Source organism: Vibrio chagasii (assembly GCA_041879415.1).
Taxonomy (GTDB): domain Bacteria; phylum Pseudomonadota; class Gammaproteobacteria; order Enterobacterales; family Vibrionaceae; genus Vibrio.
The window spans coordinates 2996879-3112221 of record CP090851.1 but is presented as its reverse complement, the minus strand read 5'-3'; the positions used below and the strand labels follow the sequence as shown (position 1 = coordinate 3112221).

The 115343-nt window shown below is 46.3% G+C and carries 95 protein-coding genes, 9 tRNA genes, 9 rRNA genes and 1 riboswitch (2 of these 114 running past the window's edge); of the genes, 42 read left to right on the top strand and 71 right to left on the bottom strand.

Translation table 11 applies throughout. From position 1 onward, the window contains the following. Positions 1-211 carry the 3' portion of a DUF1145 domain-containing protein gene (locus tag L0991_14015; GenBank protein XGB62461.1) on the top strand. 56 nt of this gene lie to the left of the window's left edge, so only the last 211 of its 267 coding nucleotides appear in the window; the start codon falls outside the window, past its left edge; its stop codon occupies positions 209-211. 78 nt (positions 212-289) lie between these two features. Here L0991_14015 and L0991_14010 read toward each other — a convergent pair whose 3' ends face one another. The 4 genes from L0991_14010 to L0991_13995 all read right to left on the bottom strand — a co-directional run bounded on the left by L0991_14010 (position 290) and on the right by L0991_13995 (position 3297). Further along, complete coding sequence (locus L0991_14010) at positions 290-874, bottom strand: YhgN family NAAT transporter (protein XGB62460.1); 585 nt, start codon at positions 872-874, stop codon at positions 290-292. Between the two features lie 171 nt (positions 875-1045). Beyond that, on the bottom strand, positions 1046-1282 hold the full coding sequence (locus L0991_14005) for a YecH family protein (GenBank protein ID XGB62459.1): 237 nt from the start codon (positions 1280-1282) through the stop codon (positions 1046-1048). Positions 1283-1372: 90 nt separating this feature from the next. Continuing rightward, a complete protein-coding gene (locus L0991_14000) occupies positions 1373-1993 on the bottom strand; it encodes a lysoplasmalogenase (GenBank protein ID XGB62458.1) in 621 nt (206 codons plus the stop codon). A 929-nt stretch (positions 1994-2922) separates the two neighbouring features. Next, positions 2923-3297, bottom strand: coding sequence for a DUF4145 domain-containing protein (locus tag L0991_13995; GenBank protein ID XGB62457.1), 375 nt, complete (start codon positions 3295-3297; stop codon positions 2923-2925). Between the two features lie 244 nt (positions 3298-3541). On the opposite strand from L0991_13995, the gene L0991_13990 reads away from it, so the two are divergent. Beyond that, positions 3542-3871, top strand: coding sequence for a DUF2500 domain-containing protein (locus tag L0991_13990; protein ID XGB62456.1), 330 nt, complete (start codon positions 3542-3544; stop codon positions 3869-3871). A 69-nt stretch (positions 3872-3940) separates the two neighbouring features. Here the strand turns inward: L0991_13990 and L0991_13985 are convergent, their stop codons facing one another. The 7 genes from L0991_13985 to rhtB all read right to left on the bottom strand — a co-directional run bounded on the left by L0991_13985 (position 3941) and on the right by rhtB (position 10406). After that, the gene (locus L0991_13985) at positions 3941-4954 is read right to left on the bottom strand and encodes an acyltransferase (protein ID XGB62455.1); all 1014 of its coding nucleotides are present in this window, start codon (positions 4952-4954) and stop codon (positions 3941-3943) included. Between the two features lie 124 nt (positions 4955-5078). After that, complete coding sequence (arsJ, locus tag L0991_13980; GenBank protein ID XGB62454.1) at positions 5079-6299, bottom strand: organoarsenical effux MFS transporter ArsJ; 1221 nt, start codon at positions 6297-6299, stop codon at positions 5079-5081. A gap of 222 nt (positions 6300-6521) precedes the next feature. After that, positions 6522-7013: a cyclin-dependent kinase inhibitor 3 family protein gene (locus tag L0991_13975; protein XGB62453.1), complete on the bottom strand. Its 492-nt coding sequence runs from the start codon at positions 7011-7013 to the stop codon at positions 6522-6524. 25 nt (positions 7014-7038) lie between these two features. Continuing rightward, complete coding sequence (locus L0991_13970) at positions 7039-8040, bottom strand: ArsJ-associated glyceraldehyde-3-phosphate dehydrogenase (GenBank protein ID XGB62452.1); 1002 nt, start codon at positions 8038-8040, stop codon at positions 7039-7041. A gap of 41 nt (positions 8041-8081) precedes the next feature. Beyond that, complete coding sequence (locus tag L0991_13965; protein XGB62451.1) at positions 8082-8423, bottom strand: metalloregulator ArsR/SmtB family transcription factor; 342 nt, start codon at positions 8421-8423, stop codon at positions 8082-8084. 99 nt (positions 8424-8522) lie between these two features. Next, positions 8523-9743 carry an EAL domain-containing protein gene (locus L0991_13960; protein ID XGB62450.1) on the bottom strand — a complete coding sequence of 407 codons (1221 nt, stop codon included), beginning with the start codon at positions 9741-9743 and terminating at the stop codon, positions 8523-8525. A 45-nt stretch (positions 9744-9788) separates the two neighbouring features. Further along, entirely contained in the window at positions 9789-10406 is a 618-nt protein-coding gene (rhtB, locus tag L0991_13955) for a homoserine/homoserine lactone efflux protein (protein ID XGB62449.1), read from the bottom strand. 81 nt (positions 10407-10487) lie between these two features. On the opposite strand from rhtB, the gene L0991_13950 reads away from it, so the two are divergent. Together L0991_13950 and L0991_13945 are read left to right on the top strand one after the other, a co-directional pair. Beyond that, positions 10488-11468, top strand: a complete 981-nt coding sequence (locus L0991_13950) for an alpha/beta fold hydrolase (GenBank protein ID XGB62448.1) — start codon at positions 10488-10490, stop codon at positions 11466-11468. A 190-nt stretch (positions 11469-11658) separates the two neighbouring features. Further along, positions 11659-12486, top strand: coding sequence for a Cof-type HAD-IIB family hydrolase (locus tag L0991_13945; GenBank protein ID XGB62447.1), 828 nt, complete (start codon positions 11659-11661; stop codon positions 12484-12486). Between the two features lie 66 nt (positions 12487-12552). Here the strand turns inward: L0991_13945 and L0991_13940 are convergent, their stop codons facing one another. Next, entirely contained in the window at positions 12553-13020 is a 468-nt protein-coding gene (locus tag L0991_13940; GenBank protein XGB62446.1) for an EVE domain-containing protein, read from the bottom strand. 39 nt (positions 13021-13059) lie between these two features. Between L0991_13940 and L0991_13935 the strand changes: the two genes are divergently transcribed. Both L0991_13935 and L0991_13930 read left to right on the top strand, forming a co-directional pair. Beyond that, a complete protein-coding gene (locus L0991_13935; GenBank protein ID XGB62445.1) occupies positions 13060-14595 on the top strand; it encodes a hypothetical protein in 1536 nt (511 codons plus the stop codon). 2 nt (positions 14596-14597) lie between these two features. Beyond that, positions 14598-15194, top strand: a complete 597-nt coding sequence (locus L0991_13930; GenBank protein XGB62444.1) for a DTW domain-containing protein — start codon at positions 14598-14600, stop codon at positions 15192-15194. A 376-nt stretch (positions 15195-15570) separates the two neighbouring features. On the opposite strand, the gene L0991_13925 is transcribed toward L0991_13930, so the two are convergent. From L0991_13925 to L0991_13890, 8 genes are all read right to left on the bottom strand, one after another. Then, complete coding sequence (locus L0991_13925; protein XGB62443.1) at positions 15571-18051, bottom strand: EAL domain-containing protein; 2481 nt, start codon at positions 18049-18051, stop codon at positions 15571-15573. Between the two features lie 192 nt (positions 18052-18243). Beyond that, the gene (locus L0991_13920) at positions 18244-20742 is read right to left on the bottom strand and encodes an EAL domain-containing protein (GenBank protein XGB62442.1); all 2499 of its coding nucleotides are present in this window, start codon (positions 20740-20742) and stop codon (positions 18244-18246) included. A 169-nt stretch (positions 20743-20911) separates the two neighbouring features. Further along, positions 20912-21628 carry a 5-amino-6-(5-phospho-D-ribitylamino)uracil phosphatase YigB gene (yigB, locus tag L0991_13915; GenBank protein XGB62441.1) on the bottom strand — a complete coding sequence of 239 codons (717 nt, stop codon included), beginning with the start codon at positions 21626-21628 and terminating at the stop codon, positions 20912-20914. 10 nt (positions 21629-21638) lie between these two features. Further along, positions 21639-22571, bottom strand: coding sequence for a tyrosine recombinase XerC (gene xerC / locus L0991_13910; protein ID XGB62440.1), 933 nt, complete (start codon positions 22569-22571; stop codon positions 21639-21641). Then, positions 22540-23238 carry a DUF484 family protein gene (locus tag L0991_13905; GenBank protein ID XGB62439.1) on the bottom strand — a complete coding sequence of 233 codons (699 nt, stop codon included), beginning with the start codon at positions 23236-23238 and terminating at the stop codon, positions 22540-22542. The genes xerC and L0991_13905 overlap by 32 nt, the downstream gene beginning before the upstream one ends. A 45-nt stretch (positions 23239-23283) precedes the next feature. Further along, the gene (gene dapF, locus L0991_13900) at positions 23284-24114 is read right to left on the bottom strand and encodes a diaminopimelate epimerase (GenBank protein ID XGB62438.1); all 831 of its coding nucleotides are present in this window, start codon (positions 24112-24114) and stop codon (positions 23284-23286) included. Positions 24115-24125: 11 nt separating this feature from the next. Next, complete coding sequence (gene lysA, locus L0991_13895) at positions 24126-25379, bottom strand: diaminopimelate decarboxylase (GenBank protein ID XGB62437.1); 1254 nt, start codon at positions 25377-25379, stop codon at positions 24126-24128. 41 nt (positions 25380-25420) lie between these two features. Next, entirely contained in the window at positions 25421-25633 is a 213-nt protein-coding gene (locus L0991_13890; GenBank protein ID XGB62436.1) for a lipoprotein, read from the bottom strand. Here L0991_13890 and cyaY point away from each other — a divergent pair. Continuing rightward, positions 25613-25927 (top strand): iron donor protein CyaY, encoded by a 315-nt coding sequence (gene cyaY / locus L0991_13885; protein XGB62435.1) that lies wholly within the window; start codon positions 25613-25615, stop codon positions 25925-25927. The two genes, L0991_13890 and cyaY, sit on opposite strands and share 21 nt — an antisense overlap. Before the next feature lie 69 nt (positions 25928-25996). On the opposite strand, the gene L0991_13880 is transcribed toward cyaY, so the two are convergent. Then, entirely contained in the window at positions 25997-28525 is a 2529-nt protein-coding gene (locus L0991_13880) for a class I adenylate cyclase (protein ID XGB62434.1), read from the bottom strand. A gap of 344 nt (positions 28526-28869) precedes the next feature. Here L0991_13880 and hemC point away from each other — a divergent pair, with 344 nt between their 5' ends. From hemC to L0991_13860, 4 genes are read left to right on the top strand one after another with little or no spacing between them, the layout of a single operon-like run. After that, on the top strand, positions 28870-29808 hold the full coding sequence (gene hemC, locus L0991_13875; protein ID XGB62433.1) for a hydroxymethylbilane synthase: 939 nt from the start codon (positions 28870-28872) through the stop codon (positions 29806-29808). Between the two features lie 2 nt (positions 29809-29810). Further along, complete coding sequence (locus L0991_13870) at positions 29811-30539, top strand: uroporphyrinogen-III synthase (GenBank protein XGB62432.1); 729 nt, start codon at positions 29811-29813, stop codon at positions 30537-30539. Positions 30540-30558: 19 nt separating this feature from the next. Next, complete coding sequence (locus L0991_13865; protein ID XGB62431.1) at positions 30559-31776, top strand: uroporphyrinogen-III C-methyltransferase; 1218 nt, start codon at positions 30559-30561, stop codon at positions 31774-31776. Next, a complete protein-coding gene (locus L0991_13860; protein ID XGB62430.1) occupies positions 31776-32957 on the top strand; it encodes a heme biosynthesis protein HemY in 1182 nt (393 codons plus the stop codon). The genes L0991_13865 and L0991_13860 overlap by 1 nt, the downstream gene beginning before the upstream one ends. An 814-nt stretch (positions 32958-33771) precedes the next feature. Here L0991_13860 and L0991_13855 read toward each other — a convergent pair. The 15 genes from L0991_13855 to trxA all read right to left on the bottom strand — a co-directional run bounded on the left by L0991_13855 (position 33772) and on the right by trxA (position 50692). Further along, positions 33772-33848: transfer RNA gene (locus L0991_13855), tRNA-Asp, on the bottom strand. A 45-nt stretch (positions 33849-33893) separates the two neighbouring features. After that, a 5S ribosomal RNA gene (rrf, locus tag L0991_13850) occupies positions 33894-34009 on the bottom strand. Positions 34010-34101: 92 nt separating this feature from the next. After that, positions 34102-36992, bottom strand: a 23S ribosomal RNA gene (locus tag L0991_13845). A 303-nt stretch (positions 36993-37295) separates the two neighbouring features. Beyond that, positions 37296-37371, bottom strand: a tRNA-Ala gene (locus L0991_13840). 14 nt (positions 37372-37385) lie between these two features. Next, positions 37386-37462: transfer RNA gene (locus L0991_13835), tRNA-Ile, on the bottom strand. A gap of 67 nt (positions 37463-37529) precedes the next feature. Further along, positions 37530-39082 (bottom strand): 16S ribosomal RNA (locus tag L0991_13830). Positions 39083-39397: 315 nt separating this feature from the next. After that, positions 39398-39513 (bottom strand): 5S ribosomal RNA (gene rrf / locus L0991_13825). Positions 39514-39605: 92 nt separating this feature from the next. After that, positions 39606-42496 (bottom strand): 23S ribosomal RNA (locus tag L0991_13820). 323 nt (positions 42497-42819) lie between these two features. After that, positions 42820-44372 (bottom strand): 16S ribosomal RNA (locus L0991_13815). The 16S, 23S and 5S rRNA genes sit together here with 3 tRNA genes alongside, the layout of an rRNA operon. A 489-nt stretch (positions 44373-44861) precedes the next feature. Next, positions 44862-45575: an NAD(P)H-flavin reductase gene (gene fre / locus L0991_13810; GenBank protein XGB62429.1), complete on the bottom strand. Its 714-nt coding sequence runs from the start codon at positions 45573-45575 to the stop codon at positions 44862-44864. 20 nt (positions 45576-45595) lie between these two features. Further along, complete coding sequence (locus tag L0991_13805) at positions 45596-45865, bottom strand: 2Fe-2S iron-sulfur cluster-binding protein (GenBank protein ID XGB62428.1); 270 nt, start codon at positions 45863-45865, stop codon at positions 45596-45598. Further along, positions 45862-47703 carry a 4-hydroxy-3-polyprenylbenzoate decarboxylase gene (gene ubiD / locus L0991_13800; GenBank protein ID XGB62427.1) on the bottom strand — a complete coding sequence of 614 codons (1842 nt, stop codon included), beginning with the start codon at positions 47701-47703 and terminating at the stop codon, positions 45862-45864. Before ubiD ends, L0991_13805 begins: the two co-directional genes overlap by 4 nt. Before the next feature lie 97 nt (positions 47704-47800). Further along, the gene (locus tag L0991_13795) at positions 47801-48796 is read right to left on the bottom strand and encodes a hypothetical protein (protein XGB62426.1); all 996 of its coding nucleotides are present in this window, start codon (positions 48794-48796) and stop codon (positions 47801-47803) included. Positions 48797-48906: 110 nt separating this feature from the next. After that, positions 48907-50166, bottom strand: coding sequence for a transcription termination factor Rho (rho, locus tag L0991_13790; GenBank protein XGB62425.1), 1260 nt, complete (start codon positions 50164-50166; stop codon positions 48907-48909). A 199-nt stretch (positions 50167-50365) separates the two neighbouring features. Further along, entirely contained in the window at positions 50366-50692 is a 327-nt protein-coding gene (gene trxA, locus L0991_13785) for a thioredoxin TrxA (protein ID XGB62424.1), read from the bottom strand. A 111-nt stretch (positions 50693-50803) separates the two neighbouring features. On the opposite strand from trxA, the gene rhlB reads away from it, so the two are divergent. From rhlB to L0991_13770, 3 genes are all read left to right on the top strand, one after another. After that, positions 50804-52114: an ATP-dependent RNA helicase RhlB gene (gene rhlB, locus L0991_13780; GenBank protein ID XGB62423.1), complete on the top strand. Its 1311-nt coding sequence runs from the start codon at positions 50804-50806 to the stop codon at positions 52112-52114. Positions 52115-52120: 6 nt separating this feature from the next. Further along, the gene (gppA, locus tag L0991_13775) at positions 52121-53614 is read left to right on the top strand and encodes a guanosine-5'-triphosphate,3'-diphosphate diphosphatase (GenBank protein ID XGB62422.1); all 1494 of its coding nucleotides are present in this window, start codon (positions 52121-52123) and stop codon (positions 53612-53614) included. 225 nt (positions 53615-53839) lie between these two features. Then, positions 53840-55321, top strand: a complete 1482-nt coding sequence (locus tag L0991_13770; protein ID XGB62421.1) for a winged helix-turn-helix domain-containing protein — start codon at positions 53840-53842, stop codon at positions 55319-55321. Between the two features lie 6 nt (positions 55322-55327). Here L0991_13770 and L0991_13765 read toward each other — a convergent pair whose 3' ends face one another. Next, positions 55328-56119 carry a TerC family protein gene (locus L0991_13765; protein ID XGB62420.1) on the bottom strand — a complete coding sequence of 264 codons (792 nt, stop codon included), beginning with the start codon at positions 56117-56119 and terminating at the stop codon, positions 55328-55330. Positions 56120-56581: 462 nt separating this feature from the next. On the opposite strand from L0991_13765, the gene L0991_13760 reads away from it, so the two are divergent. Continuing rightward, entirely contained in the window at positions 56582-57187 is a 606-nt protein-coding gene (locus L0991_13760; protein XGB62419.1) for a mechanosensitive ion channel family protein, read from the top strand. Positions 57188-57272: 85 nt separating this feature from the next. On the opposite strand, the gene L0991_13755 is transcribed toward L0991_13760, so the two are convergent. From L0991_13755 to recQ, 3 genes are all read right to left on the bottom strand, one after another. Further along, positions 57273-57944, bottom strand: a complete 672-nt coding sequence (locus L0991_13755; protein ID XGB62418.1) for a 7-cyano-7-deazaguanine/7-aminomethyl-7-deazaguanine transporter — start codon at positions 57942-57944, stop codon at positions 57273-57275. 258 nt (positions 57945-58202) lie between these two features. Further along, the gene (locus L0991_13750; GenBank protein XGB62417.1) at positions 58203-58502 is read right to left on the bottom strand and encodes a DUF3630 family protein; all 300 of its coding nucleotides are present in this window, start codon (positions 58500-58502) and stop codon (positions 58203-58205) included. 15 nt (positions 58503-58517) lie between these two features. Continuing rightward, positions 58518-60356, bottom strand: a complete 1839-nt coding sequence (gene recQ, locus L0991_13745) for an ATP-dependent DNA helicase RecQ (protein XGB62416.1) — start codon at positions 60354-60356, stop codon at positions 58518-58520. 180 nt (positions 60357-60536) lie between these two features. On the opposite strand from recQ, the gene rarD reads away from it, so the two are divergent. The 5 genes from rarD to tpx all read left to right on the top strand — a co-directional run bounded on the left by rarD (position 60537) and on the right by tpx (position 66219). Beyond that, positions 60537-61445 (top strand): EamA family transporter RarD, encoded by a 909-nt coding sequence (gene rarD, locus L0991_13740; GenBank protein ID XGB62415.1) that lies wholly within the window; start codon positions 60537-60539, stop codon positions 61443-61445. Between the two features lie 86 nt (positions 61446-61531). Further along, positions 61532-62326 carry an AraC family transcriptional regulator gene (locus tag L0991_13735; GenBank protein ID XGB62414.1) on the top strand — a complete coding sequence of 265 codons (795 nt, stop codon included), beginning with the start codon at positions 61532-61534 and terminating at the stop codon, positions 62324-62326. Between the two features lie 89 nt (positions 62327-62415). After that, complete coding sequence (locus L0991_13730; GenBank protein XGB62413.1) at positions 62416-63078, top strand: LysE family translocator; 663 nt, start codon at positions 62416-62418, stop codon at positions 63076-63078. A gap of 91 nt (positions 63079-63169) precedes the next feature. Further along, entirely contained in the window at positions 63170-64927 is a 1758-nt protein-coding gene (ggt, locus tag L0991_13725) for a gamma-glutamyltransferase (protein XGB62412.1), read from the top strand. Positions 64928-65721: 794 nt separating this feature from the next. Beyond that, entirely contained in the window at positions 65722-66219 is a 498-nt protein-coding gene (gene tpx, locus L0991_13720; protein ID XGB62411.1) for a thiol peroxidase, read from the top strand. 120 nt (positions 66220-66339) lie between these two features. Here the strand turns inward: tpx and uvrD are convergent, their stop codons facing one another. After that, positions 66340-68514 carry a DNA helicase II gene (gene uvrD, locus L0991_13715; GenBank protein XGB62410.1) on the bottom strand — a complete coding sequence of 725 codons (2175 nt, stop codon included), beginning with the start codon at positions 68512-68514 and terminating at the stop codon, positions 66340-66342. A gap of 263 nt (positions 68515-68777) precedes the next feature. Here uvrD and L0991_13710 point away from each other — a divergent pair, with 263 nt between their 5' ends. From L0991_13710 to L0991_13695, 4 genes are all read left to right on the top strand, one after another. Beyond that, the gene (locus tag L0991_13710; protein XGB62409.1) at positions 68778-69038 is read left to right on the top strand and encodes a DUF2282 domain-containing protein; all 261 of its coding nucleotides are present in this window, start codon (positions 68778-68780) and stop codon (positions 69036-69038) included. A 79-nt stretch (positions 69039-69117) separates the two neighbouring features. Beyond that, positions 69118-69972, top strand: a complete 855-nt coding sequence (locus L0991_13705) for a DUF692 domain-containing protein (protein ID XGB62408.1) — start codon at positions 69118-69120, stop codon at positions 69970-69972. Then, positions 69969-70736 carry a DNA-binding domain-containing protein gene (locus L0991_13700; GenBank protein ID XGB62407.1) on the top strand — a complete coding sequence of 256 codons (768 nt, stop codon included), beginning with the start codon at positions 69969-69971 and terminating at the stop codon, positions 70734-70736. The genes L0991_13705 and L0991_13700 overlap by 4 nt, the downstream gene beginning before the upstream one ends. 1 nt (position 70737) lies before the next feature. Continuing rightward, positions 70738-71196, top strand: a complete 459-nt coding sequence (locus L0991_13695) for a DoxX family protein (GenBank protein XGB62406.1) — start codon at positions 70738-70740, stop codon at positions 71194-71196. Between the two features lie 70 nt (positions 71197-71266). On the opposite strand, the gene L0991_13690 is transcribed toward L0991_13695, so the two are convergent. Beyond that, the gene (locus L0991_13690; GenBank protein XGB62405.1) at positions 71267-71548 is read right to left on the bottom strand and encodes a hypothetical protein; all 282 of its coding nucleotides are present in this window, start codon (positions 71546-71548) and stop codon (positions 71267-71269) included. Between the two features lie 103 nt (positions 71549-71651). After that, a complete protein-coding gene (locus tag L0991_13685; GenBank protein ID XGB62404.1) occupies positions 71652-72851 on the bottom strand; it encodes a multidrug effflux MFS transporter in 1200 nt (399 codons plus the stop codon). A gap of 101 nt (positions 72852-72952) precedes the next feature. On the opposite strand from L0991_13685, the gene L0991_13680 reads away from it, so the two are divergent. Next, complete coding sequence (locus L0991_13680) at positions 72953-73894, top strand: LysR family transcriptional regulator (protein XGB62403.1); 942 nt, start codon at positions 72953-72955, stop codon at positions 73892-73894. A 122-nt stretch (positions 73895-74016) separates the two neighbouring features. Continuing rightward, positions 74017-75807, top strand: coding sequence for an aminopeptidase P family protein (locus tag L0991_13675; GenBank protein XGB62402.1), 1791 nt, complete (start codon positions 74017-74019; stop codon positions 75805-75807). Between the two features lie 136 nt (positions 75808-75943). Here the strand turns inward: L0991_13675 and thiH are convergent, their stop codons facing one another. The 17 genes from thiH to L0991_13590 all read right to left on the bottom strand — a co-directional run bounded on the left by thiH (position 75944) and on the right by L0991_13590 (position 90068). Next, positions 75944-77056, bottom strand: coding sequence for a 2-iminoacetate synthase ThiH (gene thiH, locus L0991_13670; protein XGB62401.1), 1113 nt, complete (start codon positions 77054-77056; stop codon positions 75944-75946). 7 nt (positions 77057-77063) lie between these two features. Further along, positions 77064-77828: a thiazole synthase gene (locus L0991_13665; protein XGB62400.1), complete on the bottom strand. Its 765-nt coding sequence runs from the start codon at positions 77826-77828 to the stop codon at positions 77064-77066. Between the two features lie 2 nt (positions 77829-77830). Beyond that, positions 77831-78040, bottom strand: coding sequence for a sulfur carrier protein ThiS (gene thiS, locus L0991_13660; GenBank protein XGB62399.1), 210 nt, complete (start codon positions 78038-78040; stop codon positions 77831-77833). After that, the gene (locus L0991_13655) at positions 78037-78819 is read right to left on the bottom strand and encodes a HesA/MoeB/ThiF family protein (protein ID XGB62398.1); all 783 of its coding nucleotides are present in this window, start codon (positions 78817-78819) and stop codon (positions 78037-78039) included. The genes thiS and L0991_13655 overlap by 4 nt, the downstream gene beginning before the upstream one ends. Continuing rightward, positions 78809-80101, bottom strand: a complete 1293-nt coding sequence (locus L0991_13650) for a thiamine phosphate synthase (protein ID XGB62397.1) — start codon at positions 80099-80101, stop codon at positions 78809-78811. Before L0991_13650 ends, L0991_13655 begins: the two co-directional genes overlap by 11 nt. Next, entirely contained in the window at positions 80101-82050 is a 1950-nt protein-coding gene (gene thiC, locus L0991_13645) for a phosphomethylpyrimidine synthase ThiC (protein ID XGB62396.1), read from the bottom strand. Before thiC ends, L0991_13650 begins: the two co-directional genes overlap by 1 nt. A gap of 128 nt (positions 82051-82178) precedes the next feature. Beyond that, positions 82179-82277, bottom strand: a riboswitch (TPP riboswitch). Positions 82278-82339: 62 nt separating this feature from the next. Next, complete coding sequence (crcB, locus tag L0991_13640) at positions 82340-82723, bottom strand: fluoride efflux transporter CrcB (GenBank protein XGB62395.1); 384 nt, start codon at positions 82721-82723, stop codon at positions 82340-82342. 100 nt (positions 82724-82823) lie between these two features. Next, complete coding sequence (locus L0991_13635; GenBank protein XGB62394.1) at positions 82824-84206, bottom strand: multicopper oxidase family protein; 1383 nt, start codon at positions 84204-84206, stop codon at positions 82824-82826. 220 nt (positions 84207-84426) lie between these two features. After that, positions 84427-84503 (bottom strand) — tRNA-Trp (locus L0991_13630). A 59-nt stretch (positions 84504-84562) separates the two neighbouring features. After that, positions 84563-84639: transfer RNA gene (locus L0991_13625), tRNA-Asp, on the bottom strand. A gap of 45 nt (positions 84640-84684) precedes the next feature. After that, positions 84685-84800, bottom strand: a 5S ribosomal RNA gene (gene rrf / locus L0991_13620). 93 nt (positions 84801-84893) lie between these two features. Beyond that, positions 84894-87784: ribosomal RNA gene (locus L0991_13615) — 23S ribosomal RNA — on the bottom strand. Between the two features lie 282 nt (positions 87785-88066). Continuing rightward, positions 88067-88142: transfer RNA gene (locus L0991_13610), tRNA-Val, on the bottom strand. A gap of 29 nt (positions 88143-88171) precedes the next feature. After that, positions 88172-88247 (bottom strand) — tRNA-Ala (locus L0991_13605). A gap of 25 nt (positions 88248-88272) precedes the next feature. Next, positions 88273-88348 (bottom strand) — tRNA-Lys (locus L0991_13600). A gap of 2 nt (positions 88349-88350) precedes the next feature. Further along, positions 88351-88426 (bottom strand) — tRNA-Glu (locus L0991_13595). An 89-nt stretch (positions 88427-88515) separates the two neighbouring features. Beyond that, positions 88516-90068: ribosomal RNA gene (locus L0991_13590) — 16S ribosomal RNA — on the bottom strand. A 493-nt stretch (positions 90069-90561) separates the two neighbouring features. Between L0991_13590 and L0991_13585 the strand changes: the two genes are divergently transcribed. Beyond that, a complete protein-coding gene (locus tag L0991_13585) occupies positions 90562-91107 on the top strand; it encodes a gamma carbonic anhydrase family protein (protein XGB62393.1) in 546 nt (181 codons plus the stop codon). Here the strand turns inward: L0991_13585 and L0991_13580 are convergent. The 4 genes from L0991_13580 to L0991_13565 form a co-directional block, all read right to left on the bottom strand. Continuing rightward, positions 91104-91373, bottom strand: coding sequence for a DUF1488 domain-containing protein (locus L0991_13580; protein XGB62392.1), 270 nt, complete (start codon positions 91371-91373; stop codon positions 91104-91106). The genes L0991_13585 and L0991_13580 overlap by 4 nt on opposite strands. 16 nt (positions 91374-91389) lie before the next feature. Then, positions 91390-92220 (bottom strand): shikimate dehydrogenase, encoded by an 831-nt coding sequence (gene aroE, locus L0991_13575; protein ID XGB62391.1) that lies wholly within the window; start codon positions 92218-92220, stop codon positions 91390-91392. A gap of 77 nt (positions 92221-92297) precedes the next feature. Further along, entirely contained in the window at positions 92298-93215 is a 918-nt protein-coding gene (hemF, locus tag L0991_13570) for an oxygen-dependent coproporphyrinogen oxidase (protein XGB62390.1), read from the bottom strand. A 20-nt stretch (positions 93216-93235) separates the two neighbouring features. Further along, positions 93236-93793: a threonylcarbamoyl-AMP synthase gene (locus tag L0991_13565; GenBank protein ID XGB62389.1), complete on the bottom strand. Its 558-nt coding sequence runs from the start codon at positions 93791-93793 to the stop codon at positions 93236-93238. A 195-nt stretch (positions 93794-93988) separates the two neighbouring features. Here L0991_13565 and purE point away from each other — a divergent pair, with 195 nt between their 5' ends. Next, on the top strand, positions 93989-94474 hold the full coding sequence (gene purE, locus L0991_13560; GenBank protein ID XGB62388.1) for a 5-(carboxyamino)imidazole ribonucleotide mutase: 486 nt from the start codon (positions 93989-93991) through the stop codon (positions 94472-94474). Between the two features lie 5 nt (positions 94475-94479). Then, positions 94480-95610, top strand: coding sequence for a 5-(carboxyamino)imidazole ribonucleotide synthase (locus tag L0991_13555; protein XGB62387.1), 1131 nt, complete (start codon positions 94480-94482; stop codon positions 95608-95610). A 75-nt stretch (positions 95611-95685) separates the two neighbouring features. Here the strand turns inward: L0991_13555 and L0991_13550 are convergent, their stop codons facing one another. From L0991_13550 to L0991_13535, 4 genes are read right to left on the bottom strand one after another with little or no spacing between them, the layout of a single operon-like run. After that, positions 95686-96255, bottom strand: a complete 570-nt coding sequence (locus tag L0991_13550) for a topoisomerase DNA-binding C4 zinc finger domain-containing protein (GenBank protein XGB62386.1) — start codon at positions 96253-96255, stop codon at positions 95686-95688. Between the two features lie 12 nt (positions 96256-96267). Then, on the bottom strand, positions 96268-96744 hold the full coding sequence (locus L0991_13545) for a DUF494 family protein (protein ID XGB62385.1): 477 nt from the start codon (positions 96742-96744) through the stop codon (positions 96268-96270). Positions 96745-96746: 2 nt separating this feature from the next. Next, positions 96747-97859 carry a DNA-processing protein DprA gene (dprA, locus tag L0991_13540; protein ID XGB62384.1) on the bottom strand — a complete coding sequence of 371 codons (1113 nt, stop codon included), beginning with the start codon at positions 97857-97859 and terminating at the stop codon, positions 96747-96749. Continuing rightward, a complete protein-coding gene (locus L0991_13535) occupies positions 97856-98941 on the bottom strand; it encodes a LysM peptidoglycan-binding domain-containing protein (GenBank protein XGB62383.1) in 1086 nt (361 codons plus the stop codon). The genes dprA and L0991_13535 overlap by 4 nt, the downstream gene beginning before the upstream one ends. A 129-nt stretch (positions 98942-99070) precedes the next feature. On the opposite strand from L0991_13535, the gene def reads away from it, so the two are divergent. The 6 genes from def (at position 99071) to L0991_13505 (ending at position 105524) form a co-directional block, all read left to right on the top strand. Further along, a complete protein-coding gene (def, locus tag L0991_13530; protein XGB62382.1) occupies positions 99071-99586 on the top strand; it encodes a peptide deformylase in 516 nt (171 codons plus the stop codon). A 35-nt stretch (positions 99587-99621) separates the two neighbouring features. Continuing rightward, positions 99622-100569: a methionyl-tRNA formyltransferase gene (gene fmt / locus L0991_13525; GenBank protein ID XGB62381.1), complete on the top strand. Its 948-nt coding sequence runs from the start codon at positions 99622-99624 to the stop codon at positions 100567-100569. A gap of 89 nt (positions 100570-100658) precedes the next feature. Next, positions 100659-101939, top strand: coding sequence for a 16S rRNA (cytosine(967)-C(5))-methyltransferase RsmB (gene rsmB / locus L0991_13520; GenBank protein ID XGB62380.1), 1281 nt, complete (start codon positions 100659-100661; stop codon positions 101937-101939). A gap of 110 nt (positions 101940-102049) precedes the next feature. Further along, complete coding sequence (trkA, locus tag L0991_13515) at positions 102050-103426, top strand: Trk system potassium transporter TrkA (protein XGB62379.1); 1377 nt, start codon at positions 102050-102052, stop codon at positions 103424-103426. A 48-nt stretch (positions 103427-103474) separates the two neighbouring features. After that, positions 103475-104920 (top strand): TrkH family potassium uptake protein, encoded by a 1446-nt coding sequence (locus L0991_13510; protein ID XGB62378.1) that lies wholly within the window; start codon positions 103475-103477, stop codon positions 104918-104920. Positions 104921-104948: 28 nt separating this feature from the next. Continuing rightward, positions 104949-105524, top strand: coding sequence for a DUF3157 family protein (locus L0991_13505; protein ID XGB62377.1), 576 nt, complete (start codon positions 104949-104951; stop codon positions 105522-105524). Here L0991_13505 and L0991_13500 read toward each other — a convergent pair. Then, positions 105521-106174 carry a hemolysin III family protein gene (locus L0991_13500; GenBank protein ID XGB62376.1) on the bottom strand — a complete coding sequence of 218 codons (654 nt, stop codon included), beginning with the start codon at positions 106172-106174 and terminating at the stop codon, positions 105521-105523. The genes L0991_13505 and L0991_13500 overlap by 4 nt on opposite strands. A 141-nt stretch (positions 106175-106315) precedes the next feature. Then, positions 106316-107107, bottom strand: a complete 792-nt coding sequence (locus L0991_13495; GenBank protein XGB62375.1) for a sporulation protein — start codon at positions 107105-107107, stop codon at positions 106316-106318. A 283-nt stretch (positions 107108-107390) separates the two neighbouring features. Here L0991_13495 and L0991_13490 point away from each other — a divergent pair, with 283 nt between their 5' ends. From L0991_13490 to L0991_13465, 6 genes are all read left to right on the top strand, one after another. Beyond that, positions 107391-107558: a hypothetical protein gene (locus tag L0991_13490; GenBank protein XGB62374.1), complete on the top strand. Its 168-nt coding sequence runs from the start codon at positions 107391-107393 to the stop codon at positions 107556-107558. 129 nt (positions 107559-107687) lie between these two features. Continuing rightward, positions 107688-107951, top strand: a complete 264-nt coding sequence (locus L0991_13485; protein XGB62373.1) for a YihD family protein — start codon at positions 107688-107690, stop codon at positions 107949-107951. Positions 107952-108273: 322 nt separating this feature from the next. Further along, on the top strand, positions 108274-109692 hold the full coding sequence (gene ccoG / locus L0991_13480) for a cytochrome c oxidase accessory protein CcoG (protein ID XGB62372.1): 1419 nt from the start codon (positions 108274-108276) through the stop codon (positions 109690-109692). Between the two features lie 71 nt (positions 109693-109763). Then, positions 109764-110750 (top strand): serine/threonine protein kinase, encoded by a 987-nt coding sequence (locus tag L0991_13475; GenBank protein XGB63905.1) that lies wholly within the window; start codon positions 109764-109766, stop codon positions 110748-110750. Positions 110751-110805: 55 nt separating this feature from the next. Next, positions 110806-111405, top strand: a complete 600-nt coding sequence (locus L0991_13470; protein ID XGB62371.1) for a thiol:disulfide interchange protein DsbA/DsbL — start codon at positions 110806-110808, stop codon at positions 111403-111405. 231 nt (positions 111406-111636) lie between these two features. Continuing rightward, positions 111637-112593: a DUF2860 domain-containing protein gene (locus tag L0991_13465; GenBank protein ID XGB62370.1), complete on the top strand. Its 957-nt coding sequence runs from the start codon at positions 111637-111639 to the stop codon at positions 112591-112593. A 65-nt stretch (positions 112594-112658) separates the two neighbouring features. Here L0991_13465 and L0991_13460 read toward each other — a convergent pair whose 3' ends face one another. Continuing rightward, a complete protein-coding gene (locus L0991_13460) occupies positions 112659-114182 on the bottom strand; it encodes a YifB family Mg chelatase-like AAA ATPase (protein XGB62369.1) in 1524 nt (507 codons plus the stop codon). A gap of 472 nt (positions 114183-114654) precedes the next feature. Between L0991_13460 and ilvG the strand changes: the two genes are divergently transcribed. Continuing rightward, on the top strand, positions 114655-115343 hold the 5' end (the start) of the coding sequence (gene ilvG, locus L0991_13455; protein XGB62368.1) for an acetolactate synthase 2 catalytic subunit. The gene runs 958 nt beyond the window's last position; the window shows 689 of its 1647 coding nt (coding positions 1-689); the start codon lies at positions 114655-114657; its stop codon lies off the right edge, out of view.

Here is a 115343-nt window from a genome sequence, read left to right as displayed (position 1 = left end):
GATCGTCAACATTTTCCATCCGTTCCCTGGTAATGCTGCAATTGCGCTTTACATCATGACAGCGTTCTTGTTCTTTATGCACGGCTTGCAGATGCTGATCTTTATCGGTGCCTTCGGCGATAAAATCGAAATGACGCGTTGGGAAAAATGGTCCATTCTGATTTTTGGAATCTTCGCCCTACTCGATATCCGTCGTAAGTACATGATGTAATCGAAAGCTTTTACCAAGAACAGATACCAAAACGCCGCTCAGTTGAGCGGCGTTTTTTATGGAATAATGATAGCGCTACTAAGACATGTAGCCCTTCACACCATCTAAGAACATTTGAGTCGATAGCATAACAAGTAATAACCCCATCAGGCGCTCGATCGCTTTCAGCCCTCTCTCACCCAATACACGCAAGAAGAAGCCATTAAACATCAGAATAAAGAAGGTAGCGCCCCAGGCCAGCATTACAGCGGCTGAAAGCTCAAGCATGTTGTCTGGATGTTGTGTCGCAAGAAGAATCAATGCAGCAATGACAGATGGACCAGCAATCATAGGGATTGCCATCGGCACGATAAACGGCTCTTCACCTGCCGCAAGCCCAGTAATGCTGCCAGCGCTCGGGAAAATCATCTTAATCGCGATGATAAATAGAATGATACCGCCAGAGATGCTCAGGGTTTCAGGCTGTACGTGCAGGAAGTTCATGATGCTTTGACCCGCAAACAAGAACAACAGCAAGATAACCAGTGCAAACATCAGCTCACGAATCAGAACAATACGGCGACGCTTCGGGTCAATATGCTTAAGGATAGAGAGCACGATTGGCAGGTTGCCAAGCGGGTCCATGATAAGAAACAGCATGGTTGCTGCAGATAAGATTTCCATAAGTTTGTCTCGAAAAGCGAAGGTGCGCGGAGTATAGCAGCCTCAACATTGATTTTCGAACGCAGTCATCAGCAGACTAACTGATGTCATTGCCGCACATTAACGAGAACAAACAGGCAAGAATAGAAAGAGCGGATACCGCAAATGCATCCACTCTCAAATCACTCAAGATTAGTGATTACACACACGTTCGCGATTCGTACACAGCTTGTCATCGACAAGCACAACCTTTTCCATCTTCAGGAAAAACTTCAGCAAACCATCCAGGTCGAGACCACTTAGCTTACAAGTATGGAAACGAGCTTCAGTGCCATACATCTGAGCCAGTTCTTGTGTCAGCTCTTCTCGAGTCAGAGGCTTTTCACTAAGCAGGTTTAAAACGTTGTGTGCGTGAATTTCGGTAGTCATAACTCAATCTCATGTTTAATGAATTACACGTAGAGTACCGAGTTTGAGTAAAGCTGCCTTGATATAGCTCAGGCTTGGAGACGCTCTACTCTAAATGGTCAGAGAGGCAACGATAAGCGCATGGGCGAGAAAGTAACTGCCAGTTACCCAAAAGTAAGCACTTTTGATTGGGCTGCGGTAACAGTTAAGTGCATAAGCCAGTGCCGAGAGCAGCAATACACTACAACCTGCAAACCCAACCGCATGTGATAACTTAGGGTCAAGCAACCAAACCTCACCAGAAGCCCAAGTTAACTGAATAAGCACAATCCCCATAATCACAACAGGAAAAACAAGTTTATCTAAACGTGGTAGCAGCAAGAAGAAAGCCACTACACAAGCAGCCAAGAGTAAGGCGAACAACCACCAGACCATTTCTCCAGACAGCTGCAACCAAAAGGCTTTGCTATAACAGAGTTGAGCTAGCAGAAAGCAAACAAAATATAGGGGACGTTTTTGAGTGAGGGTGTGAAATACATCTGCGATCGCCGAGATCGCCAGGCCAGCAACGACCCAATACGTATAGTCAGCAACAACAGACTGAGTTAAAGCAATGATCGCTAATAATACAAAGGTAAATACCTTATACGATAAGGCCTGACCGATATGTCCTTGTTTCGTTCCTGCTACTGCTCCGATACCAGATAAGGAAACCGCTAACCAACTCCACATACCACTTGCCCTATTGCTTTAAATCGTCGCCAGTCTAGGCACACGAATATTGATGTAAAGCCTCAGCCCCTCAAAATTGGATCTTGATTACGCTTCCACTAAAAAGAACACCTTTAGATTGAAGTCATCGCAATTAACGATTCGAGAATGGTGATTCGTTTAAAACTGCAGCAAATCATTATAAAACTCTCTTAAACTTCGCTTAGAGAAGCCAGATCCCATTTTCACCTAGTTATTCTCTTAAGATTTCCTTCTTCGCCCCTAAAAAACGCCCATTATCGACTTTAAAAAGTAAAATAAATCACATATAAATCGTTTATTAACAAATACTTAGGTATAAAAAATATAGATTAACTGGAAAATAAAAACGTCATTCCAAGCTAGACTTATAAAGTGGAAAAGTTACTTTTCAAATGACAAGTTTTGTCAGTTTTTTTTAAGCCCCATGTAAAAACCACCACAAAAACCAAAGCAAAAACCTTAAAAAGCACCAAACCCCCACCCACAAAGCACCAAGCCTCATTAATACAATTTAACAACCATTAACAATATAAATTACACAAAACAACCATTATAAAACAACAACTTAAATCAATTTAGAACAAACATAAATCATAACGAACAAAATAAGAACACACCAAAAATCACACTTAAACACTCCAAAAAAAGCCATATGGCAGTACTTTTCTACTACTTTTGGGGCTTTCGAAAGTAATTCTTGATCTAAAGCTATAAGTAGTGCTATTCTTTAAAACATAGCGAGAGACAACCAAATTTAGGAGTAGTGTTATGATTTCATCTTCGCAAAGACAAGGACTTGTAATGATCGCGGTAGTTGTTGGTCTAATGACACTACCGATGATGTACTAAGCAAGTTACAGATAAAAAAAAAGGGACGCCATGAGCGTCCCTTTTTTTGTTCAATTTTTTCATTTCGAAAACAGATGTAACGTTAACACATCCCAGTTCGCATAATAGAAACCCGCGGCAGCCAAAGTCATTGCCATCATCAGCAAAATCGCAACTCGCCAGATAAAACGACCACTACGTGGAGTCAGTTCCTTCTCGCAGTCGTTACACATCATGATGAACTTATGTTGATCTTCCAACTTGGCATCATGTTCGTTCACTACTTTATTACGACACGTCGCGATATAACGCAGCTTGCTTACCATATCGTGCGGTAGCCTTTCTTCACAGCTTGTTACGAGCTCATGCAATCCTTCGCCTTCAGCATGATATTGAAGTCTCAATAATTTCTCTATATTGCGAGTTCTTGTCACCACTTTTTCAATATCGGTCATCTTGGCCCTCCCACTCCACACTATAATTCTAGTCGAGCATTTCCTTATTCTTATACAAAATCACTGCTATTTACGAGAGAAAGAGACAATAAATAACAGTGCTTTATCCCAAACTGGCCATTAAATGTGATATCTGCCGAAAAATAATCAGCTTTGCTTACAGCAGTTCACGAATAGCGGCTTTAAACACATATCCCTATTGCCCGAAAGACTAGAATAACCATTACGACTACATGGAGGTTATATGCCTAACTCACTCTTTTTTGCCATCTTTGCACTCGCAGGTCTCGCGGCCTGGGTATTTCTTGTTTTTTATCGAAAGCACATGCAAGGCGAGAACGCACCAGAAAAGAAAGTGAACGTCACGGTATTAGATAAACAATCCATCGACCTTCCTGATGCAGAGCCAGGTCAAGAAGACCAAGAGTATTGGATTTATGTTCAACGCGGTGTGGTTGGTCCGAAACGTGAGTTCCAAGTTGGTATTCACTACTTCCACGCTCTTAACCCAGGTGACAAAGGGACCTTAACTTACCAAGGTGATAAGTTCTTACACTTTGCGTTGAAGCGCTAACCCTAGCGCTTCAACCCTTCCTCATCGACATTCCACAATAAACCAATATCGCAATGCCTTGGCATATCGCTAAGGCAATAGCCAACGTGTCTTCTCTGACTTAGAAACGATCCAGCTCATCCACAGTGCACCTGCTCCGCTGATCACAATCCATAATGGAATAACCCAAGCAGGGTGGCCTTGGTACCAACCAAACTCTTTCATTGGCCATAAGAAGATTGGGTGCAATAGGTAGATACCCAAACTATGTTTACTGATGAAGCCAACCACTTGATTGCCTTTATCTGACAACCCTTCTCCAAAGTAGCGACAAAGCATAAACACCATGCTTGCGGCTAATACAGTGTTCAGCGTTTTGTAAGAGAACCAACGACCAACCGTGTATTCTTCCGCGGCTAAGCTCGCATCAACCACCATATAGACGGTAGTCAACAGTGCCAACACGCCGAGCCCAATACTCACGCTAACAGTAAACTTGTTGAGTGGGACTTTCTTGTACAGCAGATAACCCAGTGGCAAGTAGCCAGTGTAAAGCCACAACTCATGGCTCCAAGGACCATCGATTCTGAGTAAGAACAGTAACGAGGTAAACAACCACACCGCAGTGAAGCTATAAACCGCCTTATCACCATACTTTCTCACCATGATCTGTAAGAACGGAATCACAAAATAGAGTGGAATAAAGTAGTAGAAGAAACCTAAGTGATAATAGGTGTAGTGGTGATAGCTATTAAGCAACACATCCAAGCTGACATCGGCATCAAAGCCCATTGCCGACCAACCAGACAGGTAGGTATAGAAAAGCGACCAGACGATAAAAGGAATCAACACCTTACCTAAACGGCGCTTTAGATAATACTTAGCATCAAATGGACGCTGATCACTGAGCATCAGGGCGCCAGTTATCAATATAAAGACAGGCACCGCCCAACGGCTGAAACCATTGACCGTAACCGCTGTTAGCCACTCACCAAAAGGAATGGTTCCTAGCTCGTTGCGATAAGGTGCCAAAACATGAATCGCGATAACCGCTACGGCCGCGACACATCGTGCTAAATCAAAGAAGAGAATTCGCTGCTTCATGTAAATGCCTGATTAATATTCAATCATTCTACTATAGCAATAAAAAAGCTGACCGGAATAAATACCAAGTCAGCTTATTGTTAAAGGAGAAGCATATCGCGATTTTATTGAATCGGACGGAAGCTTATGCCGCTGAGGTTTGTGGCACCTTAGGCAAGCGCAACGAAATTACCGTCGTTATCGCTAGGAACGCGAACGAGACCCACAAACAGGCGGATAAGCCACCCATTTGGAATACCAAGCCAGATAGGATTGTGCCAATCAAGCGACCCATTGCATTCGCCATGTAGTAGAAACCCACATCAAGCGATACACCATCGCCTTTTGCGTAACTGACAATCAGGTATGAGTGAAGCGATGAATTGACCGCAAAGATGGCACCAAACACCATCAAGCCACCAATGATCACCAGTTCTGGTTGCCATGCTATCTGCACCGCATAAGCGATACCCGCCGTTACCAGAGCCAATGCTCCCGCCCACAATAGGGCAGCATGTCCATCTGGTACCTTGCCTTGCGCTTTACCGGTAATCTTAGGCGCTATGCCTTGTACAAAGCCGTAAGCGATAGTCCAAGCCGCCAAGAAGCCACCTACCCATGAGTGGTCCCAGCCAAATACACTGCCTAGATAGATTGGTAGAGCAATCACGAACCACACGTCACGAGCGCCAAACAGGAACATGCGCGCCGCAGACAGGATGTTGATGGATTCAGACTTAGAGAAGATTTGTTTGAACTTAGGCTTGGTTTTCGCCTTACCCATGTCCGCCTCTAAGCTCACCACACTGCCGATGAAGACCAGTGTTAGCACAACCGCCATCGCAAGCACTGCGTATTGGAAGCCAATGGTTGAGAGCAGCAAACCACCAATAAAGAAGCCAGCCCCCTTAAGCGCATTCTTAGACCCAGTCAGAATCGCAATCCACTTATACAAAGCACCTTGCTGCTCATCCGGCACCAAGGTTTTGATTGAACTCTTGGCACTCATCTTATTAAGATCTTTGGCAATACCAGACAGTGCCTGCGCCGCCATTACCCAAGGAATCGTCAACATGGCCGATGGCAAGGCGAGCATCCCCAAGGCGAAGACTTGCATCCCGAGGCCAATGTTCATGGTCTTATTGAGGCCAAGACGCGCCCCCAGCCAACCACCGATTAGGTTCGTCACCACACCAAAGAATTCATAGAAGAGGAACAGTGAGGCGATCTCTAACGAGCTGTAACCAAGGTCGTAAAAATACAGGACCACCAGCATACGAAGTGCACCATCGGTAATGGTGAAGTTCCAGTAGTTGAAAGTCACCAACATGTATTGGCGAACGCTCTTACTTAGATTTGAAAACATAATGCTATCTCTGCAATCAAAACAAAAAGAGCTTTTAGATCATAGGTGTCCAAAAGCTCTAATTCCTTACTTTCCGATTAACTTATACTCAAAATAATTGGAGTTGCAGCTAGGCAACAAGCAAGTTCAGCCCTATGAGCATAGGTTTTCTATGTGGTCAGGGCGGCCGGCGCTCCGGTGAACTTACGCAGTTAACAACGCTGCAGGTTCAAGTATGAAGAGCTACGCAGAAGCTACGCCATTGATGTACTCAACCTGGATAGGTTTAGTGAAAGCACCTGGACGCAGTGCTTGAACTTCTTGAACGATCTTGTCGAGATCCCAACCTTTTTCTAACAGCAAGTGAGCTGCGAACAAACCTGTACGGCCTGAACCGCCCATGCAGTGCATAGCGACTTTCGCACCGCTATCAACGATTTTGTGCAACTCAGGGCTTGCTGCAGACCATTTCGCCGCAAAGTCAGCACCTGGAGCACAATCGTCTTCGATTTCGATTTGGAACCACTGCATGCCTAGCGCACGAGTTTTCTCGCCAAGTGCTGCCACGTCTTTGCTTGCAAGCTCTGCATCATCGAGCGCAGTCACGATAGCTTTAACGCCCTGCTCTTTCAGTTGTGCCAGAGATGCATCAAGATCAGCCTCTTTAGTACCTGGGCATGGAGTCAGAATCAGCGCACCTTGTTCAAGGTCTAGTTGCCATGTTGGATGTGTCATAGTGTTGTCTCCTAAGTGCTCAGGTTTATGCTAAGCCGACAGTACGTACTAACTCAGCCGTACGTGTCGCGTAACCCATTTCGTTATCGTACCAAGCGTAGATCTTAACCATGCGCTTACCTACCAACATAGTTGATAGTGCATCTACGATTGTTGAACGTTGGTCACCTTTGTAGTCGATAGACACAAGTGGGCGCTCTTCAAAGCCAAGGATGCCTTTTAGCTCGTTCTCAGATGCTTCTTTCAGCATCGCGTTAACTTCTTCCGCCGTCGTGTCTTGCTTCACTTCAAAGATGATGTCAGTCAGAGACGCGTTCGCTAGTGGTACACGAACCGCGTGGCCGTTGATGCGGTTTTCAAGCTCAGGGAAGATCTCAACAATCGCTTTAGCAGAACCCGTTGTCGTTGGGATTAAACTCATACCACAAGCACGTGCACGACGTAGGTCTTTGTGCGGCGCATCTAGGATAGTCTGAGTATTAGTTAGATCGTGAATCGTCGTGAATGACGCATTCTCAATACCAAGCTTCTCGTTGATTACTTTCACTACTGGAGCGATGCAGTTAGTAGTACAAGACGCTGCAGTCACGATCTTATGTACTGCTGGGTCGAAGATGTTGTCGTTAACACCAACCACGATGTTTGCGATGCCTTCTTCTTTAACAGGTGCAGAAACCACAACGCGCTTCACGCCCTGCTCTAGGTATTTATTTAGGAAAGAAGTCTTACGGTGAACACCTGTCGCTTCAATCACAACATCACAACCAGACCAATCGATCGCGTCGATGTCACGCTCTTTAGTGGTTTTGATGCGTTGACCATTGATGATCATCTCGTCGCCTTCAGTTGTTACTTCATGGTTCCAACGACCTTGAACTGAATCGAACTCTAGAAGGTGTGCAAGCGTTGCTGTATCGCCAGCTACATCGTTAATTTGTACAAACTCTAGCTCTTCCCAATCGAAAGCTGCGCGAAGTGCTAGACGGCCGATACGGCCAAAACCATTAATACCTACTTTAACTGTCATTTTAATATCTCTCAGTTAGTGGTGAATCTAAAAATATTCGATTAAACGCAACATTGAGGGCGTGAAGTCATCGCTTCTAGACGCTCAATGTCTTGTTGGTATTCAGTTTTCAAACAGTTCGATGCGATAAGGTCATCAATTAACTTTAGCATCCAACCCGGTAAATCATTAGCAAGGCGATAGAACACCCATTGCCCTTGGCGAACGTCAGTCAAAATGCCGTTTGAACGCAGCTGAGCAAGGTGGCGTGATACCTTGGGCTGACTTTCTTGCAATGCCTGAGTCAACTCACCAACTGAAAGGCACTCTTGGCGCACAATCAACATTAAGCAACGCACTCGCGTTTCATCAGACAGTAATTTAAAAAATTGGTGAGGAAGCATAATTACATACTCATATATGGATATGCGTATATGTTAGTTATAAAAAAACGCACGTCAAGGCGTGCGTTTTAAATGTCATAAAAGTTTAATAAAGCAACACTACAGCTTGTTGGTCACTGTGTGACTCCAGCGACGCGCTTCTGTAAGTTCAGTTTTCACCTGATCCACGCTAAGCCCTAAGTCAGCGCAGTGCTCATCAATCTGCTGCCAATCCGCATGCTCAAAGCTCTCCTCAAGAGCAAGCAAAGTACCGTAAGGGCCTTCCCTACGTAATAGAGCAACCTTAATACTTTTACACAAAGGCAACTGCTCAACTAAGTTCTCTAACGACAAATCCAACAGCGCATCTAACAAGGAGAATAAGCCAATCATAAAGGCCTGCTCTCTATACCCTTCAAATGCCTGATAGCGAGACATACGCTGACAAAACTGGGCACGTTGTAGAGACAATCCATACAGCTCTTTCGGCTTCTTATCAGAGACATAAGAGGCTACGGCTAACGAGACAAACATTTTCAGTTTCTCTTGCCCTAGATACACCAAAGCCTGACGAAAAGAAGAGATGGTCACCTCAAGGCGCGGCGACATAGTATTCACAAACCGCAACAGCTTGTATGAGAGCGCTACATCTTTCGCAACAATGCTTTCGACACGTTGAAAGTCCACATCGGGCTTACACACTTCTTGGAACAGCTCCATAGCAATCACTTGCTCAGGGCTAATGTATTTACTCTTGATGATTTCCGGCTTATTGAAGAAATAGCCTTGGAAAAACTTAAAACCAGCCTCTTTGGCTTGCTGGAATTCTTGCTCGGTCTCAACACGCTCCGCCAAAAAACTAAACTTCTTCCCTTGATGTGCCCTAACCAAATCACACGCTTCATCCAACCCCATCTGCATGATATCGAGCTTTACGATATGCGTGTATTTAAGGAAACGTTCCCATTCTGGGGTCGAAGTAAAATCATCTAGAGCGATCATGTAGCCCGCTTGGTAAAGGTCTTTAACCGCTTCCAACAATTCATCTGTCGGTTTGCAGGTTTCCAGAATCTCGACCACCACTTTATCTTTCGGCAAACTTAAGGGCAGTCGACGAATCAAACTTTGATAAGGGAAGTTGATAAAACAGCGTGAAGATGGAATTGAAGGGTTAAGACCAACAGACAAGAAGTTCTCAACAATCAGACGATACGTTGCTCGATTAGACTCAATATGCGCTGGGTACGCATTCTTTTCTCCATCGCGAAATAACAACTCATAGCCAAGTGTATTCCTCTTGCGATTTAAGATAGGTTGTCGAGCAACGTATGTAGCGGTCATTTCTTGATAACTCTGATTGGTTTAACTATAACTCAGTCGCTTAATCTAAGCTTTCGCGGCAGCTAGCAAAGCACCGCAACCCATGAACATACCACCAAATATTTTATTTATCTTACCCATTATGCGATCAGAGCGAATAAAACGTCCCATTTGTGACGCTAATGAGGTGTAACCCAACATAACCACGCTATCAATGAATACCGTCGTCACACCTAGCACTAATAACTGCGGTGCTTGAGGTTGTGTAGGGGCAATAAATTGAGGAAACAGAGCCACCAAAAACACGATGGATTTCGGGTTAGTTAGGTTGATAAGCACAGCGTTTCTCAGCAGTTTTCCACTCGACAGAGTAGAGCTCTCTTCAGATGCCACTAGGCTCGAGCTATCACGCCACTTTTGAATACCTAACCAAACCAAGTAAACCACACCGATCCATTTAATGATGGTGAACGCCAACGCAGACTTAGCAACGAGCGCGCCGATACCCGCGCCCACCAGCATAATGTGGAACGCAAGACCAAGCTGTAAACCAACGATTGATGCCAATGACTTTCGAGTGCCATAGCTTAACCCATTGCTGATTGAATTTACGGTACCCGAGCCCGGAGCCAAGCTAAACAAAATCGCCGTGACAACATAAGCAAGCCAAACATGAGTATCCATTTGCATTTCCTTACTAGTTCTTTAATCTAACAACATTAGTAGCAATAAAGCTCTCACACGCATCAGTTCAGGTAATTTCCCATGGAAAACCACAGCGAAGCCGCCTTCCCTTACACTCAAGAACCTCAGTTCGATCATGCGATTAAACACCCGATCAACGCTCTTTGGCAACAAAGAAAAGAGGGGTATTTAACATCGTCTGGTAAAAAGAAACTGTACTGGTGCAGCCTCACCTCAGAGAAGCACAGCAAAGCCATTGTGATTTCAAATGGCCGTATCGAATGCTGCCAAAAATACCAAGAAATCTTTTATGATTTTTATCAACAAGGCTATGACGTTTATTCATTTGACCATCAAGGTCAAGGCCAGTCGGAACGTATGGTAGCAGACTCTGACATTGGTCACATTCATGAGTTCGATGATTATGCATCTGATATGTCTGACATGATTGCCAGCTTTGACATCAGCAAGTATACCAAGCGATATCTGTTAGCCCACTCAATGGGTAGCACTATCGCGACACGCTATCTACAAACCCATCCAGACCACCCATTTGATAAGGTCACCTTGTGCGCCCCAATGTTTGGTATCAACACCGAGTGGTACTTAAAGCCTATCGCGATGATTGTTGGGCAAGTGCTTACCGCGTATCACGCCAAACCGGTTTACGCTCCGGGTCAGCAGGCCTATTACTCGAAACCTTTCGAGAATAACCTCCTGAGCCAAAGCAAGGTTCGTTATCAGTGGTTCCGTCGACTTTACGAAGAGAACCCTTCACTGCAAGTCGGTGGCGCTAGCACTCGCTGGGTATGGCAAGGGTTAATGGCAGCCAAGCAGTCAATCCAACAGACTCGTCAAATAAAGATCCCTCTATTACTGATTCAAGCTGGTGAAGAGAAGATTGTGAGTAACGATGCTCAGGTGAAATTCATCAATAAGCTGAAGAAAACCAACCCGGATTGCCACTTTAAAGTCATTGAAGGCTCAAGGCATGAAGTGTTGTTTGAGCAAGACAAATACCGTAATCAAACACTGGATGCCATTAATCAGTTCTTTGTTTAGTACTCACATCAACTGAATAAGAAGAAGCGAGCCATAAGATAGCGAATAAAGAGGAAGAGAAGTAAGTGAGCTTTGCCCTCTTTTCTTGCATGATTTTGGCATACAATTTCTGGGTCGAGATATTGTAGTTCAAACGATACTAGCGTTGGCTAGTGTTGATATTGGTTAAGCACTTTGCAATGAGGGTTAAATGACTATTCCTGCACTTAAAGATTCCGTGAAAATCGTTGCCTCTGATTTAGATGGTACGCTTCTGGCTCCCAACCATCAGTTGAGCGATTTTACCAAGCTAACGCTTAAGAAGTTACACGAGCAAGGTTATACCTTTATCTTCGCAACAGGTCGCCATCACGTCGATGTAGCTGGGATTCGTCAAATCGCAGGGATTCCGGCGTACATGATCACTTCAAACGGTGCGCGCGTGCACGACCAAAATGATCAGCTAATGTATAGCCAAAATGTACCTCAAGAACTCGTTCAACCGGTTATTGATATTGTTCGCCAAGATCCAAACATCTTCATTCATATGTACCAAAATGAAGATTGGTTGCTCGATCGTGAAGATGAAATGCTAGCTAAGTTCCACAGTGAGTCAGGCTTCAGCTACAAGCGCTTTGAAGCAGACAATGCGCCGAGCGACGGCATTGCCAAGGTCTTCTTCACTCACCCAGAGCAAGACCACGAACACCTAGTGACGTTCGAACAAAAGCTAAAAGAAGCATTTGGAGACAAGTTAAACGTTGCCTTCTCAACACCTTGGTGTCTGGAAGTGATGGCCGCTGAAGTATCTAAAGGTCATGCTTTAGACGCTGTCGCGAAATCTCTGAACCTAACGCTGGATAACTGTGTTGCCTTTGGTGATGGTATGAATGACGCTGAGATGCTGGCAATGGCAGGTAAAGGCTTAATCATGGGCACATCACACGAGAAAGTGATGCAAGCACTACCAGACAATGAAGTGATTGGTAGCAACGCTGATGATGCCGTTGCGCACTACTTAGAGAAACACCTACTCTAAACAACCCCATCATACAAAAAGGCAGCCAATGGCTGCCTTTTTTGAACCTTACGCTAAAAGCTTCCTCTAACGAGAACCGAGCACTTCTTTGCTTAAGATTGCCTGCCACTCTTGTTCCGTCACAGGCATGATCGATAAACGATTGCCGCGCTTCACCAAAGGCATTTCAGATAGTTCAGGCATAGCTTTAAGAGTCGCTAATGGGATCAAGCGTTCTGTCACTCGAACAAACTCGACATCAACCATTATCCAGCGCGGGTTATCGGGTGAAGATTTAGGGTCGTAGTAATCACTCTCGGGGTCGAATTGAAAATGGTCTGGGTAGGCTTCCCTGGTTACTTTTGCGATCCCCGCTACGCCCACTTTTTTACATGATGAGTGGTATATCATCACCAGGTCGCCAAGCTTGACCTCATCACGCATCATGTTTCGAGCTTGATAGTTACGAACTCCCTCCCAACAAGAGGTTTTTTGTACTCTCAGCGTCTGAATAGAAAAGGTGTCGGGTTCTGTTTTAAATAACCAATATGCCATAATAAATCCAATTAACGGTTGCTCCGAGGAAGATATAACATGAAGGTAATGAAAAACCCAGTGACATGGCTAGCCGCATTCGCGCTACAAGGCTGTGTAACCGCTCCAGAAACACCGCAACAACCTGAAGTTCCACCAGCAACCTTAGATGAACCTCTGAGTGTTCAACCACAAACCTTCATCATGCGCGGTCAAGTTGTGGTAGGCCATGAAAGCCGCACGTTTACCCCTTGTGGTAGCCAACAACAATACTGGTTAGATATGTCCCCTGAGCTAGCGCTAGAAGCACAAGGGTTAGCAGCCAGACCTTATCAAGCTCTGTATGGCGAACTGATTGGCCACCTTACCGTACCTAGCCAAACCGGCTACAACGCTGATTTCACAGCACGCTTCGTGGTTGATCAAGTCAATATCTTAACGGCAGAAAACCCTGAACGCTGCGACCAACCGCTACGCTCAACACGAGTCTTCGGTAATGAACCATTCTGGTCAGCCACCTTTGATAAAGACCAGCTGACTTACACCAAGATGGGCGAAGCACCTCAGGCTCTCAACATCGAATCAAGCCGCACCACGCCAAGCAGTCGTGATTACCAACTAGAAGGTAAAGCAACACAAGGCGAGCTCAATCTGAAGAAAGAGAACTGCAGCGACGGCATGAGCGACTCTATCTACGGCTGGGAAGCAAAACTCAACCTCAATGAAAGCAACTACACGGGCTGTGCTACGATTTCGAACCAAGATCCTACATTGGACTGGAGTGGTACCTATTTCGCTAGCTCAACACAGAACTCAGGGTTCTCTATTAACCTAGAGCTCCACGATGACCATAGCGCAGTAACAACCTACTCTTACAGCAACGGTGATCCTTCTATTGTTGAGCAAGGCTTCTGGCAGCAACTCAACCAAAGCCAAGTACAGGTCGTAATGACTCGCCACCAGCAACAATACCTGATATCCGAGCGTATCTTCACACTCGAAAACGGTAAGCTGACCGCAGAGAAAGAAAAGGTCGGCAATATCGTCTACCCGATTGCCAACGGCGGTCTAGTACTATTCGAAGCAAAGCATGTACAAGCACAAACCAACACGGTTGATCTAAAGGCGAAGCAAGTGAACTCCAGTGATCAATTTGATCCAAAAGTAGATCAAGCGATCCGCGAGTATTTTAAGATCAACAACAGCTCTCCTGATGATACGAAATACCGCTGGCTGACCTACGACCTCAACGGTGACGGTAAAGAAGAGTTGTTCGCTCAACTCGATTGGTGTGGCTCAGGTGGTTGTACACTGCTGATTTTCGAGAACCATCAAGACAAGTGGCGCTTCAATAGCCGAGTAACACTAGTAAAAGGCGATATACGTGTGGGGAAATCTAAAAATCACGGTTGGCACGATCTGATCTTCAATGTCAGCGGCGGTGGCGCAATAGCGGCCAAACACGCACTCTCATATACAGGTGTCAGCTACCCACTCAATCCGAGTGTTGCACCGGTAGCCGATGATGCTGATATCAGCGATGTGGTTTTGTTTGCTAACGATATCTCACCAGTACAAAGCGGAGTTAAGCTATAACCATGAGCGATCAGCAAGCTTGCATTGGGTGTGGTTTCACTCATCAATGTATTTGTCATCGAATACCGAATACTGAAAGCCAAACCCAGTTAGTGCTACTCACTCACGAGAATGAACTAACACGAGACACCAATACCGGAAAGCTACTGCAACAGTCACTCAAGCAGTGTCAGTCTTTTGTTTGGCAGCGCAAGACGCCTCCAGCTGAACTACTGACTTTGCTTGATGATGAAACTCATCAGCCTTTGCTGTTGTTTCCAAGTGATGAAAGCATTGAATGCCAGCAAGCGGTATCAGATACAGTGAGTGAACGAACGCCGTTATTCATCATCTTGGATGGTACGTGGCAAGAAGCGAAAAAGATGCTCAACAAAAGCCCTTGGTTACAGACGATTCCTCAAGTGCACCTCAATGTAACCAATGAATCGTCATACACATTACGCCGCAATCAAGACAGCGGACACCTGTGTACCTGTGAGGTTGGTATTGAGCTACTTAAGGCATTAGGTGAAGCTCAACCAGCAAAGCAGATAGAGGATTACTATCAGCACTATCTCAAAGTATTCCAAGCAGACAAAAGTGGACACGCTCTCAGATAGAGTAATGCGGAGTGCTTAAGCACCAAAATAAAAGGGTGAGCCACTAGCTCACCCTGTTCACATTTCGCTTTAATACATTGGACAAAACAGTGTTTCACGTGAAACATCAGACATTTGCTAGGGCGTGTTGATATTTTGAGCTGATTTTTGCAGCGAGTTGCTGGGTATTTATACAAGGCAGAGGCGTCGATGTGTAGCTAGCCTACATGAGAAGCCGATAACGTAGTAGAAATGACCAGCAAACGCTGCCCGAAGGGTTCGAGCTGGTGCTGAGGGAGATTTACTTAGAGTGACTAGGCTACTTCTCCCTCGCCGCGATTAAAACACTTTTATCTCGAACAAAATTCAACCACGAAAGGTCTACACGCCCTTAGAATCAGAACAGCCGTTTAGGCTCTCCGAAGTAATAACCTTGTAGGTAGTCGACACCCATGTCTTCTGCAATTCGGCAGATTTGCTCATTGTGAACAAATTCAGCGACCGTCTTCGCATTCAATATCTGACATAAGCTAACCAACTGCTGAGCTATTCTACGCTGCTTTTTATCTTGATCGATGTTTCGAATCAGGCTGCCATCTAGCTTAATAACCTGAGGCTCAAGTTTGAGTATCTCGTCGATGTTCGAATAACCTGATCCAAAGTCATCAACAATGATGTTCACACCCAGATCGCGGAAGTGATTACACACCTCGATTAAACGACCGTAGTCCTGAATTTGTTCCGTTTCTAGCACCTCTAAACCAATACGCTGAGGGTGGCTAATTTTCTTGATCGCCTGCTCAAGGTGAAGAATGGTTTTCTCGTTATTGAAATCCTGCGGCGCCAAGTTAATTGAGAACGAATCGGTTCGCTGGCTCATATAGTCAAAGGTACGCGTAATCATCTGACGACTTAATCGAGTATAGAGATGCGTCCCCTCGATAATCGGCAAGAATTTTCCAGGCGCAATCAACTGGCCCTCTTCTTCAATTCGAACCAAACACTCATAACTTTCGACCTGATGCTCATGTGCCGACACAATAGGTTGTGCACAGGCAACAATATTTTGGTTGAGCACCGCACGGCTCACACAAGACAACCAACCTAACTGCTCTTGACGGTGCTTCTCTAGTTGAATAAGTGTCTTAGCACTCACTAAATGTTTGTTCTGGCTGACGGCACTACGCCTCGCATCAATTGCCTTCAATAATAAGTCGTCAATCGAAGTGGTTGGAAAATCCCGACGACTCGTAATGCCCGCACAGATAGACACAGAAAGATAATCAATATCTGGCAAGCCTGTGGGTTCAAAGTTGACGTGCTCGGTTTGGTCTGAAAACTCCGAGAAACGCTGATGGATATGTTCTTGGCTAGCCCAGCTATCAAAGACCACCGCCCATTCACCAATACCGATGCTATAAAGCTGGCAACCCTTATCAAAGAACTGCCACAATGCTTTCTGAAAGTAGTCGCTTAAGTCATGGAGAAGTTTGTCACCGACTCGATACCCATACTTCTCATTGATTTGACCAAAGGTTGTCACCTTGAGTGCCAATAAATGACTGTCTATCGTCATCTTCGATAGCTTCTCACGCAAGACGCTTCGGTTTGGTAAGCCAGTACGACGATCGATTCGATAGCTTGCGGTTAATGCTGTCGCTTGCTGTTCAATCTTGCTCGCCATGCTGTTATTCATGTCATCGACATCAAGCAATGCATTACGAATAAGTGAAAATAGTGGAGATATATTGCTGAGAGGTTGATTCTCTAGCAGAGGAGCAGCCTTACCCTCGCCTTCCCTTAGCGCAAGATAGGTTAAACTGTGGTGCAAGATTCTTTGTTGCCCATGGTCTTGAAACAACTCCCCCATACAGTAAACACCATAAGTGTCAGTAAGCTTTTGGAAAACCTCAACCTCTTGGTTACCATCAATAAAATCGAGCCGTGAGATACAGTTATAAATAAAGAATTGCTCAGGGCGATGAGATGCGACCTGCTGCACACCTAAACGAACTTGCTCCAAGGTTAATGATGGATGGTCGTAACAAAACCTAACCTCATCACCAACCTCAAATGAACCGCTAAACTCGATTTCACCACTCTCTTTAATCTTGAGTGGCATGTGAATATTTTGCGCTTTTGGATCGCCAACCATCATCGGAAAGTTATGCAGTTGCTCAAACGGAACCTCGAGCCCATCGGCCAGGTAACGATTATAGAGTTCACGAATCGGCATGCCGTCTAATTCTGCTAAGCAGTTATCGTGAGCCGCCGTCACTCGAAAAGTACGACCAATCGGATTCCACTCAGTGTAATAGCCTTTCGTGATTGCCAGGTCATCACTATGCAGCGCTATCATCACGTAGGCATTCTCATAGCACATGCCATCGAGCATGACCCATCGACCGCTGTCTGTTGATGTTGAGGCACCACCGCAGATAGGAAATGAATATTCCGATTGCTCAAAAGCAGTAAACAAGGCTCGATTGTTTATCTGCAAACGATCGGCAAAGCAAATAATACTCTGTGTTTTCTCATTGCATTCCAGTTGCTGATACATAGCTTGGCTATCAAGCACTGGTTGTTCGCTGTATTGAACTACACCGCAAGAGTACGAAGTCTTCTCAAAGCGGGTAATGATCAGGTAAAGACCTTGATGGAGAATGACACCTTGACGGATGTAGTGATTAGCACTGCAACCTATCAATTGAGCCTTAGGGAAATTTGATTGGATGACTTGGCAAGCAGCCAAAACCGTACCTTTATCGAAAGACGAAAACACCTGAATCAGTAGAGGTTCATGACGATGAAAATCTAGCTTTTCCAATTCACGATGGGTTTGTTCTATGTCTTGTATCAGAAGAGAGGTCGACTGCATATTCACATTAATCGTTGCGTTAATGATCAGTTATTGTGCTTTCTATCGATAAGGCTTGCACGGAATACTTACGATCATCTTATGAATAATGTGACCTTAGTTAGACATCATTCACCCCACCACAAAGCAGTCACTAATGGTGGTAAGGCGGTTTATCAAGCTGCTGGTATAGCGACTCACTCGCTTTAATAACTAAAACAGGCGCTTAGGCTCACCGAAGTAATAACCTTGTAGATAATCGACCCCCATCTGTTCGGCTATCTCACAAACCTGTTGATTATGAACAAACTCAGCGACCGTTTTGGCATTAAACACTTGGCACAAGCGTACTAGCTGAGAAGCAATGTTTCTTTGCTTCTGGTCTTTGTCGATATTACGAATCAAACTGCCATCGAGCTTAATTATCTGCGGCTCAAGCTTAATGATCTCATCGATATTAGAGTAACCGGAACCAAAATCATCAACGATGATTCTTGCACCTAACGAACGGAAGTGGTCACAGACCTCAATCATACGGCCATAATCTCTGATCTGCTCAGATTCAAGCACCTCGAGCCCCAATCGAGTAGGATCGTTCATGCCACTAATGGCAGTCTCGAGCACCTCAAGTGTCTTATCACTTAAAAGGTCTTGCGGAGAAAGGTTGATAGAAAACGGGCTCTGTTTATCGGCCATATAACCGATAGTGTTCTTAATCATATGGCGACTAAGACGTGTATAAAGGTGTGTGTCGGCAATCATAGGTAAGAACTTACCTGGTGGCACAATCGTCCCGTCAGCTTCCATGATTCTCACCAAGCACTCTTGGCCAATCATTTCATGCGTACCCGCCTCCACAATAGGTTGCGAGTAGGTAATGATGTTCTGATCTAAGATCGCTCGGCTTACACAGCTCAACCAACCTAGCTGCTCTTTACGATCTTCTTCACTCACCTGAATATCTTTAGCGTTGGTAATATGGGTGTTGTTACGCACACCATAACGTCGAGCTTCAATCGCTTTTAGCAAGATTTCATCGCCACTATCATTCAAGAAGTCACAGCGGCTGGCAAAACCACCACACAAAGACACTGACAGGTAATCAATATCGGTTAAGCCATAAGGTTCGAAGTTAATGTGTTCGATATCATCCGCGAACTCGACAAAGCGCTCTTTTATCTTAGTGCTCTCAACACTCGCATTGAAGATAATCGCCCATTCACCAACACCAATACTGAACAGCTCAACCTTCACGCTTGGCTCTTTTACAACACGAAGCTGCAAGCGGTCGATAAAGTGATTGGAGAGATCAAGCAGTAGCTGGTCACCCACCTGATAACCGTACTTTTCGTTCACCTGATGAAAATTAGTGAGTTTCAGAGTTAGCAAGTGCTCACTAAATAGAATCGTGTTGAGGCGCTCTTTCAATACAATGCGGTTTGGTAGCCCCGTTCGCGAGTCGATACGGTAGCTCTCGGTTAAGCGGCGTGCCTGTTGATGAAGTTTCTTCTCCATCTGTGTATTCATGCTGTCGAGATCAGCCACTGCGTTTCGAACTAAGTTAAGCAGCGGTGAAACCGTTGAGTCGCATTTAAAGTCTTCACAGCGAAATTCGTTCACCTCATCAGACTCTCTCATCGCGATATAAGTCAGGCTGTGGTGGAGGATGTCTTGTCGCTGTTCAGTGCGGTAAAGCTCTCCCATGCAGTAGGCACCACATGCATTTACTATCCCTTCAAATGGCTTGAGCTCTAACTTACTGTCAATGAACTCCAATCGAGATACGCAGTTATAGATGATCACAGACTCAGGCTGATGCATGGCAAGCATCTCTGCACCATGACGCACCTTTTCGGCAGTCAGTGATGGGTGGTTATAACAGAACTGAGCCTCTTCACCGATCTGCCAAGGGCTATCAAACTCGATACTGCCATCATCATTAATACGAAGCGGTGTTGATATCCCTTTCTTCCTGCCAAGTTCGCGATAAAGCGGGAAACTCATCAGTTGGCTGAAAGGAAGATCTTTACCATCGGCAAGGTAATGTTTGAATACCTCAATCGCCGGCTTGTCATTTAATGCATAGAGACGGTTCCCTATCGCATGAGTCACTCGTAGTTTCATCCCGATAGGGTTCCACTCGGAGTAAGCGTCTGACCACACCTTTAAATTAGGGTTCGTCAAGGCAACTGCTACGCAGGCATGTTGGTAAGTTTGCTCGTTGTGCATAACCCAGCGACCAAACTCATTTTCATGGCACAAGCCACCAGCCACTGGTAATGCGTAGGAATGATTTTCGAAAGCACCATAAATTGGGTAATCACGTCCTTCAACCTGATCACACAGGCTGATGACGGTTTTGGTGTCTTCCGATAGCTCAAGTTGAGATACGAGATCTTGGCTATCTTGGTTAGGATTGCCTGTAAAAGGCTGTACCGCGGAGGTTAAGCGAGTTTCATTGAATTCACTAACAATGACTAAGGTGCAAGTACTCTCAAGGCAGTTATCACAAATCACATGACGAGCACTTTGGCCAATCAACGTCGCATGGCTCAAACGATTGAGCGCCACATTAGCAAGTTGGCGAGCCACATCAGGTGATTGCGTAGAGAAAAGTTGAACTAGGTATTGTTTGCTATCACACCATTCGCGCTGAGCAAGTTGAGATTCTAATTGCTCCTCTGTGTTTGCGAGAAATGTATATGTTTGCATGCCAACCCTTGTTCGAAATCTAATGGAATAGAGAACCCGCAACCACCGCTATGATTGAAATGAATCGTAATAAGTAATCGCTAATTATCCTAGCCTAAACAGGCCTTTAAACTCGACTAATGTAACAATTCACTATCATAAATGCGACACAATAAGCCTGCAGTGGCCATTAAATTAGTCGCATAAGATCGCTGAGCTGTTCTATTTCAACATCAGGAAGCACACTCGCCTTCGAAGATAGGTATAAATTGGAACCAGTGTCATTAAACCAGCATGCTTGGAAGCCATTTTTCTTGGCTCCATAGACATCCGTCCTCAAATGATCACCCACATGAAGGATATTGCTAGCATCAAAGCCTAAGTGCTGTTGTGCTTTCTCAAACATGTCTGGGTAAGGTTTAGCTCTGCCGTCTGGCCCTGCTTTAAGAATGAGTTGGAAATATTGCCCAAGGCCAATTTTGTGGGGATCAACATTGCCATTGGTTATCGCAACCAAAGGAATACGCTCGGCAAGTTCCTCCATCACACGATGGGTTTCTTGAGGAACGTCGACTTGGTTGCGTAGCCATAAGGCATGTTCGATACCATCACGAGCAGCCTGTTCCGCTTGCTGCAGAGAGTAACCCAACTGCAGTAAACCCGTCTTTATCTGCGTTTCACGCCACAAGGTGACATCATGTTTTAGAGCTGGGTTTTCCAATGCGACTCGTTGTTTTACAGCTTGCCACTCATCCAGCGACAAAGAAGCAGACACAGGGTGCTCTTGAAAAAGCCACTGCGCCATCTCTTTCTCAACCTTCATGATCACAGGCCAGTTGTCATATAGAGTGTCATCCAAATCAAAGGACATGGCTTTGACAGGCTGTAACCCTCGGTAAATTCGCATAGTAAAACCTTTAGTCTTTATTTTTCTTACGGGCTCTTGGGTGAGCCTGATCGTATGCTTGTGCTAGATGCTGGAAATCTAAGTGAGTGTACACTTGGGTGGTCGAGATGTTTTCATGACCCAATAATTCTTGGACCGCACGAAGGTTCTGGCTCGACTCGAGCACATGCGTTGCAAAGGAGTGACGCAGCTTATGCGGGCTAATATGGCTCGCCACAGATTGCTTCTTGCCCCATTCTTCCATGCGCTTTTGAACACTGCGGTGAGAGATACGCGTGCCCAACTTAGAGACGAACAAGGCATCCTCTCCCGGAGAAGCCAATTCACCACGGACTCTCAGCCACTTATCAACCCACTCTTTGGCTAAACCAGAAAATGGCGCCTTACGTTCTTTGTCACCTTTACCAATGACTCGGATTTCTCCTTGGCGGCTGAGCACGTCTTTCAGATTGATACCGACCAGCTCAGCAAGACGCAAGCCAGCACCGTACATCACCTCCATCATCGCTCGGTCGCGAATCGAGAGTGGATCGTCTTCATTCACATCAAGCAACTGACCGACTTCATCTACATCGAGGTTTTTTGGTAACGGACGCTGCTTACGAGGCGCAGAAACCCCTTTTGCAGGGTTCGCAGTTATTTCGCCACGTAATACAAGAAAATCAAAGAAGCTACGCAGTGACGATAAGCGAGTTGCAATGCTGCTTGCCTTCATCCCGTCACGCATGCCTTTACTGGCCAGTTGTCTTACCCAAGCAGCATCAACTTGACGCCAATCCTTTAGCCCAAGTGTGACTAAGTGTTCGGCCATGGTTTCAAGTTGTTGTTTGTAGTTTCGTTGGGTGTGTAGGCTGAGTCCCTTCTCGCTTCTGAGATATTCATAGAAGCGAGAAAGAGGCTTTTGAAGGCTATTAGGAAGAGGTATTTTGGGCTCTAGGCTCATTATTTGTCTGCCAAGGTAAGGTGTCCGCCAAATGAGACACGACAAGTGCTAAGTGGCGTAAAAAGAGCGTGTCCATATGAGGTTGGAAATGTCCGCCATCTTCACTAGAAAAGGCGAGCAAGCCCAATGGAGACTGCTTAGCAAGTGGTAGTACTACATAAGAGCCTAGCTCTGGAACCGGAAAATCACCAAACAAATCTTGTCTGTCGGCTTTTCTCAAACGCCCGAGGTAGGCATCTTTGCCATTAAAGTGGTTAAGTGAAAACTTCGAGTAGCCCTCTTCACTGAGTTGATAGAAACCCGTTTGCGAAAGGATTCGCAAATGAGCCTTCAGCCCAAGGTCGAGTGCCTTTTGCTCAACCGCTTTAATTACCTGCATGAAGTCACTGCATTTCAGCACTTGCGCTTGCAGATCCATAAACTCGTAGAAGGTTTTATCGTTATTCGCCGCCAGAGACATTAAGCCAGTGATCTCTTCTTCTAGCTCTTCGATTCTCTGGCGTTGACGTTTAAGCTGAATCTCAACCAGAGAAACGGCACCCTGCTCAACGTTATTAATAGCAAGGCGATCCACCAAATCTTTTCGGTCTTGGAAAAAATCTGGGTTATCACGTAAATATTCCGCGACCACTTCTGCGGTGAGTGCGTCGGCTTCAACGTTAGACAAAACCTATCCTTTATTTTTTATGTATCTATCTGTTATGTATCGTTATCAGCAAGAAAGCTGGCCATCAAACACATGCGTCGCTGGGCCCGTCATATACAGAGGTTTCCCCGGACCTTGCCAGCTAATATGTAAGTCTCCGCCTGGTAGGCTAACCTTCACATTCTCAGCCAGTAAGCCTTGAGTAATACCAACCGCAACAGCACCACAGGCACCGCTACCACAAGCCTGAGTTTCACCTGCACCACGTTCATAAACACGTAAACGTACTTCTTCACGGTTAACCACCTGCATAAAGCCAGCATTAACACGTTCAGGGAAACGCTCATGTGATTCAAGCAGTGGACCTAAGGTATCCACATCTGCCGTATCGACATCATCAACCACGGTCACCACATGTGGGTTACCCATACTGACCGCACCACAGAATAAAGTGTGTGCATCGGTTCTGAGGATGTAGGTCTTTTCAGGTTGCTTCGCTTTAAATGGGATCTTGCTTGGTTCGAACTCAGGAATGCCCATGTTCACGGTGATCAGGTCATTCTCTTCTATCTTGAGAACCATTTTGCCTTTCTTGGTACTGACGTTAATGCTGTACTTATTCGTTAGGCCTTTCATGCGAACGAATCGTGCAAAACAACGAGCACCATTACCACACTGCTCCACTTCACTGCCATCCGCATTAAATATGCGGTAATGGAAATCAGTTTCTGGATCATAGGGAGCCTCAACCACAAGTAGTTGGTCAAAGCCCACGCCAGTGTGACGATCCGCCAAACGACGGATCAAATCTGGAGAAAAGAAAATATTTTGAGTAATGCAGTCCACGACCATGAAATCATTGCCCAAACCATGCATTTTAGAAAAGTGGAAGTGCATAACGCTTTAAATTACTCCGGAAGAATGTTTTCAAGTTCCCACAAGCTCGTAAGCTCTTCGCGCTGACGAACTAGATGAGTTTTGTTGCCATCAACCATCACTTCAGCCGCACGCGAACGAGTGTTGTAGTTAGAGGACATTACGAAGCCATAAGCACCGGCAGAACGAACCGCAAGCAAATCGCCTTCTTCAAGCACCAAATCGCGGTCTTTACCTAGGAAATCACCTGTTTCACAGATAGGACCAACCAAATCGTACGTTACTGCTTCGCCTTGACGAGGGTTCACTGGGACAATATCTTGCCACGCTTGGTAAAGCGCTGGACGCATCAAGTCGTTCATTGCCGCATCGATAATGGCAAAGTTCTTGTGCTCTGTTGGCTTTAGGAACTCAACTTTCGTCAATAATACACCAGCGTTAGCTGCAATCGCTCTTCCAGGCTCGAAAATCAGCTCTAGATCAGAATGATTATCTAGGCGAGCCAATAGCGCTTTCGCGTAATCTGAAGGCTGTGGTGGCAGTTCATCACGATAAACCACGCCCAAACCACCGCCGACATCAAGGTGCTTAATGTTAATACCATCAGCACGCAGTTGGTCAATCAGGGCAAGCAAACGGTCAGTCGCATCAATGAAAGGTTCAATATCTGTTAGCTGAGAGCCGATGTGGCAATCAATACCGTGGATAGACAGGTTTTCTAATGTTTGTGCAAAAGCGTAAACCGCAGGAGCACGGTCGAAGGCGATACCAAATTTGTTATCACGCAGACCAGTCGAGATATAAGGGTGAGTGTTTGCATCAACGTCTGGGTTGATACGCAGTGAAATCGGTGCCTTAACACCAAGCTCACCAGCCACTTTGTTCAGTCGCTCTAGCTCTGGCTCAGACTCTACGTTGAAACACTTAATGTTCAACTCAAGCGCACGTTTCATTTCAGCAGCTGTTTTGCCGACACCGGAGAACACAACTTTCGCTGGATCGCCACCTGCAGCGACTACACGCTCTAGCTCACCGCCAGAAACGATATCAAAGCCAGAACCTAATCGTGCCAGAGTGTTCAATACGCCAAGGTTCGAGTTCGCTTTAACGGCATAACACACCAAGTGTGGATGCTCGCCAACCGATGAATCGAATGCATTCCAGTGGCGTTCTAATGTAGCGCGAGAATATACATACAGCGGCGTACCATATTGCTCTGCGAGTTGTGAAAGTGCGACGTCCTCAGCCCAAAGCTGGCCATCTTCCTGATAGTTGAAGTAATCCAAAGTTCTTATCCCTTATAAATAACGATTTCTGCGTGTTTCACTTATTGTGATTGTTCAGTTTGCTGAACTTCATCAGGATCGTATAACGGACCCGTTTGACCACAACCAGAAAGTCCAATAACGGACAGCATAAACAGAGCGGTAATTAATTTTTTCATTTTGCATATCGTGATTATTAACTCAATGCCCCCTATAATCGCACCACACTCAGGAAAAGCAATAGGATAGAAAGGATGAACGAGACTGAATTTCATCAACTAGTCGATATACAGATGCAAAACATCGAAGAAGCTATCGACGATTCAGAGGCAGATATTGATTACGAAGTGACTGGTAACGTGATGACGCTGGAGTTTGAGAACCGCAGCCAAATCATTATTAACCGCCAAGAACCAATGAAAGAAATCTGGTTGGCGTCTAAATCTGGTGGCTTCCACTTTAAATTAATCGACGACAAGTGGACATGCTCTAAGACAGGCATGGAGCTGTTTGAGATGGTTAAAGAAGAATGCGTGAAGCACGCAGGTGAAGAGATCGATTGGGTCTAATCATTTGTAAGCAAAACTAAAAAGGAGTGAATCAATCACTCCTTTTTAATATCAATCAGTCTAAACAAACTAGATGTTAACTATCTTTGAGCTCCGAGAAGCTAACGTCGCATCGTTACGGTAAGGCACAACATAAGAATTGCCCTCCTCTGGGTGAACGATTTGATAGTACTGAGGCAAGTTAAAGTTAATCAATTTAGATGACATCTTCGACTCATCTTTTACCGATGTGTAGAAGGTATTCACACTTGCGATCATCTCATCTTTTTCACCACTGTACTGGTGATAAGCTTCAACCTGATTCGACTCGTCTAATACGTAAATATTGAAACCTTTATCAGTATCTTCAAAGAAGAACTGAATTAAGCCTTCACTCGCAAAACCATCCACCACTTCTGGCAGTTGATACTCTTGCTCTTTATCCAGCATCAGCAGAGGTGAACCCTTGAGCTTATTGGTAGAGATACTACGGTAGAAATCAACCGAGTTTTCTAGCATCTGTACCGATACACCGCGGCGCTCAAAGAACAGACCAAACATCTTGTTAGCAAGACGAATAGCCTTAAAGCGGCGACGTTTCTCTGGCTCAATTGGTTTTAGCCTTAACTCGATACACTCAGCAAGCAGTTGATACACCATGTTACGCATCACACCACGCAGGTTTTTGCTGTAACAGAACACATCGACTGACTCTGGCGGTAACGCATCTTGGTGCATCTTGCCTAACACCGTCTTCAATGCATCAAGCATCGCCGTATCACCTTGAAAGTGAAGAGTACGTACTTCATGCCAAGAGTTACGGTAAACCAAATCAACACTACCGACTAAGCTCTTACCTTCTTCACCAAAACTGAAGATATCCGCATTTTTGAGATCCACTTTTAATTCTCGACCACTTAATTCAGAAGTCGGGTCATTTTCAAAGTTGATGAACATCGCCAGCTGGCTAATCTCACATGGACTCGCCAGTGCCTGCATACTCGGACGGCGCTTACGCAACGAGAAGGTATTACGCAGGTCACTCACCATTTGATAGAACTTATCGATATCAATATGGGCATCACGAACCACAGAGTGAAGACGTGTCGACTCAGTGATCAAGCCGTTAAAGAACGACCAAGCCACTAACTTACTTAAGTACTCATGGTGCTCCAGTGATGGTTGACCAAGAATACGATGTGCAATCAGCGGCTGCTTATACAAGTACCAACCCGCTTTATTCGATTGACCTTGGCGAACCTCAATAAAGCTCAAGTCTGGTTCGTGAAGATCCGGAGAAATTTGCGGATTCAGTAGCGTCACTTTACCTGGCAACACCTCAAACGCCGCATACAGCTTACGCGCTAAGATACTGATATCTTGTGGGCTGATTGCCGAAGTAATGTCATTACGACGTGCAAACTGAATCAGATTACGATAGCTCAGCATCAAAGCATCAAGCAGCGCATGGTGCACGACTTTGACTTGCTCGACTTTCCAGTTACGACGGTTGTCGAGTTCAGCAATAGTATCCTGTCCCCAGTTCCAAGATTGAGTCATCTCAGTGAGCGCTTCACGACGCCATGCGACAGAGCCAATGCCCGCCTCACGTGACAACTTCTCGTGGGTCTTCAGATAAAAACAGCGTCTTACCAAGTCCAATCGAGTGTGGTCGTTGATACGTTCTAGGTAGCGAGTCACCTTCTCTAGCATCAGATAATAGCTATCCATGCCGTACAGATCAGGCTCATCCGCGAAGAAGCGGCGCTTGGTATCGATACTCAAGAGCTGAGTGTTTGGGTATTCCCATGAATAAGCTTCTAGCAAGATCGCCTTTAACACCGATTTATACGGTGAGTCGATACTCTTATAGAGCTGCCACAGGTTAGAACCAAAGTACTCTTCAGCAGGGATACGATTCAGCTTGCCGAAATCAATCCATTGCGAACAATCAAGGTAGCCATCTCGACACAAGCCCTGAACATATTCGTCATAGCACTCTTCCATTTCTGGTGGAATGATTTGCCACAACAGGCGTTGGCCAGCTAAACGAACGGCAGAACGGTAGAACTCATCAAGTAACAGCAAGTGCTGAGAGGAGCCACAGTTATCACCGGTCATCTCTTCAGAGTGGTTTGAACGGAAGCGCTCTTCATCCATTAAGAAGAAGTTAGCTTCAACGCCCAAGGTTTCAGCCCAGTCAGTAATCAACAAACACTTGTTGGTGAGACTATCGCGCGCAGGGCCATCCATATCCGGAGACACACACACCCAGATATCAAGGTCACTAGAAGTGCTTTGACCAATAGAAGAGGTACTGCCCATGGTGTACAAACCAAGAATTGCTGGCTCCGCAGACTCGGTTAGCTTGCCACCTAAGGTAAGTTCAGTATCAGAGACAAATTGCTTTTGGAATTCATTAGGCGTGAAGCTACGAATTCCAAAAGGAACTTGTTGGTCGTAATAACCAGGCATCATTGGATGATTGAAATGAAGCAGTGCAGGAATAAGGTTAAAAACTCGTTGGCCTTGCACATTCATCAACGCCAACGCACGATCAATGCGCTGTTGATTAAGATTGTCTAATCGTTGAATCAATGTTTGAGTGTAAGCCTGCAAGGTAAGTCCTTGGTTTGAGATTAAATGCACTTCTGTTTAGTTACTGAACGAATGCAGCAACAAAACGTGATCAATTTAACACTTTTACCCCTAATGGTAAAGCAAAGGAAGCCGCCAGACTGGCCAATTCCTTAATGACAAAAAGTTAAACTCACGGCGCCGTAGTGTCCTCTTTATTGACTATTTCTAATAATAGCCCATGTTTCAAATGAGATACCAATCACACTATTTTGGTGAACTTATGAAAATCTCTCAGCTATCAAAGCATGGAATGATCAAACAGTAAGAATTTTCGCCTCACAATGGTAGGATTAGGCTATTACAGAACCTATATCGGAAACACCATGACAAATTCAGCACCAATCCGTATCGCAACCAGAAAAAGCCCTCTTGCCCTTTGGCAGGCATACTTTGTAAGGGATGCTCTTCAAGCTGCTCACCATGGTTTAGAGGTTGAGTTGGTAACTATGGTGACCAAAGGTGACATCATCCTAGACACTCCGCTTGCTAAAGTGGGTGGTAAAGGTCTGTTCGTAAAAGAACTTGAAGTGGCAATGCTAGAAGGTCGTGCTGACCTTGCGGTTCACTCAATGAAAGATGTGCCTGTCGACTTCCCTGAAGGTCTAGGTCTAGTGACGATTTGTGAACGTGAAGATCCTCGTGACGCATTCGTATCAAACACATACAACAACATTGATGAACTGCCACAAGGTGCTGTCGTAGGTACATGTAGCCTGCGTCGTCAATGTCAGTTACTGGAATACCGTCCTGATTTGATCATCAAAGAACTGCGCGGCAACGTGGGCACTCGTCTAGGTAAACTCGATGACGGTCAATACGATGCAATCGTTCTAGCGGCAGCTGGCCTTAAGCGTCTAAAACTAGAAGAGCGTATCCGTAGCTTTATCGAACCAGAACAATCTCTACCAGCTGTAGGCCAAGGCGCTGTAGGTATCGAGTGTCGTCTTGATGATGAACGCCTAATTAAGCTTCTTGAGCCTCTAAACGACAAAGATACTGCTGACCGTGTTCTGTGCGAACGTGCAATGAACCTAACACTAGAAGGCGGTTGTCAGGTGCCTATCGGTAGTTACTCTCTACTAGACGGCGACAACATCTGGCTACGTGCATTGGTTGGTGAGCCAGACGGTTCTAAAATGATTCGTGGTGAGATCTCTGGTCCTCGTGAAGAAGCAGAAACGCTGGGTGTGACTCTGGCAAATCAACTGTTAGACGATGGCGCAAGAGAAATCCTAACCAAGCTATACGCAGACCAAGAATAATCATGACAGTGTTGGTAACTCGTCCCGGTGTAGAGGGACAATCGCTTTGCCAACAACTAGCGGATGAAGGGATTCAAGCAATCCATCATCCGCTTATCCGCATCATTGATAATCCAGATTCGGCGAACTTAAGCGTCCAACTTAACAACAGCGATATCATCATCGCTATCAGTCATCATGCCGTGACCGCGGCTCAAAATATCCTTTCTAAAACTTCGTGCGTTTGGCCTACTTCGCCGCTTTATCTTGGCGTTGGTCAAAAAACTGCGCACGTTTTAAGCAAAGTCTGTAAACAAAAAGTAAACTATCCTCAAGTTAGTGATAGTGAACATCTTCTTCAACTTGCTGAACTTAGTGACGTAAAAAATAAATCCATTTTGATACTACGTGGGAATGGTGGGCGAGAGCTCATTCGGGATTCTTTGCTCAACCTAGGTGCACAAGTCTCTTATTGTGAGACCTACCGTAGAGAATATATTCCTATAAACGATCACAATACCTATCAAACATGGATAAACAAAAAAACGTCCAAAGTAGTCGTCACTAGTCAGGAGCAATTGGAGTATCTGTGCTCCGTTACCCCTGATGAGTATTCTGCTTGGCTTTCAACGAGACATTTGTTTGTTCCAAGCAAGCGCATAGCACAACGAGCACAACAGCTCGGTTTCTCTAACGTTACGAATACTCAAAGTGCTGCGAACCAAATATTACTGGCTGCTCTCCAGCCCTAGCTAGAAACAGGAAATAAGCATGACAAGCAAAAAAAATAATGAGCATATTGAACCTGAACAGAACCAAGATACTCAGCCAGTAGCGACCAAAGACGAAACCGCTGAATCAAAAGAAACAGAACCAAAGCTTGATGCCCCGGCATCGAATAAGACTCACAATGAACAGCTTCAAGCCGATCACAAAGAACAAATAGAAAAAGCAGAAAAACAAGGCAAGCGCGGTGTGAAATTTGGCGCTATCGCTATCGCAATTTCTATTATTTTCAGCGGCGGTATTGCCTTCCAAATGCAGCAAAAAAGTGCTGAATATTCAGATCAAATCGCAGCACTTCAAGCCCAGCTACAAAATACCCAATCTGCTCTAAATAAAGACCTGCAAGCTATCAAGCAAGAGACTATCCAAGAAGCGTCACATGCGGTAGAGAAAACTCAGGTTGTACAATCTCAACAACAAAAGAGCATTCAAAGTCTGCAACTAGCGGTAGCCGATGTGAAAGGTCGTCGTCCAAATGACTGGCTGCTTGCGGAAGCTGATTACCTAGTAAAACTAGCTGGTCGTAAACTATTCCTTGAGCATGATGCGGTTAGCGCAACCAAACTAATGGAAAGTGCCGATCAGCGTATCGCTGCACTTAACGATCCAAGCCTAGTATCATTGCGTCAGTCTATGACTAATGACATCACTAAGCTTCGTACTATCCCTCTGATCGACCGCGATGGCTTAGTCCTACGTATCACGAGCCTTCAGCAACAAGTCGATAAGCTACCTCTGGCGAATGCGATTCTTCCTGAGGCTGAAGTCGTCGAGAAAAAAGCCGTATCTCAAGACATCAATGATTGGCAAAGTAACCTGATGACGTCGATGAAAGACTTCTCAGAAAACTTCATCACTTTTCGTAGCCGAGATGGCGAGGTTATCCCTCTACTATCCCCAGAACAGCACTTCTACCTGCGTGAAAACATCAAAGGTAAACTGGAAACCGCAATTCGCGCAGTCTACAAAGAGCAAGGTGAAGTTTATAGCGCAGCTCTAAAGACAGCTAACGAGTGGTCTAAGTCGTACCTAAACCAAGATGACAATTCAGTTATCGAGTTTGAGAAGGCTATCAAACAGCTAAGTGAGCAAAACATCACTGTTAAATACCCAGTGAAACTTGAGTCTCAGAACCAATTGTCTGATGTGATTCGTGAACGTCTACGCCGTGAGGTGACGGTAATGACCTCGGAGGAGAAATAATGATTCGTTTAATCTTTCTTTTCCTCATTCTGGGTGCAGGTCTATTTGTCGGCACGCAGTTTTCAGGTCAACAAGGTTATGTACTGATCTCAATTGCCAATAAGACAATTGAGATGAGTGTAACCACACTGGCAATCTTTGTGATTGCACTTTTAGCAGCACTATTCGGCCTAGAATACCTATTTAAAAAGCTGATTTACGCAAGTTCAACAACTTGGAATTGGTTCAGTGTTCGTAAACTCAAGCGCTCTCGTCGCTACACCAATGAAGGCATCATCAAGCTTCTTGAAGGTGATTGGAAAGGTGCAGAGAAGAAAGTGACACGTTGGGCTAACCACCACGACATGCCTCTGCTTTGTTACCTAGTGGCTTCTCAAGCAGCGCATGAGCAAGGCAACACTGCTGAACGCGATAAATACATCGAACTGGCTAGCCAACAAGATGATTCGCTGCTGGCAGTAGAGCTAACAAAAGCGAAACAGCAAATCAGTGAATCAAACTATGAAGCTGCTTTCGATACGCTTTCTAGCTTAAAAGGCTCACATCCAAACAACACTGCGGTTCTGGGCTTGCTAAAAGCGACCTACATGCAACTTAAGTTATGGCAACCATTGCTGGAACTAACGCCTAAGCTCGCTAAAAACAAGCTTCTAACAGCAGAAGAACAGAGTGAATTAGAGCAGAAAGCACAATGTGGTTTGCTTCACGATGTAGCACAACAGCAAGGCAGCGAAGGCTTAATCAGTCACTGGAACAAGCTTCCAAGAAAACAAAAGCAAAGCTCACACCTTGTCTCTTGTTTCGTAAAACAACTGATCGCCCGTAAAGCCGATGCAGAAGCTTTCACAGTTATCAAAGAGAACATTGCTAAAACAGGTTCAAACGAGCTCTACATGCTACTTCCAGAGCTGAATCTTGCTGATCACCATCCAGTGGTTGTTATGCTAGAGCGAGCTATCAGCAAAGATAGCAATAATGCAGAAGCACACAGTGCATTAGCTCAGTTCTACTTAAGAGAACAGAAGTGGGCAGAAGCACAAAACCACTTCGAGAAGGCCCTAGCACTTCGCTCAAATGTGTCAGATTACGGATACCTATCAGATGCACTAGAGAAGCAGAACTTAACCAAAGCAGCCCACGAGGTTTCTCGTAAGGCACTCGCTTTAGTTCAACCAGCTTAAATTACGCTGCATAAATAAGAAGCCGATGCCTAGCATCGGCTTTTTTGTATCTACAAATCCCCTCTCAGTAAGCCCTACTTGCAACAACCTCTCATCACAGAGCGAAGTCATCGAGACCAATCACGTAACCAAAATCAAAGAGCGTTAAGAAATAGCACTTAAAGCGGGTCCCCAATAGCGCTTGGTAAAGCTTTAGTGCCAATTCTAACCAGTTAACCAAGCTCAGAAGCAAGACCTTTAGAGATGATTAGAGGGAGTAAGTTTCCACAATAGACTACCAGCCACACCTCCCATTTTGGGAGAGATCGAATAGCGTCCAACTCAGAGCTATCTGTTACCAGAAACTACAAACCCAAAGCCTTCTAATCAAGATAGATTCAGGCATCATTGAGGAAAAGAACCTTACAAAACTCATTACCAGGACGATAAGATTCTAGTCGTAAGGATTAGGCTTAGGTTCAATTGTGTAATGAACAAGGAAGTGGGCTGAGCCTTTGCCGAACGCTTTCGTATGAAGCACTAGACACTATGTTCAGGTACAGGAAAGACGCACTATTTCTAACGAAGCTTCTGAATCAAAGCATTAACTGCTGAGGTTGTATGCGAGCGGAGACAGTTAGACAAAGAGTAAATGACCGGAACCTAGAAACCACGAAAGCCTAGTCGTCAGACTAGGCTTTCTAAAAGATGTGATGTAGTTCAGTTATTATTCTACCTATTCACCAATCAATTACTGAATATAGCCTGATACAACATACATTTTTGATAGATGTAAAAAAGCCCTGCTATTTCTAGCAGGGCTTTTCTATATAAGTGGCGGAGTGGACGGGACTCGAACCCGCGACCCCCGGCGTGACAGGCCGGTATTCTAACCAACTGAACTACCACTCCGCAGTGGACTACTTGTCGTCGCTGACAAGTCGTTCATAATTTAAAGCCTGGCGATGTCCTACTCTCACATGGGGAAGCCCCACACTACCATCGGCGCTATTGTGTTTCACTTCTGAGTTCGGCATGGAATCAGGTGGGTCCACAATGCTATGGTCGCCAAGCAAATTTTAAAATTCGGAAAGCTGTTTCTGTTCTCTCAAACTCATTCAAGCGTTTGTATCTTATGAGTCCATCAAAACCCCTTGGGTGTTGTATGGTTAAGCCTCACGGGCAATTAGTACAGGTTAGCTCAACGCCTCACAGCGCTTACACACCCTGCCTATCAACGTTCTAGTCTTGAACAACCCTTTAGGACGCTTAAAGCGTCAGGGAAAACTCATCTCAGGGCTCGCTTCCCGCTTAGATGCTTTCAGCGGTTATCGATTCCGAACTTAGCTACCGGGCAATGCCATTGGCATGACAACCCGAACACCAGAGGTTCGTCCACTCCGGTCCTCTCGTACTAGGAGCAGCCCCCTTCAATTTTCCAACGCCCACGGCAGATAGGGACCGAACTGTCTCACGACGTTCTAAACCCAGCTCGCGTACCACTTTAAATGGCGAACAGCCATACCCTTGGGACCGACTTCAGCCCCAGGATGTGATGAGCCGACATCGAGGTGCCAAACACCGCCGTCGATATGAACTCTTGGGCGGTATCAGCCTGTTATCCCCGGAGTACCTTTTATCCGTTGAGCGATGGCCCTTCCATTCAGAACCACCGGATCACTATGACCTGCTTTCGCACCTGCTCGAATTGTCATTCTCGCAGTCAAGCGGGCTTATGCCATTGCACTAACCTCACGATGTCCAACCGTGATTAGCCCACCTTCGTGCTCCTCCGTTACTCTTTGGGAGGAGACCGCCCCAGTCAAACTACCCACCAGGCACTGTCCGTAACCCCGATTCAGGGGCCAACGTTAGAACATCAACACTACAAGGGTGGTATTTCAAGGACGACTCCACCACATCTGGCGACGCGGTTTCAAAGTCTCCCACCTATCCTACACATGTAGGGTCAATGTTCAGTGCCAAGCTGTAGTAAAGGTTCACGGGGTCTTTCCGTCTAGCCGCGGGTACACTGCATCTTCACAGCGATTTCAATTTCACTGAGTCTCGGGTGGAGACAGCGTGGCCATCATTACGCCATTCGTGCAGGTCGGAACTTACCCGACAAGGAATTTCGCTACCTTAGGACCGTTATAGTTACGGCCGCCGTTTACCGGGGCTTCGATCAAGAGCTTCGACCGAAGTCTAACCCCATCAATTAACCTTCCGGCACCGGGCAGGCGTCACACCGTATACGTCATCTTACGATTTTGCACAGTGCTGTGTTTTTAATAAACAGTTGCAGCCACCTGGTATCTGCGACTCTCGTCTGCTCCATCCGCAAGGGACTTCACTGATAAGAGCGTACCTTCTCCCGAAGTTACGGTACCATTTTGCCTAGTTCCTTCACCCGAGTTCTCTCAAGCGCCTTGGTATTCTCTACCCGACCACCTGTGTCGGTTTGGGGTACGATTCCTTACAATCTGAAGCTTAGAGGCTTTTCCTGGAAGCATGGCATCAATGACTTCACTACCGTAGTAGCTCGACATCGTATCTCAGCGTTAAGAAGAACCGGATTTACCTAATTCTTCCGCCTACGTACTTGAACCTGGACAACCGTCGCCAGGCCCACCTAGCCTTCTCCGTCCCCCCATCGCAATTGTAAGAAGTACGGGAATATTAACCCGTTTCCCATCGACTACGCCTTTCGGCCTCGCCTTAGGGGTCGACTTACCCTGCCCCGATTAACGTTGGACAGGAACCCTTGGTCTTCCGGCGAGGGAGTTTTTCACTCCCTTTATCGTTACTCATGTCAGCATTCGCACTTCTGATACCTCCAGCAGCCCTTACAGACCACCTTCAACGGCTTACAGAACGCTCCCCTACCCCACGCACATAAGTGCGTAGCCGCAGCTTCGGTGTATAGCTTAGCCCCGTTACATCTTCCGCGCAGGCCGACTCGACCAGTGAGCTATTACGCTTTCTTTAAATGATGGCTGCTTCTAAGCCAACATCCTGGCTGTCTGAGCCTTCCCACATCGTTTCCCACTTAGCTATACTTTGGGACCTTAGCTGGCGGTCTGGGTTGTTTCCCTCTCCACGACGGACGTTAGCACCCGCCGTGTGTCTCCCGGATAGTACTTACTGGTATTCGGAGTTTGCAAAGGGTTGGTAAGTCGGGATGACCCCCTAGCCTTAACAGTGCTCTACCCCCAGTAGTATTCGTCCGAGGCGCTACCTAAATAGCTTTCGGGGAGAACCAGCTATCTCCAGGTTTGATTGGCCTTTCACCCCTAGCCACAAGTCATCCGCTAATTTTTCAACATTAGTCGGTTCGGTCCTCCAGTTGATGTTACTCAACCTTCAACCTGCCCATGGCTAGATCACCTGGTTTCGGGTCTAATCCTAGCAACTGTACGCCCAGTTAAGACTCGGTTTCCCTACGGCTCCCCTAAACGGTTAACCTTGCTACTAAAATTAAGTCGCTGACCCATTATACAAAAGGTACGCAGTCACACCACGAAGGTGCTCCTACTGCTTGTACGTACACGGTTTCAGGTTCTATTTCACTCCCCTCACAGGGGTTCTTTTCGCCTTTCCCTCACGGTACTGGTTCACTATCGGTCAGTCAGTAGTATTTAGCCTTGGAGGATGGTCCCCCCATATTCAGACAGGATATCACGTGTCCCGCCCTACTCGTTTTCACTGATGATGAGATGTCGACTACGGGGCTATCACCCTTTATTGCGGCACTTTCCAGAGCCTTCGTCTGTCTCATTAAAAGCTTAAGGGCTAATCCAATTTCGCTCGCCGCTACTTTCGGAATCTCGGTTGATTTCTCTTCCTCGGGGTACTTAGATGTTTCAGTTCCCCCGGTTTGCCTCTTGCTGCTATGTATTCACAACAAGATACTTACTTATGTAAGTGGGTTTCCCCATTCGGAAATCCCAGACTCAAATGACTTTTACTGTCTAATCTGGGCTTATCGCAAGTTAATACGTCCTTCATCGCCTCTGACTGCCAAGGCATCCACCGTGTACGCTTAGTCACTTAACCATACAACCCGAAGAGGTCTTTATGTATGGTAAACAACCAAGGTTTTTGGTTGTAATAAGAAGGGTTAATTCTTATTACGTGTTTGCCGGACTCAATTTTGAATACAAGACACTTGAATGTGTTTGTGTTGTGTTTATCTAAAGATAAACATTGAGAACTTTTAATTTGATTTAAATAACTGTGTTATTTAAATCAGTCAGCTTTCCAAATTGTTAAAGAGCTTGATTCAACTTTCTATTTAAAGAAAAGAACCATTTTTAAAGATTCTACTTTCTATTCTAAAGAAATAAGAACACTTAAAGATGGTGGAGCTATGCGGGATCGAACCGCAGACCTCCTGCGTGCAAGGCAGGCGCTCTCCCAGCTGAGCTATAGCCCCATCTAAGTCGATATTGGTGGGTCTGAGTGGACTTGAACCACCGACCTCCCGCTTATCAGGCGAGCGCTCTAACCAGCTGAGCTACAGACCCAATATCGTCTCTTTTACTTTCTAAACCGTATCAATCTGTGTGGACACTTATCGTGAATATCTTCGTATAAGGAGGTGATCCAGCCCCAGGTTCCCCTAGGGCTACCTTGTTACGACTTCACCCCAGTCATGAACCACAAAGTGGTGAGCGTCCTCCCGAAGGTTAAACTACCCACTTCTTTTGCAGCCCACTCCCATGGTGTGACGGGCGGTGTGTACAAGGCCCGGGAACGTATTCACCGTAGCATTCTGATCTACGATTACTAGCGATTCCGACTTCATGGAGTCGAGTTGCAGACTCCAATCCGGACTACGACGCACTTTTTGGGATTCGCTCACTCTCGCAAGTTTGCAGCCCTCTGTATGCGCCATTGTAGCACGTGTGTAGCCCTACTCGTAAGGGCCATGATGACTTGACGTCGTCCCCACCTTCCTCCGGTTTATCACCGGCAGTCTCCCTGGAGTTCCCGACATTACTCGCTGGCAAACAAGGATAAGGGTTGCGCTCGTTGCGGGACTTAACCCAACATTTCACAACACGAGCTGACGACAGCCATGCAGCACCTGTCTCAGAGCTCCCGAAGGCACACCTGCGTCTCCGCTGGCTTCTCTGGATGTCAAGAGTAGGTAAGGTTCTTCGCGTTGCATCGAATTAAACCACATGCTCCACCGCTTGTGCGGGCCCCCGTCAATTCATTTGAGTTTTAATCTTGCGACCGTACTCCCCAGGCGGTCTACTTAACGCGTTAGCTCCGAAAGCCACGGCTCAAGGCCACAACCTCCAAGTAGACATCGTTTACGGCGTGGACTACCAGGGTATCTAATCCTGTTTGCTCCCCACGCTTTCGCATCTGAGTGTCAGTATCTGTCCAGGGGGCCGCCTTCGCCACTGGTATTCCTTCAGATCTCTACGCATTTCACCGCTACACCTGAAATTCTACCCCCCTCTACAGTACTCTAGTTCACCAGTTTCAAATGCAGTTCCGAGGTTGAGCCCCGGGCTTTCACATCTGACTTAATGAACCACCTGCATGCGCTTTACGCCCAGTAATTCCGATTAACGCTCGCACCCTCCGTATTACCGCGGCTGCTGGCACGGAGTTAGCCGGTGCTTCTTCTGTTGCTAACGTCAAGAGATGCCGCTATTAACGACACCCCCTTCCTCACAACTGAAAGTACTTTACAACCCGAAGGCCTTCTTCATACACGCGGCATGGCTGCATCAGGCTTTCGCCCATTGTGCAATATTCCCCACTGCTGCCTCCCGTAGGAGTCTGGACCGTGTCTCAGTTCCAGTGTGGCTGATCATCCTCTCAGACCAGCTAGGGATCGTCGCCTTGGTGAGCCATTACCTCACCAACTAGCTAATCCCACCTAGGCATATCTTGACGCGAGAGGCCCGAAGGTCCCCCTCTTTGGCCCGTAGGCGTTATGCGGTATTAGCCATCGTTTCCAATGGTTATCCCCCACATCAAGGCAATTTCCTAGGCATTACTCACCCGTCCGCCGCTCGACGCCGTTATCGTCCCCCGAAGGTTCAGATAACTCGTTTCCGCTCGACTTGCATGTGTTAGGCCTGCCGCCAGCGTTCAATCTGAGCCATGATCAAACTCTTCAATTTAAGATTTTGGTGACTCAATGAATACTGATTACATTACATAGTAATGTTGAATTGACTGTGCCGAATCTTACGATTCGAATTGGTCACTCAGTTCATTGAAATCAAGTTGAAACCGAAGTTTCATTTTTGATATTCATCAACGAGTGCCCACACAGATTGATAGGTTTAAATTGTTAAAGAGCTTTGCTATCAACGCTTTAGCGTCGAAGCGGATGCGTATAATACGCGATTGACTGTTGAAGTCAACATAAAACTCTAAGTTTATTTAGAACTTTATGGTGACTTGCTTAGATTCTAAGCAAAGTCGAAATTAAAGCCTGGCGATGTCCTACTCTCACATGGGGAAGCCCCACACTACCATCGGCGCTATTGTGTTTCACTTCTGAGTTCGGCATGGAATCAGGTGGGTCCACAATGCTATGGTCGCCAAGCAAATTTTAAAATTCGGAAAGCTGTTTCTGTTCTCTCAAACTCATTCAAGCGTTTGTATCATATGAGTCCATCAAAACCCCTTGGGTGTTGTATGGTTAAGCCTCACGGGCAATTAGTACAGGTTAGCTCAACGCCTCACAGCGCTTACACACCCTGCCTATCAACGTTCTAGTCTTGAACAACCCTTTAGGACACTTAAAGTGTCAGGGAAAACTCATCTCAGGGCTCGCTTCCCGCTTAGATGCTTTCAGCGGTTATCGATTCCGAACTTAGCTACCGGGCAATGCCATTGGCATGACAACCCGAACACCAGAGGTTCGTCCACTCCGGTCCTCTCGTACTAGGAGCAGCCCCCTTCAATTTTCCAACGCCCACGGCAGATAGGGACCGAACTGTCTCACGACGTTCTAAACCCAGCTCGCGTACCACTTTAAATGGCGAACAGCCATACCCTTGGGACCGACTTCAGCCCCAGGATGTGATGAGCCGACATCGAGGTGCCAAACACCGCCGTCGATATGAACTCTTGGGCGGTATCAGCCTGTTATCCCCGGAGTACCTTTTATCCGTTGAGCGATGGCCCTTCCATTCAGAACCACCGGATCACTATGACCTGCTTTCGCACCTGCTCGAATTGTCATTCTCGCAGTCAAGCGGGCTTATGCCATTGCACTAACCTCACGATGTCCAACCGTGATTAGCCCACCTTCGTGCTCCTCCGTTACTCTTTGGGAGGAGACCGCCCCAGTCAAACTACCCACCAGGCACTGTCCGTAACCCCGATTCAGGGGCCAACGTTAGAACATCAACACTACAAGGGTGGTATTTCAAGGACGACTCCACCACATCTGGCGACGCGGTTTCAAAGTCTCCCACCTATCCTACACATGTAGGGTCAATGTTCAGTGCCAAGCTGTAGTAAAGGTTCACGGGGTCTTTCCGTCTAGCCGCGGGTACACTGCATCTTCACAGCGATTTCAATTTCACTGAGTCTCGGGTGGAGACAGCGTGGCCATCATTACGCCATTCGTGCAGGTCGGAACTTACCCGACAAGGAATTTCGCTACCTTAGGACCGTTATAGTTACGGCCGCCGTTTACCGGGGCTTCGATCAAGAGCTTCGACCGAAGTCTAACCCCATCAATTAACCTTCCGGCACCGGGCAGGCGTCACACCGTATACGTCATCTTACGATTTTGCACAGTGCTGTGTTTTTAATAAACAGTTGCAGCCACCTGGTATCTGCGACTCTCGTCTGCTCCATCCGCAAGGGACTTCACTGATAAGAGCGTACCTTCTCCCGAAGTTACGGTACCATTTTGCCTAGTTCCTTCACCCGAGTTCTCTCAAGCGCCTTGGTATTCTCTACCCGACCACCTGTGTCGGTTTGGGGTACGATTCCTTACAATCTGAAGCTTAGAGGCTTTTCCTGGAAGCATGGCATCAATGACTTCACTACCGTAGTAGCTCGACATCGTATCTCAGCGTTAAGAAGAACCGGATTTACCTAATTCTTCCGCCTACGTACTTGAACCTGGACAACCGTCGCCAGGCCCACCTAGCCTTCTCCGTCCCCCCATCGCAATTGTAAGAAGTACGGGAATATTAACCCGTTTCCCATCGACTACGCCTTTCGGCCTCGCCTTAGGGGTCGACTTACCCTGCCCCGATTAACGTTGGACAGGAACCCTTGGTCTTCCGGCGAGGGAGTTTTTCACTCCCTTTATCGTTACTCATGTCAGCATTCGCACTTCTGATACCTCCAGCAGCCCTTACAGACCACCTTCAACGGCTTACAGAACGCTCCCCTACCCCACACACATAAGTGTGTAGCCGCAGCTTCGGTGTATAGCTTAGCCCCGTTACATCTTCCGCGCAGGCCGACTCGACCAGTGAGCTATTACGCTTTCTTTAAATGATGGCTGCTTCTAAGCCAACATCCTGGCTGTCTGAGCCTTCCCACATCGTTTCCCACTTAGCTATACTTTGGGACCTTAGCTGGCGGTCTGGGTTGTTTCCCTCTCCACGACGGACGTTAGCACCCGCCGTGTGTCTCCCGGATAGTACTTACTGGTATTCGGAGTTTGCAAAGGGTTGGTAAGTCGGGATGACCCCCTAGCCTTAACAGTGCTCTACCCCCAGTAGTATTCGTCCGAGGCGCTACCTAAATAGCTTTCGGGGAGAACCAGCTATCTCCAGGTTTGATTGGCCTTTCACCCCTAGCCACAAGTCATCCGCTAATTTTTCAACATTAGTCGGTTCGGTCCTCCAGTTGATGTTACTCAACCTTCAACCTGCCCATGGCTAGATCACCTGGTTTCGGGTCTAATCCTAGCAACTGTACGCCCAGTTAAGACTCGGTTTCCCTACGGCTCCCCTAAACGGTTAACCTTGCTACTAAAATTAAGTCGCTGACCCATTATACAAAAGGTACGCAGTCACACCACGAAGGTGCTCCTACTGCTTGTACGTACACGGTTTCAGGTTCTATTTCACTCCCCTCACAGGGGTTCTTTTCGCCTTTCCCTCACGGTACTGGTTCACTATCGGTCAGTCAGTAGTATTTAGCCTTGGAGGATGGTCCCCCCATATTCAGACAGGATATCACGTGTCCCGCCCTACTCGTTTTCACTGATGATGAGATGTCGACTACGGGGCTATCACCCTTTATTGCGGCACTTTCCAGAGCCTTCGTCTGTCTCATTAAAAGCTTAAGGGCTAATCCAATTTCGCTCGCCGCTACTTTCGGAATCTCGGTTGATTTCTCTTCCTCGGGGTACTTAGATGTTTCAGTTCCCCCGGTTTGCCTCTTGCTGCTATGTATTCACAACAAGATACTTACTTATGTAAGTGGGTTTCCCCATTCGGAAATCCCAGACTCAAATGACTTTTACTGTCTAATCTGGGCTTATCGCAAGTTAATACGTCCTTCATCGCCTCTGACTGCCAAGGCATCCACCGTGTACGCTTAGTCACTTAACCATACAACCCGAAAGGGTCTTATGTATGGCAACTAACCAAGGTTTTTGGTTGTAATAAGAAGGGTTAATTCTTATTACGTGTTTGCCGGACTCAATTTTGAATACAAGACACTTGAATGTGTTTGTGTTGTGTTTATCTAAAAGATAAACATTGAGAACTTTTAATTTGATTAACTCTTAGAGTTAATCAGTCAGCTTTCCAAATTGTTAAAGAGCATAAAGCAAAAAGCTTTAATCAATAACTGGCGTTATTCATTAAAGCTCTGGCTTTAACTAAATCTAAACCATCAATCTGTGTGGACACTTATCGTGAACATCTTCGTATAAGGAGGTGATCCAGCCCCAGGTTCCCCTAGGGCTACCTTGTTACGACTTCACCCCAGTCATGAACCACAAAGTGGTGAGCGTCCTCCCGAAGGTTAAACTACCCACTTCTTTTGCAGCCCACTCCCATGGTGTGACGGGCGGTGTGTACAAGGCCCGGGAACGTATTCACCGTAGCATTCTGATCTACGATTACTAGCGATTCCGACTTCATGGAGTCGAGTTGCAGACTCCAATCCGGACTACGACGCACTTTTTGGGATTCGCTCACTCTCGCAAGTTTGCAGCCCTCTGTATGCGCCATTGTAGCACGTGTGTAGCCCTACTCGTAAGGGCCATGATGACTTGACGTCGTCCCCACCTTCCTCCGGTTTATCACCGGCAGTCTCCCTGGAGTTCCCGACATTACTCGCTGGCAAACAAGGATAAGGGTTGCGCTCGTTGCGGGACTTAACCCAACATTTCACAACACGAGCTGACGACAGCCATGCAGCACCTGTCTCAGAGCTCCCGAAGGCACACCTGCGTCTCCGCTGGCTTCTCTGGATGTCAAGAGTAGGTAAGGTTCTTCGCGTTGCATCGAATTAAACCACATGCTCCACCGCTTGTGCGGGCCCCCGTCAATTCATTTGAGTTTTAATCTTGCGACCGTACTCCCCAGGCGGTCTACTTAACGCGTTAGCTCCGAAAGCCACGGCTCAAGGCCACAACCTCCAAGTAGACATCGTTTACGGCGTGGACTACCAGGGTATCTAATCCTGTTTGCTCCCCACGCTTTCGCATCTGAGTGTCAGTATCTGTCCAGGGGGCCGCCTTCGCCACTGGTATTCCTTCAGATCTCTACGCATTTCACCGCTACACCTGAAATTCTACCCCCCTCTACAGTACTCTAGTTCACCAGTTTCAAATGCAGTTCCGAGGTTGAGCCCCGGGCTTTCACATCTGACTTAATGAACCACCTGCATGCGCTTTACGCCCAGTAATTCCGATTAACGCTCGCACCCTCCGTATTACCGCGGCTGCTGGCACGGAGTTAGCCGGTGCTTCTTCTGTTGCTAACGTCAAGAGATGCCGCTATTAACGACACCCCCTTCCTCACAACTGAAAGTACTTTACAACCCGAAGGCCTTCTTCATACACGCGGCATGGCTGCATCAGGCTTTCGCCCATTGTGCAATATTCCCCACTGCTGCCTCCCGTAGGAGTCTGGACCGTGTCTCAGTTCCAGTGTGGCTGATCATCCTCTCAGACCAGCTAGGGATCGTCGCCTTGGTGAGCCATTACCTCACCAACTAGCTAATCCCACCTAGGCATATCTTGACGCGAGAGGCCCGAAGGTCCCCCTCTTTGGCCCGTAGGCGTTATGCGGTATTAGCCATCGTTTCCAATGGTTATCCCCCACATCAAGGCAATTTCCTAGGCATTACTCACCCGTCCGCCGCTCGACGCCGTTATCGTTCCCCGAAGGTTCAGATAACTCGTTTCCGCTCGACTTGCATGTGTTAGGCCTGCCGCCAGCGTTCAATCTGAGCCATGATCAAACTCTTCAATTTAAGATTTTGTCGACTCAATGAATACTGATTACATTACATAGTAATGTTGAATTGACTGTGCCGAATCTTACGATTCGAATTGGTCACTCAGTTCATTGAAATCAAGTTGAAACCGAAGTTTCATTTTTTGATATTCATCAACGAGTGCCCACACAGATTGATAGGTTTAAATTGTTAAAGAGCTTAACTTCTTAAGCGTTCCTTTTTAGTAAGGAGCCTCTCGAAGTGGACGGCCATTCTAGCGAATTAACATTCAGTGTCAAACACTTTTTGAAAATTAATTTTTTGTCGCTTTCCGTCTTACTGATTATTGCTGAAGCCTTATGGCGCCTGCCGTCTCAGTGGGGTCGCATTATAGGGAACCCTTTCAGCTTAGCAACTACTTTTTCATAAAAAATGAATAAATAGAGGTTAAGTGTCTAATAGTTCACCTAAATATAAAAAAGAGAGCATTTCTGCTCTCTTTTTGCACTAAATCTAAGGGAATTATTAGATAAACGCGTAAGCATCTGCGTACATATGGTCACGCTTTGCTTCTTTATTTTGTGTAAATAGGTCTCTTGCTGCGCCTGCCATTTCAAAACGACCAGCAATATAGATATCAAAATCAGCCAGTGATTCAAAGCTTTGTGTAATAGCTTCAAGCACATTACCAGTTTGGCCATGCCAAACTTCCGGCGCCTCTTCTACTACAGGTACGAAATGTACATTGCTATGCTTTTCTGCAATATCAACAAGCTCTTCTTTCGCGTATAGCTGGCACTCGTCTTTTGCACCCCAGTAAAGGTGAATCTCTTTCTTGCTGTTTTGTGCAATGCAGTGATCCAGGATCGAACGTACATAGCTAAAGCCCGTACCACCAGCAATCAATAGTAGAGGGCGCTCGCTCTCTTCTTTAATCCACGCATCACCGTGTGGCGCATCAATCGCGATATCGCCATCTTCAGCTTGTGCCTTTTTCATAGCTTCAACTACTTCTAATGCATAAGCATTGTGTTCAGCTGCACCAATGTGTAGTTCTAGTTCACCTTCATGGCGACAAGGGCTGCTCGCAATTGAAAATGGACGCTTATCTTTCTCACCCATTTCAACCATCAGGTACTGACCAGCTTTAAAGGCAACTGGTGTCTCTGGGTGAAGCAGGATTTGGTAAGTGTTACAAGCCAAAGGCTCGATAGACTTAACTTTACATTTAATAGTCATGTTCTTCCTCTCACTAACCCTTAATCGGCAAAGGTTAGAACTAAATTACTTTCTGCAAATGCTTGGCAAGCGAAAATCCAACCCTGTTGCTGCTCTTTCTCTGTAAGCATGGGTTCAAGGTGGTAACTCACTTGCCCTTCTAATTTTTTGCACATGCACATAGCACATGCGCCAACTTGGCAACGGTTAGGGAAATAGATATCGCTGTTGAGCGCAGCATCCAAGACCGTTTGCCCTTTTTCTACGGTGAAACTGATGTTTTCTGGATACAAGACTACTTGGTAGCTCATAAAATTCCTAGTTGTTCCCAGATGCTATCAATCTTTTTGACCAGCTCAGGGTCTTTTGTGATTGGAACGCCCCACTCACGCAAGCATTCACCTTCCCACTTATTGGTGGCATCGAGACCCATTTGGGAGTGCCCTGTTTCATCCTGAAGGAACAGGGTATCTCTCGCAGGGTCCATTCTGGTGGTTACCGCCCAGATGATGTCGTTCCAGTCACTCACGTTAACATCACCATCGCAAACAATAACGAACTTGTTCTCATCAAATTGAGACCAAACCGCATCCATGATTTTCTTACCATTACCTGCGGCTTGTTTATCTATCGATACCACAACCATGCTGGCATTGTCATTCTGCAGATGAATATCAAGAATTTCAGGGTGAGCTTTGGTTAATTCAGCCAAACCACCTTCGATATGGTCACTGTTTTCTGGTGTAGATGGCACATCAGGCGACAACGCTAACTCAGCATCCCACTTCTTAGTGATGTCTAAGCCCATCTTAGAACCTAGCCCAACGACCGGTGATGCAAAGTCCAACGAATCAATTGGCGTGTTCTCTATCATCAAGGTATCACGAGACGGATCCATATGTTTGCACATAGCGGCCGTAACTTGTGACCAGTCACGAGCGTTAACATCCTCATCGCACACCAATACAAACTTGGTGTACATGAATTGACGTAAGAAAGACCATACCCCCATCATCACTCGTTTAGCATGACCAGGATACTGCTTCTTCATAGTCACCACAGCCATTCGATACGAACAACCTTCAGGTGGTAGATAGAAGTCTTCTATCTCTGGGAATTGCTTTTGAAGAATAGGAACAAACACTTCATTCAATGCAACACCCAGTACCGCTGGCTCATCGGGCGGGCGACCTGTGTATGTGCTGTGGTAAATAGGGTTCTCACGCATGGTTACATGAGTAATGGTAAACACGTTGTGCTTTTCTTTCTCGTTGTAGTAACCGGTGTGATCGCCGTAAGGCCCTTCGTCAGCAAATTCATTAGGGTCAATGTAACCTTCCATCACGATTTCAGCACTCGCTGGGACTTCTAGGTCGTTACTGATCGATTTAACCACTTCAGTTTTGCTGCCACGTAACAGACCAGCAAACGCGTATTCCGATAAGGTATCTGGCACTGGCGTTACCGCGCCCAGAATCGTCGCAGGATCCGCGCCAAACGCGACAGATACTGGGAACGGCTTACCTGGGTTCTGTTCAGCCCAATCACGTAGATCCAACGCACCACCACGGTGAGCCAACCAACGCATGATAATTTTGTTCTTACCAATCTTTTGTTGGCGGTAGATACCTAAGTTTTGGCGTTTCTTGTTCGGGCCGCGGGTAACCGTTAAACCCCAAGTAAGTAGTGGCGCGACATCGTCAGCCCAACAGCTCATTACTGGGATTTTATCTAGATCCACCTCGTCACCTTGCCACACGACTTGCTGGCATGCTGCTCTACGAAGACGCTTAGCCGGCATGTTCAATACTTGCTTGAACACAGGCAACTTATCAATCGCGTCTTTAAAACCTTTCGGCGGCTCTGGCTCTTTTAAATAAGCCAATAGCTTACCCACTTCGCGCAGTTCTTTAACTTCCTGACGGCCCATGCCTATCGCTACACGATTAGGAGTACCAAATAGGTTGGTTAAAACAGGCATGTCATAACCTACCGGGTTCTCGAACAGAAGAGCCGGGCCACCAGCACGTAGAGTACGGTCGCTAATTTCGGTCATTTCATAGTCTGGGTCGACTGGGTGAGAAATGCGTTTCAACTGACCAATGCTTTCAAGATGGTCGATAAAATCACGTAAATCTTTAAAACTCATAGAACTTCTACATGCTGATTATTCTGCGCTCAGTATATCAAAAAGGGGCATCGTGAGATCCCCCTTTTTAGTAAGGTTATTGAGAGATAAAACCCAGTTAAGGAAGCACTTGTTGGATCACTGAGCTTTTGACTTGTGGGTTGTCACTCACGAGCTCTTGTAGCCAATTAGTGTGTCCTTGCTTGGCTAACTCACGAGCGACCAATGGCGCATCATCAGCAATCGCCATGCGAGAAACTAAAAAGTCTTTCACCTCTTCTGAAAGTGGGTTTACTCTCGTCAGCAAAGTAATCGCTTCTTCTTTTAATCTTGGGTTTTTCGTTGCAGCCATCACCTGCTCTAAGGCAAATGGGGATTTACTCTCAGCGAGACGAACCAACTCAGCTTGGCTATGATAATCGGCCTTCATCTTCCATAGGATTTGATAGACATCCGGGTCTTCGCTCACTTGTGCCAATCGAACCACTACTTCGGTAGAGGGTAACCAGCTGACTATTGGTGACTCTGTTAGCTGTTTTGCTAAGTAATTCACTGCCTCTGGAGACAAGCTATCCAATTCTCTTATGAGTAGCGCTTCTCGAGTTTGGACCTGATGCTCAGACCCAGTTAGCCACTCTTTAAGGTTGAGGTTCTGTTTCTCTGCATCGAGCACAAACACCAATGTATTTTGGTCAGCGCGGAATTGTTTGATTAAGCGGTTTGCTATCGAAGGATAATTAAAGGCTGGTACCGTAAACTCATAGCCATCACCACGCTCTAATACTTGGTAGGTTGGCGTAATAGCGAGCTGTTGCTCCACAAAGATAGACATCTTAGGTGTGAGTACGATTTTTTGCTGTTCGATCTTCTTCAAGAGTTGGTAACGAGCCACCTCTTGCTGGGGAAATGTCAGGCGCTCAAGTGCAAAGCGTAACGAATTCACTTCATCACGCACGACAAGCTCAAGCAATTCAGCAGTTTTTAGTTTTACTTGATCATTCTCAAGCCAAGACTCTACTGTATGTGGAGACATCTCGGTGGCATTAACAATACCGACCGGTGAAAGTAACAGTGAAGTAGACAAGAGTAATGATGACAACAGTCCATGTTGCATTTTAACTTCCTTGTAACACTTTTGGTCATTCTGCAAGCTGACGCTACAAAATGCAAATAAAAAGCGCTACCCGAGGGCAGCGCTTTCTAATAACTATCAGCTAATCAAGATTACTGACGACGCATAGCGTCAAAGAACTCATCGTTCGTTTTCGTCATTGCTAGCTTGTCGATAAGGAATTCCATTGCATCGATTTCGCCCATTGGGTGAACAATCTTACGCAGGATCCACATCTTCTGTAGTTCATCATTCTTAGTAAGAAGCTCTTCACGACGAGTACCAGAGCGGTTGAAATCAATCGCAGGGAATACACGTTTTTCAGCAATCTTACGGTTAAGGTGCAGTTCCATGTTACCTGTACCTTTGAATTCTTCGTAGATAACTTCATCCATCTTAGAACCAGTATCAACCAGTGCTGTAGCGATGATAGTCAAGCTACCGCCTTCTTCAACGTTACGAGCTGCACCGAAGAAACGCTTAGGACGGTGAAGTGCGTTTGCGTCTACACCACCAGTTAGTACTTTACCTGATGAAGGTACTACCGTGTTGTATGCACGCGCTAGACGAGTGATTGAGTCCAGAAGGATAACCACGTCTTTCTTGTGTTCAACAAGACGCTTCGCTTTCTCGATAACCATTTCTGCTACTTGTACGTGGCGAGATGCTGGCTCATCGAATGTCGAAGCAACTACTTCACCTTTAACTAGGCGCTGCATTTCTGTTACTTCTTCCGGACGCTCATCGATAAGTAGAACCATTAGTTCACACTCAGGATGGTTGTGAGCGATGCTTTGTGCGATGTTTTGCAGAAGCATTGTCTTACCCGCTTTTGGCGGAGCAACAATCAAGCCACGCTGACCTTTACCAATTGGAGATGCAAGGTCAAGGATACGAGCTGTGATATCTTCTGTCGCACCATTACCACGCTCCATAACCATGCGTTCGTTAGCATGTAGAGGGGTAAGGTTTTCAAAAAGGATCTTGTTACGAGCGTTGTCTGGTTTGTCGTGGTTTACCGTGTTTACTTTAAGTAGAGCAAAGTAACGTTCGCCATCTTTAGGTGGGCGAATCTTTCCGGCAATTGAGTCACCAGTACGTAGGTTGAAACGACGAATCTGACTTGGTGATACGTAGATATCATCAGGACCCGCTAAGTACGAGCTGTCTGCGCTACGAAGAAAACCAAAACCGTCTTGCAGAATTTCAAGAACACCGTCACCGAAGATGTCTTCACCACTTTTTGCATGTGCTTTAAGGATAGCGAAGATAATGTCCTGTTTTCTTAGACGAGCTAGGTTTTCAAGGCCTAGGCTTTCGCCAAGTTTAACAAGTTCAGACACAGGTCTGTTCTTCAGTTCTGTAAGATTCATTGTGGTGGATGCTTGTTTAGTCAAAATAAGATCTGTTTTCTAGTTAAGAGGGATTCGGTCACAGGATCGACCAAGAAGAGAAATTCGTTCAATTAACGTGCGATAAATTAGCACTAAAACTAAGACTAGTCCATAGCTTAGAAAAAACAAAACCGTGCATTTGTTAACTGCACGGTTTCTTTATCAAATGCTCACCTGATTATAGGTTAGCGTCTAGGAACTCTTTAAGTTGAGTTTTAGACAATGCACCAACTTTAGTCGCTGCTACGCCGCCATCTTTGAAAAGAAGAAGCGTTGGAATGCCGCGAATACCAAACTTTGGTGGTGTTCCAGCATTTTGGTCGATATTAAGTTTACCGATAGTGAGCTTGCCTTCGTACTCGTCTGCGATTTCATCAAGAATCGGCGCAATCATCTTACAAGGGCCACACCATTCTGCCCAAAAATCAACAAGAACAGGGCCTGCAGCGTTGATCACATCGTTCTCAAAACCGTCATCAGTTAGCTGCAAAATCTTATCACTCATCTTCCACTCCAATGTATTTTTTAGAACTGGTTGGATGATAACCAGTAAATAGATGCCCTATTGGAATGTATTTACTTTCGTATTGCAAGCTTAAGCTGATATTCTATAGCAATGAAAAAGACGCATATCACAGAGCAAAAGTTCGCCGACTTGGATTTACATCCGCAAGTCATTGAAGGATTGGAGAAAAAAGGGTTCGATTATTGTACCCCTATCCAAGCCTTGGCGCTCCCGGTACTGCTCACCGGCCAAGACATTGCAGGCCAGGCCCAAACGGGTACTGGTAAAACGCTTGCGTTTCTTACTGCTACTTTTAACCACCTACTAAAAACACCTGAGCATGAAGGGCGCAAGCCTAACCAGCCACGTGCGATTATTATGGCACCTACGCGTGAACTCGCGATTCAGATCTTCAACGATGCTGAATCTCTAGTGGCAAGCACTGGTATCAAAGCAGCATTGGCTTACGGTGGCGAAAGCTACGACAAGCAGCTCGGTAAGATCGAAGAAGGCGCAGATATCTTAATTGGTACCACTGGCCGTATTATCGATTTCTACAAGCAAAAGGTATTTAACCTTAACCACATTCAAGCAGTAGTACTGGATGAAGCAGACCGTATGTTCGATCTTGGCTTCATTAAAGACATCCGCTTCTTGTTCCGTCGTATGCCTGAGCCTAAAGATCGCTTGAACATGCTGTTCTCTGCGACTTTGTCTTACCGCGTACAAGAGTTGGCTTTCGAACACATGCACAACCCAGAGCATGTTGTTGTTGAACCAGAGCGTAAAACAGGCCATCGTATTAAAGAAGAGTTGTTCTACCCTTCTAACGAACACAAGATGGCACTGCTACAGACACTAGTAGAAGAAGAGTGGCCAGAGCGCGCTATCATCTTCGCTAACACTAAGCATAAGTGTGAATCTGTTTGGGGCCATTTGGCTGCCGATGGTCACCGTGTTGGTCTACTGACTGGTGATGTACCACAGAAGAAACGTGAAAAGATTCTTGAGCAATTCACTCAAGGTGATGTTGACCTACTGGTTGCAACCGATGTTGCTGCTCGTGGCCTACACATTCCTCAAGTAACGCACGTATTCAACTTCGATCTACCTGACGATTGTGAAGATTACGTTCATCGTATCGGCCGTACAGGTCGTGCTGGGGCAAGTGGTCACTCGATCAGCTTTGCTTGTGAAGATTACGCAATCAACTTGCCACCAATCGAAGAATACATTGAGCACGCGATCCCAGTATCTGACTACGACGCTTCTGCACTACTAGAAGATCTACCAGCACCATTGCGCTTACGCACACGTAACCCGCAACAACGCCGCTCAAACAACAATGGCTCACGCAACGGTAACCGTAAACCAAACCAGAACCGTCGCCCACGCCAACCGCGTCACAACAAGGAAGCTTAGTCGCTTATGAGTCAAACAGTGTCACCCCCGCTTTACGCTGCAATCGACCTCGGGTCGAACAGTTTTCATATGCTCGTTGTGCGTCATATCGATGGCAGCGTACAAACCATGGCTAAGATTAAGCGCAAAGTGCGTTTAGCTGCAGGCTTAGATGAAAATAATGCGCTTAGTACCGAAGCTATGCAGCGCGGTTGGGACTGTTTGAGTCTCTTTGCAGAGCGACTACAAGACATTCCGAAAGAAAATATCCGCATTGTTGGTACAGCGACCCTACGTACCGCAACCAATGTGGATATCTTTCTTGAGAAAGCGAACCAGATCCTTGGCTACGACATCAATGTTATCTCCGGTGAAGAAGAAGCAGCGACTATCTATAAAGGCGTGGCACACACTTCTGGTGGCAGCGGCCGCCGACTGGTAGTGGATATTGGTGGCGCAAGTACCGAGATGATCATCGGCGAGGGTTTCTCAGCAAAAGCACTCACTAGCCTAAAAATGGGCTGTGTAACATGGCTTGAGCGCCACTTCAAAGATCGCCAATTAACCGCAACCAACTTCGACAACGCGATTGAAGCAGCGAAATCTACCTTAGCTCCTATCTTAGAGAGCTACACAGATATCGGTTGGGATGTGTGTGTTGGCGCTAGTGGTACCGTTCAAGCACTGCAAGAAATCATGTTAGCGCAAGGCATGGATGAGGTTATCACTCATACCAAACTTAAGCGCTTACAAAAACAAGCGATGATTACTGAGCGCTTAGAAGAACTAGAAATAGAAGGGTTAACTCTGGAGCGCGCTTTAGTGTTCCCTAGCGGCCTTTCTATTCTGATTGCTATCTTTGAACTGCTTAAAATCGACTCGATGACACTCGCAGGTGGTGCACTTCGTGAAGGCCTTGCCTACGAGATGGTTGATGAACTTCGCCAAGATGATATTCGTGCTCGCACTATCAAGAGCGTTCAATCACGCTACCAGATGGACGTAAGCTACGGTGACCAAGTCGCAGCAGCTGCGCAGACTCTGTTAGAGCAAGCAGGCGGCGAAGCTTGGGTGTCAGAACCTCAAGCTGGTGTCCTACTGCAAACTGCAGCCAAACTTCATGAAATCGGTTTAACCATCGACTTCAAGAAAGGCGGTGAACACAGTGCTTACCTACTGCAGAACCTAGATTTACCTGGTTTCACCCGCGCACAGAAACACTACCTAGGTGAATTAACACGACGCTACCGTGAACAGCTAACGTCACTGCCAGAACAACACGCAGTCTCAGGCACAAGCAGTAAACGTATCCTACGTATTCTGCGTCTAGCGATTCTGTTAACGCATCGTCGTAACCCAGAGCTAGAGCCTGAGTTTATGCTGACCGCTGACGATAATAATCTGACTCTAACACTCTCTAAGCAATGGCTAGCCGACAACCCGCTAACCGCTGCAGAGCTTGAGATTGAATCGAATCGACAAACAGACATTGGCTGGCCACTGACGATTGCTGAGCAATAAAGCTCAAGCTTAAATCAGCCGCAACAGATATTCGAAAGCTCCCTATCACGGGAGCTTTTTCGTTTATGTCTCACGGCAACCCTCTTAATCCATCACCTCAAATATTTAACTCACGCACACCTTTTAGAATTCACTCGAAAATTACAACAAATTCATCACATTATGTAATAGAGTTAATAAGGTGAATATAGAACGCAGGATGCCGTTTGAATGCAGGAGAAAGGGATGCTTGAGAAGAATTCATGTTTTAGTGTCGATGAGTGGCTATTCGTTCCAAATGAAGGGCAAATCCTCTTCGCCGAAAGAACGGTAACCATAGATAAGCGGTTAACTAAGCTACTTGAATTTTTGTGTCTCAATCCTGGGCAAACTCATACCCGAGACGAACTCATCAACAACGTCTGGAGCGGTATGATTCTTAGTGACCAAGTGGTCACACAAGCGGTGTTTGAGCTGCGTAAGGTTCTGAAGCAAAACTCTCAACAGCACAACAGCTACATCATTACTGTGCCGAAACGTGGCTATAAATTTGAAGCAGACGTAATACAAAGCAAAATCGAGACAGACCAAGTCGCTGAACCGGAACCATCATCTGCTCAGCCATCCGCTCCAGAAGAATCGCCACCGGCAGGTAAACTGCCCCCAACTGATGTCAGTAAGCAAACTAAGCCCAATAAAAGAAACCTGATGATTGGTTTACTGCTTGGCGCTATCGTTGTTATGGAGTCTGGCTATATCCTTTATTCGGCATCGAGCAGCACGCCAGATGAGAAAGTCGCACCTGCAACCCAACTCCGACACTATGAGTTTCGTTATGTCATGTTGGATATCAGCGATGACGTCAAAAACGACCCGGTTTTATACGGTACTATCACCAAATTCATTGAGTACTTGAGCGCTTACAGTGGCATACGCATAGTCCACAGTGAGCCATTACAAAAGATTGCGGCAATCAAACTCACCTTTGGTACGAGCCCAAGTCGAGACGGCAAACATACTCGCCTCACCATGCGTTATCACAATAACATCTCTGACCAATCGCACCTCAACCGCCGCTACCCAACGGAGCTACCAGAGCTGCACCACACACTCTATCGTATGGTCGATGACATACTAGACGCTCTGTATATCAAGGTGCCGAAAGAGGAGCTCACAGAGAGTATTTCACAACTACCAATGACGCCCGACGCATTAAAATACACACTCAGTGGTCTTGGAGTACTGTACAACGAGGCAGAGTTACCAATGGTGATGGACTACTTTGCAAAAGCTCAACAAGCTGACCCTAGTAATGATCTTGTTTTCGTTGCCAATTACATAGGCAAGGTAATGAACACCTTCTACGCTTCTTCGGGCAGTAAAAAGCAAGCCATTGCGACATTGAATCAAGAAGCTAAGCCAAGGCTCGAGCGTTTACTCGCGGAAGGGAAACTGGCGCGCGCCTATGACGCCAACGCCATCATCGCCCTTTCTGAGGATGACCCAGAAAAAGCGATGAGGATTTTGTTGTCGATGCCACCGCAGAATCAGTCGATATTGACCTACCTACTGCTTGCGAAAGCGGAAGAGTCTCGCGGTAATGCGGGAGCAGCAAAAGAGCTGTACATCAAAGCAACGCAAGGCAACTCTTCTCTCAAAGCAATACAGATGGCCTCACCACTGTTTTTCGACAGTAACCTAGAGCCTCTTCTGAAAGAATTAGAGTAATAACCTCTATAGAACCTCGCTGTGTTGTAAGGCGCGCTCTTCTACTCGTTCGTTGTCTGCGTTGGAAGCTCTTTGCGCCTTGTTAAGCTGCCTATCCAGTAAGATATGGCAGATTTCGAGCGTTAGTCCAAACGCTAAAGCAACGTACAAATAGCTTTTGTCCACATGTAACCCATACCCTTCGACAACCAGCAAACCACCTAATAAAATCAGGAATAAAAGGGCGAGTAACTTCAAGCCAGGATAAGCGGTAATGGTTATTTGAATCTTTTCAGCAACCGCCAACATGATGATTGCAGAGATAACAATAGCTGCAATAATGATCTCTACATTGTGGACCAAAGCCACTGCAGTAATCACCGAGTCGAATGAGAACACTGCATCGATAGCAATAATCTGTAGCACAACCATAGTGACACTGGTTTCGAGTGCGTTCTTCTCTTTTTTCTCTTTTACTAGCAACCAATTCAATAGCTCTTTAAAGCTCTTCAATAGCAGGAAGCCACCACCAACAATCAAGATAAGATCTTTACCTGATAGGCCGCGCTCAAAAACGGTAATAAAGGGTTCGGTGAGCGACATCAGCCAGGTAACCGAGAATACCAATCCAATCCTCGTAACAACCGCTAAGCCAATACCAAGATTACGAATACGGCTTCTTAGCCTCACGGGTAACTTCTCGACCAAGATTGAGATGAAGATAATGTTGTCGACTCCCAGAATCACTTCCAGTAGTAAAAGCATGCTAAATGACGCGAGATAATCAACGTACATAATCACCTCGGGCTTTGATGGCATTCATCCTAGCCGCAGAGAGAAGTGGCTCAACCATTAGCCACAGTAGGATCAATTGAGTAATAAATAGAGTTAGCATGGTTATGATGGCTCCACATTATTACGTGTGCAAACAGTGTTACGCGCTCCAAAATAGCCCTGCTTTTTTAGCTTTAGAAAGCAGAACACCGTCAGTTTTATGGTAATCAGTATCATCAGTAATCGAACCAAGTTGTGAATGGCCGGCCATTCTACGAATTGGCGAAATGGCTTCATCACCAAAGCGTTACCTATAGATAAAAGGGATATAACAGAAATATAAAGAGCCACATATCAAACACTTAACCACATATAACAAGCCCATGATTAACGATTACTCTGTTTGGAAAAACTCGAACTAAAAAGGAAAATAAAACCATAATGGTTTAATGATGTATTGAAAACGAGTGGCCACAATAATGCAGCCTCAACTATTTAGAGGTTACTATGCTTAGCTACATCGACACCATTTTTGCGACATTAAAACAGTACGACTTGCTACTTGCTTTGCTGTTCATTCTTATCTATTGGGTTCTTAAACACTCTACGGAAAAAGCCATTCAGGCACTCGCAGAGACAAAAACCGTCAATGCGACACGCACTGCTTTCATCAATCGCTGCTTTAATATCATTTACTTCGGATTCTTGTTCGCGACCTATTTGATTGTCAGCGGCATCGGCTACGGCAACTTTTCGATTTTTATCTCTTCAGTGTTCACGGTTATCGGTGTCGGTTTTATCGCTCAGTGGTCAATTCTCAGCAACATCACCGCCAGTTTCTTAATCTTCTTTGTCTTCCCCTACCGTATTGGAGACTCAATCATTGTGGCCGACGGAGATGGTATTGAAGGAAAAATACTCGACATAAAGATGTTCCATACCCTAATCCGCCATCCAGAGGGCAATGTGATTACCTACCCTAATTCACTGCTACTACAAAAAAGCGTGACTAAGGTGAGCCCAAAGAACTCGAAATATAAGGTATCAGTGCCAAGAAAGAGTAATAAGGATGCAGGGGCTGGTGTTGAGACAGTGCTTGAAGGTCAAGCTTAGTGGATCTGAAATAGAAAGGAATAAACAAAGAGGAACGAAAGGCGGTTATTCAGAGATGACCTTGAATAACCGCACTTCCATCTAGCTAGGCGTTAACACCTGTCGCTTTAAAGTCAGGGTTTACAGCGGTTAGCTTCTTAACGATGTAGTTCAGAAGCACACCGTACATAGGAACAAACAAACCTAGGCTGATGATAAGTTTGAAACCGTAATCAACCAGTGCAATCTCCGTCCAATGTTCAGCCATGAATGGATCTGGGCTTTGGTAGAAAGCGATCGCAAAGAAAGCGATGGTATCGATAGCATTACCAAAAAGCGTTGAACAGGTTGGCGCGATCCACCACTGCTTAAGCTGACGCAAGCGGTTGAAAACATGAACATCTAAGATTTGTCCAAGCAAGTAAGCCATGAAACTTGCAGCAGCGATACGTGCAACAAATAGGTTAAATTCACCCAGATGGCTAAAGCCTTGGAATTGCCCCTCAAAGAACACCACCGACAAGAAGTAAGAAACCGCCAGTGCAGGCAACATCACTAAGAAAATGATTTTACGAGCAAGCTGAGCGCCAAAAATGCGAACGGTCAGGTCTGTTGCTAAGAAGATAAATGGGAAAGTGAAAGCACCCCAAGTGGTGTGCATACCGAAGATGGTAAAAGGTAGCTGAACCAAGTAGTTGCTTGACGCAATAATCACTAAGTGGAACACAACTAATAATGCTAGGGCTTTGCGCTGTTGCGCAGGGGTAAAGTTACTCATGCTGTACCTTTTTAGTTTGGTTTGGGGGTGAGGGAACCCAAATCGAGTCATTTCTCTATCGAAACAAAGAAAGCTCTTACCAATAATGTGAATGAAAAATGTATCTATCATTTGCTCTATCGAGCGGCGGGCGATTATACATTAATCAATTTTAGCTGCAACGGTGAGAATAGACGCAAACGTTTATTCTCACTTTTATTGCTAGAAGGTGTTTGAAGCTCAGTAGCGAGAAACCAGGTTTAGAGGCAATGTTAACAGTTAGAAGCCACGCTTGAACAAAGCGGCTAGATAATCGAACTCTTCACGGCTCGCTTCTGGACTAAGAGATTCAAACCACACAGATTCACTGTAGTGCTCTGATTTTAAGAACATCTGGCACCCTTCAAAATCCACCAGCCATGAGTGTATGTCAGCATCCCACTGCTTTTCAACAACCGTAGCCGATAACAAGCTAACGAGGCGTTCGCCAATTTCAGGGTAAGAGTCGAAGTCAAAGCTCGGTGTTGTCACCAATAAGCGCCCTTCTTCTGCTAAATACTCTCTTAAACCAAATTCCATTTATTACCTCTGCTATTAGCCGTGTGTTGTGATGTGTTCTTGAATCAAATCTAGGAATGGGTCGGCGTATTTGTCGAGCTTACGCTGACCAACACCATTTACCGCCAACATTTCACCGTAAGACGTCGGCAGAACTTCTGCCATATCAATCAATGTTGCGTCACTGAATACCACGTATGGTGGTAAGCCATCTTCATCGGCAATCGACTTACGTAGCTTACGCAGTTTGGCAAATAGCTTTTTATCGTAGTTCTTGCTGCTTAGCTTATCTGACTTAGCATTGCGTACCGCAGTGTCTAGACGAGGTACCGCTAACTCTAGCGACATCTCACCACGCAGCAGTGGGCGCGCCTCTTCAGTTAACTGCAAGGTTGAGTTGCGTGTGATGTTTTGGAACAACAAGCCTTTATGAATGAGCTGACGGAAGATACTGATCCAGTAATCATGGCTGTGGTCGCGGCCAATACCGTAAGTTGAGAGCTTATCGTGACCATTGTCGCGCACGCGGATATTCTGCATACCACGCATCACTTCAACGACGTAGCCCATACCAAACGACTGATTCACACGGTACACACAAGACAACGCCTTCTGCGCCTCTTGAGTCGCATCAAAGTGTTTTGGCGGATCTAAGCAGATATCGCAGTTACCACATTGCTTCTCACGATATTCGCCAAAGTAGTTGAGCAGTACCTGACGACGACAAGTTTGCGCTTCAGCAAAGGCACTCATCGCATTCAGCTTGTGCATCTCAACCTGCTTTTGCGGACCTTCTTCTTTCTCATCCAACATACGACGCAGCCAACCCATATCAGCAGGGTCAAACAGCATCATCGCTTCGGCAGGCAAGCCATCACGGCCTGCACGGCCAGTCTCTTGATAGTAAGACTCAATGTTGCGTGGAATATCAAAGTGAACCACAAAGCGTACGTTAGGCTTATTGATACCCATACCAAACGCCACCGTCGCAACAACAATCTGAATATCATCACGCTGAAAGGCCTCTTGAACGTAAGCGCGTTCGTCGGTGTCCATACCCGCGTGATAACCCGCAGCACGAATACCGTTGTTGCACAGCTTCTCTGTGACCATCTCAACTTTTTTACGGCTACCACAATAGATGATGCCGCAATTGCCCTTCTGAGTTTCTAGGTAGCGAACCACCTGAGACACTGGCTTGTGTTTCTCGACAAGGTTATAGCGAATATTAGGACGGTCGAAGCTACCCAAATAGGTATGTGGATCCACCAGCTGCAGACGCGAAACAATATCTTTGCGCGTTGCATCATCAGCGGTTGCCGTCAGCGCCATGTAAGGCACGTGCGGGAAATACTGTTTAAGCTGACCAAGTGACGCGTATTCCGGGCGGAAGTCGTGTCCCCATTGAGAGATACAGTGCGCTTCATCGACCGCAATCATCGAAAGCGGTAAACCTTGTAGGCGTTCAATAAAATCACGCATCAACACACGCTCTGGTGACACATAAACCATCTTGAGCTGACCTGAGTTCATGCGATTAAACACACTCAGTAGCTGGTCACGTGGCATGGAAGAGTTAATACACTCGGCTGCCACACCATTGGCTTTCAACTGATCGACTTGGTCTTTCATCAACGAGATAAGCGGTGAGATAACCAAAGTCAGTCCTTCACGGACTAAAGCTGGGATCTGGTAACACAAAGATTTACCACCACCCGTCGGCATTATCACCAAGCTATCTCGACCTTGAACAGCCAAATCAATGACCTCTTGCTGACCATCGCGAAAGCTTTGATAGCCAAATACATCTTCGAGGATGTTTTGCGCATCATTCGCGGGTGTTGGTGTTTGCTCAGCAATCAGAGTGGCGGTCATTGTGGTTCCTAATCGAGGTATAAAGTCAGCATGCAGCATCGGCAAGCAAGTCGCACATTGTAGAGTGGAATGCTGGCGAATTAAACCGCAAATTGTTAGGTGAAAAGGGTTAACGCTCCTATACTGACCAACTCTCAATATAAATCCTATTAATAAGCACTTCGTGCCAGAGAAAGTGACATGACACAAGACGAACAACAGCGTACACGCCAAGGAATACTGCTTGCGATTGGCGCGTACACCATGTGGGGAATCGCTCCCATATACTTCAAATCTCTCAGTGAAGTATCCCCTCTCGAGATCCTGAGCCACCGTGTAGTATGGTCCTTTTTCCTACTCGCTTTACTGCTGCACGTTGGTCGTGGTTGGCGCAAAGTGCGCGATACTCTGACTTCAAAACCGAAAATGATGTTTTTGGTGGCAACCTCTCTCTTGGTAGGTGCAAACTGGCTGATCTTCATCTGGGCAGTAAACGCCAATCATATGCTGGATGCCAGCCTCGGCTACTACATCAACCCTTTAATTAACGTATTGCTTGGGATGTTCTTCCTTGGTGAGCGTCTGAGAAAACTTCAATGGTGTGCAGTGGCGCTTGCGGCTATCGGTGTGCTTATCCAGCTAATCGCCTTTGGTTCGATTCCAGTTGTTGCTATCGCACTGGCCTTTTCTTTTGGTTTCTATGGCTTGCTACGTAAGAAAGTGAACCTAGAAGCGCAGACTGGCTTGTTTATTGAGACCCTAGTGATGCTGCCAGCGGCGGCGATCTACTTGTTATTCATTGCAGACACAGCAACTTCTGATTTCTTAGCGAATCCAATGCAGCTAAATTTACTGCTGGTCGCTGCTGGGATAATTACCACTCTGCCACTACTTTGCTTCACAGGTGCAGCAACCAGACTCAAGCTTTCGACATTGGGCTTCTTCCAGTACATTGGCCCTAGCTTGATGTTCTTGCTTGCGGTGTTGATCTACGGTGAAGCCTTTACCATGGATAAGGCAATTACCTTTACTTTCATTTGGGGTGCACTGGTGATCTTCAGTTTCGACGGTCTGCGCAATAACAAGAAGAGTAAGCAAGCGAAAAACTAACACTGATCGTTTTTTACAAGACAATCTAAAGATACAGAGATAAGCTTGGTTGAATTGATGATAATTTAACCAAGCTTTTTTATGCCATGGATAAAGTCCACTACTACTCGACATCTAGCCAAGATATCAGCCTGATCCAAGCTCAATACCAAGAGTTTGCCTTTCAGCGCCACTATCATTTGGACTTTCACATCGGCCTAATCACCCAAGGGCAGCAAAAGTTTGTCTATAAAGGGACGAGCTACCACGCGGGCGCCGGACAAGTGGTGATGATGCCCCCCGATGAGCTGCATGATGGTCATTCAAAGCTCGAATCGGGTTACCAAGTAAGTGTATTTTCTGTCTCACCTCAATGGTTTGGCGATCTTGCCGATCACAGCAAAAATGGTCACGCTTTGAGCTTTTCTGAATTGATCCTCTCCGATCAAGCGACTTTTTTACAATTGCGTAACCTTCATGGGCTGCTTATCAATCCAAACATCAGCCAACTCGCCCAAGATTGCCTGCCATTCGAAGGCTTTTCGACGATTGTTGATCGTTACGCGCAGTTTGGATCGAAAACTCAGGTGAAGCTTGGTACTCAATCGGTGAATACACTCAAAGACTATTTAATGGCAAACCTCGACCAACCGGTGCGCTTGGAGCAACTTTCTGAGCTATGTGATCTGACGACGACTCAATTTCAGCGTCATTTTAAGAACAAAATGGGCATCACCCCTTATGCATGGTTAAGCCGCTTGCGCATGGAGCAAGGCATGCGATTAATTAAATCAGGTGTCGGAGGTACTGAGGTCGCTCATCAAGTGGGTTTCTACGATCAAGCCCATTTTTCAAAGGCATTTAAGACCGCATTTGGTGTTTCTCCATCGAAAATTAACTAAGTGTTGATAATTTACAATTGAGAGAATCGAAATCACGGTAAGCTGCGCTCAACAACTCTCAACAGAACAACCCAGTTATTGGAACAGATATGAATGAAGTCACCATATTAGTCACGCTCGCCTCTATCCACTTTATCGCTTTGATGAGCCCAGGACCTGACTTTGCACTTGTGGTACAAAACGCAACACGCCACGGGCGACAAACTGGCTTATACATTGCTCTCGGACTGTCTTGCGGGATCTTATTGCATTCATTGCTGAGCCTGACGGGCATCAGTTACCTAGTCCACCAGCACCCAACTCTTTTTGCGCTCATGCAATTGGCTGGCGGCAGCTACTTACTGTATCTCGGCTTTGGTGCGTTAAAAGCAACATGGCAGCTCATTAGCCACCATGAAGAAGAGACAGACACGGTCAATTCGAAAGATCTGATTCTGACCAATAAGCGTCAGGCATTTTCAAAAGGCTTTGCGACCAATATTCTTAATCCAAAGGCGTTAGTGTTCTTCATCAGTTTGATGTCGAGCTTGGTACCGGCTGACATGTCGCTTTCAGGCAAAGGGTTTGCACTGCTGATCCTATTCGGCCTATCACTATTCTGGTTCTCCCTATTAGCGTGGATGCTTTCTACGAAGGCACTACAAAAGAAGCTGAGTGAAGCGACAGTCTACATTGATGGCTTATGTGGTGTTGTGTTCAGCCTTATTGGCGTCAGTATTCTTTGGCAGTCGCTGTCTGGTTTAATCGCTTAAATTCGAATCAAGATTACAATTCGTTAACAACGCACTGGCTATCTTATCTTTCCACTGCCAATCTAGCTCTGCATATTAAAAGGAGAAGATCATGCAGTGGAAAACAAAACTAACAACCCTCGCCACTTCTACCCTACTTTTTGCCTCTCACGTCAGTTGGGCAAATCAAGCTGCCGATTCCGTCGCTCCCGAACAAAGTAGTGGTTTAGAAACCAAGCAACTCGTAAAAGCTAACGATTGGATGGTTACCGCAGCCAACCCTCTAGCAACCCAAGCTGGTGCCGATGTACTTGCTAGTGGTGGTAACGCGATTGATGCCATGGTTGCAGTGCAGCTAATGCTTGGCTTAGTTGAGCCACAGTCATCCGGTATTGGTGGTGGCGCCTTCCTTGTTTATTTTGATGGAAAAGACAAACAGCTTAAAACCTACGATGGCCGTGAAACCGCACCACTGGATGCGACACCACGTCTATTCCAAGACGAAAACGGTCAACCGCTTAAGTTTTATGATGCCGTGGTTGGTGGTCGCTCTGTTGCTACGCCGGGCACGGTGCAATTATTGTGGGACACTCACCAGAAATACGGCAAGTTAGAATGGGCATCGCTGATCAAACCTATTGCTCAACTGGCTGAGAAAGGCTTTACCATCAGCCCACGTTTGGCCACCTTGATTGAAAACGACCAAGAACGACTGAGCCGTTTTGCCACAACCAAAGCGTACTTCTTTAATGCCGATGGCAGCCCAAAAGCCGCAGGCACACTACTTAAGAATCCAGAATACGCTGCGACATTGAATGCAATTTCAAAGGGTGGTGCTAAGGCATTTTACCAAGGTGAGATTTCTGCCGATATCATTAACACGGTACAAACCGCCAAAGGCAATCCGGGTGTTTTGGCACAAAAAGACTTCGACACCTACTCAATCAAACAACGTGAACCGGTTTGTTCAGCTTATGAAAGCTACGATATCTGTGGCATGGGACCACCAAGTTCCGGCGCATTAACGGTTGGACAGATCTTAGCGATGACAGAGCAGTTTGACCTCCAATCCTGGGGGCCAAACGATGCGAGATCTTGGCAAGTGTTAGCGGACGCTTCTCGCCTAGCCTTTGCAGACCGCGGTATGTACATGGCAGACCAAGATTACGTACCAATGCCAACTCAAGGGTTAGTGAATACTGACTATTTGCAGGAACGTGCCCAGTTAATTACCGCAGGTAAGGCACTAGAGAGTGCGCCATCAGGCACCCCGCCGTGGGATCACGCAATGCTACGCAGCCAAGATGTATCTATTGAACTGCCGTCCACCAGCCACTTCAATATTATCGATAGCGAAGGCAATGTCGTATCGATGACAACCACTATTGAGAATGCATTTGGCTCACGCTTGATGGTAAGAGGCTTCCTACTAAACAACGAACTGACCGACTTCTCGTTCAAGACCCACAACGATGGCAAACCTATCGCAAACCGACTTGAACCAGGTAAGCGTCCACGCTCTTCAATGGCACCGACTATCATCATGCAAGACGATAAGCCTTACATGGCGATTGGTTCTCCGGGTGGTAGCCGCATCATAGGTTATGTAGCGCAAGCGATCATTGCTCATACCCAATGGGACATGGATATCCAGCAAGCGATCAACCAACCGCACTTCCTAAACCGCTTCGGCACGCTAGATCTGGAAAAAGGAACATCGGCGGAAAACTTTAAACCTGAGCTCGAAAAGATGGGATTTGAAGTTAACATTCGCGATCTTAACTCCGGTTTACACGCCATTCGCATCACAAAAGATGGTCTAGAAGGTGCAGCAGACCCTCGTCGTGAAGGCGCTGCCATCGGCCAATAAGGGAAAATACTCCCTTTTTACTCCCTGTCTTGTGCGAGATCTCTCACAAGGCAGTGAGTAAATATCGATATTTAACTGCGAATTTAAGCACTAAGATATCGTAACCAATTGAAATAAAACAATACGTACATTTATCATTCAAATAATTATATAGAAATTCGCTTATGCACCATTGCTGATAAATAAGGAATCGGTAGTATGGATGGTGTCGGAAGGATGCTGACACGGAACAGGAAACGCCAAGGACTTGGTTATCTTCAGGATGAAGATTCGATTATTCAGGATGAATAATCGGCATGGATAGCGAAATGGACATTGAATGGACGCAATAGTAACTAGGATGGTTGCTACTAAGGAAAGACAATGGACACCTCTGGATGAGGAAAGGACTGAACATCAGGATGATGTAAAGGACACCGCTCAAGGAACAAGTGACGCGCGCTAACGAGGATTGTTGGCAGATCAGGATAAGATCAAGGACACCGCTAGGAAGGCGACGAAAGGAATACGCTGAAGGATAACAGCACACTATCATGGATTTGATGCATGGAGCACACTTAGTAGCCGGATTGCTGCGAGTAAGACTATAGACCCCGATGAGCGCAAGCTCTCGGGGTTTTTCTTTATCTGTCTCTTATCGATTGATGTTTTCACCCCTCCTAGAATGTAAGAAACGCTTCAACTTAATTACAATTCTGACATTTAAATCATTCACTTCTTAACCGCTTCCGAGTAACGTAAGCCTTACTAGGCTCAACTAGTTTCATAACCATAATTAAATTAAGGACAAATTCATGTCACACGTTACCTTCAAAGGCGCAGCTGTACCGCTATCTGGCACATTCCCACAAACTGGCGAGCAGGCACCAAGCTTTGCACTGACTGCAGGCGATCTTTCTGAACTGACACTTGCTTCTCTTGCAGGCAAGAAAGTGGTTCTAAACATCTTCCCAAGCATCGACACAGCAACTTGTGCAACGAGCGTACGTACGTTCAACGCAAAAGCGGCAGAGCTTGAGAACACAGTTGTTGTTTGTATTTCTGCTGACCTTCCATTTGCTGCGGGCCGCTTCTGCGAGCTTGAAGGCATTGAAGGCGTTCAACACGCTTCGACTTTCCGTTCACCTGAGTTCGCTTCAGACTACGGCGTAGCAATTGCTGAAGGCCCACTAGCAGGCCTGACAACACGTGCGGTTGTTGTTGTTGATGAAAAAGGTGTGGTAACACACAGCGAGTTGGTTGCAGAGATCACTGAAGAGCCAAACTACGAAGCGGCACTGGCTGCGCTGTAAGCTCCCTTCCAGCCAATACTCTATTGCGACCGCCTAGGCGATACGCAATAAAAAAGAGCAGCCCATAGCTGCTCTTTATGTTTTTAACCGTGAATGGTTGTTAGATTCTGGGGTAACAGATTAGAGCTGTTCTAAACGAGCATAAGCTGTCACTAACCACTTAATCCCTTCACCGTTAAACGCCACTTGCACTCGGCTCTGTGGGCCACTTCCTTCAAAGTTGATAATCGTACCTTCACCAAACTTAGGGTGCTTCACGCGAGAACCTAAGCTAAAGCCTGTTTCATTGAAATTCTCTTTGACTGCAGTTTGGCTAAAGCGACCACTGCTTGCAGGGCGACTCACCTGCGCCTTCATACGAACTTCGTCCAGACAGGTTTCTGGCAATTCACGAATAAAGCGTGATGGTTTGTGGTACTTGTCTTGTCCGTACAAGCGACGCATTTCAGCGTAAGTGATGTACAGTTTCTCCATCGCACGGGTCATGCCTACGTAACATAGGCGACGCTCTTCTTCCAAACGCCCAGCTTCTTCAGCAGACATCTGGCTTGGGAACATGCCTTCTTCGACACCCACCATGAACACCATTGGGAACTCTAGACCTTTAGCACTATGTAGAGTCATAAGCTGAACCGCATCATCAAACTCATCAGCCTGACCTTCACCCGCTTCCAAAGCCGCGTGCGTTAAGAATGCTGTTAGCATGCTCATCTCATCGGCTTCTTCTGGCTTCTCGAACTGACGAGTTGCCGTTACCAATTCTTCCAAGTTCTCAATACGCGCTTTCGATTTCTCGCCTTTCTCTTGCTCGTACATCGCAAATAGACCTGAAGATTTAATCACATGGTCAGTTTGCTCATGTAAGTTCAGCTCTAACGTGTCGTCTTCAAGGGCATTAATTAACTCGATAAAACGGCTTAAGGCACCCGCCGCACGGCCCGGCAGCACTTGTTCTTCCAACAAAGCGATACTCGCTTGCCACATCGTCGCACCACGGTCACGCGCTGCAAATCGAATCGTCTCAAGGGTCTTATCACCCAAGCCACGTGTTGGTGTATTAACCACACGCTCAAACGCGGCATCATCATTACGGTTACCCATTAAACGCAGGTAGCTCAACGCATCTTTGATCTCCTGACGTTCGAAGAATCGCATACCACCGTAGATTCGGTATGGTAAGCCCGCTTGAATCAACGCTTCTTCAAGAACACGAGATTGGGCGTTGTTACGATAAAGCATCGCCGTATCTTCGAGTGCACCACCTTTCTCTTGCCACTCTTTAATCTTACTTACCGTGAAGCGGGCTTCATCAAGCTCGTTGTAAGCAGAGTAGACGGAGATTGGCTCACCATCGTTACCATCGGTCCACAACTCTTTACCCATTCGCTCAGTGTTGTTTGAGATAAGCTCGTTCGATGCTTGCAAGATGGTTTTGGTTGAACGGTAGTTTTGCTCTAATCGAATGGTTGAAGCGCCCGGGAATTCGTCCAAAAACTTCTGAATATTCTCGATTTTTGCACCACGCCAGCCATAGATAGATTGGTCATCATCACCCACGATCATCACTCGACAATCAGGGCCCGCCATCATACGCAGCCAAGCATATTGGATATTGTTGGTATCTTGGAATTCGTCGACCAGAATATGCTTAAAGCGCGCTTGGTAGTGCTCACGAATGTGTTTCTTATCGCGCAGTAGCTCATGTGATCTCAGCAAAATCTCAGCAAAATCCACCAATCCAGCACGGTCACACGCTTCTTGATAAGCCGAATAAATCTTTAACCATGTTTGAGTGACTGGATCATGGTAGGCATCAATGTGGCTCGGGCGCAGGCCTTCATCTTTCTTGCCGTTGATCCACCATGAAGCTTGCTTAGCAGGCCACTGCTTTTCATCGAGGTTTTGCGCTTTGATTAAGCGGCGCAATAGACGAATCTGATCATCGGAATCAATGATCTGGAAATCTTCTGGCAATTTTGCATCTAGGTAGTGAGCACGCAGAATACGGTGACAAATACCATGGAAGGTACCGTTCCACATGCCTGACGAGCTGCCCATCATCAATTCTTCAATACGACCACGCATCTCTGCCGCCGCTTTATTGGTGAAGGTTACTGACATGATAGAGAACGGCGATGCTTGCTCGACGCTCTGCAGCCAAGCGATACGATGCACCAACACTCGCGTTTTACCACTACCAGCACCAGCCAGAATAAGTAGGTTTTCTAAAGGTGCTGCGACCGCCTCACGTTGTTTGTCGTTTAGGCCATCGAGTAAAAGCGAAGGATCTATCATTGGATATGCTCACTACTGGGTATTTATACATAAAAGTTGATTATAACCTAAACACTAGGCTGCGTTTAGAATATTAAGAAGAAAAAACAATCAAAAAATAACATCACCCAATCAAACACTTAACAGCTAAATCATCACTAATTTTGATATTTTTTATAATACTGTGAAATTATTTTCTGGTTGTTCCTATCCTTTTTAGTAAGCAAGTTAACAACTCATTAACCTGCGATGTGTAAATACTATTAAGTCTAGAGGGAATGACTATGAAAAATTCTAATCTTGCTGTTACAGCTGCAATCACAAGTGTACTAGCGTTTGGCGGTGCCGTTCTTACATCAGCACCTGCGGAAGCAGCAGCGAAAGAAAAATGCTATGGCGTATCAAAAGCTGGCCAAAATGACTGTGCAACTAAAACAAGCTCATGTGCTGGTACAGCAAAAGAAGACAACCAATCCGATGCATTCGTGGTCGTTCCTAAAGGACTATGTGGCAAGTTAACTGGTGGTAGCACTCAATCATCATAATGCCTGAAGGCATAACTGAACCACTAAGTATGGTGAGCTGAATACCAGCTCACCTCCACTGCCCATTAGGAGAATCGTTGTGACTCAAACTCTTCACCCCAACGCAGGGGTTGGCCTTAGAACACCGCACTTAGATTTCTTCAACCAGAATTCTGATTTGGTAAGTTGGTTAGAGGTTCACAGCGAAAACTACTTCTTACCCCATTCTTCACAGCGCCAACAACTCAGAGAGATTCGCAATCATCACCACATAAGCTGTCATGGTGTCGGGTTGTCTCTTGGTTCTGTTGAACGAATCAACCAACAGCACTTACTACAACTCAAAACACTTATTGATGATATCGAGCCCTTCTTGGTTTCTGATCATTTGAGTTGGAGCCAAACTGGCGGTCACTACTTCAATGACCTGCTACCGCTACCTTATACCGAAGAAGCGTTGGACGTCTTCTGCCGTAACGTCATTGAGGTTCAAGACAGTCTGCAACGTCCTATGTTAATTGAGAATCCATCAAGCTACCTCGCTTTCAAGCATTCAACGATTCCAGAATGGGAGTTTTTGGCTGAGGTACAAAAGCGTACCGAGTGTCGCCTACTGCTCGATTTCAATAATGTTTTCGTCTCATCGTTTAATCATGGCTTTAGCTGTGAAGAGTATCTCAATGGCATACCAGCAAGCCAAGTGGAAGAGGTTCACTTGGCAGGTTTTACCAAAAAGAAACTCGAGCAAGGTGAGATTTGGATAGACACGCACAGCAAACCCGTTTGTGATGAAGTGTGGCAACTTTACACTCAGTGGATAGAGCAACATGGCTCTCGCCACACCTTGATTGAGTGGGATTTAGATATTCCAGAGCCACAAATTCTATTGGCAGAGGCTGCCAAAGCCAGTGAAAAGCTATATCAACATGATAATCAAAGGAGTCGCGCCTCATGAGCTACTCCCTAGCGGATGTTCAATCCGAGTTTGCGAATGCCCTGCGCTATCAAAATGACGGTGAGCACTGCAATATCGTGAGCGATCATTTTAGCGATCAGCAACGCATCCAAATTTATCGCAATAACTTTGTGATTAGCTTGAGTGAAGTTCTTGCTGCGACTTACCCACTGAGTGAGATGTTAGTTGGTGAGGAGTGCTTCCAACAAATGGCGCGTCAACATGTTCTTAGTTACCCATCGACCTCTGGGGATGTAAGTGGTTATGGCGAGCACTTCGAACAAACCATACAAGCCTTTCCTGCCGTTATGGAGGCAGCACCTTATCTGAGTGAAGTGGCACGCTATGAATGGCAAAAGGACAGCTTAGCGAGACACGCGTGTGCAACTCCCCCGAATCAACAGCCTCTCTCCTGTTTAGCTTCCGTGCCACAAGAGCGGCAAGGCGCCTTGGTTTTCCACCTCAAGGATTCGGTAACGCTATTCGATTCTTGCTATGCCGTAATAGCGCTTGAACACGCTATCTACCAACAGCAACTGGAAGGGTTAGACATCAATCGCGCAGAGTTTGGGATAGTCATCCGAGCTGAGAATTCACAGCTCGAAAGCCACAGCCTAACCGAGGAGTGCAACCAACTGCTGATTGAACTTCAATCTGGTAAAGCGCTCGGAGAAGTAACGCCTTCACTACTGCAACATCTGAATGCTGTCATGGCGCTCAACGTCATCTCAGGTTTTTCAATCAATGATGAATTGGAGACATAATATGGATAACAACACAGTCACAAACATGATGGCTCAATACGACAATTTGATTGAGAAATCTCAGGCACTTTTCGTTCCAGTGCTGCTTCTTTTCTGTCGCCTTTGGGTGGCGTGGGTATTCTTCAACTCTGGGCTGACCAAAATAGCCACCTGGGATAGCACTCTCTACTTGTTCGAATTGGAATATCAGGTGCCTCTATTACCATGGGAATTAGCGGCCTATATGGGAACAGCTGCTGAATTAATCCTACCGGTATTCTTAGCGCTTGGTTTGTTAACACGCCCGATGGCCGCCGCACTTTTTGTTTTCAACATTATTGCTGTCGTCTCTTACCCAGTACTGTGGGACCAAGGCTTCTACGATCACCAACTTTGGGGATTGATGATTCTTATCGTCATCGTATGGGGCGCTGGACCGTTTTCATTAGATAGAGTTTTGAAAGCGCAATTCAGAGGCTAACTAAAAGATCGATAACCCCAAACGCAAAAAACCACTCAATTGAGTGGTTTCTTTTTTAACTGGGGTAAGCTTACTTTTCTAGAAAAGCCTGAAGCTCTTCAGCCGAGATGCCTTGCTCTGCTAGCTCTTTTGCTAATAGCTGAACTTGTTCACCTTTACGAGACTCTACCACACGCTGAAATTGGTAGATGATATCTCGCAAAGTATCGATTGGAACTTGTTTTGCCGCACTGCGAATACGCTCTTCACTTTGGTTGCCTAGCTCTTTGAGCAATTTACCAAACATAACCTTTTCAGGTGCATCTTCCATTTGTTCTAAGACGCGCGCCATTTCGTAGGTTGTTAATGACATTACAGTATTTTTCCGTTGGAGACTTACGTTTCAATGAGTGACAAATATACCATGTTTTAACGTTTCGCAAACCGCCATTTGTATATTTTGCCACCCTTATTGCTTATGCCTTTGCAAACGTTGCATGCCACGACTTACCAGATTTGCTCGCCAACACGAATAGCGCAGGAACAATCAGGAACATTTGTAACGCAATCATCTCTTGTGACGTTAAATCAAGGCGTTGCATGGTGCCGACAAGTAAGCCCGAACCACTCATTTGGAATAAACCTAATAGCGCTGCTGCTGTGCCTGCACGGTCACCAAATGGTTCCAACGCTTTACCTGCAGCCGCACCTAGAATCCAAGCAAAACCAACCGATGATAAGAAGATAGGAAGCATGAATGCGATCGGACTCGCATGCTCTGCTAGCACCAACATAATCACGCCCGCTAAACCTAGCATTGAGATACCAACAACCAGTGCTTTATAGGTACCAAAGCGGTCCATAAATTTAGGAGCCGTAAATGCAGCCGCGATATTAATCGCTGCATTCACTCCGAACCAGAAGGTAAACTCTTTCATGGTTAAGCCAAGGTTCTCCATCAACACAACCGGTGCTGAGGTTACATAAGCGAGGATCACTGCCATCGCCATCAAACATAGAGTTGCGTGGAATAGGAATGAAGGTGTTTTTAATACTGACCAGTAGCGCTCTAATTTGAACACCGCTACCTTTTCCGTCACCGGGTTCGACTCTTTCATTTGGAAGAATAAGATAGTACCGACAACGACTGCAAAACCCGCCATAAAGCTGAAGTTCGAACGCCAGCCAAATTGATGAGTTAGCCAAGCGCCAAGAATCGGTGCCAATGCAGGAATAAAGCAAATAGCGCCATTTAGGTAGCTGATCATTCGGCCACTCTTCTCTGGACCAAATAGATCGCGAACCGTTGCAAAGGCTGCCACAGAAGTCGCACAAGCTCCTAAGCCTTGTAGCAGCCGAGCTATTAGCATCATATCAATCGATTGAGCTGCCCACGCCAAGCAAGCACTCAATGCATAGATACTAACACCTCCCAATGCAACGGTTCGACGTCCTAGCTTATCCGCTAAGGGGCCGGCAAATAGTTGGCCGACACCCATAGCAAACAAAAACCAAGTGATCGTATCTTGTGCTAGTGCATGTTCCACGTGAAACGCTGTCGAAATCTGTGGCAGAGCTGGTAGATAAATATCAATAGCCAAAGGGCTAAAAAGAACCAGCATTGCCAATAAAGCAACCTGCAGTTTACTAGGGGTTGGAAGCGCGTTAGAAGGCACAAGATTCTCCGGATGAGTCAATTTAGGTGCATAATAACCAACTAAAGATATGAACAAAAATGGCATATAATCATTAGCATTATTCCAATAAGGAAACTCACATGAATCTCGAGAAACTATCGCGCCTCGACCTCAATCTACTGGTTTGCTTGCAGGTGCTAATGGAAGAGTTGAGTGTTACGCGCACTGCGCATCGATTGTGCCTAAGCCAGTCAGCCGTGAGTAAGTCATTGGCCAAACTTCGCGAACAATTTAATGACCCTCTTTTTACGCGAAGTGCGCACGGCCTACGCCCAACACCCAAAGCCGTATTTCTAAAACCACGGTTGGAAATACTGATCAATCAACTTGATGTGCTTACCCAACCTGAGACATTCATTCCCAACAACAGTGACCACAGTTTTCACATTGCAGCAGTGGAAAGTGTCTACCCGTTGATTCTTCCTCACTTCTTACCAGCGATCTTTCGCCAAGCGCCGAAGGTAAATATCAACACCCACGCTTGGACAGAACAAACCTTTAAAAAGTTACAACTTGGTGAGCTAGATATCGGCCTCACAGGCAAAGACATCGACATCAACGATGCGCGCCTGACCATGCTGCCACCAGATGATATCTGCGAACAAGAGATCTATCGTGACGCGCAGATGTGTGTATTGAGACGCAACCACCCCGCTTTAAGTGGTCAATGGGATTTAGAAACCTATCTGGCACAGCGCCATGTTCAAGTAAGGTGTGATGGTAACGATCGTTGGCTACTCGACTACAAGTTGGCAGACCTCGGTCATCAACGCGATATCGCTATCTCAGTACCCGACTTTAACAGCGCGGCGAGCCTATGTACCTACACCGACTTTGTATTTACCGCACCAAGCCACTTCACCCATCTTGTTGCGAAGCAGCTCGACTTAGTGGTTGTGCCTCTGCCAATGGAATTTCCACCAATGGCATACACTCTGTTTTGGCACCGTGATAGAGAAAACGACCCAGCCTTAACTTGGCTGCGAGATATCATCAAAGAAAAAACTCTGCACCTTAGATAAAAATGGCGTACAGCGTTTGCAGCAAACGAACAAAAGCGCTAGCTTATTGACCTAATAAGTCCCCTCACAGGTATATCGGCTGTGAGTGTTAACAAGGACCCTAACAATAAGGATAAACACAGATGCACAATATCACTGCGGAACGCGTTACTGCGGTTCGAGCTTGGCTTGAAGCAAACCACCTAGATGCTGTTATCATTCCACACGAAGATGAATACCTAGGTGAATACGTTCCAGCTCATAATGAGCGACTTCACTGGCTAACCGGTTTCACTGGTTCTGCAGGTGCGGCTGTTATCACACGTAAAAACGCGGCGATTTTTGTTGATGGTCGCTATACCGTTCAGGTTCGCAAACAAGTACCTGGTGAGCTATTTGAGTATCGCCACCTTATTGAAGAACCAGCTTTAGATTGGATCATCAATTCACTAGCGCAAGGCAGTAAAGTTGCGTTTGACCCACGCATGCACACAGCCGCTTGGCTGAAAGGCGCACAAGCTAAACTAGCTGATAAAGTAAAACTTACAACGTTAGCGACAAATCCTATTGATGAGCTTTGGTCTGAACGCCCAGAGCCTGTTGTATCTGACGTTCGCCTCATGGCAACTGACGCCGTTGGCCAATCAAGTGAAAGCAAACGCGCTGAAATTGCAGGTCTACTAAAATCCAAAGGTGCTGATGCCGCTATCCTTACTGAATTGGATTCAATCTGCTGGTTACTCAACATTCGTGGTTTAGACGTATCTCGTCTACCAGTCGTGTTATCTAACGCCATCATTCACGCCGATGAAAGTGTCGATTTCTTCTTAGACCCAGCTCGTATCCCTGCAGGCTTTGAAGCGCACGTCGGTAATGGTATTCGTGTTTCTCACCCATCAGAGCTTGAAGCTCGCCTTCAATCTTTAGAGGGTAAGAATGTGTCAGTTGATTCAGGCACAAGCAATGCTTGGTACACGCTTGTTCTACAAAACGCTGGTGCCCATATCATTGAAGCCTCTGACCCGTGCCTAATGCCGAAAGCCGCTAAGAACGAAACTGAAATTGCAGGCATGAAAGCATGTCACATCCGTGATGGCGTGGCGATGGCAAAATTCCTATCTTGGATTGATGCAGAAGTCGCGCGAGGTAACCTGCATAACGAAGCGGTATTAGCTGACAAAGTACAGTCATTCCGTGAGCAAGATCCAACCCTGATGGACCTCAGTTTTGACACAATTTCAGCGGCAGGCGGAAACGCAGCCATGTGTCACTACAACCATGAGAACCAGCCTGAGCCGGGTCAACTAGAAATGAATACTCTGTACCTAGTCGATTCAGGCGGTCAGTACCTAGATGGCACAACAGACATCACACGTACTATCGCCATTGGCCAGCCAAGCGAAGAGATGATTCAACAGTTCACTCTTGCACTTAAGGGTCACATCGGCATTGCACGCGCACGCTTCCCACAAGGTACTCGTGGTTTCCAACTGGATATCCTAGCGCGTCAGCACTTATGGGCAGAAGGCTTCGACTATGACCACGGTACTGGTCACGGTGTTGGCCACTTCCTGAGTGTTCATGAAGGTCCGCAAAGCATCTCTAAAAAGCTGATCGACGTTCCTCTTGTTGAAGGCATGGTGTTATCAAATGAGCCGGGTTACTACCGTGCCGATGAGTTTGGTATCCGCATCGAAAACTTAGAGCTGGTTGTTGAGCTTCCAACTCAAGGTGACTTCTCAGTGCTAACGTTTGAATCGCTAACACGTTGCCCTATCGATAAGCGCAACATCAACGTCGATCTACTGACACGTCCGGAACTTGCATGGCTAAACGATTACCACCAAAAAGTATGGAACGATGTTAGCCCACTAGTTGACGGTGATACGTTAGAGTGGCTACGCCAAGCAACAACGCCACTAGCTCACGCTTAACGCCTAACTAGATAGGCAGCTTAGCCAAACAATTTTAGCTAAGTTAGATACGAAAACGGCTACCTTTAGGTAGCCGTTTTTATTTATTGATATCACATCACTGATGTTTCACGTGGAACATCAGCCAATGTACAAATTAACCAGAGTAAGCGCTGTGCCAATCTCGCCACACCGGATCGAAGCCACGCTGCCGAATCATAGCTTCAACATCAGCCGCACTTCTCTCATCACTTATCTCAAACTGCTCAAGCTCTTCCTCACCCGAAGCATAACCGCCCGGTTGAGTTTTTGACGCGGCAGACATACTAGTGATGCCTAAGGGCAACACGTTATCGCGGAACGTTGCTGACTCACGAGTCGAAAGTGACAGCTCAACCTCAGGGTTTAATAGTCGATAGGCACAGATTAGTTGAACTAGCTGTTTGTCACTCATGATCGACTTTGGTTGCAAACCACCCTCACAAGGACGAAGACGTGGGAAAGAAATCGAGTAGCGCGTTTGCCAGTACGTACGTTCAAGGTAGTCTAAATGGGCGGCCACGAAGAAGCAGTCGGTTCGCCAATCTTCCAAACCAATCAAAGCACCGATACCTATCTTATCAATACCCGCCTTTGCCAAACGATCGGGCGTTTCAAGCCGGTATTCAAAATCCATTTTGTTACCACGCAAGTGGTGTTCAGCGTAGGTGCTTGGACTATACGTTTCTTGGTAGACCATCACGGCGTCTAAGCCTAGTGTTTTAAGCTCCGCGTAGTCATCTTGATCAAGCGGCTGCACTTCCATCGCGAGGTAATTAAATTGCGCTTTGATATTCGGCAACACCTCACGAAAGTATTTCATACCAACTTTTGTTTCGTGTTCGCCGGTAACCAATAACACGCTATCGAACTTCATCTTTTTGATGGCTGCGCTCTCAGCATCAATTTCATCTAAAGTTAATGTGCGACGCTTGATGCGGTTCTCCATTGAAAAACCACAATACGTACACGCATTCGCGCACAAGTTGGATAAATACAAAGGAATATACAACGACATCGTGTTGCCAAATCGCTTACGTGTTAACGCCAACGATTGTTGTGCCATCTGCTCTAAGTAAGGTTCTGCCGCCGGAGAGATCAAAGCCTTAAAATCTTCTAAATCTCGTTTGGGTTTACTCAGAGCACGTTCAACATCCGCTGCCGTTTTACTGAAGATCGACATACCAATGTCATCCCAGTTGAGCTGTTTAAATCGATAAACAAACGTCATAGTAATACTACTCGTCTAGGAATGAAGTTAACGGACTAGAAGCAACCGCATGAGACACCTGCCCCGCGAGACCTGCAAGGTAAGCCATACGCCCCGCTTCAACTGCCAACTTAAAAGCAATCGCCATTTCAACCGGTTGTTGAGAAGCAGCAATCGCGGTATTCACTAACACAGCATCAGCACCCATTTCCATTGCACGCGCCGCATGTGACGGAGCACCAATGCCAGCATCAACAATCACAGGTACATTCGCTTGGTCGATGATGATCTCCAAGAAGTCAGCTGACGCGATTCCCTTATTTGAACCAATCGGTGCACCAAGCGGCATTACAGCTGCACAACCAACCTCTTCTAGGCGCTTACACAAAACAGGGTCAGCATGGCAATAAGGCAAAACAACAAAGCCATCTTTTACCAGTTGCTCAGCCGCGTTAAGTGTCTCGATTGGGTCTGGCATCAAGTATTTTGGATCTGGGTGAATCTCAAGTTTAAGCCAGTTAGTGCCAAGCGCTTCACGAGCTAAATGTGCGGCAAAAACCGCATCCTTCGCGCTCTTCGCGCCAGAGGTATTCGGAAGCAGATTTACGCCTGCATCAATAATGGGCTGTAAGATATCGTCTTGTTCAGAACGAATATCGACTCTCTTCAGTGCCATGGTAGCCAGTTGAGAACCTGAAGCTTCGATAGCACTCGCCATCAAATGCTTGTTGGCGAACTTGCCTGTGCCAGTGAACAATCGTGATTGGAATGTTTTATCTGCGATGGTTAACATGGTTAGCCCCCTGCAATAGCTTGAAAAAGAGAGATAGAATCGCCTTCATTGACGATGGTTTGTTGCCACTGGCTGCGTGGGACAACCGCGTTATTGATAGCGAATACACACCCCAAATCAGGTAGCGAAAGCGAATGAATAATGTCTGCAAGAGAAGATGATTGCGCGACCTGCTCTGGTTGCTCGTTTATTGAAATAGTTATGTTGCTCATAGTGCTTCTTCTTCTAAATTATTGGTCACTGACGAATTGCACACCGGACATTCGATATCTTGCGTGACCATTAGGTTCTGCCAGTTCATGCTCTTACCGTCGAACAGCTTGAGCTGATGTGTCGCCACTTGAAACTCCCCACTGCTAACGCGCTGAATAGCAGCAAGAGCTTGGAGGTTTCCAATAGTCCCGACCACAGGCCCAATGATGCCACTGTCACTACAACGCGTTGTTTGTGGATGATGGTCAAATGGGAAAAGGCAGTGGTAACACCCCTGCTGGTTTTGGTAATCGAAGACAACAAACTGACCTTTCCAACCAATTGCGGAGCCCGATATCAATGGTGTGTTAGCTTCGAAACATGATTGGTTAACCTGTTGGCGTGTCGTGAAGTTGTCGGTACAGTCCAACACAACATCAGCTAGCATCACTTCAAGCTTTAACTGGCTTTCTGCCATTCGCTTGTTGATGGTCCGAACTTGGCTTCTACCATTTAGCTCACTCAGCTGTAGTTTCAGTGCATCGACTTTAGCTGTACCAAGGTCGCTTTCTTTGAAAGCGACCTGTCGTTGTAGATTAGACGAGTCGACACAATCATCATCAACCAGTACGATTTTGCCGATGCCAGACGCCGCTAGATAGAGAGCCGCAGCATTCCCCAAACCACCACAACCAATCACTAACACATGACCGTTTAGTAGATTTCGTTGTCCTTGTTCACCAATTTCAGGTAATGCAATTTGGCGTTGATAGCGTACAAATTCAAAGTCACTCAGCATGGCTCAACTCCTGACTAACCTCTTCAGTAAAGGTTGAAGAGTTGCCATTCATAAGAGCCTCGAAAAATTCAATAACCGCTTTTGGATCTTCCGCCAATGTAATTGCACGCACTACCGCGAGGCTGGAGACACCACAATTCCATACCTGCTCCGCCGTCGATTGGTCAATGCCACCAATAGCCACGGTCGGATAACCAACAAGTTCTTCACTGTATGGAATGGTATCGATAAGCTGCTGGTAAAGAGCTAAACGCACTAGGCCCTGCGGCTTCGATGGCATCTGCTTCGTGGTAGTTGGGAAGATATGTCCCAACGCGATGTAACTTGGGTTTATTTGAACGATGCGTAACAACTCATAGTAGCCATGTGTCGATAGACCTATCTTGATGCCCGCTTTACTCAATTGTGAAAGGTTCGACTCTTCAATATCCTCTTGTCCCAAGTGAACACCAAAAGCGCCATGTTTGAGTGCAAGTTGCCAATAGTCATTGATAAAAACTTGAGCCTTGTATTGTCTACCGAGTGCGATAGAACGTGCGACTTGATGTTCCAAATCCGTTTGCTTAGGATTCTTAATTCGCAGTTGTACCGTATTGATTCCAAGCTTAAGCAGCCTTTCAACCCAAGCAACATCATCGACAACTGGGTATAGCCCGAGGCTTTTCTTCGTCAAATCAGGGAATGAAAGTGACGTTCCTTGATGAGTCCAACCAACGCTAATACCTAAGCGCTCGTCTTCTAAAACCGGAGTTGGGAACTCTTGGTAATGACTCGGCCATGTTCCACGTGAAACATTAGACGCTGCACGCGCTAGAACCAATGCATCTTCTAGTGGGAAATCTAGAGCCAATAGCGTTAGTAACCACGAAAAGTGATGGCGGCTATCTATTGCTTGAGGGTCGTTGGTAATACTTTTGATAGCTCGATTGGCGTTTAAGTGTGACCAAATATCTAATACAGCGGCGTCGCTGGTTACCCCAACATGTATCGTATTCGGGTGTTGCGCTAAAGCATCGCGAACATCTGTCAGCGATAAAGACTCATCATAACTTACGATATGATCAAGCGAGCTTAGCTGATCCGCTTTAACTGAAAAGACATCGGAAGCAAAACCAATAGCAAGTGAGTGATGAGAATCAACGATAGAGAAGTATTGAGTTGGGCTGACACCCAACTCAACTGCATCGGTTGCTAAACCTTGTCGCTTGGCAACCAATAGACAGTGTTGAACCTCTCCCGTTAACTCAATATATTGAGATGGGATCAGAATTTTCACTGTCATTACTCCTCTAATTGAGCTTCTTTCGCACCAACGGCTGGGTGATAAAGTTCAGAGCCAGTATCACGGAACTCTTGTGATTTTTGACGCATCCCTTCCAACGGGTTATCTAGCATCTTAATCTCGATAGCCTGATCCGCTGCTACTTGTTCTGTGTCTTTCGCGTACTCTCTCACTTCCTGAGAAATCTTCATCGAGCAGAACTTAGGTCCACACATAGAACAGAAATGCGCAACCTTACCTGATTCTTGTGGCAAGGTTTCATCATGGAAAGAGCGGGCTGTATCTGGGTCTAGTGCTAGGTTAAATTGGTCTTCCCAGCGGAATTCGAAGCGCGCTTTAGAAAGCGCATTGTCACGGATTTGTGCGCCTGGATGCCCTTTTGCCAAATCAGCAGCGTGTGCCGCCAGCTTGTAAGTAATCAAGCCAGTCTTAACATCCTCTTTGTTTGGCAAACCTAAATGCTCTTTAGGCGTTACATAACAAAGCATCGCACAGCCGTACCAACCGATCATCGCTGCACCGATACCCGAGGTAATATGGTCATAACCAGGGGCAATGTCTGTAGTCAGCGGGCCTAATGTATAGAAAGGTGCTTCATGACAATGCTCTAGTTGCTCATCCATATTCTCTTTGATCATGTGCATCGGAACGTGTCCAGGGCCTTCGATTATCACCTGTACATCATATTCCCACGCTACTTTCGTCAACTCACCTAAGGTGCGAAGTTCAGCAAATTGAGCCTCGTCATTGGCATCAGCAATAGATCCCGGGCGCAGGCCATCACCTAATGAAAGTGCTACATCGTACTTCGCACAGATCTCACAAATCTCACGGAAGTGGGTGTATAGAAAGCTTTCTTGGTGATGAGCAAGACACCATTTCGCAATGATAGAACCACCACGAGAGACAATGCCGGTAACACGCTTAGCCGTCATAGGGACATAGCGAAGAAGCAAGCCAGCATGAATCGTAAAGTAGTCGACGCCCTGCTCTGCTTGCTCGATTAAGGTATCACGCATCACTTCCCAGTTAAGGTCTTCGGCTACACCATTAACTTTTTCAAGTGCCTGATACATAGGAACCGTACCAATTGGCACTGGACTATTACGTAGAATCCACTCTCGTGTTTCGTGAATATTTCGACCAGTCGACAAGTCCATCACCGTATCGCCGCCCCAGCGAGTTGACCAAACTAGCTTCTCAACCTCCTCTTCAATCGAAGAGCTTACCGAAGAGTTACCAATATTAGCGTTTACTTTCACGAGGAAATTACGGCCAATAATCATCGGCTCCGACTCTGGGTGGTTGATGTTTGAAGGGATAATAGCTCGACCTTCAGCAACCTCTTTACGTACGAATTCAGGGGTAATTTCTTTTGGAAGATTTGCGCCAAAGTTATGGCCAGGGTGTTGGTGGTTCAGTTGCTCATCTGCAAACTTCTGACGCCCCATATTCTCGCGAATAGCAATGTATTCCATCTCAGGGGTAATAATCCCCTTACGAGCATAGTGCAACTGAGTCACACATTGCTCGCCAGTCGCACGACGAATTCTAGGTAGGTTTCCGTAACGAAGGTCGTCTAAGGTTTCGTCCTCTAGACGCTCTTTGGTGTAAACAGAGCTAACATCATCTAATAGTTCAGTATCACCACGCTCTTCGATCCACTGCTCTCTTAGCTTTGGAAGGCCGTTATAAAGGTCTATCTCGTGCGTTGGGTCGGTATAAACACCGGAGGTGTCATAGACGTGAATAGGAGCATTAGGTTCAAATACAGGCTCTTTTTTGGTACCACCAACAAGGCTACCAGCGAGTGATATCTCTCGTACAGGGACTTGAATGTCCTCTCGAGAGCCTTGGATGTAAGCTTTCTTTGAATTTGGATAAGGTTGCACTGATAAAGAATCGATGAAATTCTTCGCTTCCAGTCTTGCTTGTTTACGACTCGACATAGCATTTTTCCTTGGCTTTTAGCCATTATTTATTGGGATAAAAATGCTTGACGGATTGATGCTACAAGAGGGATCACGGTAAGAAATACAGTTGTGATCTGGTGATAGATCTCTAGAGGGATTCTAGTTAGATATCTACTCTTGTTCCCTTCGCAGGTATTAGCCTGATCAGGTTCAACGGATCCCGAGTTAACGGTCTCAGCCATATGGCACTCCGACAAGTTCTATCGAGTATATAAAAACGGCTTGGATAAACCAAGCCGAGTTGTTAACAAATCGTAAGAAGATTTTATGACTTTATCAAAAGTTGGAAGCCGATCCATGCTGCAGAGATACTTAACACCACATTGAGTAGTACGTTTAGTCCCATTTTGAAAAATGCGCCTTGCTGCATTAAAAGAACGTTATCCATCGAAAAAGTTGAGAATGTAGTCAAAGCACCAAGAAAGCCCAAGCCAATGATCTGTCTCCATGGTTCAGTTGCAACCATCTCATTTTCAAATGCAGCGATCAGTAGACCCATAATAAAAGAACCAACCACGTTAACAGTTAGCGTACCATAAGGAAAACCACGCCCTAGCAGTAGTACACACAGCTCTGAAATCAGATAACGTGAACAAGCACCAAATGCACCACCAATGGCAATAAAGCCTAAAATAGATAACTGACCCATGAATCCTCCCAAATAACAGTTCCTATATTCTAGCTTTACAGCCGATAAAAGCGAGGATGGAAACTAAGAATGTATGCGCAAATATTAAACGTTACAGGTGTCACTTAACTTCGATATAACCCATCAGTCCTGTTTTCATATGTTCAATCACATGACAGTGATACATCCAACGTCCGGGATTGTCCGCTACAAATGCCGCTTTCGCTCGGCCGTTCTTTCCAAGTAACACGGTATCCGTGTGAAAAGGCTCCTCAATTTTTTTGCCATCTAACTCAAGTACCGTGAACGTATGACCATGTATATGGATCGGGTGATGGTATTGGGTAACATTCTTAAGATCGAATATATAAGTTTTACCGAGCTCTAATGTAGCGAGTGGTTCTGGGATATTGTCTTTACTCATCCCCTCCCAGGCTCTTTTATTTGTCAGCCAAAACTTAGGCATGGATTTCCCATCTTTAGAAACGGGCGACACCGCCCCTTCCCACTCAAACACAAAATCGATCTCTTCTGCGTTAGCGAGGTCTAACTTAGGTACAGGATTAAGAGGCAATAGCGGAAGTGTTTGGCCCTCTATGAGCGTGGAATTTACAACCTCAAACTCACACAAGGAAAAAGGAAAACGTCCCTTCATTTGCAGCACATTGACTCGTTTACCTGCCTTTGGAGCAATCAGACCGATGTCGACACGCATACCGGGACCGATTTTATGTTCAGTCAATCTGTAAGGTGTTTTTATCGGGTTGCCATCTATAGCAATAACCCATGCCTCTGCACCTTCAACAGCGATAGGATAAGTGATTGTGTTATCAACATTGGCTATACGAAGCCTAGTTGTTGCATGCTGCTTTAGTTGATAAGTAGGCTCATGTACTCCATTAACACTGCTCCACTCCCCAGGAGTCCCCATACGAGCGCTAAGGCGTGGGATCATTAAGTCCTTCCACTGACCTTGTTTATCAAGGTGCCAGTGTTTAAGCATCAAGGCGTGCTCTTCATCGAACTGAACTGGTGTGCTCTCTTCAACAACAATTAGACCGACTAAGCCCATACCAAGCTGCTTAACACTGTTCATGTGTGGGTGATACCAGAATGTACCCGCATCCGGTGGCGTAAACTCATAGACGAACGTTTCACCAGGCATAATTGGTGGCTGACTCAAGAAAGGCACCCCATCCATTTCGATAGGTATTCTTAAACCATGCCAGTGAATTGTGGTTGGTTCTGATAGCTTATTAGTGAAATGAATCGTAACTGTTTCGCCCTGTCGACAGCGAATTGTTGGCGCAGGGATCTTACCGTTGAACCCCAAAACATTGGTAGTAAACCCAGGTACAATTTCAGCAGTCGAAGGCTCAGCAGTTAAGTCATAAACATACCCTCCCTTCTCATCAACCAACCGCTTCATAGAACAAGCAGGGAGAACTGTGAGTGCAGATATAGCGAGAGATGATTGAATAAATTTACGACGAGAGATATCCATATTTGTAGCCTTTTAGTAATAACGACCAAAATGTAACAAAATATTGAGAATAATTCTCATAAAGAAATGAAGTTTGTGCTTTGACTATTAATAAAAGAGGCTGAGATAAGTAAGCACTTACATTATCTCATCAGAATTAGCGGAACGAGTGAATAATTGACTGGGATCTGGAGCGGTAAAAAGCAAAAAGGCTCTAGCATTTCTGCTAGAGCCTTTAATATGGCAGGGGTGGAGAGATTCGAACTCCCAACACGCGGATTTGGAATCCGCTGCTCTGCCAATTGGAGCTACACCCCTAAAACTTTTTGTACTTTAGATTCGAAAAAACCTCGCACTAGGCGAGGTTATCGAATAAGTGGCGGAGTGGACGGGACTCGAACCCGCGACCCCCGGCGTGACAGGCCGGTATTCTAACCAACTGAACTACCACTCCGCAGTGGACTACTTGTCGTCGCTGACAAGTCGTTCATAATTTAAAGCCTGGCGATGTCCTACTCTCACATGGGGAAGCCCCACACTACCATCGGCGCTATTGTGTTTCACTTCTGAGTTCGGCATGGAATCAGGTGGGTCCACAATGCTATGGTCGCCAAGCAAATTTTAAAATTCGGAAAGCTGTTTCTTGTTCTCTTAAACTCATTCAAGCGTTTGTATCTTATGAGTCCATCAAAACCCCTTGGGTGTTGTATGGTTAAGCCTCACGGGCAATTAGTACAGGTTAGCTCAACGCCTCACAGCGCTTACACACCCTGCCTATCAACGTTCTAGTCTTGAACAACCCTTTAGGACGCTTAAAGCGTCAGGGAAAACTCATCTCAGGGCTCGCTTCCCGCTTAGATGCTTTCAGCGGTTATCGATTCCGAACTTAGCTACCGGGCAATGCCATTGGCATGACAACCCGAACACCAGAGGTTCGTCCACTCCGGTCCTCTCGTACTAGGAGCAGCCCCCTTCAATTTTCCAACGCCCACGGCAGATAGGGACCGAACTGTCTCACGACGTTCTAAACCCAGCTCGCGTACCACTTTAAATGGCGAACAGCCATACCCTTGGGACCGACTTCAGCCCCAGGATGTGATGAGCCGACATCGAGGTGCCAAACACCGCCGTCGATATGAACTCTTGGGCGGTATCAGCCTGTTATCCCCGGAGTACCTTTTATCCGTTGAGCGATGGCCCTTCCATTCAGAACCACCGGATCACTATGACCTGCTTTCGCACCTGCTCGAATTGTCATTCTCGCAGTCAAGCGGGCTTATGCCATTGCACTAACCTCACGATGTCCAACCGTGATTAGCCCACCTTCGTGCTCCTCCGTTACTCTTTGGGAGGAGACCGCCCCAGTCAAACTACCCACCAGGCACTGTCCGTAACCCCGATTCAGGGGCCAACGTTAGAACATCAACACTACAAGGGTGGTATTTCAAGGACGACTCCACCACATCTGGCGACGCGGTTTCAAAGTCTCCCACCTATCCTACACATGTAGGGTCAATGTTCAGTGCCAAGCTGTAGTAAAGGTTCACGGGGTCTTTCCGTCTAGCCGCGGGTACACTGCATCTTCACAGCGATTTCAATTTCACTGAGTCTCGGGTGGAGACAGCGTGGCCATCATTACGCCATTCGTGCAGGTCGGAACTTACCCGACAAGGAATTTCGCTACCTTAGGACCGTTATAGTTACGGCCGCCGTTTACCGGGGCTTCGATCAAGAGCTTCGACCGAAGTCTAACCCCATCAATTAACCTTCCGGCACCGGGCAGGCGTCACACCGTATACGTCATCTTACGATTTTGCACAGTGCTGTGTTTTTAATAAACAGTTGCAGCCACCTGGTATCTGCGACTCTCGTCTGCTCCATCCGCAAGGGACTTCACTGATAAGAGCGTACCTTCTCCCGAAGTTACGGTACCATTTTGCCTAGTTCCTTCACCCGAGTTCTCTCAAGCGCCTTGGTATTCTCTACCCGACCACCTGTGTCGGTTTGGGGTACGATTCCTTACAATCTGAAGCTTAGAGGCTTTTCCTGGAAGCATGGCATCAATGACTTCACTACCGTAGTAGCTCGACATCGTATCTCAGCGTTAAGAAGAACCGGATTTACCTAATTCTTCCGCCTACGTACTTGAACCTGGACAACCGTCGCCAGGCCCACCTAGCCTTCTCCGTCCCCCCATCGCAATTGTAAGAAGTACGGGAATATTAACCCGTTTCCCATCGACTACGCCTTTCGGCCTCGCCTTAGGGGTCGACTTACCCTGCCCCGATTAACGTTGGACAGGAACCCTTGGTCTTCCGGCGAGGGAGTTTTTCACTCCCTTTATCGTTACTCATGTCAGCATTCGCACTTCTGATACCTCCAGCAGCCCTTACAGACCACCTTCAACGGCTTACAGAACGCTCCCCTACCCCACGCACATAAGTGCGTAGCCGCAGCTTCGGTGTATAGCTTAGCCCCGTTACATCTTCCGCGCAGGCCGACTCGACCAGTGAGCTATTACGCTTTCTTTAAATGATGGCTGCTTCTAAGCCAACATCCTGGCTGTCTGAGCCTTCCCACATCGTTTCCCACTTAGCTATACTTTGGGACCTTAGCTGGCGGTCTGGGTTGTTTCCCTCTCCACGACGGACGTTAGCACCCGCCGTGTGTCTCCCGGATAGTACTTACTGGTATTCGGAGTTTGCAAAGGGTTGGTAAGTCGGGATGACCCCCTAGCCTTAACAGTGCTCTACCCCCAGTAGTATTCGTCCGAGGCGCTACCTAAATAGCTTTCGGGGAGAACCAGCTATCTCCAGGTTTGATTGGCCTTTCACCCCTAGCCACAAGTCATCCGCTAATTTTTCAACATTAGTCGGTTCGGTCCTCCAGTTGATGTTACTCAACCTTCAACCTGCCCATGGCTAGATCACCTGGTTTCGGGTCTAATCCTAGCAACTGTACGCCCAGTTAAGACTCGGTTTCCCTACGGCTCCCCTAAACGGTTAACCTTGCTACTAAAATTAAGTCGCTGACCCATTATACAAAAGGTACGCAGTCACACCACGAAGGTGCTCCTACTGCTTGTACGTACACGGTTTCAGGTTCTATTTCACTCCCCTCACAGGGGTTCTTTTCGCCTTTCCCTCACGGTACTGGTTCACTATCGGTCAGTCAGTAGTATTTAGCCTTGGAGGATGGTCCCCCCATATTCAGACAGGATATCACGTGTCCCGCCCTACTCGTTTTCACTGATGATGAGATGTCGACTACGGGGCTATCACCCTTTATTGCGGCACTTTCCAGAGCCTTCGTCTGTCTCATTAAAAGCTTAAGGGCTAATCCAATTTCGCTCGCCGCTACTTTCGGAATCTCGGTTGATTTCTCTTCCTCGGGGTACTTAGATGTTTCAGTTCCCCCGGTTTGCCTCTTGCTGCTATGTATTCACAACAAGATACTTACTTATGTAAGTGGGTTTCCCCATTCGGAAATCCCAGACTCAAATGACTTTTACTGTCTAATCTGGGCTTATCGCAAGTTAATACGTCCTTCATCGCCTCTGACTGCCAAGGCATCCACCGTGTACGCTTAGTCACTTAACCATACAACCCGAAGAGGTCTTTATGTATGGTAAACAACCAAGGTTTTTGGTTGTAATAAGAAGGGTTAATTCTTATTACGTGTTTGCCGGACTCAATTTTGAATACAAGACACTTGAATGTGTTTGTGTTGTGTTTTCTTAGTTAAAAGAAAACATTGAGAACTTTTAATTTGATTAACTCTTAGAGTTAATCAGTCAGCTTTCCAAATTGTTAAAGAGCAAGAGTTTCAAAGCGTTAAACTTTTAACCCATTTTTAAACACACTCGTAAGAATGCTTAAAGATGGTGGGCGATACCGGGCTCGAACCAGTGACCCCCTGCTTGTAAGGCAGGTGCTCTCCCAACTGAGCTAATCGCCCATAAAAGTTTTAATTCCTTATGGAAGGAATGGTGGAGCTATGCGGGATCGAACCGCAGACCTCCTGCGTGCAAGGCAGGCGCTCTCCCAGCTGAGCTATAGCCCCATATTTTTATTTCCTTGGGAGGAAATGGTGGGTCGTGCAGGATTCGAACCTGCGACCAATTGATTAAAAGTCAACTGCTCTACCAACTGAGCTAACGACCCAATGGTATCCCGTAGGGGAGTCGAACCCCTGTTACCGCCGTGAAAGGGCGGTGTCCTAGGCCTCTAGACGAACGGGACACTGGATTGAAGAACTTGGGAGCTCTTCGTCTCTTTTACTTTCTAAACCATATCAATCTGTGTGGACACTTATCGTGAATATCTTCGTATAAGGAGGTGATCCAGCCCCAGGTTCCCCTAGGGCTACCTTGTTACGACTTCACCCCAGTCATGAACCACAAAGTGGTGAGCGTCCTCCCGAAGGTTAAACTACCCACTTCTTTTGCAGCCCACTCCCATGGTGTGACGGGCGGTGTGTACAAGGCCCGGGAACGTATTCACCGTAGCATTCTGATCTACGATTACTAGCGATTCCGACTTCATGGAGTCGAGTTGCAGACTCCAATCCGGACTACGACGCACTTTTTGGGATTCGCTCACTCTCGCAAGTTCGCAGCCCTCTGTATGCGCCATTGTAGCACGTGTGTAGCCCTACTCGTAAGGGCCATGATGACTTGACGTCGTCCCCACCTTCCTCCGGTTTATCACCGGCAGTCTCCCTGGAGTTCCCGACATTACTCGCTGGCAAACAAGGATAAGGGTTGCGCTCGTTGCGGGACTTAACCCAACATTTCACAACACGAGCTGACGACAGCCATGCAGCACCTGTCTCAGAGCTCCCGAAGGCACACCTGCGTCTCCGCTGGCTTCTCTGGATGTCAAGAGTAGGTAAGGTTCTTCGCGTTGCATCGAATTAAACCACATGCTCCACCGCTTGTGCGGGCCCCCGTCAATTCATTTGAGTTTTAATCTTGCGACCGTACTCCCCAGGCGGTCTACTTAACGCGTTAGCTCCGAAAGCCACGGCTCAAGGCCACAACCTCCAAGTAGACATCGTTTACGGCGTGGACTACCAGGGTATCTAATCCTGTTTGCTCCCCACGCTTTCGCATCTGAGTGTCAGTATCTGTCCAGGGGGCCGCCTTCGCCACTGGTATTCCTTCAGATCTCTACGCATTTCACCGCTACACCTGAAATTCTACCCCCCTCTACAGTACTCTAGTTCACCAGTTTCAAATGCAGTTCCGAGGTTGAGCCCCGGGCTTTCACATCTGACTTAATGAACCACCTGCATGCGCTTTACGCCCAGTAATTCCGATTAACGCTCGCACCCTCCGTATTACCGCGGCTGCTGGCACGGAGTTAGCCGGTGCTTCTTCTGTTGCTAACGTCAAGAGATGCCGCTATTAACGACACCCCCTTCCTCACAACTGAAAGTACTTTACAACCCGAAGGCCTTCTTCATACACGCGGCATGGCTGCATCAGGCTTTCGCCCATTGTGCAATATTCCCCACTGCTGCCTCCCGTAGGAGTCTGGACCGTGTCTCAGTTCCAGTGTGGCTGATCATCCTCTCAGACCAGCTAGGGATCGTCGCCTTGGTGAGCCATTACCTCACCAACTAGCTAATCCCACCTAGGCATATCTTGACGCGAGAGGCCCGAAGGTCCCCCTCTTTGGCCCGTAGGCATTATGCGGTATTAGCCATCGTTTCCAATGGTTATCCCCCACATCAAGGCAATTTCCTAGGCATTACTCACCCGTCCGCCGCTCGACGCCGTTATCGTTCCCCGAAGGTTCAGATAACTCGTTTCCGCTCGACTTGCATGTGTTAGGCCTGCCGCCAGCGTTCAATCTGAGCCATGATCAAACTCTTCAATTTAAGATTTTGTCGACTCAATGAATACTGATTACATTACATAGTAATGTTGAATTGACTGTGCCGAATCTTACGATTCGAATTGGTCACTCAGTTCATTGAAATCAAGTTGAAACCGAAGTTTCATTTTTGATATTCATCAACGAGTGCCCACACAGATTGATAGGTTTAAATTGTTAAAGAGCTTTTCCTTTTTGAGCTTCGCTCAAATCGGACGGCCATTTTAGCGATTTAAGTTTTAGTGTCAACCACTATTTTCAAAACTTTTTTCAAGCGCTTGGCTTGGCTAATTTGGCTTGCTGATTCGTTTTGGTTTCCTAAGAAGCCATCCCGTGTCAGCGAGGTGGCATTATAGAGATCAGCGTCACGTTGGCAAGGCCTTTTTTAAGTTTTTCTTACTTTTTTGATTGTTCGAGCGTTTTTTGTTCAAAACACGCCATTTTCACTAGTATTCCCCACAATTAAAGGCTTAAGGTGCCTATATAAAGGAGGATTTATGAGTTCAATTCGTAGTTATAAAGGTATATCACCTCAGATCGGACAAGGTGTCTATATAGATACAAGCTCAGTACTTGTTGGTGATATCAAAATCGGTGATGACTCTAGTGTATGGCCTTTAGTCGCAGCTCGGGGAGATGTGAACCATATCCATATTGGCGATAGAACCAATATCCAGGACGGCAGTGTTCTCCATGTTACCCATAAGAATGCAGAGAACCCTGAAGGTTACCCTCTATTAATAGGCAATGATGTCACGATCGGTCATAAAGTAATGCTGCATGGCTGCACAATTAAAGATCGTGTACTCGTAGGCATGGGCGCTATCGTATTAGATGGTGTGATCGTCGAACAAGACGTGATGATTGGTGCAGGAAGTTTGGTTCCACCTAACAAGGTTCTTGAAAGTGGTTATCTATATGTAGGAAGCCCAGTTAAACAAGCACGTCCACTGAATGATAAGGAACGTGCTTTCTTACAGAAATCAGCTGACAACTATGTTCAGAATAAAAACGACTACCTAGACTCTGTACTTCCCGTTTAAAGCGCTTTGATCTGGATTCTATTAGAGGAGTCATACTCCTCTTCTTCTATTAGCTCTTCCGCTAACTCTTCAATATCAAAACGAAGCTCTGAAAAGATAGCCAAAGCTTGTTCGCCGCTTTCGATGTCTTTACATGATAATCGTGACAACTCTTCAATCGACACTACACACTCAATCAATGCTCCTGATTGTTGCGCTGGAAAAACAATAGATTGGCTCTCTTCATCCCAATCTTGGATATCTGGAAATAGGATTGATTGGTTCATTTTTATAAATACCTTGTTATATCTCTAGGTTCTTACGCAACTCTCTTAAAATCTGTTTTGTTCCCGGGCGAAGACCACGCCACAACATAAAACTCTCAGCCGCTTGTCCTACTAACATCCCCAATCCGTCATAAGCAGCATGAACACCATTATCTAATGCCCATTGGTTGAATACCGTATTGCCCGAACCATAAACCATGTCGTAGACGACACTATTATTGTTAAAGATAGTTGGAGAAACTTCTGGTAGTTGACCACTTAGGCCTGAAGACGTTGAGTTAATAATGACATCAAAGCCTTCGTTCACATCACTTAACCCCATCCCTTTTGTGTTTCCATGCGTAGCAAACATGTCAGCTAACAATTCAGCCTTTGAACTGGTGCGGTTAGCCACCACTAATTGCTGTGGCTTTTGATCAAGCAGAGGTTGAATCACTCCTCTTGCTGCACCACCAGCACCCAGTAAGAGAACTCGAGCTCCCTCTAATACTACTTGGTGTTGAAGTAAATCTTGGACAAGACCTTCACCATCAGTGTTATCACCAATGATTTCTCCGTCATCTAGCTTCTTAAGGGTATTTACGGCACCAGCTAGTTGAGCTCTTTCAGTCAAACGATTAGCAAACTGATAAGCGTCTTCTTTGAAGGGTGCGGTGACGTTACACCCTCTTCCACCTTCACTAAAAAAGGCTTTAGCCGAGGTAATGAACTGGCCATGTTCTGGCTGTAGTGCTGTATAGGTAAGTTGTTGGTTAGTTTGGCGAGCAAATAACGTATGGATGAATGGCGATTTGCTTTGCCCAATAGGGTTACCGAAAACGGCATAACGATCTACTTGCTGTGTCATATCCTTACCTAACAGAAATTATAAAAAGGGTCATCTATATAGATGACCCTATCACTATCCCTATAAGGAAGGAAGAACTACCAAGCTCGAGGTTTTAGGTAGTCGCTATAAAGCAACGCTTCTGGTGACCCTACTTGAGGTTCGTAACGGTATTCCCAGCGAGCCAATGGCGGCATAGACATCAAGATAGACTCTGTTCGCCCGCCACTTTGTAGGCCAAACAAGGTACCACGGTCATAGACTAGGTTGAATTCAACGTAGCGACCACGGCGGTAAAGTTGGAAGTCACGTTCACGTTCACCATAAGGTGTCTCTTTGCGACGCTCAACAATAGGTAGGTATGCCGCAGCATAGCCTTCACCAACAGCTCGCATGTAAGCAAAGCTCTTTTCAAAGCCCCACTCATTTAAGTCATCAAAGAACAGACCACCAACACCACGCGTTTCATCACGGTGAGGTAGATAGAAGTACTTATCGCACCACTCCTTGTGTTCTTGATACACGTTATCGCCAAATGGCGCACACAGATCTTTAGCGGTTTGATGCCAAGACTGGCAATCTTCATCGAAAGGATAGAATGGCGTTAAGTCGAAACCACCACCGAACCACCAAATAGGGTCTTCGCCTTCTTTTTCGGCAATAAAGAATCGAACGTTAGCATGAGAGGTTGGGATATAAGGGTTTTTAGGGTGGATAACTAACGATACGCCCATTGCCTCAAACTTACGCCCGGCTAATTCAGGGCGATGAGCCGTTGCTGAAGCGGGCATTGCCTTACCTGCAACGTGAGAAAAGTTTACACCACCTTGTTCAAAGACCGCACCGTCAGTCATAACACGAGTACGACCACCGCCACCAAGGCGATCGCCAGGTTCGCGTTCCCATGCATCTTCTTTAAATAGTGCGCTACCATCAGCTTGTTCAAGCTGTTGGCAAATCGAATCTTGTAGGCTCAGTAAAAACTGCTTTACTGCTTCTTTATCAATTGCTGACATTTTACTTTCCTTTGCAGGGTTTAACCCTGTCTCAATATTTTCGACGTTTTTGCATCTCTGATTTCGCTTGGCTTGTCACGACCACCCGTTTTCCCTTCAAGAATCGCAACCAAGTGTTGGCCAAGTTGCTGTTGTACTTCTTCAGTCGTCATACAAGGTGGTTCGCCCGTCAGGTTAGCACTGGTAGAGGTTAACGGCTTACCGAATTCATTACACATTCTTTGAACCAAAGGGTGATCCGTCACTCGCACAGCGATTGAATCAAACTGACCACTCACCCAATCAGTAACTTTAGCACTGGTTGGCATGATCCAAGTGACCGGCCCTGGCCATGTTGCTTTGACCGTCGCAAGTTGCTCATCGGTCAGTTGGGTTTCATCAATATAAGGAAGCAGCTGCTCGTAACTTGCAGCAATCAAGATCAAGCCCTTTTCAACTGGACGCTGTTTTAACTCGAGTAATTTCTTGATGGCATGTGGATTATCAGGATCACAACCAACCCCAAAAACGCCTTCGGTCGGGTAAGCAATGACCTCGCCCTGTTGTAATGCCTGCAATGTATGTTGAAAGTTATCCACGGGTTGCCTCATTAAGTCAGTTATCGAACTCGCTAAGTGTACAAATTATCACTCACTGTTACTAAAGCTATTTGTTTATAAAATGTATCAATTGGCAATTTAGACTGACGCAAACGTTTTCCTAAAGCAATTTTACCCGTATAATGCGCGCAAAATATCTAATCACTAATTAAATCGTACCTGAAGGAGTTTGAGATGACTGTCGGTATTATCATGGGTTCTAAATCTGATTGGCCAACAATGAAGCTAGCTGCGGATATGTTGGATCAGTTTGGCGTAGCGTACGAAACAAAAGTGGTTTCAGCTCACCGCACACCTCAGTTGCTTGCAGACTACGCAACCAGTGCGAAAGAGCGCGGTATTAAAGTCATTATTGCTGGTGCTGGCGGTGCCGCCCACCTACCAGGCATGGCGGCTGCTTTCACAAGCGTACCTGTACTTGGTGTTCCAGTTCAGTCTAAAGCGCTGAAAGGCATGGACTCTCTGCTTTCTATCGTGCAAATGCCAAAAGGTATTGCGGTAGGTACTCTGGCTATCGGTGAAGCGGGTGCAGCGAACGCTGGCATCCTAGCTGCTCAAATCATTGGTACACACAATGAAGAAGTAATGGCAAAAGTAGAAGCATTCCGCTCTGAGCAAACAGAAACGGTACTTGCTAATCCAAACCCTGCAGAGGACTAATTCCCATGCATGTTCTTGTGTTAGGCGCGGGCCAACTTGCTCGCATGATGTCCCTAGCTGGGGCACCGCTGAATATTGAAATTTCTGCTTTTGATGTTGGCAGCAAAAATATTGTTCATCCATTAACGCAAGCGATTCTAGGCAACGGCTTAGAAAATGCGATTGAGCGCGCGGACGTGATTACTGCTGAGTTCGAACACATCCCTCATGATGTGCTTGAAGTATGTGAGCGCAGCGGTAAGTTCTTACCGACCACAGAAGCAATCAAAGCTGGCGGTGACCGTCGCCTCGAAAAAGCGCTATTAGACGAAGCGAACGTGAAGAACGCTAAGTACTATGTGATTAACTCTCGTGAAGACTTTGACGCAGCCATTGCTCATGTTGGCCTACCGATGGTGTTGAAGAGCACACTTGGCGGCTACGATGGCAAAGGCCAGTGGCGTTTGAAAACATTAGAAAGCGTTGAAGCAACTTGGACAGAAATGGCCGAGTGCATTGCTGCAACCGACAATCAAGCAATTGTGGCAGAAGAGTTTGTTCCGTTCGACCGTGAAGTATCACTAGTTGGTGCTCGTGGAACTAATGGAGAGGTTCAAGTTTACCCATTGGCAGAAAACGTTCACACCGATGGCGTATTAAGCCTATCGACCGCAATTGATGATATTCAACTGCAAGAACAAGCGAAAGCCATGTTTACCGCGGTTGCTGAGCGCTTAGATTACGTTGGCGTGCTAGCACTTGAGTTCTTTGACGTTCAAGGTTCACTGCTGGTTAACGAGATTGCACCACGAGTTCATAACTCAGGCCACTGGACACAGCAAGGTGCTGAGACTTGTCAGTTTGAGAATCACCTTCGTGCGGTCTGTGGAATGCCACTAGGTAGCACCAAGTTGATTCGTCCAACCGCAATGATCAACATCCTTGGTGAAGATACTCTACCTGACGCTATTTTGGCTCAAGGTGGTTGTCATGTGCACTGGTATGGTAAAGAGAAACGAGCAGGCCGTAAGATGGGTCACATTAATGTGAGCGCAGACTACAGCGCCGAACTGCAAAGAACATTATGTTCTCTGGCAGATATCCTCGACAAAAAAGCTTATCCAGCTATTCATGAATTTGCTGAGCAAATGAAATAGGCCAGCATAGCTTTGTTAGTTTAGATACAAAAAATGGCGCTCAGTGAGCGCCATTTTTATTTCTATAACCTGAGGCTATTCAGATTGAATGTGGTGACATTTGCGGTCGGCACATTGCTTTTTCATTCCGTGAGCTGTTTTCTTCTCAAGTAATAGCGGGAACTGACACGCTTCGCAACGACCAATAATAGGCGGCTGATTTACTGCAAACTTACACTTAGGGTAGTTATCACATGCGTAGAAGGTTTTACCGTAGCGAGATTTACGCTCGACCAAATGGCCTTTGCCACATTCAGGACAGCCAACCAACGGCTGCTCTTCAGGTTGTTCTTTGGGCTGGCCTAAAGATTCGATGTGATTACACGCAGGGTAGCTGCTACAACCAATAAACATGCCATAGCGACCTTGCCTCAGCACCAGTTCGTTATGGCATTTAGGGCACGGTACACCCAACTCTTTCACTACATGGCCATCGTTTTGGTGCAAAGGCTTGATGTAGTCGCAACTCGGATATTGCTTACAGCCTAAAAACGGGCCATGCTTACCATGGCGGAGCTGAAGCTCTCCGCCACACTGTGGACACGGTTCATGCTCTAGTGCATGTTCATGTGCTGAAAAAAGCTGATTATCAATCTTACTACTCATGATAAGCCTGTATTAATGCAAGATACCTTGCTCTTTGGTGTACAACAGCTCTTCCATTTGCGTGTAAGCACTTTCATTACCCGGTACGTTAAACAGCACCATTAAGATAATCCACTTCAGATCATCCAACTCAAATTCATTGGTTTCTAAACCCATCACACGATCAATCACCATTTCACGAATCTCTGTCGTAAGAACGTTGATCTGCTCAAGGAACAACAAGAAACCGCGACACTCCATATTAATACGTGATACCTCTTTACTTGTGTAAACACGCATCGAGGTATTAGAGCACATAGTAATCGCCGCTTGGTTATCGGTATCTTGCAGTGCAGCAAGGTCTTCTAACCAATGGAGAGCCTTATAAATATCATCTTGGTGAAACCCTGCTCGAAGAAGTTCATCTTCAAGTTCGTCTTGATCCACCTGCAATTCAGAATCGCTATGGATGTAGGTTTCAAACAAGTACATCAGTATGTCCATCATCATAGCTAGCCTCTCCCCTTTCGAATATAGCCACCGGAAACTGCAACAACATGCCCTGAGAGCTCAAGCTCTAAAAGCTGCATCATGACTTCATGCACAGGTATATGGGTTCTCTGTGCCAAAATATCAACGGGTGTCGCCTCTAATCCTACGTTAGCTAACAGATGTGGAAATGGCAATTGTTCATTTTCTTCCAAGCTTGACGCAGGTTCGAATAAATTAGGCTGTTGATCTATAGACCAGTCTAACAGACTCTTTATTTCAACCAATACATCTTGAGCACTCTGTACCAAGCAAGCACCAGCTTTGATTAAGCTGTTGCCTCCACGACTCGTTGGGCTATGAATAGAGCCTGGAAGCGCGAATACTTCACGTCCTTGCTCCAAAGCGTAGCGAGCAGTAATTAGTGAACCACTTTTCTCTGCAGCCTCGATCACCAAGGTTCCTAACGATAAACCACTAATAATACGATTGCGACGCGGGAAATGTTCAGGTCGCGGTTTAGCACTTGGACGAAACTCTGAAATTAGCGCCCCGCTTTCACATATCCGAGCCGCGAGGTTTCTGTGCCGCGCAGGATAAATAGAATCCAAGCCAGACCCGAGCACAGCAAAGGTTTCGCCTCCTTTTTCTAACGCACCATCATGAGCATAGCCATCGATACCTAAGGCTAAACCACTGGTGACAATCAAGCCATTTTGTACAAACTCTTTGGCAAATGATTTCGCAGTCTGTAAACCTTCGATGCCGGCATTACGGCTTCCGACCATGGCGATTTGAGGTTCTATCAGTTTTTCAACGTTGCCCTTAACGAAAAGAACTGTGGGCGCCGAGGCAATCTCACTCAGCAATTTAGGATAATGTGGGCAACTCGGAGTAAGGATGTGATGATTAGGTTGTTTAGCTCGCCAAGCGAGACAAGCCTCTACCTCTCTTGGGGCTTGCTCTCGTAGATAGGAGATTTGTTTAGTTGATAAGCCCAATGCTTGTAGCTGTTGCCCTGAGTAACCAACAATGTTTAAAGGAGAATCAACACTCAGTAGGCGAGCAAGACGCTTTCCCCCCAGTTGCGGAATAAAGCTTAACGTTAACCAAGCGATCAATTGCTGTTCATTCACTCGCTTCCCTCTTCCGTCACAGCTAGATCCAAAGGCGATACTGCCAGAATGTCATTACTCACAGGCTTTGAACTTTGAGTGATCAAGGCGAGGCTAAAATACTCATAAGGTCGAATGACCATAAGGCTGCCCAGCGAGGTACTTGGTAACTGCACCTTATTACTCGCTGCAGACTCTTTATAGCTATATTCACCTTGTTTGCTGAACACGACAGCACCACTTTCACTGAGAGTAAACATAGAGCCTTGGCGAAGATTGTCATGCGAGCCCTTGTTGATCACCACCACCTGATTTTTCGCACTGTATTGATTGCCCTCGAGAGAACCTAATATATTTGCGAACTGACCCGCAGCACTAGGGGCAGGATAAAACGTTATAGAGAGATTCACTTGGTCGACGCCCAGCTCGGGCAGTACTAGATCGTTAAGTAGAACTTCTTGCAGCTGAGTGTCTATCTGTAGACTGCTGAACTCATCATCGACTTCTTTTAAGCGCGCAGTGGCAACCAAGCGCAAAGAAGTAATACTCGCTTGAGGGTGCTGCCTTTGATAAGTTTCAACGGCGCGGTAGATACCCCACTTAGGATGCTGCTGGTTTCCAGATATGAATAATCGGTCTTCCCCAGACAAGAAGCGTTTTCCATCGCTTGTTCCCAACACTCGTTGCGCTGATTCAATATCTTGCTGCCCAACCAAGCGATCAGACTGCAAATAAGGCAAAACCAACCCCTCATTCACAGTAGGCACTGCTTTCTTCTCCGAGACACGAATCTTAGGGCTGAGTTTGATAACAGGCTTGAGGCTCAACACAGGTTCACCATTAATCCAAACCAACGACAACTTGTCTCCGGGATAAATAAGGTGAGGATTTTCTATCTCTGGATTCACCTGCCATAACCTTGGCCACAACCAAGGGCTATCGAGATACATTGCTGAGATGTCCCACAAGGTGTCGCCCTTAACCACCACATAAGCTTCAGGTGCACCTCGCTTAATGGTTAAAGGTTGCTCACTATTCTCTGCCACTGCGACAAAAGAAATTGAGGAAAAAACAAGCGATAAAGTGGGGTAAATATGACGCATGACCTAGCTTCCTTGGTCTGTATATTTGGAGAATTACCATCAGGATGCTGTCATTTGACCTCTAAAATGTCTAGAATTGAGCCAACAAGGTTAAAGCTGTTTCGGCACAGTTCAATATTTCGAGTGTATATGTCTGTATTACAAGTATTAACATTACCAGATGATCGTCTACGTACCGTGGCGAAACCGGTAAAAGAAGTTACCCCAGAGATTCAAAAGTTCGTTGATGACATGATTGAAACCATGTACGACGAAGAAGGTATCGGCCTTGCGGCAACGCAGGTAGATTTCCACCAGCGTATCGTTGTAATTGATATTTCAGAAACGCGTGATGAACCAATGGTTCTTATCAACCCTGAGATTATCGAGAAGCGCGGCGAAGATGGTATCGAAGAAGGTTGTCTATCTGTACCTGGCGCTCGAGCTCTAGTACCTCGCGCTGCAGAAGTAACGGTTAAAGCACTAGACCGTGACGGCAACGAATTCACATTCGACGCTGATGACCTTCTGGCTATCTGTGTTCAGCACGAACTTGACCACCTAGAAGGCAAGTTGTTTGTTGATTACCTATCGCCACTTAAGCGTAAACGTATTCAAGATAAGCTAGCGAAAATCAAACGCTTCAATGAGAAGCAAGGCAAATAATCGCAGCTATTACTAAATTAAGAAGGAAGCCTACCTTGAGTCAGTCTTTAAGAATTGTCTTCGCAGGTACTCCGGATTTCGCCGCCCGTCACTTGGCGGCGTTGTTGTCTTCGGAGCATGAAGTTATTGCTGTTTATACACAGCCAGATCGTCCAGCAGGCCGCGGTAAGAAACTGACTGCGAGCCCAGTAAAAAACATCGCTCTTGAAAATAACATTCCGGTTTACCAACCAGAAAACTTCAAGTCAGATGAAGCTAAGCAAGAGCTAGCGGATTTGAATGCGGACATCATGGTTGTTGTAGCGTACGGCTTATTGCTCCCACAAGTGGTTCTAGATACGCCTCGCTTAGGTTGTATCAATGTGCATGGTTCTATTCTACCGCGCTGGCGTGGTGCTGCTCCAATTCAACGCTCTATCTGGGCGGGTGATAAAGAGACTGGCGTTACGATCATGCAGATGGATATCGGCCTAGACACAGGTGACATGCTGAGTATCGCTACGTTACCAATCGAAGCAACAGATACTAGTGCATCGATGTACGAGAAGTTAGCGGGCCTTGGCCCTGACGCTCTTGTTGAGTGTTTAGCTGACATCGCTTCAGGCAAAGCAGTCGCTGAAAAGCAAGACGACGAACTTGCGAACTACGCGAAAAAGCTAAGCAAAGAAGAAGCGCGTATCAACTGGAGTGATGACGCGGCTCATATTGAGCGCTGCGTTCGTGCTTTCAACCCATGGCCAATGAGCCACTTTGAAGCTGCAGAAAACAGCATCAAGGTATGGCAAAGCCGTGTGGCAGAGCAAACTTCTGATAAGCCTGCAGGTACTATTCTGCAAGCGGATAAAACGGGTATCTATGTGGCAACCGGGCAAGGCGTACTTGTTCTTGAACAGCTGCAAGTACCAGGTAAAAAAGCTATGTCTGTTCAGGATATCTTGAACTCTCGTGCAAGCTGGTTTGAAGTTGGAACTCAACTTTCTTAACCGCTTTAAAGCTGCCATAACGCAGTTTAGAAAACCTTTACGAGGGCAGAGATGCCCTCATGTATTCAAATAAATATTCGGTACCCCTCATGAATGTTCGCGCTGCTGCTGCAAATGTCCTATTTCAAGTTGTCGATAAAGGCCACTCTCTTTCACACGCTCTCCCTGCGGCTCAAAAAACGATCCGCCCGCGAGACCATGCTCTACTGCAAGAGATTTGCTACGGCGCACTTCGTTACCTGCCTCGCCTAGAGTCAATCGCTAACGAGCTGATGGAAAACCCGCTTAAAGGTAAAAAGCGTGTATTCCACCACCTGATTTTGGTGGGCATTTATCAACTGAGCTTCATGCGTATCCCTTCGCATGCAGCTGTTGCGGAAACGGTTGAGGGCACAAAAACACTGCGTGGTCCAAACCTAAGTGGTTTGATCAACGCAGTATTACGTAGCTACCTACGTGACCAAGAAGAGCTGGATGAAAAAGCAGTTAGCCACAACGCGGGCAAATACGGCCACCCAAGCTGGATTCTAAAAATGCTTCAAGAGAGCTACCCAGATCAATGGGAGCTACTGATTGAAGCCAACAACAGCAAGGCACCTATGTGGCTGCGCGTAAATCGCCAACACCACACTCGTGACGAGTATGTTGAACTGCTTAAAAACGAAAACATTGAATACACCCTGCACTCAGAAGCAGCGGATGCAATAAAATTGGCTTCACCTTGTGATGTAACTTTATTGCCAGGCTTCGACAAAGGTTGGGTTTCAGTACAGGACGCAGCGGCTCAGCTTTCGGTTGATTACCTAACACCAAAAGACGGTGAGCTGATCCTAGACTGTTGTGCAGCACCAGGCGGCAAGACCGCGCACATTCTTGAGCACACTAACGACACAGAAGTGGTTGCGATTGACTGTGATGTTAAACGCTTAGACCGTGTTTACGATAACCTTGAACGTCTACAACTGCGTGCCGACGTAATTTGTGGCGATGCTCGCTACCCTGAAGAGTGGTGGATGGGCGATAAGTTCGACCGTATCCTACTTGATGCGCCTTGTTCGGCGACTGGCGTAATCCGTCGTCACCCAGACATCAAATGGCTACGTCGTGCATCGGATATTGAAGCACTAGCGGAACTACAAAGTGAGATCATGGATGCAATGTGGCGCCAGCTGAAAGAAGGCGGCACCATGGTTTACGCAACATGTTCTATCACACCACAAGAGAACGTTCTGCAGGTGAAAGCATTCCTAGAACGTACTGAGAACGCAACACTAGTTGGGTCTGATATCGAAAATCCGGGTCGTCAAATACTGCCTGGTGAAGAAGATATGGATGGCTTCTACTACGCAGTTCTAGTAAAACAGGCATAACAATTAACAGCGGCTAAGAATTTTATTTCTTAGCCGCTGTTTCTTTCTAGTGCATTATCAAAGCAAAATGAGAACACTAGAATTACAACGGCAAAAATAAGAGAAAGGCTATGAAGATCATTATCCTAGGTGCTGGACAAGTAGGCGGTACCCTTGCTGAAAACCTAGTGGGTGAAAACAATGACATCACGATCGTCGACCGTAATGCCGACCGACTGCGTGAACTTCAAGATAAATATGACCTTAGGGTTGTAAACGGCTATGCCAGCCACCCAAACACATTACGTGAAGCGGGTGCGCAAGATGCCGACATGTTGGTTGCAGTAACCAACATGGATGAAACCAACATGGCCGCGTGTCAGGTTGCCTTCTCTCTTTTTAATACGCCAAACCGAATTGCACGTATTCGTTCTCCAGAATATCTAGAAGAGAAAGAAGCGCTGTTCAAATCAGGTGCAATCCCTGTCGATCACCTGATCGCACCGGAAGAACTGGTCACCAGCTACATTGAGCGTTTGATCCAATACCCAGGCGCACTACAAGTGGTGAGCTTCGCAGAACAGAAAGTCAGCCTAGTGGCGGTAAAAGCCTACTATGGTGGTCCACTGGTTGGTAATGCCCTGTCTGCTTTGCGTGAGCACATGCCACACATCGATACACGTGTGGCGGCTATCTTCCGTCAAGGTCGCCCTATTCGCCCACAAGGCACCACAATTATTGAAGCCGATGATGAAGTGTTCTTTGTAGCGGCAAGTAACCATATCCGCTCAGTAATGAGTGAGCTACAGCGCCTAGAGAAACCGTACCGCCGCATAATGATTGTTGGTGGTGGTAACATCGGTGCAAGCCTAGCGAAACGCCTTGAGCAGAGCTACAGCATCAAGCTTATCGAGCGTAGCTACACACGTGCAGAGAAGCTATCTGAAGAATTAGAAAACACCATCGTATTCTGTGGTGATGCTGCAGACCAAGAGCTACTGACCGAAGAGAACATCGATCAAGTTGATGTGTTCATTGCCCTAACCAATGAAGATGAAACCAACATCATGTCGGCAATGCTGGCTAAGCGTATGGGTGCCAAAAAAGTAATGGTACTGATTCAGCGCGGTGCCTATGTAGACCTTGTGCAAGGCGGTGTGATTGACATTGCAATCTCCCCACAACAAGCGACCATTTCTGCGCTACTTACTCACGTTCGTCGTGCTGATATTGTTAACGTATCTTCTCTACGTCGCGGTGCTGCTGAGGCTATCGAAGCGATTGCCCACGGTGACGAAACCACATCTAAAGTCGTTGGCCGAGCGATTGGCGATATAAAACTACCACCGGGCACCACCATTGGTGCCATTGTTCGCGGAGAAGAGGTGCTTATCGCGCACGATAGAACCGTGATCGAACAAGATGACCACGTAGTAATGTTCCTAGTAGACAAGAAATACGTGCCTGATGTTGAGTCTCTTTTCCAACCGAGTCCGTTCTTCTTGTAGCCTTATTCTCATAAGTCTTCACGTAACAACGCGCTTAGGCATTAAGCTATGGTCAATTTTCGTCCTATATTATTAGTGATAGGGTTAGTGTTATCAAAACTGGCCCTGTTCATGTACATCCCAACACTGGTCGCCTTCTTTACCGGCACAGGTGGCTTTCTCGAATTCGGTCAATCAGTGGTGATCACGCACATCGTCGCGTTCATCTGCTTGAGTTTAGGCCGCTCTGCCAAGTTCAGACTTGGGGTGCGGGATATGTTCCTGATCACCTCTCTGGTATGGACAATAGCCAGTGCCTTCGCTGCGCTACCGTTCGTGTTCATCAACCACATCAGCTTCACTGACGCTTATTTTGAAACCATGTCGGGTATTACCACAACAGGTTCAACAGTACTGAGTGGCTTAGACAGCATGGCACCAAGTATTCTACTGTGGCGCTCAATACTACAATGGCTGGGTGGCATTGGTTTCATCGTAATGGCGGTTGCGGTACTGCCGATGCTTAACGTCGGTGGTATGCGCCTGTTCCAAACTGAATCTTCCGATTGGTCCGATAAAAGCAGCCCTCGAGCAAAAACTGTCGCCAAGAATATCGTAGCCGTTTATCTGGTATTAACGGGTTTATGCTTAGTGAGCTACCTGTTTGCGGGCATGAGCGTGTTTGATGCCATCAACCACTCGTTCACCACGCTATCGACTGGCGGTTACTCGACTTCAGATGGCTCGATGAACCACTTCTCAAATAGCGCTCACTGGGTGGGTACAGTGTTCATGTTCCTTGGTGGCTTACCATTTCTGCTATTCGTTAGCGCACTGCGTGGTAGAAAACTGTCTATCCTCTACAAAGATGCTCAGGTGAAAGGCTTTACCTACCTGTTCTTATTCACCAGTGCGGTCATTTCAACATGGCTTGTGGTGAGAGATGGCTACACCGTTTTGGATGCACTGCGTGTTTCTATGTTCAACATAGTATCCGTAGTCACCACTACCGGTTTTGGTTTGGAAGACTTCACAGCATGGGGCGCACTACCAACCACCTTGTTTGCCTTCTTGATGATGGCTGGCGCATGTTCAGGTTCAACCTCGGGTGGTATCAAGATATTCCGCTTCCAGATAGCGATGACGATGCTTCACAAACAGATGATGAAGTTAATTCACCCATCAGGCGTATTTGTTCAGCGCTACAATCAACGTCCTGTGAGCGACGATATCGTGCGCTCATTGGTAGCATTTGGTTTGATGTTCTTTATTACGATTATCTTAATCGCTGGCGGTTTGAGTGCGATGGGGTTGGACCCAATCACCAGTATCTCTGGTGCTGTGACTGCAGTTGCTAACGTGGGTCCGGGAATGGGTAGTGTTATTGGTCCAACAGGTAACTTTGCTCCACTGCCAGACGGTGCTAAATGGTTACTAAGCTTCGGCATGTTGATGGGAAGACTCGAGATCCTGACACTTATCGTTCTATTCTTCCCTGCCTTCTGGCGACGCTAGTTACACAAATACTTAAGGATATAGAGATATGAGATCATACCTACTTATCGCAAGCGCACTGCTGAGCAGTTCAGCATTGGCCGATCAGATGGTGACTCTGCAAGATGGCAAACAGATATTGCTGAAAGATGATTTTACGTGGCAATACGTGGTACCACAGCAGCAAACAAAAGAAGCAGTAACATCAAAGAGCACGGAGCCTGTTGCTGCCGCACCTGTTGTCGCCGTTCCGATTGCAACGAATATGCAAGGTACGACAATTGTTGTTGATAGCAAGAAGCCAAGCCTACAGCTGTCACAATCAGGGGTTGATGTGGTATTCGGTGCTAGCCACTATGAAGATGGTGAGCTGATAATTCCAACGGCGATTACCAACCAAAGTACACAAGCTGTGATCTTGGTGTCGGTAAAGCTCGACCTTTATTCTACTAGCGGTGAGCTTTTAGAAGAGAAAACGGTCTCCGTTTGGAAATCAATCAAGCGTATGGCAGATACCTACCTTCGCCCAAAAACGGATGCTGAAGGCACCTCGATCAAGCTAGAGGTTGAGCAGCACCCTGAGTACCAAATTAAAGCAGAAATCGTTGAAGTACTGACTCGCTAAACCGGAGTCACGTACAGATAGATCGCGAAGAAGTGGCAAGCGCAGCCCGCCAACACAAACAAGTGCCAGATGGCATGATTGTATGGGATGCGCTTAGCTACATAGAAAATCACACCTAACGAGTAAATCACGCCACCGAGTGCTAATAGCACCAAGCCGCCCATCTCAATATTCATCGCCAGTTGATACACCACGATCAGTGACAACCAGCCCATTGCTAAGTAAGTCACCAATGACAATCGCTTAAATCGGTAGACGAAGGCTATCTTCATAATGATGCCGACCAGCGCAATTCCCCAAATCACCGCCATCAACCCCATCGCTAATGGCGTTCTTAAGCTAACCAGTAAAAATGGTGTGTAGCTGCCTGCGATCAGTAAGTAAATCGCGCAGTGATCGAGAGTTTTCAGCAGACGTTTGGTTTTTTCTGTGGTGATAGAGTGGTAAAGCGTAGAAGCAAGAAACAGCAGAATGATACTGCTGCCATACACCGCCATACTGGCAATCGTCAGTGTGTCGGCTTGATGGTCAAACGCACGGATCAGTAGCAGGATTAGACCAACCACGCCAAGTACAACGCCCAAGCCATGGGTTATCGCATTGGCGCGTTCTTCGATGTCACTGTATTCGCTCGCCGATGATGCAGACATGATTATCCTACTAGAGTAAATGTTCGATAACGCTAGTATTACACATTAAGCGTACACGTGTAAGCTTAAATTTTTATGACATGTAAAATCTCAAGAGATCGGAGACAACCGATCCCTTAAGCATCATTTATTTAGAAAGCACTAAGACGCGCTTTCTAGATACTCAATTACCATCTTACCCGCCTCTTCTGGGGAGGTATCGAGTGGCACGCTCAACTGTCGATGCAATTGGCCAATGCCTAGCAAACTTGCCAACATACCTTTTGCACCATCGCGATTACGGTCTATTTCAAACCATAGCTTAAGTTCTTTGTCATCTCGATGAGCAACCACTTCCAGCTCGCGCCAACGGCCATGATAAGGCCCTGTGGTTGGAACAAACTCAAACTCTTGAACAAACGGAAGTTCAAAGCCATCAACCGCTTCACACTCAACCTGACGAATACGTAACCCTTGAGCTTCCAGTTCGTTAAAAATGCCATCAAGGAGTGCATCAGGGCGAACCGTTAAGATATCTTTATCCGAGGGGTCAATCGCCATCGCTATGTCTAGCCCTGTTTCCAGCCACACCTTGGAATCGCCAATCGTCACCGGTGTGTTCAACGGAACATCAAACTCACACTCAAAGTCGCGAGTTTCACCCGGCTGAATAACAAACGCGTATGGCAGGCTCCATTTTGCTAGTGAGTATGTCTGCTGCATGCGGCGTGTTTGGCCGCCCTCTTGCCTTTGCGAGTTCATGGTGACTTCTTTGACGTAACGACAGCACAGATTAAGATCGATATTGTCGATCTCCTGCGGCTGGGCGCCACCATACACATGCACAATAATGCTCGCCTTCTGCCCTGGGTACAGCACTTCCTGTTGCAATACCGAATCGACCTTAGCCGACCCAATACCAAAACTTGCTAACGTTTTCTTTAAGAACGACATATGCACCTCCTTTAAAGCATCATCTTAAGCCTGAAAGAGGTTCAAACTCAAATATACTGCTCACACAATTTTAGCTCTAATATCGTCTATTTATCACTCAAGCGTCGATCGATAACTGAGATAGTGATAATCTAATACTCGATATGCATGCATATCATTATCCTGATTTACTATTCGGATTGGCGGAAGCCAGACGAGTGACTCTTCAAGCAATTGAGGCGGATCTCATAGTGAATCAGGCCATTAGATTGGCAATGGATATGCCTGACCGTTAGGTAAATTAATGCGCCCAACAGCTGTCAGGTTCTCGCACACCAACCGTAGTGCGATGCGTCGTCGTAGTGGCTTTGTTGCTGCTCCAACGGCAAAGAAATTGGCTCCTACAATGACTTTAGTTGAGAAGACTGCTTTATTAGCACCGACTACAACAAAAGTAATTAAAGCCGCTTAACAAAAAGCGCAGTTTTACTGCGCTTTTTTCTTGCCCGACATACTCTGGAAATACGTTTACACATTGGTATTCCTTAACCGATTTGATACCTTAACCACAAATCATTATAAAATTTGTGGAGAATAAAGTATGAAGTGTCACCGCATAGAAGAACTGCTTGAACTGATGGAGCCAGAGTGGCAGAAAGATCAAGAGCTTAACTTGTTAGAGTTCATCATTAATCTGTCAAAAGAAGCAGGCTACGATGGTAAGCTTGAAGACCTGACTGATGATGTACTTATCTACCATCTGAAAATGCGCAACAGCGAAAAAGATGAAATGATTCCTGGCCTTAAAAAAGATCAAGAAGACGATTTCAAAACCGCAATCCTAAAAGCACGTGGCCTACTTTAATCATCTCTATGTGTTAAAACGCCATTGCGTTATAGATAAATAGCTCAATTTAAAAAAGCGACCACTCGGTCGCTTTTTTGTTTCTGTTCGCTATTTTTTCGTCACAACTGTTATGACTTTTGTTGTTAAAGGTTGATTGCGTTAAAGAAATGAGAACAAGATTGTCGCTATAATCGCCACCTATAAGGATCTTCTAAAATAATAAGAGTGAGTGCTCTTTCAGCCTTGCACCAAACTTAAGCTTAGATCCTCTAACATCATATTTTTAAAGCAATGTCGTCAATACTCTCGAAGAAGGGTATAGCCACCAAAAGGATAGTCCATGAGTCAGGATAAAATCGATATCAAAGATGTGACTCCTAAAACCTTTAACCCTAAGACACATAAAGGTAATGGAGATCGATTTAACCCAAGTAACCGAATCTATGTTCGAGAAAGCAAAGGTAAATTCCAACAATTACGCCGCTACGGTGGTTGGTTCTTACTTTTACTTTTTGCGCTGATCCCATGGATTCCATTTGGTGAGCGACAAGCAATCTTGCTCGATATCGGTAGCCAGCAGTTCAACTTCTTCGGCACCACTCTCTACCCGCAAGATCTCACCCTACTTGCGATCTTATTTATGATTGCCGCCTTCGGCCTGTTCTTTATCACCACCTTTTTAGGCCGTGTGTGGTGTGGTTACCTGTGCCCGCAAACCGTGTGGACCTTCATGTACATCTGGTTCGAAGAGAAGCTCGAAGGTGCTGCCAATAAGCGAAGAAAACAAGATTCTGGCAAGTTGACCACCAATCTGATGATCAGAAAAACCATCAAGCACATTGCATGGTGGGCAATTGCTATCGCGACCGGTTTGACCTTTGTTGGTTACTTCATCCCAATCAAAGAACTAGTGGTTGGTTTCTTTACCTTTAACTCTTCGTTCTGGCCAGTGTTCTGGGTACTGTTCTTCGCTGGCTGTACTTATGCCAACGCTGGTTGGATGCGTTCAATTGTTTGTCTGCACATGTGTCCTTATGCTCGCTTCCAATCTGCGATGTTTGATAAAGACACTTTCATCGTAGGCTACGATAACAAGCGTGGTGAGAGCCGTGGTCCTCGTTCTCGCAAGGCAGATCCTAAAGCACTTGGTCTTGGCGACTGTATTGACTGTAACCTGTGTGTGCAAGTTTGTCCGACGGGCATTGATATCCGTGACGGCCTGCAATACGAATGTATTAACTGTGGTGCGTGTATTGATGCCTGCGACAAGACCATGGAGCGTATGGGCTATGAAAAAGGTCTGATTAACTACACCACGGAGCATAGGCTTGAAGGCCACTCGACTAAAGTAATGCGTCCTAAATTATTGGGCTACGGTGCAATACTTGTTCTGATGCTTGGCTTGTTCTTTGTACAGATCGCCAGCGTCGACCCAGCAGGATTAAGTGTTCTGCGTGATAGAAACCAACTGTTCAGAGTCAACACTCAGGGGCTGGTTGAAAACACCTATACCCTCAAGGTAATCAACAAGACTCAACAAGAACAAGAGTACAAGCTCGAAGTAAGCGGATTACCAGGTTCAATTTGGTACGGCAAGCAGACCGTGACGGTTGCTCCGGGCGAGGTTTTGAACCTACCTATCAGTTTAGGTGCTGATCCTGAGAAACTGAGCTCACCTGTTTCGACAATTCAGTTTATACTCTCGGATAATGAAGAGTTTACGATGAAAGTAGAAAGCCGCTTTATCAAGAAGCTCTGATACTAGTCACACACGATTGGTATAACACCTAATAAATGGAAAAAGGCTCAGTAATGAGCCTTTTTTATTATATGACGATGCAAGCCTTTAACTTTGATAACCTGACCCCCGACTTCATGTGGTTCGCACTGGAGAGCATTGGGGTGCGTGCTGAATCTGGGCTTCTTGCTCTGAACAGCTACGAAAACCGGGTCTATCAATTCACCGATGAAGACCGTAAACGCTACGTCGTTAAGTTTTATCGCCCTCAGCGCTGGAACAAAGCACAGATCCAAGAAGAGCATGACTTTGCATTGGAGCTCATCGACCAAGAGATTCCCGTCGCGCCGCCAATGCGTATCAATGGTGCTACCCTGCATGAGTATCAGGGCTACCTGTTCGCGCTGTTTGAGAGCGTCGGTGGCAGACAGTATGAAGTGGATAATCTGGATCAGTTAGAAGGCGTTGGCCGTTTCCTTGGTAGGATTCATAAGGCAAGTGCGGCTAAGACCTTTCAGCATCGTCCTACGATCAGCCTAGATGAATACCTGCATCAACCACGCAAGATCTTAGAAAACTCTCAATTTATCCCGATGCACCTAGAGAACGCCTTCTTTAACGACATCGACATGTTGATCAAAGAGCTAGAGAGTCAATGGCCGAACAACGTTGAGAACATCCGCCTGCATGGTGATTGCCACCCAGGTAATATCTTATGGCGTGATGGGCCAATGTTCGTCGATCTTGATGATGCACGTAACGGCCCTGCGGTCCAAGACCTATGGATGCTACTGAATGGTGAACGCCAAGATAAGCTAATGCAATTGGATATTCTGCTAGAGAATTACCAAGAGTTTTGTGATTTTAATAGCTCACAACTGAAACTAATTGAGCCCCTGCGCGGTCTACGTATGGTGCATTACATGGCATGGTTAGCTAAGCGATGGGACGATCCAGCGTTTCCGTTGGCCTTCCCATGGTTCAATGACCCGAAATATTGGGAGCAACAAGTACTTGCTTGTAAAGAGCAAATTGCTACCCTGCAAGAGCCACCACTTTCGTTGATGCCTCAGTGGTAACCGCAATCGCAACATACAACTAGATAAAAATTCAAACATAATGGAGATTGAATAAATGAAAAAGCTATTCGCATTTTTCTCATTGATCATGTTGAGCCTGTCAGCTCACGCTGCGAAATTTAACGAAGGTGAGCACTACAAAGTTCTTGATCTAGAAGCATCAAAGAAACCTGTGGTAACTGAATTCTTCTCTTTCTACTGCCCACACTGTAATAGCTTTGAGCCTATCATCCAGCAGCTAAAACAGCAGTTACCGAAAGACGCTAAGCTACAGAAAAACCATGTTTCATTCATGGGTGGCAACATGGGTCTGCCAATGAGCAAAGCTTACGCGACCATGATTGCACTAAAAGTGGAAGACAAAATGGTACCAGTGATGTTTAACCGCATTCACAACATGAACAAGCCACCACGCGATGAAGCAGAACTACGTCAAATCTTCTTAGATGAAGGTGTTGATGCGAAGAAATTCGATGCGGCCTACAACGGCTTTGCTGTAGATTCTATGGTTCGTCGTTTTGATAAAGCATTCAAAGACAGCGGTCTTTCTGGTGTACCAGCAGTTGTGGTTAACAACCGTTACTTAGTAGAAGCACAAGGCATCAGCAGCCTAGACGAGTACTTCGAATTGGTTAATTTCTTGCTGAAGAAGTAAAAAAACCATCAAAAATCAAAAATAAGGGAGCTTCGGCTTCCTTTTTTGTACCTGACGCTTTTTAATCACTATAGGAAGTAAAGCCAGTCCTCAGTCTAGTTCTACTTCCCATTTATCCAATAAACCTTTATAAGGTGCGCGATAAAGTGAACCTTTAGATTTTGTTGTTTTCTATAACTTCTTATTAACAGCCATTTATTGCTGCCAATCACTGGGGCAAGGAGCCTCTGAATGAAAATCAAATATACGTTATTAGCGTTAAGCGTTGCTGCTGCGCCCGCGTTTGCCAAGCTTGCTGATGAGCAAGGCTTCAGTGGTGAAATCTCTATTAACACCGGGGTAACCTCCTCTACCTCAAACTTTGATACCGATGCTAATAGCACAATTTCATCAAACACCCAGAAAGCCTCATCTGAGAGCTCATTTCTTGTCGCACCGCTAGGTAGTATCGCTTACACCTTTGGTGAAAAGTTAAATCATCAAGTCTACACAGGTACTGCACGTGATGACGTGGCTACGGGTACCGTAGTGCTTGAGGTTGGTTACAAATACCAACTTGAATCAGGCATGGTTATTGACGCTTCACTACTACCAACCATTATGTCAGGTGAAACCTGGGCCAACCCTTATGCAGAGGGTGTCGCTCGAAGCAAAACCGATGAAACTGGTAATGCTTTCCGTTTGAAGCTAAGTAACATCGCAGGTTCAGCTTTCTCACTGGATATGGCTTACGCGACCAAAGATGTCGATAGCGATCTGGTTGGATACGAAGAGCTTAAGCGTGATGCTGATACCATCTACTTGAAAGGTCAGTACCGCCAGCCAATCAGCCGCACCATGATGCTAGTACCATCTTTGATTTACCAATCAAGTGATGCGGAAGGTAATGCTGAATCATTCGAACAGTTCGGTGGTGAAGTCAGCTTATTTGGTGGTATGGGTCGTCACCAATACGCATTAACAGCGGGCTACAACCAACGTTCATATGACGCTAGCAACCCAATCTATGACAAAAAGCGTAGTGACGATAACATCAACCTCTTCGCAGCTTACGAATATGATCAATTCATGGACTGGGAAAACTGGTCGTTCGTTTCTCTTGCAGGTTACGGCACGAGCGACTCGAACATTACCTTCTATGATGAGTCTCAATACATTGTTTCAGTTGGCTTAAACTACAAGTTCTAACCCAGCCGATACGGATACACTATCAAACCAAAGCCTGCATCTATGCAGGCTTTTCCTACTTTTCACTACACAGCTTGTGCCGTAAGTTGCTTCAATAATCTATCCATCGCGCGGTAACCGAGAGCTTCGGATAAGTGTTTCTTTTCTATCTGCTCGTTACCGTCCAGATCAGCGATGGTGCGTGCGACCTTGATGATTCGGTGATAGGCACGAATCGATAGCCCCAAACGATGCAGTGCCGTTTCGAGAAACTCCGCATCTTCGCGTCGCAGTGGACAGTACTTTTCAATTTCTCGACTGCCGAGCAGTGCATTCGATTTATGATTCCTAGACAACATGGTTTGACGAGCCTGCTTGACCCTCTGCTTCACGACTTGGGTAGTTTCACCTCTGTCACCACCTTCGGCGAGCATTCCTTTGGGCAATAGTGGGATCTCGAGAGACATATCAAACCGATCAAGCAATGGCCCTGATAGCCGGTTGAGGTAGCGCAATATGATCTGCGGGTTAGCACGCGCTTGATTACCCTCATAGTAACCAGTTGGACTAGGGTTCAATGCACCAATTAATTGAAAGCGCGCAGGAAAGCGAGTTTTACCCGCCACCCGAGAGATAATGATTTCACCCGACTCCAGTGGTTCACGCAATGAATCGAGCACCTTACGCTCAAACTCGGGCATCTCATCAAGAAACAATAAACCATTATGTGCCAAAGAGATCTCGCCCGGGCGAGGTACAGAGCCACCACCAACCAGCGCTGCCATTGAGCTCGAATGATGTGGCGCGCGAAACGGACGTTGCTTCCAGTTGTATTGATTAATCTCTTGCTGAGTCAACGAAGCGACTGATGCCGTTTCCATCGCCTCATCATCACTCATATCAGGTAACAAATCACGCAGACGAGACGCTAACATGGTCTTGCCCGTTCCAGGAGGTCCGAGAAAAAGTAAGTTATGGTTACCCGCAGCTGCGATCTCCAATGCTCGCTTACCCTGCTGTTGGCCAATGATGTCCTGCAAGTCACGAAGCTCAGACACATCGACTTGATGTTGCTCGGTGCGATACAAACCCAGTTGAGCCTGACCACACATATCTGCGCAAACTTCCAATAGGGTTTGCGCCGACTTATGGGCCCCTTTCCCCACTAGAGCCGCCTGATCGCCATTGTAATGCGGCACAACCAAGCAGCGCTCAACACTATCAGCAGCCAGTGTTGCTGGCAGTACCCCTTTCACTGAACGCAGTTCTCCCGACAGTGCCAACTCACCGATAAACTCATGCTGCGCGATCTTGGAGGTAGGAAGTTGCTCAGAGGCGACTAAGATTCCAAGCGCAATCGGTAAATCAAAACGGCCGCCCTCTTTTGGCAAATCCGCCGGAGCAAGGTTGACCGTGATTCTTTTCGATGGAAACTCAAAGCGAGAATTGATGATGGCACTTCGGACTCTGTCCTTGGACTCTTTGACTGTCGTTTCAGGTAAACCCACCAGCGTGAACCCCGGCATTCCATTGCTGATATGCACCTCAACCGTCACTTCTGGCGCTTCTACCCCCACACTAGCCCGGCTATGAATTATCGCGAGTCCCATAACTTTCCTTTGTCTTTGATTTAAAAGTATTCGCTCTGGATATTCGTTGCGCACCAAAGCAATAAGATTGTTATATAGCTTGGTGGAATGGTGTTTTAATGTGAAAAAAGAATGACATTTTCCTTGTCATGCGACAGATTTGTGTGATAACACTAGAGATGTAGACATTTACTGAACAGAATAAACAAGAAAACTCGAATTATATGAACTTCAACGCTCGCATTTACGCACTGATTAACCTGATTATCGTAGTCATTATTGAGACTGCGCGGGGGCGAGTGGGAAAAAAGTAACCACGAATTAGAAAAAACCCCCGCACTGACAAGTCCGGGGGTTTTTTCTAATTTATAGATTCGAATTTTATATTTTTGAACATTTTCGGCTTTGCCGATTTACAGGAAGAATGGGAGCACAAGATGTGCAGAGACAAAGGAAAAAGTTACCAAAATAAAGGTAATACGGGAGAATTCCGATGAAAGGCGCAGAATTAGTCGTATCCGCACTAAAGCAGCAAGGAATAGAGACCGTATTTGGCTACCCAGGTGGTGCCATCATGCCAATCTACGATGCACTTTATGACGGCGGAGTTGAACATATCTTATGTCGCCATGAGCAAGGCGCAGCAATGGCTGCGATCGGTATGGCTCGTGCAACACAAGATGTGGCAGTGTGTATGGCAACCTCAGGCCCTGGTGCTACTAACCTAGTCACTGGTTTAGCCGATGCCTTTATGGATTCTATCCCACTGGTTGCAATCACAGGTCAAGTTGCAAGCTCCCACATAGGTACCGATGCATTCCAAGAGATGGATGTGATTGGTATGTCTCTATCATGTACTAAACACAGCTACCTAGTCACCGACATTGAAGAGCTAGCTCCAACACTAGCCGAAGCGTTTGTGGTAGCAAAATCTGGCCGACCTGGCCCAGTTATCGTTGATATCGCCAAGGATGTTCAACTGGCTGAAGCTCCTGTAAACTCTCTTCCTGAATTTACTCCTCCTGCAATTCCGGTTGCGACAACCGATGCGATTGAGCAGGCACAATATTTCTTATCTCAAGCAACCCGCCCCGTGTTATACGTAGGTGGTGGTGTGCAACTGGCAAAAGCAACCGGCGCAGTTCGTGAGTTCTTACGCCTCAACCCAATGCCAGCAGTAAG

Excerpts from the sequence above, each read along its gene's own strand:
- L0991_14010 (XGB62460.1), bottom strand. The coding sequence starts at position 874 with ATGGAAATCTTATCTGCAGCAACCATGCTGTTTCTTATCATGGACCCG.
- L0991_14005 (XGB62459.1), bottom strand. The coding sequence starts at position 1,282 with ATGACTACCGAAATTCACGCACACAACGTTTTAAACCTGCTTAGTGAA.
- L0991_14000 (XGB62458.1), bottom strand. The coding sequence starts at position 1,993 with ATGTGGAGTTGGTTAGCGGTTTCCTTATCTGGTATCGGAGCAGTAGCA.
- L0991_13995 (XGB62457.1), bottom strand. The coding sequence starts at position 3,297 with ATGACCGATATTGAAAAAGTGGTGACAAGAACTCGCAATATAGAGAAA.
- L0991_13990 (XGB62456.1), top strand. The coding sequence starts at position 3,542 with ATGCCTAACTCACTCTTTTTTGCCATCTTTGCACTCGCAGGTCTCGCG.
- L0991_13985 (XGB62455.1), bottom strand. The coding sequence starts at position 4,954 with ATGAAGCAGCGAATTCTCTTCTTTGATTTAGCACGATGTGTCGCGGCC.
- arsJ (XGB62454.1), bottom strand. The coding sequence starts at position 6,299 with ATGTTTTCAAATCTAAGTAAGAGCGTTCGCCAATACATGTTGGTGACT.
- L0991_13975 (XGB62453.1), bottom strand. The coding sequence starts at position 7,013 with ATGACACATCCAACATGGCAACTAGACCTTGAACAAGGTGCGCTGATT.
- L0991_13970 (XGB62452.1), bottom strand. The coding sequence starts at position 8,040 with ATGACAGTTAAAGTAGGTATTAATGGTTTTGGCCGTATCGGCCGTCTA.
- L0991_13965 (XGB62451.1), bottom strand. The coding sequence starts at position 8,423 with ATGCTTCCTCACCAATTTTTTAAATTACTGTCTGATGAAACGCGAGTG.
- L0991_13960 (XGB62450.1), bottom strand. The coding sequence starts at position 9,743 with ATGACCGCTACATACGTTGCTCGACAACCTATCTTAAATCGCAAGAGG.
- rhtB (XGB62449.1), bottom strand. The coding sequence starts at position 10,406 with ATGGATACTCATGTTTGGCTTGCTTATGTTGTCACGGCGATTTTGTTT.
- L0991_13950 (XGB62448.1), top strand. The coding sequence starts at position 10,488 with ATGGAAAACCACAGCGAAGCCGCCTTCCCTTACACTCAAGAACCTCAG.
- L0991_13945 (XGB62447.1), top strand. The coding sequence starts at position 11,659 with ATGACTATTCCTGCACTTAAAGATTCCGTGAAAATCGTTGCCTCTGAT.
- L0991_13940 (XGB62446.1), bottom strand. The coding sequence starts at position 13,020 with ATGGCATATTGGTTATTTAAAACAGAACCCGACACCTTTTCTATTCAG.
- L0991_13935 (XGB62445.1), top strand. The coding sequence starts at position 13,060 with ATGAAGGTAATGAAAAACCCAGTGACATGGCTAGCCGCATTCGCGCTA.
- L0991_13930 (XGB62444.1), top strand. The coding sequence starts at position 14,598 with ATGAGCGATCAGCAAGCTTGCATTGGGTGTGGTTTCACTCATCAATGT.
- L0991_13925 (XGB62443.1), bottom strand. The coding sequence starts at position 18,051 with ATGCAGTCGACCTCTCTTCTGATACAAGACATAGAACAAACCCATCGT.
- L0991_13920 (XGB62442.1), bottom strand. The coding sequence starts at position 20,742 with ATGCAAACATATACATTTCTCGCAAACACAGAGGAGCAATTAGAATCT.
- yigB (XGB62441.1), bottom strand. The coding sequence starts at position 21,628 with ATGCGAATTTACCGAGGGTTACAGCCTGTCAAAGCCATGTCCTTTGAT.
- xerC (XGB62440.1), bottom strand. The coding sequence starts at position 22,571 with ATGAGCCTAGAGCCCAAAATACCTCTTCCTAATAGCCTTCAAAAGCCT.
- dapF (XGB62438.1), bottom strand. The coding sequence starts at position 24,114 with ATGCACTTCCACTTTTCTAAAATGCATGGTTTGGGCAATGATTTCATG.
- cyaY (XGB62435.1), top strand. The coding sequence starts at position 25,613 with ATGAACGAGACTGAATTTCATCAACTAGTCGATATACAGATGCAAAAC.
- L0991_13890 (XGB62436.1), bottom strand. The coding sequence starts at position 25,633 with ATGAAATTCAGTCTCGTTCATCCTTTCTATCCTATTGCTTTTCCTGAG.
- hemC (XGB62433.1), top strand. The coding sequence starts at position 28,870 with ATGACAAATTCAGCACCAATCCGTATCGCAACCAGAAAAAGCCCTCTT.
- L0991_13870 (XGB62432.1), top strand. The coding sequence starts at position 29,811 with ATGACAGTGTTGGTAACTCGTCCCGGTGTAGAGGGACAATCGCTTTGC.
- L0991_13865 (XGB62431.1), top strand. The coding sequence starts at position 30,559 with ATGACAAGCAAAAAAAATAATGAGCATATTGAACCTGAACAGAACCAA.
- L0991_13860 (XGB62430.1), top strand. The coding sequence starts at position 31,776 with ATGATTCGTTTAATCTTTCTTTTCCTCATTCTGGGTGCAGGTCTATTT.
- fre (XGB62429.1), bottom strand. The coding sequence starts at position 45,575 with ATGACTATTAAATGTAAAGTTAAGTCTATCGAGCCTTTGGCTTGTAAC.
- L0991_13805 (XGB62428.1), bottom strand. The coding sequence starts at position 45,865 with ATGAGCTACCAAGTAGTCTTGTATCCAGAAAACATCAGTTTCACCGTA.
- ubiD (XGB62427.1), bottom strand. The coding sequence starts at position 47,703 with ATGAGTTTTAAAGATTTACGTGATTTTATCGACCATCTTGAAAGCATT.
- L0991_13795 (XGB62426.1), bottom strand. The coding sequence starts at position 48,796 with ATGCAACATGGACTGTTGTCATCATTACTCTTGTCTACTTCACTGTTA.
- rho (XGB62425.1), bottom strand. The coding sequence starts at position 50,166 with ATGAATCTTACAGAACTGAAGAACAGACCTGTGTCTGAACTTGTTAAA.
- trxA (XGB62424.1), bottom strand. The coding sequence starts at position 50,692 with ATGAGTGATAAGATTTTGCAGCTAACTGATGACGGTTTTGAGAACGAT.
- rhlB (XGB62423.1), top strand. The coding sequence starts at position 50,804 with ATGAAAAAGACGCATATCACAGAGCAAAAGTTCGCCGACTTGGATTTA.
- gppA (XGB62422.1), top strand. The coding sequence starts at position 52,121 with ATGAGTCAAACAGTGTCACCCCCGCTTTACGCTGCAATCGACCTCGGG.
- L0991_13770 (XGB62421.1), top strand. The coding sequence starts at position 53,840 with ATGCTTGAGAAGAATTCATGTTTTAGTGTCGATGAGTGGCTATTCGTT.
- L0991_13765 (XGB62420.1), bottom strand. The coding sequence starts at position 56,119 with ATGCCATCAAAGCCCGAGGTGATTATGTACGTTGATTATCTCGCGTCA.
- L0991_13760 (XGB62419.1), top strand. The coding sequence starts at position 56,582 with ATGCTTAGCTACATCGACACCATTTTTGCGACATTAAAACAGTACGAC.
- L0991_13755 (XGB62418.1), bottom strand. The coding sequence starts at position 57,944 with ATGAGTAACTTTACCCCTGCGCAACAGCGCAAAGCCCTAGCATTATTA.
- L0991_13750 (XGB62417.1), bottom strand. The coding sequence starts at position 58,502 with ATGGAATTTGGTTTAAGAGAGTATTTAGCAGAAGAAGGGCGCTTATTG.
- recQ (XGB62416.1), bottom strand. The coding sequence starts at position 60,356 with ATGACCGCCACTCTGATTGCTGAGCAAACACCAACACCCGCGAATGAT.
- rarD (XGB62415.1), top strand. The coding sequence starts at position 60,537 with ATGACACAAGACGAACAACAGCGTACACGCCAAGGAATACTGCTTGCG.
- L0991_13735 (XGB62414.1), top strand. The coding sequence starts at position 61,532 with ATGGATAAAGTCCACTACTACTCGACATCTAGCCAAGATATCAGCCTG.
- L0991_13730 (XGB62413.1), top strand. The coding sequence starts at position 62,416 with ATGAATGAAGTCACCATATTAGTCACGCTCGCCTCTATCCACTTTATC.
- ggt (XGB62412.1), top strand. The coding sequence starts at position 63,170 with ATGCAGTGGAAAACAAAACTAACAACCCTCGCCACTTCTACCCTACTT.
- tpx (XGB62411.1), top strand. The coding sequence starts at position 65,722 with ATGTCACACGTTACCTTCAAAGGCGCAGCTGTACCGCTATCTGGCACA.
- uvrD (XGB62410.1), bottom strand. The coding sequence starts at position 68,514 with ATGATAGATCCTTCGCTTTTACTCGATGGCCTAAACGACAAACAACGT.
- L0991_13710 (XGB62409.1), top strand. The coding sequence starts at position 68,778 with ATGAAAAATTCTAATCTTGCTGTTACAGCTGCAATCACAAGTGTACTA.
- L0991_13700 (XGB62407.1), top strand. The coding sequence starts at position 69,969 with ATGAGCTACTCCCTAGCGGATGTTCAATCCGAGTTTGCGAATGCCCTG.
- L0991_13695 (XGB62406.1), top strand. The coding sequence starts at position 70,738 with ATGGATAACAACACAGTCACAAACATGATGGCTCAATACGACAATTTG.
- L0991_13690 (XGB62405.1), bottom strand. The coding sequence starts at position 71,548 with ATGTCATTAACAACCTACGAAATGGCGCGCGTCTTAGAACAAATGGAA.
- L0991_13680 (XGB62403.1), top strand. The coding sequence starts at position 72,953 with ATGAATCTCGAGAAACTATCGCGCCTCGACCTCAATCTACTGGTTTGC.
- L0991_13675 (XGB62402.1), top strand. The coding sequence starts at position 74,017 with ATGCACAATATCACTGCGGAACGCGTTACTGCGGTTCGAGCTTGGCTT.
- thiH (XGB62401.1), bottom strand. The coding sequence starts at position 77,056 with ATGACGTTTGTTTATCGATTTAAACAGCTCAACTGGGATGACATTGGT.
- L0991_13665 (XGB62400.1), bottom strand. The coding sequence starts at position 77,828 with ATGTTAACCATCGCAGATAAAACATTCCAATCACGATTGTTCACTGGC.
- thiS (XGB62399.1), bottom strand. The coding sequence starts at position 78,040 with ATGAGCAACATAACTATTTCAATAAACGAGCAACCAGAGCAGGTCGCG.
- L0991_13655 (XGB62398.1), bottom strand. The coding sequence starts at position 78,819 with ATGCTGAGTGACTTTGAATTTGTACGCTATCAACGCCAAATTGCATTA.
- L0991_13650 (XGB62397.1), bottom strand. The coding sequence starts at position 80,101 with ATGACAGTGAAAATTCTGATCCCATCTCAATATATTGAGTTAACGGGA.
- thiC (XGB62396.1), bottom strand. The coding sequence starts at position 82,050 with ATGTCGAGTCGTAAACAAGCAAGACTGGAAGCGAAGAATTTCATCGAT.
- crcB (XGB62395.1), bottom strand. The coding sequence starts at position 82,723 with ATGGGTCAGTTATCTATTTTAGGCTTTATTGCCATTGGTGGTGCATTT.
- L0991_13635 (XGB62394.1), bottom strand. The coding sequence starts at position 84,206 with ATGGATATCTCTCGTCGTAAATTTATTCAATCATCTCTCGCTATATCT.
- L0991_13585 (XGB62393.1), top strand. The coding sequence starts at position 90,562 with ATGAGTTCAATTCGTAGTTATAAAGGTATATCACCTCAGATCGGACAA.
- L0991_13580 (XGB62392.1), bottom strand. The coding sequence starts at position 91,373 with ATGAACCAATCAATCCTATTTCCAGATATCCAAGATTGGGATGAAGAG.
- aroE (XGB62391.1), bottom strand. The coding sequence starts at position 92,220 with ATGACACAGCAAGTAGATCGTTATGCCGTTTTCGGTAACCCTATTGGG.
- hemF (XGB62390.1), bottom strand. The coding sequence starts at position 93,215 with ATGTCAGCAATTGATAAAGAAGCAGTAAAGCAGTTTTTACTGAGCCTA.
- purE (XGB62388.1), top strand. The coding sequence starts at position 93,989 with ATGACTGTCGGTATTATCATGGGTTCTAAATCTGATTGGCCAACAATG.
- L0991_13555 (XGB62387.1), top strand. The coding sequence starts at position 94,480 with ATGCATGTTCTTGTGTTAGGCGCGGGCCAACTTGCTCGCATGATGTCC.
- L0991_13550 (XGB62386.1), bottom strand. The coding sequence starts at position 96,255 with ATGAGTAGTAAGATTGATAATCAGCTTTTTTCAGCACATGAACATGCA.
- L0991_13545 (XGB62385.1), bottom strand. The coding sequence starts at position 96,744 with ATGATGATGGACATACTGATGTACTTGTTTGAAACCTACATCCATAGC.
- L0991_13535 (XGB62383.1), bottom strand. The coding sequence starts at position 98,941 with ATGCGTCATATTTACCCCACTTTATCGCTTGTTTTTTCCTCAATTTCT.
- def (XGB62382.1), top strand. The coding sequence starts at position 99,071 with ATGTCTGTATTACAAGTATTAACATTACCAGATGATCGTCTACGTACC.
- rsmB (XGB62380.1), top strand. The coding sequence starts at position 100,659 with ATGAATGTTCGCGCTGCTGCTGCAAATGTCCTATTTCAAGTTGTCGAT.
- trkA (XGB62379.1), top strand. The coding sequence starts at position 102,050 with ATGAAGATCATTATCCTAGGTGCTGGACAAGTAGGCGGTACCCTTGCT.
- L0991_13510 (XGB62378.1), top strand. The coding sequence starts at position 103,475 with ATGGTCAATTTTCGTCCTATATTATTAGTGATAGGGTTAGTGTTATCA.
- L0991_13505 (XGB62377.1), top strand. The coding sequence starts at position 104,949 with ATGAGATCATACCTACTTATCGCAAGCGCACTGCTGAGCAGTTCAGCA.
- L0991_13500 (XGB62376.1), bottom strand. The coding sequence starts at position 106,174 with ATGTCTGCATCATCGGCGAGCGAATACAGTGACATCGAAGAACGCGCC.
- L0991_13495 (XGB62375.1), bottom strand. The coding sequence starts at position 107,107 with ATGTCGTTCTTAAAGAAAACGTTAGCAAGTTTTGGTATTGGGTCGGCT.
- L0991_13490 (XGB62374.1), top strand. The coding sequence starts at position 107,391 with ATGCGCCCAACAGCTGTCAGGTTCTCGCACACCAACCGTAGTGCGATG.
- L0991_13485 (XGB62373.1), top strand. The coding sequence starts at position 107,688 with ATGAAGTGTCACCGCATAGAAGAACTGCTTGAACTGATGGAGCCAGAG.
- ccoG (XGB62372.1), top strand. The coding sequence starts at position 108,274 with ATGAGTCAGGATAAAATCGATATCAAAGATGTGACTCCTAAAACCTTT.
- L0991_13475 (XGB63905.1), top strand. The coding sequence starts at position 109,764 with ATGACGATGCAAGCCTTTAACTTTGATAACCTGACCCCCGACTTCATG.
- L0991_13470 (XGB62371.1), top strand. The coding sequence starts at position 110,806 with ATGAAAAAGCTATTCGCATTTTTCTCATTGATCATGTTGAGCCTGTCA.
- L0991_13465 (XGB62370.1), top strand. The coding sequence starts at position 111,637 with ATGAAAATCAAATATACGTTATTAGCGTTAAGCGTTGCTGCTGCGCCC.
- L0991_13460 (XGB62369.1), bottom strand. The coding sequence starts at position 114,182 with ATGGGACTCGCGATAATTCATAGCCGGGCTAGTGTGGGGGTAGAAGCG.